This window comes from Malikia spinosa (genome assembly GCF_002980625.1).
Classification (GTDB): Bacteria; Pseudomonadota; Gammaproteobacteria; order Burkholderiales; family Burkholderiaceae_C; genus Malikia; species Malikia spinosa.
Map to the genome: position 1 here is coordinate 1 of NZ_PVLR01000040.1, position 97504 is coordinate 97504.

Consider the following 97504-nt stretch of genomic DNA (forward strand, 5'->3'; position numbering starts at 1 on the left):
ACTCCTATCAGCATGCTGTCTCCTGTCTTGTCGTTATGGGGGCCAACGGCGGTTGCCGGCCTCAGGGCGCCATCAGCGTGAGTCCCTGCGAGCGGAACATCGCCAGCAGCTCGCCCTTGTCGCGCAGGCGCTGCAGTGCGGCCTCGAGTTCGGTTGCCAGCGCGCGGTGGCTGGACTTGACGGCCATGCCCAGCGGCCAGCCGTTGTCGCTGAGTCCCGGCAGTCCGAGCTGACTCAGGCCGAAGCGGGCCGCATCGGCCTGGCGTCGGAACAGCGCGGTCTCGGCCTGGGCGCGCGTGACATAGGCCGCAGCGACCTCGCCTTGCAGCACGGCGTCGGCCGCCTGCACGCCGCTGTTGAAGATCCGGACCTGATCGCGCAGGCGGCCGCTGCGGTAGCCCATCAGCGTGCTGGCGGCTCCGCTGCCCCGTTCCGCGCCGAGCGCCAGGCTGGCCAGATCGTCGCCGGTGCGCACCTCGGGCAGGCGCTGGCGGTCGTGGAACACCACCAGCGTCTCGCGCGCATAGGGCCCGAACAGCAGCACCTGGGGGTTCTGGCGCATCAGGAACTTGTCGGCCGGCACATGCAGCATGACATCGGCCGGGCCGTAACCCAGGTAATGGCCGCGCCAGACCATGTTGCGCAGGTCGTCGTTCATGTTCTCGCCGGCATCGAACGCCAGCAGCTGCAGTCCCAGCCCCATCTCGCGCGCCAGCCCGCGCGCCAGCGCCACGTCCACGCCGCTGATGGCCTCGCCCTTGCCGTCGGAATAGGGGCCGTTGTCCTTGTAGAGCGCGACCTTGAGCGTGCCGGCGGCGCGCACCTTGTCGAGGTCCTCGAGTTCCTGGGCGTGCAGCGCCATGGCCGGCAGGGCCAGCGCGAGCGCACCGGCCTGCAGCAGCCGCCGCCTGGAGTGGGAGGTGAGGTCAGACATTGTGGTGTTCCTGTTCATGTCGTTCAGTTCTCGCGCCGGGTTTCCAGGTAGGTCCGCACGGTCCAGATCGCTTCTTGCGACAGCGTGCCCTCGAACGGCGGCATGTAGACCCGGCCGTCGCGTGCCCGGCCCTTGCGTACGGTGGCGAGGAAGAAGTCGTCCATCTCGCGGTAGCAGGCGTTCTTCTTGTCGGCGTCGGCCAGGTCGCTGCAGTCGGCGTCGAACTTGCGCAGATCGGGTGCGATGCCGCCCGAGATGGCTTCGAGCCCGTGGCAGCGCGCGCAGTTCTGGTTGTAGGCCGAAGTGCCGATGCGCAGCGCTTCCTGGCGTGCCGGGCCGGCGCTGTAGGGGTTGGCATCGAGCCACTTGGCGCCCAGCTGGGGCAGGGTGCTGGTGTCCACCGATTGCGGCACCACATCGCCATGGGCCAGCGCGGCGGCGGCGGCCACGGTCAGGGCCGCGCCCAGTGCCGCCTGTGTCAGTCGCGAGAAAAAGTCCGAGCCGATCATTTGCTTGTCTCCGTTAGGGTTGAATCGCAGCGACATGGGCAATATGCGTGCCACCCCGAGCGCGCCGGCTGACGCGCCGCCGCCGATGCCAAGCCCCGGCCAACTGTTGCAAAACGGAGCTCGACTGTGGTGTTTTGTCACGTCGCATGCCGGCCAGGCTAGGGATTTCCCTGAATGCCAGGTGCACTGCGCGCCTTGTGAGCGCCCGGTGAATAGTGGAAAATCTGTTCCAATAAAGTGACAGAAATCCTGCGGCGGTGCGACACAATCCCACCTTGCCGCAGCCTATAACAAGGTGGTCAGTGGCAACCGGTTGACGGCGCCAGCTGCCACAGGAGACAAAGATGATGGAAACGCTCAGGCCCGAACTGTCCGCCGGGGGGCTCACGAACGGCTGGCCTTACTCGACCGAAATCGCCCAGCGTGACACCCTGATCCGCCAGTCCCATGAGCGCTCGCTGCAGTTCGGTCTGTCGTCGCGCGACCGGCCCGATTTCTCGGCCGTGCCCCAGGCCACGCTGCACGAGGCGCTCGAGGTCAACCGCTTTCTCTACCAGCATGCGGCGCCGGTGATGGAGACGCTCTACGAGCAGATCGCCAATACCCACAGCATGGTGCTGCTGACGGCCAAGAACGGCATGATCCTGCATTCGCTCGGCGACAGCGACTTCCTGGCCAAGGCGTCCGAGGTGGCCTTGCGGCCCGGGGTCGAGTGGTCCGAGCGCAGCATGGGCACCAACGCGATCGGCACCGCGCTGACCGAGGAGCAACCGGTGGTGGTGCACGGCCGCGACCATTACCTCTACGCCAACCAGTCGCTGACCTGCTCCTGCACGCCGATCTTCGATCCGCATGGCAAGGTGGTCGGCGCGCTCGACGTGACCGGCGATGAGCGCGGCTACCACAGCCACACCCTGGCGCTGGTGCGGATGTCGGCGCAGATGGTGGAAAACCAGATGTTTGCCAACCTGTTTGCCGACGCGGTGCGGATCCAGTTCCACTCGCGGCCCGAATTCCTCGGCACGCTGGTCGAGGGCATTGCCGTCTTCAGTCCGGACGGTCGCTTCCTGTCGGCCAACCGCAGCGCGCAGTTCCAGCTCGGGCTGAGCTTCAACTGCCTGCAGGCCCATACCTTCTCGACCCTGTTCGGCCAGTCCATGTCGCAGTTCATGGACCGCCTGCGCAGCGCAGTCGGCAAGCCGCTGCTGCTGCGTCTCAACAGCGGCGTCTCGGTCTGGTGCCAGACCCCGTACAAGTCGTCCAAGGGCTGGTATGGCCTGGGCCAGCATGACGCAGGCGCCGACGAGCCCGAGGGCGGCGCTGCGGGTCTCAGGTCCCGCGCAGCGCCCGCTGCTGTCGCCGCGGCGCCGGCGCCGCTCAAGGCCTCGGCCAAGCAGGGGCTGTCGAGCCTGCATTTCCTCGACACCGGCGACGCCCAGGTGGCGGCGGTGGTGCGCAAGCTGCAGATGGTGCTCGACCGCGACATCCCGATCATGATCCTGGGCGAGACCGGCACCGGCAAGGACATCCTGGCCCAGGCCATCCACAACGATTCGCGCCGCGCCGCCAAGCCCTTCGTCTCGGTCAACTGCGCCTCGATTCCCGAGACGCTGATCGAGTCCGAGCTGTTCGGCTACGAGGAGGGCGCCTTCACCGGCGCGCGCCGCAAGGGCTCGACCGGGCGCATCCTGCAGGCCAATGGCGGCACGCTGTTCCTCGACGAGATCGGCGACATGCCGACCCAGCTCCAGGCCCGCCTGTTGCGCGTGCTGCAGGAGCGCCGCGTCAATCCGCTCGGTTCGAGCAAGGAGTACGAGGTCGACGTGACCATCGTCTGCGCGACCCACCGCAACCTGAAGAACCTGATCGCGGCCGGCAGCTTCCGCGAGGACCTGTACTACCGGCTCAACGGCATTGTGGTCAGGTTGCCGGCCCTGCGCGACCGGACCGATTTCGACACCGTGGTCGGCAAGGTGCTCAGCAGCCTGTGCGACGGCCCGGTGCCGGCGATCTCGGACGCGGTGCTGGCGCTGTTTCGGCGCTACCACTGGCCGGGCAATTTCCGCCAGCTGCACAATGTGCTGCGTACGGCGGTGGCACTGGCCGGGCGCCACGGGCCGATCGGCCAGGACCATCTGCCTGACGATTTCCTCGACGAGATGGCCGCGGTGGCCGCCTCGCCTCAGCCGGCTGCACTGGCGCCAGCACCAGCGGCGCACGAGGGGTTGTCGGCGCCGTTGCCGGGCCGGTCGATGGGATCGGCAGACCGCGAGCCGTTCTCGCAGCAGGCCGATCCGTCCGCTACGCCCGCGGCAGGTGCGCCCCAGGGCCAGCCCAGCGTCGCGCCGCCACAGCTGCAGTCGCTGGCGGCCAACCAGCGCATGCAGGATGTGGCGCTGCAGGCAATGGCCGACGCGCTGCGCCGCTGCGGCGGCAATGTGTCGGCTGCCGCCAAGCTGCTGGGCGTGTCGCGCAACACCCTCTACCGCAAGAAGGACCTGCTGCCGCCCGATTGCTGGGTCTGAGTGCATGGTCTTCACTCCAGCGGCGCGCAATCGAGCTCGCCCCCGTTCATCCAGTGCGGTTCGAGCTCGCGCCAGGCGCGCTGGACGTTGAAGCCATGCCGCTCGGCATGGCCGGCCCAGCTGGCGTAGCCGGGCAGCGCCAGCTCGGGTGCCTCGCTTGCCTCGTTGGCCGAGCCACCCAGTTCCAGCGCCGCGATCACGCCCTGCGCCAGCGCGCAGAGGTAGCCGTGGCTGGCCGCCAGCCCGCTGCTGTTGGCCGGTGTTCCTGCTAGGCCGGCATGTCGGCTGGCCTGCTGGCCCAGCACCCAGGCCGGCCGCAGCCGGTGCAGCTGGCGCAGCGCGGCCAGCCAGCCCAGCAGGCTGCCCTGGGCCAGCTCAGGTATCCGGCCCTGATAGACCAGGCTGGGCGCGATCAGCAGGCGCTGGTCCTCGTTCCACAGCACCAGGTCGCTGTCGCTGTGCGCCGCGCTGAATTCCATGATCTGCCAGCGGCCGCTGTCGCTCTCCAATTGTTGCCCGGGCCGCAGGCTGGCCTCGGGCAGCCGCACCGTCGTGCCCTCCAGCGCTGCTGCGCCCGCGCTGTGCGTGATCGACGCCAGGCATTGCGGGCAGCGTGCCTGCATGCCCGCCACGGTGGCCGCGCTGGCTTCTATCTGGGCGCCGGCAAAGGCCGTGTTGCCCAGCACGTTTTCGGCATGGGCATGGCTGTCGAGCACCCGCGTGATCGTCAGTCCGAGCGCGCAGCGCGCCGACTCGCGCACCAGCCGGCCATGCGCCAGGCTCGGGCCCGGGTCGATCAGGATCGCACGGTGCCCGTCGCGCAACAGGATCTGGCTGGCGACCTGGCCCCGGTTGCCGGGGCCGATCTCCTGCGCCGCGCCAGGCCAGATCCAGACCCCTGGCACGATGGCCTGCCAGCGCACCGCTGAGGCAGCGGGGCAGGGCGGAGTGGCCTCGGCCGTAGCTGTAGCAGCCGTAGCAGTAGCAGTAGCAGTAGCAGTAGCAGTAGCAGTAGCAGTAGCAGCCGTTTCGGTCGCTGCCCCTGCCACGGTTTTGGGCGCGACCATGGCCGGCGCATGGCTGGCGGCTGGAACGGCGCTGTCGCGCGCTTCGACCCAGTGCGGGCGCAGCAGCGCGAGCAGCAACAGCGCGGCCGGCCAGAGCCGGCCCGGCCGCGTCCTGGTTACTGCCAATCTGTCAGTCACGGCCTGATCGCTTTGCGCAAGGCGAGGCGATTGAACGGTTCGGTGCCCAGATGCCCGGCCTGGGTCAGCCAGAGCCGGGAGCGTGAGCCGGTCCGGGCTGAGAGCATCCGGTGCGAGGCCAGGCTGTTGTCCGGCGGGCAGACCGCATCGAAGCGGCCGTGGACCCAGCTGACCGCGATGCCGCTGTCGGCCACCGACTGCAGGGCCTGCTGCCACTGCCCCGGCGCTAGGCCGCAGCGGTGCGCCAGATGATGCGACTGGATGCGGTATTTCTGCCACAGCGCCCGCGCCTGCAGTGGCGGCGCCCAGTCCGGTCGCTCCAGCCGGCGCCGCAGCTGGCCCGGGCGCAGCGCCTGCCAGGCCGACTTGAGCTGGCGGCGCTGGTCCGACTCGCTGGCCTGACGCCAGGCCCGCCGTGCGCCATGCAGGGCGGCGGCCTGTTCCATCGTCTGCCAGTCCCGCGCTGCCCGCTGGCCGGCGCGGCTGAGTGTTCCATCGCGGAACAGTTGTGACAGCCGCTGCAACAGCGCGCCGGCCTGGGCAGGGCGGATCTGGCGCGGATCGAGCGGGCCAGTGGCGCCGCTGGTGCGTGTCGACTGTGCCGAACCTGCCCTCCTTGCCGGGGCTTTGGGCCAGAAGCGGCGCAACAGCCGCACCACCTCGCGCCGCGTGCCGCGAAAGCTGCCGCGCAGCACCAGCGCATCGACCGCCTGCGGGTGCCGGGCGGCATAGATCAGCGCCAGCGTCGCGCCCCAGGAGCCGCCCATGACCGACCAGCTGCGCAGGCCCAGCGACTCGCGCAGCCGCTCCAGGTCCTGGACCAGCGCCGACAGGGCCTGGCCGCGCAGGCTGCCACCGGGCCGGCTGCGCCCGCTGCCTCGCTGGTCCGGCGCGATCACCTGCTGGCGCTGCAGGTCGAAGGCCTGCCACAGGCCGGGCTGCGCGCCACTGCCTGGGCCGCCATGCAGCGCCAGCCAGGCCGGGGCCTGTTCGGGGCCGAGCCGCTGGTAGGCCAGCGTTTGTCCGCCGGGCAGGGCCAGCTGGCGCGGGCGTGGGCGCGCCTGGCCTACAGGGTAAACACTGATCGCTGATCGCATGGGGTTGGCACCGTTGTTGCGTGGATTAGGGTCAGGCTGTCACAGTTGGCCGGAGCAGCAGACCCGCTGCGGTTTCGGTGCCAGATTCATGCCAGCCTGTATCAACCCTTCAACCGGAGACACACCATGCAATGGACCCCCCCCAGCTTCACCGATCTGCGTTTCGGCTTCGAGATCACGATGTACATCGCGAACCGCTGAGCCACTGATGCCTTGATCCCCGGGCGCATGCGGCCGCGTGCCGGATGTGCCCGCCCTTCCCGATCCCGTTACGAATTTTTCCCACCATGCGTCTGAGAGTGCTCGGTTCGTCCGCCGGCGGTGGTTTTCCGCAATGGAACTGCAACTGCCCGAACTGCGACGGCCTGCGCCGTGGCAGCATCTTGGCCCGGCCCAGGACCCAGTCATCGGTTGCGCTGACGGCCAACGGCGTGGACTGGCTGCTGATCAACGCCTCGCCCGAGGTCTTGCAGCAGCTGCGCGAGACGCCCGAGCTGCAGCCCGCGCGCCAGATCCGCGACAGCGGCGTCGCTGCCGTGCTGCTGATCGACGCCCAGATCGACCATTGCACCGGGCTGCTGATGCTGCGCGAGCGCAATTCGCCGCTGCCGCTCTATGCCACGCCCGAGGTGCTCGACGATATCGGCAGCGGCTTTCCGCTGACGCGGCTGCTCGGACATTACTGCGGGCTCGACCTGCGACCGATCCAGCTCGACGGCCAGCCGCTGGCAATGCCCTTCCTGCCCGGCCTGGAGCTGATCCCGGTGCCGCTGACCAGCCAGCCGCCGCCTTATTCGCCCTTCCGCGGCCGACCGCGTCCCGGCGACAACATCGGCTTGCTGGTGCGCAACCTGGCCAGCGGCAAGTCGCTGTTCTACGCCCCCGGGCTGGGCCAGATCGATGACGCGACCCGCGCCGTGATGGCCCAGGCCGATGTGGTGCTGGTCGACGGCACCTTCTGGACCGAGGACGAGATGATCCGGCTCGGGCTCTCAAGCAAGCCGGCCGCCGCGATGGGGCATCTGCCGCAAAGCGGGCCCGGCGGCATGATCGAGCAGCTCGACGCGCTGCCCGCGTCCACGGCCAAGTGGCTGATCCACATCAACAACACCAATCCGATCCTGCGCGAGGACTCGGCCGAGCGGGCCGAACTCGGCGCGCATGGCATTCAGGTGGCCCATGACGGCCTGGAGATCGCACTATGACCTTGCCCGTTCACTCGGATGCCCCCTGGGACCCGGTCGAATTCGAGCGCCAGCTGCGCGCCAAGGGCGCCGGCTACCATATCCACCACCCCTTCAACCAGCGCCTGAACGGCGGCTACTGCTCGCCCGACGAGATCCGCTGCTGGGTCGCGAATCGCTTCTACTACCAGGTCTGCATTCCGCGCAAGGACGCGGCCATCCTGGCCAACATGCCCGACCGTGCGCATCGCCGGCTCTGGGTCGACCGCATCCTGGACCATGACGGCAGCGGTGACTACGAAGGCTCGCAGGCCGGCGGCATCGAGGCCTGGACCCGGCTTGGCGAGGCCGTCGGCCTGTCGCGCGACGAGCTCTGGTCGCTGGAGCGGGTGGTGCCGGGCGTGCGCTTTGCCTGCGACGCCTATGTCAATTTCGCTGCCCGCGCACCCTGGCAGGAGGCGGTCTGCTCGTCGCTGACCGAGATGTTCGCGCCGCAGATCCACAAGGATCGGCTGGCTAGCTGGCCCGGCCACTATCCCTGGATCGAGGCCGATGGCCTGCAGTATTTCCGCAGCCGCATTCCGCTGGCCACGCGCGATGTCGAGCATGGCCTGCAGGTCACGCTCGGGCATTTCACGACCCGGGCCACGCAGCAGCGCGCGCTCGAGATCCTGCAGTTCAAGCTCGACATCCTCTGGAGCATGCTGGACGCGATCGAAAAGGCCTGCCGCCATGACTGATGTCACCGTTTCCTGCGCTCCTGTCGCCAGCCCGCCAGCGTCCGAGACGCTGCCGGCCCGCCCCAGGCTTGCGCGCCTGTTCCGGCTCCAGTTCGAGAGCGTGCAGAACGCCTGGGTGCTGCTCTATCCCGAGGGCATGGTGCAGCTGAACCCGAGCGCGGCCGAGATCCTGCGTCGCTGCGACGGCCAGCGCTCGATCGACGCCATCGTCGAGGAGCTGCAGGCGCTGTTCCAGGTCGAGGGCATCGGGCCGCAGGTCGAGGCCTTGCTGCAGGAAGGGGTGCGCCGTGGCTGGATCGATTGAGGAAGCTGTGGCCGCTGTCGCGCCGTCCTCCCCGCAACCCGTGCAGCCGGCCCCGCCCGGGCCACCCCTGTGGCTGCTGGCCGAGCTGACCTACCAGTGCCCGCTGCATTGCGTCTTCTGCTACAACCCGACCGATTACACACGCTACCAGCGCGAGCTGACCACGCGCGAATGGATCGACGTGCTGACCCAGGCCCGCGCGCTTGGCGCGGCGCAGCTGGGTTTCTCGGGCGGCGAGCCGCTGCTGCGCGACGACCTCGAGGAGCTGGTGGCCGAGGCGCACCGGCTGGGCTACTACACCAACTTGCTGACCTCCGGCATCGGGCTCACCGAGCAGCGCGCGCGCGCGCTCAAGGACGCCGGGCTCGATCATGTCCAGCTCTCGTTCCAGGACTCGACGCGCGAGCTCAACGATTTCCTGAGCCACACCCGCACCTTCGAGCTCAAGCAGCGCGCCGCCGCCCTGATCAAGGCGCATGACTGGCCGATGGTCATGAACTGCGTGCTGCACAAGCACAACCTGCCCCATGTCGACAAGATCATCGAGATGGCGCTGGCGCTGGGCGCCGAATACCTGGAGCTGGCCAACACCCAGTACTACGGCTGGGCGCTGCAGAACCGGGCCCAGCTGCTGCCGACGCGCGCCGAGCTCGAGGCGGCCGAGGCGGTGGTGCAGCGCTACCGCGAGCAGATCGGCCAGCGCTGTCGCCTGCTCTACGTGGTGCCCGACTATTTCGAGGACCGGCCCAAGGCCTGCATGAACGGCTGGGGCAAGGTGTTCCTGTCGATCGCGCCTGACGGCACCGCCATGCCCTGTCACAACGCCGGCGAGCTGCCGGGCCTGCAGCTGCCTAATGTGCGCGAGCAGCCGCTGGCCAGCATCTGGCGCGACAGCCAGGCCTTCAACGCGTTTCGCGGCTATGGCTGGATGAAGGAGCCCTGCAGCAGCTGCGACGAGAAGGAAAAGGACTTCGGCGGCTGTCGCTGCCAGGCTTACCTGCTGGCGGGCGACGCCCGCGCGGCCGATCCGGTCTGCGCCAAGTCGCCGCAGCACGAGCAGGTGCTGCGCATCGTGCGCCAGGGCCAGTCAGCACCGCCGGCAGCACCGCAGCCGCTGGTGTTTCGCAGCAATCCGCCTGTGCGCCGACCGCGTTAGGGCGTTAGGGCGCCAGCGCTGCTGGCGCGGCATCCGCCCCGGCAGCCGGCGCTGCGGCTTGCGCGGCCTCGAACGAGCCCAGCGCCGCGACCGCCGCCGGGTAGCCCTGTGCGGCGGCCTGGCGCAGCCACTCCATGCTGGCGGTCAAATCACGCGCCCGACCGCGTCCGGTGCGGTACATCACCGCCAGCGCATATTGCGCCTCGGCGTCGCCGGCCTGGGCCGCGAGCTCGAAACGTCGCGCCGCCTGCTCCAGGTCACGCGGCAGGCCGCGCCCGGCCTCGTGCATCCAGGCCAGCCGGGTCTGTGCCGCGGCCAGCCCCTGCTCGGCCAGCTGCTGGTAGAGCCGGGCGGCTGGCTCGTGCTGGCCGGCACTGGCCAGTGCTTCGGCTTGCTGGAATGGCGTCAGCGCACTGGTCGGCTGTCCGAGCGTGGCCAGCCGTTCGGCCGCCTGCTGGTCGCCCTGTCCGGCGGCCAGGCCCAGGTAGTGGCGCGCCTGTTCGAGATCGGCGGGAAAGCGGCTGCCGTCGCTGTAGAGCAGGCCCAGGCGGTACCGGGCCTTGCGGTTGCCGGCCTGGGCGCTGGCCCGGTACAGGCTTTCGGCCTTGAGCAGATCGCGCGCCATGCCGAGTCCGTCCTCGGCCATGATGGCCAGGTTGAACAGGGCCTCGCCGTCGCCGACCTCGGCCAGGGTTTCCCAGACCTGGCGCGCCAGCGCGTAGCGGCCCATCTTGAACTCGGCATAGCCCTTGTAGTTGCCCAGCGCCGGCTGGCGCAACCAGTCCAGGCGCTCGCTGTCCTGGGCCTGGCTGGTCGCTGGCAGCAGCGAAGCAAGGGCGACCAGTGCGCTGGCCGCCAGGCGTCCCAGGTGACATCCCAGCTGGCATCTCTGGTGGGCAGTGCAGGGCCTGGTCCGGCCCATCGAGGCGGGGATCAAGGCCCTGACGGACGGCAGCGGGGCGCTCAAGGCTTCAATACCTCAAGGGCCTCAAGGCCGCTGGGTCATGACCCAGGTCGCGAGTTCCTTCAGTTCGGCCTGCGACAGGTTGGCGTGCGGCGGCATCGGAATGCGGCCCCATTTGCCGCGCGAGCCGTTCTGGATGCTCTGCATCAGCGAGGCGACGGCGTCCTTGTCGCCGGCATATTTCTGCGCCACGCTCTGGAAGGCCGGTCCGACGATCTTTTCACTGATCGAGTGGCAGGAGGTGCAGCCGTTGCCCTGCATCAGCGCCGGGTAGCTGGCCGCGTCAGGGGCGGCCTGCGCCAGGCCGGCAGCCAGCGTCATGGCGGCGCCCAGGCCCAGGGTCCGGCGGGTCGTGCCTGATTGAATCATGTAGTCTCTCCTTGCTGCGCGGCGGCACAGGGCGGCGGCCGCGCGTATCGCATATCGTGGGTTGATGGCGCGGGGCGGGGGCGCGTTGACCGCCAGGGTCGGCGCACCCGCCCCGACTCGTTCACTTCATGAGCTTGAAGGTCCAGACCGAACCGCCCTGTTCGAGGAAGTTGACCTTCTTGGCCACTTCACCGCCCCACAGCGGCACCGCGCCGCCCCAGCCCGAGACCACGGTCAGGTACTGCTCGCCGTCCTGCTTCCAGGTGATGGGAGGCGCGACGATGCCCGAGCCGGTCTGGAACTGCCAGACCACCTTGCCGGTCTTGGCGTCGGCGGCCTTCAGGTAGCCCTCGGGCGTGCCCCAGAACACCAGGTCGCCGCCGGTCGTCAGCACGCCACCCCAGAGCGGGGCCTCGTTCTTGACTTCCCACTCGATCTTGCCGGTCTTGGGGTTGACCGCGCGCAACGCGCCGATGTAGTCGTCGTACAGCGGCTTGATCGTGAAGCCGGCGCCCAGGTAGGCCGCGCCCTTCTTGTAGGTGATCGGCTCGTTCCAGATCTCCATGCCCCATTCGTTGGACGGCACGTAGAACAGCTGGGTCTTGGGGCTGTAGGCCATCGGCATCTGGTTCTTGCCGCCCAGGAAGCCCGGTGCCGCGAACACCGACTTGCCCTTGCTTTCGCCGGCGGCAGCCTCGGTCGGATCACCGGGTCGGCCGTCGGGGTTGAAGTTGGGCCGGCCGGTCTGCAGGTCGATGCTGCTGGCCCAGGTCGTCTTGGTCACGAACGGGAAGGCATTGAGCAGCTTGCCGTTGGTCGCGTCGTTGACATAGAAGAAGCCGTTGCGGTCGGCCTTGGCGCCGACGCGCTTGCCGTCCAGGTCGAAGGTCACGAACTCGTTGACGCCGTCATAGTCCCAGCCGTCGTTGGGCGTGCTCTGGTAATGCCACTTGATCTGGCCGGTCTTGACGTCGATCGCGACGGTCGAGGCCGAGTACAGGTTGTCGCCCTTGCGCACATGGCTGTTCCACGGGCCCGGGTTGCCGGTGCCGAAGTAGGCCAGGCCGGTGGTGGCGTCGTAGCTGCCGCCGAGCCAGGTCGCGGCGCCGCCGGTCTTCCAGGTCTCGCCCGGCCAGGTGGCGTTGGTGCTGCCGGTGATGCCGTTTTCCTTGCCGTCCTTGTAGCCCATGTGGCCTTCGACCATCGGGCGGGTCCAGACCATCTTGCCGGTCTTGGGGTCGCGTGCCTCGACCCGGCCCACGACGCCGAACTCGCCGCCCGAGACGCCGGTCAGCAGCAGGCCTTCGGCGATCAGCGGTGCAGCGGTGTAGCTGTAGCCGGCCGAGTAGTCGTCGATCTTTTCGCGCCAGGCCACCTTGCCGGTCTTGCGGTTGAGCGCGACCAGCTGCGCGTCCAGCGTGCCGAAGATCACCAGGTCACCGTAGAGTGCGGCGCCGCGGTTGATCACGTCGCAGCAGGGCATGATGCCCTCGGGCAGGCGGTGCTCGTATTTCCAGAGCTTCTTGCCGGTCTTGGTGTCAAAGGCGTAGATGCGCGAGTAGGAGGCCGTGACATACATCACGCCGTCGTAGACCAGCGGCTGCGACTGCTGGCCGCGTTGCTTCTCGCCGCCAAACGACATCGACCAGACCGGTGCCAGGCGCTTGATGCTGTTGGCGTTGATGTCGCTCAGCGGCGAATAGCGCTGGCCCTGGGTACCCAGGCCCCAGCTCAACACGTTGTCGGGGGTGGCGGCGTCCTTGGCGATCATCTCGTCGTTGACCTGGGCACCGGCCTGGGTGGCGGCGGCCAGCACCAATAGGCTCAGAAGTTTTCTTTTCATGTTCAGTCTCCTGCTGTCGTGGATGGGGGCTTTGCTTCGACCCATGCCGGGTGCGCTGCCTGCGCCGCACCCCCTGCATCTGTCCGGCTTACCAGCGCAATTCACATGCCAGCACAAAGAACCGGGGTTTGTTTCGTCCTGAACAGCCCGCCGCTGTGACACTGTTCAAGTTTGGATCAGCGCGGCGTCCCGGCTGTCACGCTGCCCAGCGCCTCGACCTCGTAGCGCGGGTAGAGCTGGGTCACCGAGCGGATGTACTCGGCCGGCTGCGCGGCCCAGGCCGCGAAGCGCTCGGGCAGCGGCAGGCGCAGCACTTCGCCCAGGTCGAGGCCGCGCTGCGCGCTCTCGAGCAGCCGCTGCTCCAGCCATTGCAGCCAGTCGCGCGTCTGCGCCAGGCCCGACAGGTCGGCCCGCACCGGCCCGTGGCTGGGCACCAGCGCCTTGAGCTTCAGGCCGCGCAGCCGGGCCTCGAGCGCGTCCAGGCTGGCCAGCCAGCGCGCCAGGTTGGCGTGCGGCGTGGTCGGCACCCGGTCGGCGAACACCAGCCCGCCGGCGAACACCACGCCCTGGTCGTGGTCGATCAGCACCAGGTCGTCGGCGGTATGGCCGTCGAGCCGCAGCAGCTCGAGGCGGCGCGACCCCGCCGGCCAGAAGCCGGGCTCGATCACGCCAGTGGCCGGCTGGTGCTCGGTGCCCTGCATCCAGTCGCCGCAGAGACGGAACAGGTTGTCCTCGTAGGCCTTGCCCTCGGCCCGCATGCCCGCGATGCTGCCGCCCAGCGCGCCGATCGGCCGGTCCTGCCAGGCCTGGTTGCCCAGGAAGTAGTCGGGGTGCAGGTTCAGGTTCAGCACCTGCAGCACCGGCCGCTGGCTCAGGCGTTCGATCGCCGCGCGCTGCTGCTGGCCGTAGCGGCGCGAGGGGCCGGTGTTGATCACCAGCAGGCCTTGCTGGGTCTCGATCCAGCCGGTGTTGATGATGTTGCAGCCGTTGGCGCGCGAGAAATCCTCGACCGCGCCCTCGATCACCCAGTGGCCGGGCGCGATCTGGCGCGGCTGCAGGCCATAGTCCAGCCGTGCGACATCGACCCGCGCTGGCGCCGCGGCCGGCTGCGCTCCGGCGGGTGCCCAGGCGCCCAGGCCGAGCAGCAAGGCCAGCGCCATGCCGGGCAGGCTGGTCTGGCCGGTCGGGGCCGTCGTCGTCCAGCGGGCGCTCATGCCTGCACCTCGTGCCGGATCAGGTTGCCGTTGTTGTCGCGTCCCTGCAGCCAGAGCTGCCCGGGCGGGCGCTGGTCGAGCTCGAAGGTCAGCAGCGGGTTTTCCGCCACCGGCTCGTGCAGTTCGAGCCGCCACCAGAGCCGGTCGGCGGCGTCGCGCAGTTCGAGCTCCTCGATATGGAACGCCGGCACGCCGGCGACCAGGCCGGTATCCATCGGGTGCATGATCCGCACGCGCAGCCGCGCGCCGTCGCTGGTCCCCAGGTTGCTGAACAGCCGGGCCTGGACCTGGTTCAGCGTCCGGGCCCAGGAGCCATCGGCCCGGGTCGCGCCGGGCACGGTGCAGCCGCCGCCGGCGGCGTTGATCCAGGTCTGGCCGACCTGCCAGGTGCCGGCGCGGGTGCGCACCAGCGCGCGCACGGCCGAGCCTTGTTCGAGCCGAAAGCGCAGCGCCAGCACCGGGCGGGCCTGCTGCGGCATGAAGCTGGCGATCTGCTGCACCGGGTTGCGGTCGGCCACCAGCACGATGCGGTCGATCTCGTGGCCCTGGCGCAGCAGGGCGCGCGCATCGACCAGTAGCGGCACGTTCATCGCGTCCTCGGCGAACGGCGGGCCCTGGACCAGGATCTCGGGGTTGAACTGCAGCGCTTCCTGGCCGGTGAACTTGCGCCGGATCTGCGGCCACTGCATCGAGCCCAGCGGATCGCCGCCGGTGTGGTCGGGCTCGGCCCGCAGCAGGCCGGGCGCGAGCGCCGCCAGCCCCGCGGCGGCCAGGCCACGGCCGCTGCGCTGCAGCCATTGCCGGCGTGCTGGCTGGACTGCTGAAGGGGCCAAACGGGCCGGATCGGTCTGATCGGCTGGATCGAGGCGTTGCTGAGGGGCTGGCAGGGGTGGCATGGAGGTCTCCGGGTTCCGCTGGAATGAATCGGGGTCTCTGACCGTGGCCGTGGATCGGCCTTGTTCTGGCTGGGGGCGCTCGGGCTGTTTAAGTGGCGTTGGGCTGCTTTTCAGGCCGCGCCGCGCTGCCGGATCCAGCCACGCTGCGGGTCGTAGCCGCGCAGGGCCAGTGCAAAGCACAGCAGGGTGCCGGTACCGATCACCAGCAGGCTGGTGGCGTTGGCCTGGCCGTAGAGGGCAAAGCGCATCGCCTCGACCGCATGGCTGAACGGGTTGTAGCGCGCCAGCAGATGCAGCGCGGCAGCGCCGGCCTCCTCGAGCTTCCAGAGCGGATAGAGCGCCGGGCTGATGAAGAACATCGGGAAGATCACGAAGTTCATTGCGCCGGCGAAGTTCTCGAGCTGGCGCACATAGACCGACAGCATCAGCCCCAGCGCCGCGAGCAGCGCGGCCGCCAGCACCATGACCGGCAGCGCGCCGAGCAGGTGCAGCGGCTCGAACTCGACCCCGAAGCCCCAGGCGATGGCCAGGAACACCACCATCTGCAGCACCGACAGCGCGGTGCCCGCCAGCAGCTTGAACGCCAGCAGCCAGCCCCGGCCCAGCGGCGCGGTCAGCAGCAGCCGCATCACGCCCATCTCGCGGTCGTAGACCATCGACAGCGAGCTCTGCATGCCGTTGAACAGGGCGATCATGCCCAGCAGGCCCGGCACCATGTAGACCTTGTATTCGATGTAGGTCTCGTAGGGCGGGATGATCGCGACGCCGAACACGTTGTGGAAGCCGGCCGCGAAGACCAGGAACCAGAGCAGCGGCCGCACCAGCGCCGAGGCCAGGCGGGCCGGCTGGCGCAGGAACTTGCTGAGCTCGCGGCCCATGACCGCGCGCGCGGCGCGCAGCCGGTGCGGCCAGGGCCCGGGGAGGGGAGTGGGTGTCATGGGCGGGCCTGGTGTTGGCGGATGGGGGTCGTCAGGAAGCGATCGGGCGGTCGCTCAGGGGGCGGCCTTGCAGGCGCTCTCGCGCTGGTCGATGCCGAGCGTGTCGAGCACCTCGGTCGGATGCAGCACGCCGTCGAGCGGCGCCAGGCCCACCACGCCGTCGCCATGCGCCAGGAACACCGGCTGGCGCAGCTGGCCGTCCCAGGCCCGGAACGACAGCCTGGGCCCCTTGGCGCCATCGACGAAGATGCGGCCGCCGCGCAGGGCCCGCGCATGCCCGACCGCGCTGGCCTGGGGCTGCTCGACCAGGGTCGCGACCACCGCGCGCAGCGCGATCCAGGCCGACCAGTCCTGTCCCGTCATCGGGCGCCCGGCCAGCTTGCGAAAACGCCGCGAGACCTGCGGGCCGCCATTGCGCTCCCACTGCGGGTGCCAGGCCAGCGGCATCAGGCCGTTGCTGCCGACCACCGGCCGGGGCTGCTGGGTCGCGTAGGGCAGGGTGCGCGCGAACTCGCCATCGGCGTCCAGCACCGTCACCAGCCCGTGCTGGCGGTCGGCAGTCAGCAGCCGGGTGTTGGCCAGGTCGCGCTCGCGCGGGTCGCCCGACAGCTTGAACGTCCTGATGCCGGCGGTCTTGATGCCGTAGCGCTTGGCGGCGCGGTTCCAGGCCGCCAGCAGCAGCGCGTCGTCGCTGCTTGGCCCCTGCAGCACCCAGGCGTTCTGCCAGGAGCGGGCCGCCAGATACTGCACCAGCGCGTCCTGCAGCATGGCGTGGCTGGGCAGGGTGTGCAGCAGCTGGGCCGCGCAGTGCGCGCCGCGCAGCGCATCGTGCGGGGCGCTCAGGTTCAACAGCAGCGCGGTGCTGCCGGCGGCGTTGACGGCCAGTTGCACGCCTTCGGGCGGCAGGTCCAGCAGCCAGAACTTGACCTTGTCCTGCTTGAGCTGGGCCAGCAGTCCGGGCAGCGCCTCCAGGCTGGCGGCCCTGGCATCTTGCAGCGCCAGCCCATGGCGGATGCCGCGCAGGGCGACCTCGGCGTCATCGATGCCCAGCTGCACGGCGTCGAGCAGGCGCCCGCCCGGATGGCCTGGATAGGCCCGCTCCAGCCGTCGCGCACCATAGCGCGGGTCGTCGTCGAGCGAGACCAGCGCCACCTTGTCGGTGGCGATGGTCGCTGCGGTCGCGCCAGTCGCAGCGGCCTTGGCGGCGGGCTTGCCGGTCTGGGCCAGCAGCGGCTGCAGTCCCAGGCCCGACAGGCCTGACAGACCGAGCGCCGCGCCCAGCGTCAGGGCGGCAGTCCGGCGCCAGCCGCGCCGGTCCGAGTGGAGGGCAGTGTGAGTGCGCGCTTGCATGTCGTGCCGTTGGCAGGTTTCAGCGCACCAGCACCAGCGGCGTATGCGGCACCCGGCCAGCGGCGACAGTCCGGATCGCCTTGCCCTGGCGGGTGTCGATCAAGGTCATGTCGTCAGACAGGCCGTTGGTGACATAGAGCACCGCCTCGTCCGGGCTCAGCGCCAGGCCCCAGGCGCGCTTGCCCGCCAGTACGGTGCGCCTGACCTGGCGACTGGCCACATCGACCTCGGCCACCTGGTTGGCACGGCCCAGGCTGACCCAGGCCGTCTGGCCGTCGCGCGTCATCGTCACGCCGACCGGCGTGATGTCGCTGGCGCGCAGGCCTGCGATCTTGAACTCCAGCGTCGCCTTGACGCTCTGGCTGCCGGTGTCGATCACGCTGACGCTGGCGCCCAGCTCGTTGCTGACCCACAGCTCCTTGCCATCCGGCGACAGCGCGAAGCGGCGCGGGCGCTGGCCGGCCTTGATGTCCTTGACCACCTTGCGCGCCGCCAGGTCGATCACATGCACGACATTGGCATCCTCCGAGGTCACGTAGGCGGTCTTGCCGTCGGGCGTGATCAGCACCCCCTCGGGCTCGCCGCCGGTCTTGATCTTGAACAATGGCTTCTTGCTGGCCAGGTCGTAGGCGGCCAGCACGCTCTCGTCCTCGATCGTGACATAGGCGGTCTTGCCGTCCGGGCTCAGGTCGAGCAGTTCGGGGCTGTCGCCGAGCTTGACGCTGTCGATCTGCTTGCCGCTGGCGCGGTCGATCACCCCGAGCTGGTTGCTGTCGCCGCAGACGACATAGAGCCGCGTGCGGTCCGGGCTCGGCTTGAGGTCGCGCGGGCGCTGGCAGACGCCGATGCTCGACTGCAGCTTGCCGGCGGCATCCATGACATGGATCTTGTGGTCCTTCTCGCTCGAGACATAGACCGTCTGCGCCTGCGCGCCCAGCGGCACCCAGCCTGCCAGTGCCAGCACGCTGGCGGCCAGCGTGCGCAGGGCCAGGCGGGGTGCCCGGCCCGTGCTGACGCGCCAGGCATGCCGGGAGGCGGGATCGGGGGCCGGCCCATTGCGCACTGGCACAGGCGCAGCGCTGGCTGAGGCAAGGCGGGACAGCACCGCAGGGTGGGAATGAATCGGGGGCATGTCTTGTCTCCTTGTGCTGGACATCTGGCCGGGTTATCCGGCTTCTGCCCTGCTGCAGCAAACGCCGTGCCAAGCCCTGGCCCTGGCGGGCTGTGCCAGCCTGGCCGCCCGCGCTGTGCCAGTTTGGAACAGTGACGCCTGCGCGCGCTCGGCATGCAATTTGCACCACAGCCAGGCCAGCGCCTCCAGACCCAGGAAACCACCGATCCATGACCGATTCCCGCCCAGGCCAACGCCCTCACTCCCAGGCCCACTGCCCGGACCCTGCCACGGGCCGCCGCAGTGCCGCCGCGCAGCCAGCGCGCCGCGCCGTCCTGGCGCGCCTGCTGGCGCTGGCTGGGGCGGCCTCTGCCCTGTCGCTGCCGCCGGCCTTCGCCGCCGCCGGCAGCGCCGAGGCCTGGCCGACCCGCCCCATCACGCTGATCGTGCCCTGGCCACCGGGCGGCGGCACCGACCTGTCGATGCGGGTGCTGGCCGAGGAAGCCTCGGCCCGGCTCGGCCAGCCGGTCGTGATCGTCAACCGTCCGGGTGCGGCCGGCACCATGGTCGCGCCGCTGCTCAAGGCGGCGGCGCCCGACGGCTACACGATTGGCCAGCTCCCGGTCACGGTGCTGCGCCATGCGCTGATGCACCGCGTGGCCTGGAACCCGCTGCAGGATATGACACCGATCCTGCAGATCTCGGGCACTACCTTCGGCCTGCTGGTACCCGCTGCCAGCGCCTGGACCAGCGTGCAGGACCTGCTGAACTGGGCCCGGGCCCATCCCGGCGAGCTGTTGCTGGGCTCGACCGGGGTCGGCACCACCCCGCACCTGGCGATGGAGGAGCTGCTGCAGGACCGCGGCATCCGCTACACCCATGTGCCCTACAAGGGCACGACCGACCAGATGCTGGCGCTGGCGGGCGGCTCGATCATGGCCGGCATGAACTCGACCGGCTTTGCGCCCTGGGTCGAGCAGGGCAAGCTGCGCCTGCTCGGGCTGTTCAGCGACAAGCGCAGCCCGCGCTGGCCCGAGGTGCCCACGCTGCGCGAGCTCGGCATCGACAAGGCGGTCTACCGTTCGTCCTGGGGCATCGTGGCCCCGACCGGCACGCCGGCGGCCACGCTCGAGATCCTGCACCAGGCCTTCCGGCAAGCCATGTTCACGCCGCGCCACCTGGCCGAACTGGCCCGCTACGACCAGGAGCCCGACTACCTGGGCCCGGCCGACTACCGCGCCGCGCTGGCCGAGACCCAGGTCCGCGAGCGGCGCCTGCTCGAGCGCCTGAACCTGCTCGCCGCGGCGCCGCGCTAACCCAAGGATGACCATGAACCCCGTCGTGCTCGAGGCGCATGCCCTGCTGAAATCCTATGGCGACCGGCCCGCCCTGCGCGGGGTCGAGCTGTCGATCGGCGCCGGCGAAATGGTCGCCCTGCTGGGCCCGAACGGGGCTGGCAAGTCGACCTTGATGCAGTTGCTGACCGGGCTGTTCGTGCCCGACGCCGGCAGCATCGAGATCCTGGGCCACGACATGCGCCGCGCCGCACCGCAGGCGCTGGCCGGCCTGGGCGTGGTGTTCCAGCAGATCGCGCTCGACCTCGACCTGTCGGTGCGCGCCAACCTGCGTTTTCATGCCGACCTGCACGGCCTGCCGCGCCGGCTGGCTGATGAGCGCATCGCGCAGGGCCTGGCCGCGGTCGGGCTGGAGGCCGAGCGCGACAAGCCGGCGCGCGCGCTCTCGGGCGGCAACCGGCGCAAGGTCGAGCTGGTGCGCGCCATGCTGCATCGCCCGCGCCTGCTGCTGATGGACGAGGCTACGGTCGGCCTCGACCCCGCGTCGCGGCGCCAGCTGATGCAGGCCGTCGTCGGTCTCTGTCGTCAATCGGGCGTGGCCACGCTGTGGACCACGCACCTGGTCGACGAGGCGCTGCAGGCCGACCGGGTGCTGGTGCTGCACCGCGGTCAGGTCCTGTTCGACGGCACCATCCCGGCCTGCCTGGCGCACACCGGCGCCGGCGACCTGGAAAGCGCCTTCCTGCAACTGACCGGCCAGGCCGCATGAGCGCACGCACCATCTGGCTGCTGCTGGCCGGGTTGGCGGCTGGCGGCCCGGCGCTGGCGCAGCTGCATCAGCAGTTGCCCGATCCGCTGCTGGGCCGCAACTGGGCCGCAGGCTGCACCGGCTGTCACGCCAGCGACTGGCTGTCCGGGCGCGACGCCCTGTACGCGACCCTGCTCGACTTCAAGTCCGGGCGCCGGCCCGCCACCGTGATGCAGCAGCTGAGCCGGGGCTACGACGACGAACAGTTGCGCGCCATTGCCGATCATTTCTCGGGCCGGCCAGCGCCATGATGCCGCGCCGCCGCTTCCTGCAGGCTGGCGTCGGTGTCAGCCTCGGCGCCCGAGCGGTGGCCAATCGCCTGGCTGCCAGTGCCGTCAGTACCACCAGCCTGGCCGTCGCTGCTGCCGGCGGGCTGCCCACTCGCGCCCGGGCCGCCCGGCCCGCCGCACCCCGGGTCGTGGTGATCGGCGGCGGCTTTGCGGGTGCCACGGCCGCCAAATACCTGCGCCAGTGGTCGCAGCAGCGCGTCGAGGTGATCCTGGTCGAACCGAGCGCCCATTTCGTTTCCTGCCCGCTCTCGAATCTGGTCCTCGCGGGTGCCCAGCACCTGTCCGGGCTGACCCTGGGCTACGACGAGCTGGTGCGCCGCCACGGCGTGACCTGGCTGCGCGAGCGCGCGACCCGGATCGACCCGGAGCAGCGCCGGGTCCGACTGGTCAGCGGCACCGAGCTGCCCTATGACCGGCTGATCGTCGCACCTGGCGTCGATTTCATCTGGAGCGAGTTGCCCGGCATGAACCGGCCCGGTGCGCAGCAGTCGGTCCTGCACGCCTGGAAGGCTGGCGCGCAGACGACGGCGCTGCGCCGGCAGCTGCAGGACATGCCGGACGGCGGCGTCTACGCCATCAGCATTCCGCCCTTGCCCTACCGCTGCCCGCCCGGGCCCTACGAGCGCGCCTGCCTGGTGGCTGACTACCTGCGCCAGGCCAAGCCGCGCAGCAAGGTGCTGATCCTGGACGCCAACGAGGACGTGACCTCCAAGGCGGCGCTGTTCAAGCAGGCCTGGGCCGAGCGCTATCCCGGCCTGATCGAATACCGGCCCGGACACCGGGTGGTCGATGTCGATGCGGCGCAGCGCACGGCCAAGCTCGACTTCCACGCGGATGTCGCTGCCGATGTCCTGAACGTCATTGCACCGATGCGCGCGGGCGACATCGCGCTGGGCTGCGGACTGGCGACGACGGCGGACCGGCGCTGGTGCGAGGTCGACTTCCTGAGCTTCGAGTCCCGCGCCGTCGAGCGGGTCCATGTGCTGGGCGATGCGCTGCAAGCCGCCCCGGCCATGCCCAAGTCCGCCCACATGGCCAACCAGCATGGCAAGGCCTGCGCGGCGGCGGTGCTGGCGTTGCTGGACGGGCAGCCGGTCAACCCGCTGCCGCTCTACAACAACACCTGCTACAGCTTCGTCAGCGCGCAAGAGGCGATGCATGTCGCCAGCGTGCATCGCTACGACGCCAGCCGGCGCACCATGCTGACCGTGCCGGGATCGGGCGGCCTGTCGCCGGCGCCCAGCGCGCTCGAAGCCGATCATGCCTGGTCCTGGGCCCGCCAGATCTGGGCCGACACCCTGGCCTGATTGGCCTGATTGGCCTGATGCCACCGATGGAAGGAGTCCGCCCGATGCCCAACCGACGCTCCATGCTCAAGCACAGCGCCACCGTGGCCGGCCTGCTGGCGCTGACCGGCCTGTGGCCGCGCCCGTCCCGGGCCGATCCGTCGGCCGCCTTCGAGGCCAAGCAGATCGATGCCGTGCTGGCGGCACTCGGCGGCCAGGCCCCGGTCGAAAGCCGGCAGATCCTGCTGAGCGGCCCCGACTTCGCGGAAAACGGCGCCTCGGTGCCGCTGGGCCTCAGCAGCTCGCTGGCCGACATCAGCCTGCTGCTGATCCTGGTGGAAAGGAACCCGACCGTGCTGGCAGCCCTGTTCCGGCCCAGCCCGGCGGTGGAAGCCAATTTCGCCCTGCGCGTCAAGCTGGTCGAATCATCCGCGGTCTACGCGGTGGCGATCACGGCCGATGGCCAGGCCTGCTTCGCCCGCAAGACGATCCAGGTCACGCAGGGCGCCTGCGGCGCCTGAGCGGCGATCGCCTCCCTGACACGGTTATGCGTCCTATGCGGCTCATGCGACTTACGCCAGCCGCGCCTCCCTCCGAACCCCCTACCGACCCGACCAACATGCCCGAACCGATCCGAATCCGTGCCCAGGCCGCTGGCGACCGCGTCGTGGTGCGCGTGCTGATCAGCCACCCGATGGAGTCCGGCCAGCGCCAGGACGAGACCGGCCAGCCGGTGCCGGCCCATTTCGTGCGCGAAGTCCGCGCCACCCTCAACGGGCTTACCGTCTTCACGGCCGAATGGGGGCCCTGGGTGGCGAAGAACCCGTTGCTGCGCTTCGAGCTCAAGGGCGCCCGGGCCGGCGACAGGATCGGGGTGTCCTGGCTCGACAACCAGGGCCAGCGCCGCAGCGACGAGGCCCTGGTGGCCCCGTGAAGGCTGACTGCCGCGCTGGAGTGCGCCGCAAGCCGCCGTTCCGGGTGAGGGGCGTCGAGCCGCTTACTTGAGGTTGCCCGACAGGAACTGCGTCAGCCGCTCGCTCTTGGGGTTGGCCAGGATCTCGCGCGGATTGCCCTGTTCCTCGATCAGGCCCTGGTGCAGGAAGATCAGGTGGCTCGATACCTCGCGCGCAAAGCCCATCTCGTGCGTGACCACCACCATGGTGCGGTGCTCGGTTGCCAGCAGCTTCATCACGCGCAGCACCTCGTTGACCAGCTCGGGATCGAGCGCGCTGGTCGGCTCGTCGAACAGCATCACCTCGGGCTCGACCGCCAGCGCGCGCGCGATCGCGACGCGCTGCTGCTGGCCGCCGCTCATGTGCGCCGGGTAGCGGTCCTCGACCCCCTTCAGGCCCACGATCTCGAGGTATTTGCGCGCAGTGGCAACGGCCTGTTCCTTCGGGACTTTCAGCACATGGACCGGCGCCTCGATGATGTTCTCGAGCACCGTCATGTGGGCCCAGAGGTTGAAGTTCTGGAACACCATGGCCAGCTTGGTGCGCAGGCGCTGCAGCTGGGCCGGATTGACCGGTTCGAGCTCGCCGTTGTTCCGGCCGGGCTTGAGCAGCAGCTCCTCGCCCGCGACGATGATGCGACCCTGCTGCGGCTTTTCCAGCAGGTTGATGCAGCGCAGGAAGGTGCTCTTGCCCGAGCCCGAGCTGCCGATGATGCTGATGACATCGCCGGCGCGCGCGGCCAGCGATACGCCCTTGAGCACCTCGTGCTGGCCGTAGCGCTTGTGGAGGTTCTCGACCTGCAGCTTGTACTCCGGCGTGGGGTGTCCGGAAGGTGCTGCTGGGGTGGTTAAGTTGTTGATTTCCAAGATTCTTGATCTGGTGGGTTCTGTGAAATCCTGCGCAGGCTCGCGGTACTTCCCGTACTGCAGCCACCGGCAACAGGCTAGCGGATTATGAGGCAGGCAAGACTAGGTATAACGGTAGGCCAATCAAGGGAGCTCGCATGAAAACCAAACCCCTACTGGCAGCCTTGGCTGTCGCTGCTGCCAGCGTCGGCGGCTACTGGTACTACTCGCCCTATATGGCCTTCAAGGACATCCGGCAGGCTGCGCAAAGGAACGACAGCGACGCCTTCAACGCGCAGGTCGACTATCCCAGGGTCCGGGACAGCCTGAAAGGCCAGATCTCGGCGCGCATGTCGCAGGAGCTGGGCGCCAACCAGGACAACGGCTTCGCCACCCTGGGCACCATGCTCGGAATGGTGGTCGTCAACCAGATGGTCGAGGCTTTCGTGCGGCCCGAGATGGTCATGCGTGCCTTGCAGCAAGGTCAGATGAAGTCCGGCCCGAACGACGACCGGGTCGGCCAGGCCGAGCCCGCCGACAACAGGAAGGTCCAGTGGACCCTGGAGCGCAAGGGCCTGGACAAGGTCATCGCCTACAGCCAACGGCCGGATCAGGCCGAGGTGGACAGGGATGTCGGCCTGGTCTTCGAGCGCTATGGCTTTTCAGACTGGAAGCTGACCGAAATCCGGCTTGGCAAGTTGTAACTAGCGCCAGAGGCGCCAGTCCTGCGTTTGCTCGTCTGACCTCTTCGAGGCCGCATGAACCAGGGCTACTGGCCGGCCGAGGGCCTGCTGCGACTATAGTGTTTTAGAATAAAACCGACATCTTTCTAGCGAAATAGCGGAAGCTATAGTGAAATAAACACCATGTCAGACCTCTCATTGGGCTTTCAGCGCTTGGCGGAGCTGCACGGCATCCGACTGGTACAAGGGCTGCTCACCCGCAGCCGTCTGGGCAAGGTGCGTCAGCGTGATGTAGTTGATGGACGCGAGATCCGCACCTGGCCAGCGCAGTATCGGCCAGCCGACAGTTTCCGGGGTCATTTTGAATTTGGTTTGAAGTACGAGCGGCTCAACTTCGAGTTCTTTTCGCGGCTCTTCAGCCGGATCGACTCCGAAGCTGTTGCCTCGTGGGTCAGGGATGAGCCGACCGGCAGCTATGCCCGCCGTGCGGCTTTCCTGTACGAGTGGTTCACCGGCCAGAGGCTCGAGGTGCCGGACACGGCACCCAATGTCGGCTATGTCGATGCCATCGATTCCGAGCAATACCTGGTGGCCATGCAACCCGAACGCGTCAGGCGCTGGCGCGTCAACAACAACCTGCCCGGACCGCCCGATTTCTGCCCCATGGTTTATCTCGGGTCTGAGGATAAAAGAGATTGGCTCTACGACCTGTCGGCTGGGGTCAAGGCGCTCGATGACGCCTACGGGACTGAGCTGCTTCTGCGCAGTTCGGCTTGGTTGACCTTCAAGGAGTCACGTGCCAGCTTCGCCATTGAGCACGAGGCTGACAAGGGGTCCCGGGTGAAACGGTTTGCTGCCGCCATCGGCGAGTTCAGCGGCCGCATGAACGATCCGATGTCGCCTGAGAGCCTGCTGATGCTGCAAAAGGCTGTGCTGGGGGATCAGGCACTGCGGGTCGGCATTCGGCGTTCGCCGGTGTTCGTGGGCCAGAACAGCTTTCGTGCCCAGATCGTCCACTACATCGCTCCCTCCGAGGAGCTGGTGGCTGGCATGCTCGATGCGCTACGCAATTTTGAGTTGCGCACGCGTGGAGCGAATGCGGTGGCGCGCGCCGCGGCGGTCTCGTTTGCCTTTGTCTACCTGCACCCGCTGGCTGATGGCAACGGCCGCGTCCATCGCTTTCTGGTGAATCACCTGCTAGCGGCTGACAAGGCGGTGCCGGTCAACATCATCGTTCCGGTTTCAGCCACGATTGCGGGCAGTGCGAAGGGGCGTGCCGAGTACGACCAGGCCCTGGAGCTCATCTCCAAACCTTTCATGCAAATCCATGCTGACGGCTATCGCTTTGGACAGCGGCGAACCTGCCCGGATGGCGTGTTGACCGACTTCGAGTTCCTGCAGACCCCGGAGGCGCAACATGCCTGGCGCTTCCTGGACCTGTCCGGGCATGCCAGGTATCTCAGTGCGGTGCTGCGTCAGACGGTGGAGCACGAGATGGCTGATGAGGCGCTGGCTTTGCGACAGAATGACGAAGCCCGGGAGGCGATCAAGGACCTGGTCGAAATGCCCGATTCCGATGCGGATCGCATCATTCGCTCGCTCCAGCAGGAGAACTGGCAGATCAGCAACAAGCTGCGCAAGGAGTTGCCGCAGATCTTCCAGCCCGGCGGTGCGTTCTATGCGCGACGCGTGCAGATCGTCGCGGCGGTGCGTGCCGCATTTGATGCGCTTCGGTCGTAACGGGCTCAGTGCCGGCGCGGCGCCAGATAGGCCAGGTAGCGGCCCTCGGCCAGCTTGAACAGGCCCACCAGCGCAAAGCTGATGCAGAGGTAGATCGCGGCCGCTGCCAGATAGGCCTCGAACGGCAGGTAGAAGTCCGAGTAGATGCGGCCGGCCGCCGCCGTCACGTCGAACAGCGCCGGCACCGTGCTGGCCAGGCTGGTGCTGTGCAGCATCATGACGACCTCGTTGCTGTAGGCCGGCAGCGTGCGGCGCAGTGCGCTCGGCAGCACGATGCGGCGCAGCACGGCCCAGCGGCTCATGCCCATCGCCTGGGCGGCCTCGATCTCGCCGGCCGGGGTCTCGCGGATCGAGCCCGCCAGCATCTCGGCGCTGTAGCCCGCGTTGTTGAGCGCGAATGCCAGCAGCGCGCAGAAGAACGGCTCCTTGAAATAGGTCCAGGGCCAGATGTCGTCCCAGCGCTGCTGTATCCATTCGACCTGGGCCAGGCCGTAGTAGATCAGGTAGACCTGGATCAGCAGCGGCGTGCCGCGGATGCAGAAGGTGTAGGCGCCCACCAGGCGCCGCAGCCAGGCCTGGCGGCTGGTCAGCGCCAGCGCCATCAGCAGCGCCAGCACGGCGCCGATCGCCAGCAGCTCCAGCAGCAGCTGCAGCGTGACCAGCAGGCCCTCGCCATAGAGCTGCAGCGTCTCGGGGGCAAAGATCACTTCCCAGTTCACAGCTGCCCCCGTTTCGTGCCCAGGCTGTAGCGCGCCTCGACCTGACGCAGCGCCCAGAGCGAGATCCAGGTGTAGAGCAGGAACAGTCCCGCAGCGAACAACAGGAAGGTGAAGGGCTCGCGCGTGGCGGCGCTGGCCTGCTTGGCGCGGTAGGTCATGTCCTGCAGTCCGATCAGGCTGACCAGCGCGGTCGCCTTGATCAGCACCAGCCAGTTGTTGGTGAAGCCGGGCAGGGCATAGCGGATCATCTGCGGCAGCGTGATGCGCCAGAAAGTGCGCAGCGGCCCCATGCCAAAGGCCCAGGCGGCCTCCATCTGGCCCTTGGGGATGGCCAGGATCGCACCGCGAAAGGTCTCGGTCATGTAGGCGCCATAGATGAAGCCGATCGTGATGACGCCGGCGGCAAAGGGTTCGATGTCGATCGTCTGCTCGCTGCCCAGCGCTTCCATCAGGGCATTGAGCCCGATCGTGCCGCCGTAGAAAATCAGCAGCATCAACACCAGCTCAGGCACACCGCGCACCAGCGTGGTGTAGAGCGTGGCGGCCGCCACCAGCGGCTTGCGGCCGGAGAGCTTGGCGCTGGCGCCGGCCAGCCCGAGCAGGATGGCCACCAGCAGCGAGGCGAGCGAAACCGCCACCGTCAGCGCCGCACCCTCCAGAATCGTCAGGTAGTAACCGGTCATAAGAATGGAATGGGGCGGCCAGCCCGGTTCGGGAGCTGCCGCCCTGTTGGGTTGCTGCAACAGCGGGCACGCAAGAAGCGCGCCCAGCCGGCCTTATTTGCCGTAGACGTCGAAAGTGAAGTACTTGTCGTTGAGCTTCTTGTAGCTGCCGTTGGCGCGGATGGTCTTGATCGCGGCGTTGATCGGGTCTTTCAGCTTGTCGCCCTTGCGCATCGCCACCCCCATGCCGGAGCCGAAATACTTGAAGTACTGCGGCGCGTCGAGCGAGGGACCGGCGAAGGCATAGCCCTTGCCTTCGGGCTTGCCCAGGAAGCCGGCACCGACCTCGACCGCGTCAGCCACCGTGCCGTCAAGACGGCCCGACTTGATGTCGAGGTAGACCTGGTCCTGTGCCTCGTAGGGCACGATGGTCGCGCCCTTGGCCTTGAGCTCGCCGAGCGCGAACTTCTCCTGCGTGCTGCCCTTGAGCACGCCGAGCTTCTTGCCCTTGAGACCGCCAAACGCCTCGTCGACCTTGACGTCGGACTTGACCACGACGCGGCTCGGGGTGTTGTAGTACTTGTCCGAGAAGTCGATCACTTTCTTGCGGTCGTCGGTCATCGACATCGAGCTGATGATGACGTCGTACTTCTTGGCCTGCAGGCCCGGGATCATGCTGTCCCAGACCTGTTCGACGAAGACGCACTTGCGCTGGATCTGTTCGCAGATCGCGTTGGCGATGTCGACATCGAAGCCGGTCGGCTTGCCGTCGGCGGTCTTGAAGGTGAAGGGCTGGTAGGTCGGGTCGATCGCGACCTTGAGGTCGGCGCCTTGCGCCATCGCGCCGGAGGCGCCCACGCTGACGAGGATTGCGGCCAGGAGCTTGTTCATGTCTTCCTCAAGTAAGAAATAAAGTCACTGCATTCTAGAACCCTGGCTCAGCCGTGACACCGAATGGCCCGTGCAAAAGCCAGGAAAAACGCAATTTTGCCGGAATTGACATAAATAAGTCACTTCGCTCACTCAGTTTTGAGTCCCAGCATCACGCCGGCCTGCCAGGGCTGGCCGTCGGTCGCGGCCTGCTCCGGGCCGGTCGGTGCCAGCAGATAGAGCCGCTCGTGATCGACGCCGAGCCGGACCAGCGCGTCGCGCACGGCGCCGGCACGCGCCAGCGCGAGCTCGCGCATGCGGTCGGCATCGACCGGGATCGAGGCCAGCAGCAGCGCCTCCATCTCGGCCGCTGGCAAGGTCTTGGCCAGGCCGACCAGGTTGCGCGGCTTCGGGATGTCGGCGCGGCGATACACCGCCGCCAGCAGCTCGGCCGACTCGGCCGCGGTCGGCGGCGCGACCGCTTCGCTGCCCTGGCCACGGCGTTCGAGCTGGCGCTGCTTTTCCTGCAGCAGGCGCTGCTGCAGCTGAGCTTGCTGATAGGCGCGGCGTTCGCGCTCGAGGTCGCTCTGGCCTGCCAGCGTCAGCCGCAGCGCCGGGCGCTGGGCCATGGCCTGCGCGACCTGCTCGAGCCGGCTGCGGGCCGCGGCGTCGAGCTCGCTGCGTCCGGGCGCGAAGTCGATTTGCCGCAAGTCCTCGGCCGAGCCGCCCAGCGCCTGCGCGATCAGCGCGAACGGTGCCGTCACGGCCTTGCCGATCAGGTTCAGCACCATGCGCCAGACGATGGGGCCGACGCGGAACTGCGGGTCGTTGATCGAGCCGCTGATCGGCAGATTCAGGTCGATCACGCCGTTGCGGTCGGCCAGCAGCGCCACCGCCAGCCGGATCGGCAGGTTCGGCGCCTCGCTGCCCTCGACGCGCTCGCTGAAGTTGAGCTGCTTGAGCAGGATCTGGTTGCTCGCCTGCAGCTGGCCGTCGGGCGCGATCTGGTAGCGCACCGTCATGCCGAGCTTGCCGCGCTCGATGCCATGCCCGGCGTACTTGATGCTGTAGGGCGACAGCGGCGGCAGGTCGAGGTCGTCGACCTGGGCCCGGATGTCGAGTGCCAGCGGCTGCGCCAGCGGGTTGAGCTGGCCTTCTACCGCTAGACTGGCCTGGCCCTCGACCTTGCCGCGCAGGCTCAAGGCTGCCAGCTCGGGTGCCTGGCCCGGCTGTTCCGACCTGGGTGGCTGGTTCGAAAAGCCGCCCAGGCTGCCGCTCAGCTCGCTGAGCCGGGCCGAATAGTTGGGCCGGATGAAATGGTCGGCAAAGTCGACCTGGCCATTGACGAAGCTGATCGGCCCGAACTCGAGCCGCGCCTGCTGGGCTGTGGGCGCTGCCGGCGGTGTGGCGGGCTTGGCCGCAGGCTGGCGCAGCAGCTGCTGCAGGTTGATGCGGCCCTGCGGGTCGATCACGATCCGCGCGTAGTAGTCGCTCAGCACCGTCTCGGCCACCTTGAGCCGGCTCAGCGCGCCCCCTTTCAGGTCGAGCTGCAGCCCGCGCAGTCCGAGCGATTGCCAGTCGAGCAGCCGCTCGGCCGGCTCCAGCGTACTGGTGCGCAGGCGCTCGACCGCGCCGTCGCCGCGCAGCGCCAGCTGCAGGCCTTCGGGCGGCAGCGACAACTCGACGCTGGCGCGCAGCCCGAGTTCAGCCCGCAGCAGCTCGAGGTTGAGCGCGGCGGCGAAATAGGGTTCGAGCCGGTGCAGCGGCAGCTGGTCGAGCTCAAGCCGGCCCTGGCTGGCAAAAAACCGGGCTGGGTGCCCGCCGCTGGCCGGCTGCGGCAGTTCGATCCGGCCCTGGTAGCGCAGGGCGCCTGCGCTGCCAGCCGGCCCCGATCTGCCTGCTCCGCCTTGCCTGCCTTGTTCGCTTCGTCCGCCTGGTCCACCTGGTCCACTTTGCGCCAGCTGCAGGCTCAGCTCCAGCGGCAAGGCCTGCGCCGCTGGCAGCGCGTTGCTCCAGGGCCCTGCGCTCAGCTGCAGCGCTTCGACCCGCAGTCGCACCGGTCGCACCGGGCTTCTGTCCACCAAGCCCAGCCGACCATCAGCCAGCTCGAACTGGTCGAGCTGCAGCCGCCAGCCCGGGGCAGGGCTGGCCTGATTCGATGCGATCGCCTGGTCAGCCTGGCCCAGGGCGGCCTGCCAGCGCTCGAACATCCAGCGCTGGCGCTGGTCGCGCTCCAGCTGCAGATCGGGCTGTTCCAGGCGCAGCTGCCCGACCACCAGCCGGCGCTCGGCCAGATCGATGCGGGCGTTGGCCAGCAGCAGCCGCGCCAGGCTGGCCTGGGGCTGGTCGCCCTCGTGCAGCGCCAGGCCATCGACCTGCAGCCGCCCGTCCTCGAGCGCGAGCGCGAGCGCCATGGTGCCGCTGGGCGACCGGATCGGCCAGCCCAGCCGGGTCTTGCCGTCGAAGCGCAGCCGATCCCAGCGCAGCCGCATCGGTTGAGCGGCGCTGGCGCCGGCCCATTCGAGCTCGACATCGCGCAGCGCCAGATGGCCGGCCAGCGACAGCGGTGTCGGCGCCATCTGCTGATCCTGTTGATCTTGTCGCTCCTGCGCTGCCTGGTCATCCCGTGCGGCTGGAGCCTGTTGCGCCCCCGCTGCCAGCCGCAGCGTCAGGTCGAACTCGAGCTGGCCGCGCGTCGGGCGCAGCGGCAGGGTCGCGGGCCAGTAGGGCAGATAGGGCGCCAGGTCCAGCGCGGCGCTGTGCAGCCTGGCCTCGCCCTGGCGCGCCTGGGCAAAGGGCTGCAGCAGCGCCTTGGCATCGACCGGGTCGCCATTGAGCAGGAAGTGCAGGCTCGGCTCGCTCGGTTGTTCGCGCTGCGGCTCCAGGCTGCTCAGGAACGGCAGCTTCAGCGTCAGCTGGCGGATCTGCTGCGTGCGTCCCACCGGCTCATCGATGAAGTCGATCGCCGCATCGCGCAGCTGCAGCTGGAACAGTGCAAAGCGCGGCAGTTCCGACGCCGGCTGCTCGGGCTTGAGCAGGCGCGCGATCAGGTCGTCGATGTCGTAGCGCCCGCCGCCCAGATGGCGCAGCCTGAAATGCGGCCGGTCGAACTCGAGCGCGTCGAGCACCGGTGCCAGCTGCAGCAGCGAACGCGCATCGAGGTCGAGATACAGCCGCTCGAGAGTGAACTGGTCGCCCTGGCCCTGGGCATCAAGCAGCCGCAGCCCGTGCAGTTCAAGTTCGAGCGACCAGGGCTTGAGCTCGACCCGCTCGACGCTGACCTGGCGCCCGAGCGCGGCACCGGCCTGGCGCTCGAGCTGCCATTTGAGCAAGGGCGGCAAGCCGGCCCAGGCCAGCAGCCAGAACAGCAGCAGCCCAGCCAGCGCCAGGCCGGCAATCCGCAGCCAGCGCCAGGCCCCTGTGCGTGGCGATCTTCGCTGCGGCGTGGGCGTGGGAGCGCCCGCAGCAGCGGGCTGATCGGATGCATGGTCCATGTCCTGTTCCGGTCCAAACAATGAAGGCCCCCGGCCCGCCAGCAGGCGCGGGGCACAGGGGCCTGGTCGGGGCTCAGTCGAAAGTCAAGCGAAAGTCAGTCGAAGCTCAATCGACGGTCAGTCGGCCTCGGCTTCGATCGCCTCGATCTGCTCCGACAGTTCGAGCCAGCGCAGCTCGGCGGCGGCGGTCTCGTCCTCGATGCCCTTGAGCCGCTTGCCGATCTGCGCCAGCTCGGCCGGCGGCAGCGCGCTCAGCAGCTTTTGCTGCAGCGCGGCGCCCTCGGTCTGCAGGCTGGCCATGCGCTGATCGAGATCGGCCAGTGCCTTCTTGTGCGGCTTGAGCTTTTGCGCCAGCTGCTGGCGCCGCTGTGCTTCCAGGCGCCGCTGATCGGCCGGATTGACTGCCAGGGCCGGGGCGCTGGCCGCCGCGATTGGCGCAGCTGCCACCGGCTTGGGGCTGGCCACTGCCACGGTGACGACCGGCTCGTCCTTGACGGCCTTGGCCGCCGGCGCGCGCTGGGCTGCTTGCACCGCCTCGCGTTTCTGCTTGGCCATGTCGAGCAGATAGCGCTGGTAGTCGTCGAGGTCGCCATCGAACGGCTCGATGCCGCCGTGCGAGACCAGCCAGAACTCGTCGCAGACCGAACGCAGCAGCGCCCGGTCGTGGCTGACCAGCATCACCGTGCCCTCGAACTCGTTGAGCGCCATCGCCAGCGCTTCGCGCGTGGCCAGGTCCAGATGGTTGGTCGGCTCGTCGAGCAGCAGCAGGTTCGGGCGCTGCCAGACGATCATGCACAGCACCAGGCGCGCCTTCTCGCCGCCGCTCATGCTGCCCACCGCCTGCTGCACCATGTCGCCGCTGAACTGGAAGCGGCCCAGGAAGTTGCGCAGGTCCTGCTCGCGCGTGCCCTGGCCGCTCAGCGCGCCAGCGGCGCTCAGGTCGCGCGCCAGCCGGATCATGTGCTCCAGCGGCGTGTCGTCCGGGCGCAGCACGTCGAGTTCCTGCTGCGCGAAGTAGCCGATGTTCAGGCCCTTGCCCTCGGTCAGCTCGCCCGTCAGCAGCGCCAGGTCGCGCGCCACCGTCTTGACGAAGGTCGACTTGCCCTGGCCGTTGGCGCCCAGGATGCCCAGGCGCTGACCCGCCAGCACCGAGCGCGTGACGTCGTGCACGATGGTGGTCGCGCTGCCGTCCTCGGCGCGGTAGCCGAAGCTGGCTTCGCGCAGGCTCAGCATCGGGTTCGGCAGCTGCGCCGGCTCCTGGAACTCGAAGGTGAACTCGGCATCGGCCAGCACCGGGCCGATCTTCTCCATCCGCTCCAACGCCTTGACCCGGCTTTGCGCCTGCTTGGCCTTGCTGGCCTTGGCCTTGAAGCGGGCGATGAACTTCTGCAGATGCGCGATCTTGTCTTGCTGGCGCGAGAAGCTGGCCTGCTGCTGGCTCAGCGCCTCGGCGCGCATGTCCTCGAAGCGGCTGTAGTTGCCGCCGTAGCGCGTGATCTTGGCGTTGTCGATGTGCAGCGTGACTGAGGTGATCGCGTCGAGGAATTCGCGGTCGTGGCTGATCACGACCATGGTGCCGGCGTAGCGCTTGAGCCAGCTCTCGAGCCAGACCAGCGCGTCGAGGTCCAAGTGGTTGGTCGGCTCATCGAGCATCAGCAGGTCGCTCGGGCACATCAGCGCGCGCGCCAGCTGCAACCGCATGCGCCAGCCACCCGAGAAGCTGTTGACCGGACGATCCACCTCGTTGACCTGGAAGCCCAGGCCCAGCAGCAGCGCCTGCGCGCGTGCCGGTGCGTCATGGGCGCCGGCATCGTGCAAGTCGGTGTAGGCGTGGGCCATGGCCTCGCCGTCGTCGCTGGCCTCGGCCAGCTCGACCGCCGCGCGCGCGGCGGCCAGGCGGGTGTCGCCGTCGATCACGAACTCGGTGCAGGGCTGGTCGGTCTCGGGCATGTCCTGCGAGACCTGGGCCAGCTGCCACTGGCGCGGCCAGCTGAACTCGCCACCGTCCTCGTGCAGCTTGCCTTGCAGCAACGCAAACAGGCTGGACTTGCCGGCGCCGTTGCGCCCGACCAGGCCGACCTTCTCGCCGGGGTTGATGGTCGCATTGGCCTGGTCCAGCACCACCTTGGTGCCGCGGCGCAGCGTGACATTGCGCAGCGTGATCATGTGATGTCCTTGGTAGCGGCCCAGTCGGCCAGTGATTCTCGGGTCAGCAGCAGCACCGGGCCTTCGCCCGCGCTGGTTTCGGGCCAGTAGGCCAGCAGGGTCGGGAAGGCGCGCTCGAAATGCTCGCGCTCGTTGCCGATCTCGAGCAGCAGCACGCCATGCTCGTTCAGGTGTTCCAGCGCATGCGCCAGCAGATGGCGCACGAAGTCCATGCCATCTGCGCTGCCTTGCAGTCCGCCGTCGAGCGAGATCAGCGGCTCGGCGCGGTACTCGGCCGGCAACTCGTCCATCCCCTGGCGGCAGACATAGGGCGGGTTGCAAAGGATCAGGTCGTAGCGGCCCGGCAGATTGGCCCAGCCGTCGGACTCGATCAGCCGGATGCGCTGCTGCAAGCCATGTTTCTCGACGTTGATGCGGGCCACGGCCAGCGCATCGGTCGAGAGGTCGGCCGCATCGACCTGGACTTCGGGCCAGGCCAGCGTGGCCAGCACGGCCAGGCTGCCGTTGCCGGTGCACAGGTCCAGCACCTGCTGGGTGTGTTCGCCCAGCCAGCCGTCGATCGATTCGGCGCCTTCGGCGGCAGCGATGAACTCGGCCAGGAAGCTACGCGGCACGATCACGCGCTCGTCGACATAGAACGGCACGCCCTGCAGCCAGGCCTCGTGCGTCAGGTAGGCCGCCGGCTGGCGGGTCGTGATGCGCTGTTGGATCAGCGCTTGCACGGCAGCGACTTCCGCTTCGGAGCAGGCCCGTTCGGCCAGCTCGTCCAGCGCGCTGTCGAGCGGCAGGCCCAGCTGCCACAGCGTCAGCCAGACCGCCTCGTCATGCGCGTTGGTGGTGCCATGGCCATAGGCCAGGCCAGCCGCCTCGAGCTGGGTGCTCGCGGCTTGCAGTAATTGGTTCAGATTCAAGGGGTGATCTCGTCCTGTGCCGGCACGCTGGCCAGAATCTCGAGCGTGCGGCGGTAAATGTTCTTCAGCGGCTCGATGTCGACCAGCGCGATGCACTCGTCAACCTTGTGGATGGTCGCGTTGGGAGGGCCGAACTCTATCACCTGCGGGCAGATCTTGGCGATGAAGCGGCCGTCGCTGGTGCCCCCGCTGGTGGACAGCTCGGTTTCCAGCCCGGTTTCGGCCCGGATCGCGTCGCGCACCGCGTCGACCAGGGTGCCGGGGCGGGTCAGGAAGGGGTGGCCGCCGACCGTCCAGGCCAGGTCGTAGTCACTGCCGGCCTGCAGGCCGTGGCGCGCCAGGATGTCGGCTACGCGCTGCTGCAGGCCTTCGGCCGTGCTCTCGGTGCTGAAGCGGAAGTTGAAGTCCACCACCACCTGGCCGGGGATGATGTTGCTGGCACCGGTGCCGCCGTGGATGTTGCTGACCTGCCAGGTGGTGGGCGGGAAATGGTCGTTGCCCTGGTCCCAGACCGTGCCGACCAGCTCGGTCAGCGCGGGCGCCAGCATGTGAACGGGATTGCGCGCCAGGTGCGGGTAGGCAATATGGCCCTGGATGCCCTTGACGGTCAGCTTGCCGCTCATGGTGCCGCGCCGCCCGTTCTTGATCATGTCGCCGCTTTGCTTGACCGAGGTCGGCTCGCCGACGATGCAGTAGTCGAGCTTTTCTCCGCGCGCCGTCAGTTCGCGGCAGACCACCACCGTGCCGTCATGCGCCGGACCTTCCTCGTCGCTGGTCAGCAAGAAGGCGATCGCCAGCTCGGGGTTGGCGTGCTGTCCGAGAAATTCCTCGCAGGCCACCACCATGCCGGCCAGCGAGGCCTTCATGTCGGCGGCGCCGCGGCCGTAGAGCTTGCCGTCGCGCACCGTCGGCACGAAGGGGTCGCTGCCCCATTGCTCGACCGGGCCGGTCGGCACCACGTCGGTGTGGCCGGCAAAGACCAGCGTCGGCGCATCAGGTCTGGCGCCCGGGCGCTTGGCCCACAGGTTGGTGACGCGGAAATCGTCCGGGCCGCTGGCAATCGTCTCACAGACGAAGCCCAGCGGCTGCAGGCGCTCGATGATCAGCTGCTGGCAGCTCGCGTCGTCGGGCGTGACGGAGGAAAGGGAGATCAGCGCCTCGGTCAGGCGCAGGGTGTCGCTCATGAGCAGATCCGGGAAAAAAGTCGGCGTCAGGGCTTGACGTCGATCGTGAAATCAGAAAACGGACGACCCGCAGGCGGGTCGGTCGGTCCGGCAGCGGCCTTCTTGTCGTCCGGCGGCCCGGCGCTATTGTCGAGCCGCCACATCAGGTTGGCCGGCGAGTCGGCATAGGCCAGGCCCTCGGCGCGGCTGATCCGGCCCGACTGGATCAGCCGCGCCAGATCGACCTCGAAGGTCTGCGAGGCCTCGGCCAGCGAATTCTCCAGCGCCTCGCGCACGGCGAAGAAGTCGCCATTCTCGATCAGCTCGCTGATCAGCCGCGTGTTGACCATCACCTCGAGCGCGGGCACCCGGCAGCCGTCGACCGCGCGCAGCAGCCGCTGCGAGACGATGACCCGCAGCGACGAGGCCAGGTCGTTGAGCATCGTGGGCCTGACCTCGACCGGATAGAAGTTCAGGATCCGGTTCAGCGCCTGGTAGCTGTTGTTGGCATGCAGCGTCGCGAGCACCAGATGGCCGGACTGCGAATAGGCGATCGCGGCCGACATGGTCTCGCGGTCGCGGATCTCGCCGATCAGGATCACGTCGGGCGCCTGGCGCAGCGCATTCCTGAGCGCCACATGCAAGGTCTTGGTATCGGTGCCGACCTCGCGCTGGTTGACGATCGACTGCTTGTTCTTGAACAGGTACTCGACCGGGTCCTCGATCGTCAGGATATGGCCGACGACACGCTGGTTGCGGTGGTCGAGCAGCGCCGCCAGCGTCGTGCTCTTGCCCGATCCGGTCGCGCCGACGACCAGCATCAGCCCGCGCTTGGCCATCACCATCTCGGACAGCAGGTCCGGCAGGCCGAGCTGCTCCAGCGGCGGGATGTCGATGCTGATGAAGCGCACCACCACCGCGCAGCTGCTGCGCTGGCGCATCGCACTGACGCGGTAGCGCCCCACGCTCAGCAGCGGAATCGCGACATTGAGCTCGCCGTTGTGGTCGAACTCGCGCAGCTGCTCGGGCGTGACGATCTCGGACAGCAGCTGGTACGGTGCCTCGACCGACAGCAGCTCGGGCTCTAGCGGCCGGCAGATGCCGTCGATCTTGATCAGCACCGGCGCATTGGCCGAGAGGTAGAGGTCGGAGGCCTTTTGTTCGGCCATCAGACGCAGCAGCTTGTCCATCTTGCCCATGTCCACCTCCCGGGCCGCAGCCCAATGGCCCGCCTTGCGCGGGCGCGCTCAGCGATCAGTCGCGCAGCAGGTCGTTGATGCTGGTCTTCGAGCGGGTCTGCGCATCGACGCGCTTGACGATGATAGCGGCGTACATGCTGTAAGGGGCGCCATTGGCCGCCGTCTTGGGCAGGTTGCCGCTGACCACCACCGAGCCCGAGGGCACGCGGCCATAAGTGATCTCGCCGGTCGCGCGGTCGAAGATCGGGGTGCTCTGGCCCAGGTAGACGCCCATGCCCAGCACCGAGTTCTCTTCCACGATCACGCCTTCGACCACTTCCGAACGCGCGCCGATGAAGCAGTTGTCCTCGATCACGGTCGGGTTGGCCTGCAGCGGCTCGAGCACGCCGCCGATGCCGACGCCACCCGACAGGTGCACGCCCTTGCCGATCTGGGCGCAGGAACCGACGGTGGCCCAGGTGTCGACCATGGTGCCCTCATCGACATAGGCGCCGATGTTGACGTAGGACGGCATCAGGATCGCGCCCTTGGCGATGAAGCTGCCGCGACGAGCGACGGCCGGCGGCACCACGCGCACGCCGGTGGCGGCGAGTTCCTGCGGCGACAGATGGGCGAACTTGGTCTGCACCTTGTCGTAGAAGCCCAGGTCGCCGGCCGAGATGATCTCGTTGTCCTTCAGGCGGAACGACAGCAGCACTGCCTTCTTGAGCCACTGGTGCACCGTCCACTGGCCCACGCCTTCGCGGCTGGCCACGCGCAGCTTGCCGCTGTCGAGCTGGTCGATCACATGCGCGACCGCTTCCTGCACTTCGGCCGGTGCCGAGGCGGGCGAGAGCTGGGCGCGGTTGTCCCAGGCGTTTTCGATGATCTGTTGCAGTTGTTGGGTCATGATGCTGTTGTTAGCGGGAGTTCTTGATGAATTCTGCGATGCGGCGAGCGGCCTCGACGCATTCGGATGTTTCTGCGACCAGCGCCATGCGCACGCGCTGCGCGCCCGGGTTGAAACCCTGCGCCTCGCGCGCCAGGTAGCTGCCCGGCAAAACGGTCACATTGTATTGAGCCAGCAGCGCCTTGGCGAAGTCGGCATCGCTGCCGCCGCTCAGGCCACCAAATTTTTCCGGCACCTCGGCCCAGAGGTAGAAGCCGGCGTCGGGCAGCGCCACGTTCATGACCTCGGCCAGGATCGGCGTGACGGCGGCGAACTTGGCGCGGTACTGCTCGCGGTTGTCAATCACATGCGGCTCGTCGAGCCAGGCGGCGGCGCTCGCGCTCTGGATCACGGTGCTCATCGCGCTGCCGTGGTAGGTGCGGTACAGCGTGAAGGCCTTGATCAGCGCCGCGTCGCCGGCGACGAAGCCGCTGCGCAGGCCGGGGACGTTGCTGCGCTTGGACAGGCTGGTCAGCGCGATCAGGTTCTTGAAGTCGGTCCGGCCCAGCTTGGCCGCGGCTTCCAGGCCGCCGAGCGGCGCCTCGTCGCGGAAATAGATCTCGCTGTAGCACTCGTCCGACGCGATCACGAAGCCGTAGCGGTCGCTGAGCTCGAACAGCATCTTCCACTCATCCAGCGGCATCACCGCGCCAGTCGGGTTGCCCGGCGAGCAGGTGAACAGCAGCTGGGTGCGCTGCCAGATGGCTTGCGGCACGCTGGCCCAGTCGACCGCGAAGTTGCGCTTCGGGTCGCTCGGCGCGAACCAGGGCTGGGCGCCCGACAGATAGGCTGCGCCCTCGTAGATCTGATAAAAGGGATTGGGGCAGACCACCACCGGCTCGACACCCTCGGCGGAATCGGCAAAGGCGCGCGGGTTGACCACCACCTGCGCGAGCGAGAACAGCGCCTCGCGCGAGCCCAGCACCGGCAGGATCTGCGTCGCCGGGTCCAGGCTCAGGCCGTAGCGGCGCTGCATCCAGGTCGCGCAGGCGTTCTTGAGTTCGGGCGTGCCGGCCGTGGCCGGGTAGGTCGCCAGACCGCCGTCGGGCGCGTTGACGGCCTCGCACAGCTTGTCCTTGAGGAAAGCGGGCGTCGGATGGCGCGGCTCGCCGATGCCGAGGCTGATCGCGCGATAGTCCGGGTTGGGCGTGACGCCGGCAAACAGCTGGCGCAGGCGCTCGAAAGGGTAGGGCTGGAGGCGTGACAGGAGCGGGTTCATGGGGGGAGATTGTCCCATGGCTGACCGGCATGCGTCGCGGTGGATCGTTGTTGCGATCGGCTGGCAGGCATCGAACCGATCTTCAGTTGAAATTCGAACCTGTTATCGAATTAAATAGCCAAATCGGGTACGATGGCTATCGAGATATCCTGATATTGAAAACGCAAAAGTGAAGGTGGATCTCGCCAGCGGTAGCCATTGTTTCGCGTTAGCTTGCTGTCTTCCGGCTGGCGCTGTCGATCAAGCTTGCCAATGACGCATATTCCGCACTTGGCAAGATGGTGTACCGATGGTGGCTTCATGCAAGACTTTAATCCTTCAGATCTGAAGACCATTCTTCACTCCAAGCGCGCGAATCTCTACTATCTGGAACATTGCCGGGTGCTGGTCAATGGCGGTCGCGTGGAATACGTTACCGAGCAAGGCAAGCAGCAGCTCTACTGGAACATCCCGATCGCCAACACCACCACGGTGTTGCTGGGCACCGGCACTTCCATCACCCAGGCGGCGGTGCGCGAGCTGGCCAAGGCCGGCGTCATGCTGGGGTTCTGCGGCGGTGGCGGCACGCCGCTCTTCGCAGGCGTCGAGCAGGTTTTGGAGGTGGCCTGGATTCCACCGCAAAGCGAATACCGGCCCACTGAGTACCTGCAGCATTGGGTGCGCTTCTGGTTTGATGATGGCTTGCGCCTGCAGGCGGCCAAGCAGTTTCAGCATGCCCGTCTGGAGCGTCTGCGCCAGCATTGGGCTGGCAGCAAGGCACTGAAGGAGCAGGGCTTCACGCCCGACCTGGAGGCCTTGGGTGCTATGTTGCGCTCCAGTGCCGTTGCGCAGGCACAGGCGTTGGACCACACGGCGCTGATGACCGAGGAAGCCCGTCTGACCAAGCAGTTGTATCGCCTGGCGGCGGGTGCCACCCGCTACGGTGACTTCACCCGCGTCAAGCGGGGCGATCCCGCGACAGAGAACATTGACGCCGCCAACAAGTTTCTCGACCATGGCAACTATTTGGCCTACGGACTGGGGGCTACCGCTTGCTGGGTGCTGGGCATTCCGCATGGTTTGGCCGTGTTGCATGGCAAAACCCGGCGTGGCGGTCTGGTGTTCGATGTGGCCGACCTGATCAAGGATGCCGTCATCCTGCCGCAGGCCTTTGCCTCGGCGATGAAGGGGCACGGCGAACAGGAGTTTCGCCAACGCTGTGTCGAGGCGCTGATTCGTACCGAGTCGCTCGATTTCATGATCGATACCCTCAAGGCGACTGCCCTCACACTCGGGCAGCAGACGACCACGCACGCGACACAGGGCGCGGCATGAATATCCTGCTCATCTCGCAATGTGACAAGCGGGCGCTGACGCAAACTCGTCGTATTCTTGATCAGTTTGCAGAACGTCGAGGAGACCGCACCTGGCAGACCCCGATCACGCAGGACGGGTTGGAGACCCTGCATCGTCTGCTGCGTCAGAGTGCCCGCAAGAACACCGCCGTGGCCTGCCATTGGGTGCGAGGCATCGACCACACCGAGTTGCTGTGGGTGGTGGGCGACCGCCGCCGCTTCAACAGCCAAGGAGCGGTGCCTACCAACACCACCACACGCAATCTGCTACGTGTCGAGGACGAGAACGACTGGCATAGCGCCGAGGACATCCATCTGCTGGCCGCGCTGGCTTCATTGCTGCACGACCTCGGCAAGGCGAGTGCTGCCTTCCAGGCGCGAATGGCTGGCAAGCTCACGGAGCGCAATCGCTACCGGCACGAATGGATCTCGCTGCGCCTGTTTCAGGCCTTCGTTGGTGCAGATGACGATGCCGTTTGGCTGGCCCGCCTGGCGCAACCCACGCCGAAAGACGACGCTGCCTGGCTGGACTGGCGCAGCGGGCGGTTGGAGCGCGACGGACTCGATGCCGGGGTTAGCCCTCCGTTTCAGGCGCTGGCTCATGCCCCGCTTGCCCAAGCAGTGGCTTGGCTGATCATGACCCATCACAGGTTGCCGGTCTTGCCTGCGTACAAGGAGGGCGAGCAGCAACGGCTGGGTCAGAAGAGTGAGCATTTCAGTGCGACCAGTCTCAAGGCCCCTTTGCTGAAGATCGACGCGGGCTGGAACGAAATCGTCATTTCCCCCTCGACCCCCGCGAACAAGAACCGGGAAGTCGGGCCCTACTGGGAGTTCCCGCATGGCCTGCCGGTGACGACACCTCACTGGCGAGTCCAGGCCAAACGGCTGGCCGAGCGGCTGCAGCGACGCCTGACACACCCTGATCGGGGCGTGGGCTTTGCCTGGTTGCAGCAGCCCTATGTCATGCACCTCTCACGCCTGGCGCTGATGCTGGCGGACCATCACTACTCCAGCATCACGGCCACCGGTCGGGATAGTGGCCGCGTCGAGGTGCCGCCAGGCTATCCCCTGCTGGCCAATCTGCGCAAGGAGAGGGACCGGTCGGTCGGCAACCAGACACTTGATGAGCATCTGCTGGGTGTGGCACGCGACAGCCGTCTCATCACCCATGCCCTGCCGCGCTTCGCCGCAGACCTGCCCACGTTGCGCGACCACAAACCCCTGCGTCAGCGCAGCAGCGATCCGCGCTACCGCTGGCAAGACCGGGCTGCCGAGCTGGCTGCCAGCAAGAGGTGCCAGGCCGCCGAGCACGGTGCTTTCATCGTCAACATGGCCAGTACGGGTTGCGGCAAGACCCTGGGCAATGCCCGGGTCATGCACGCACTGGCCGATCCCGAACGCGGATTCCGCTGTGCTTTCGCCCTGGGTTTGCGCACGCTCACGCTGCAGACCGGGCGGGCGTTTCGCGAACTCTTGCAGCTGCGTGACGACCAGATCGCCATCCATGTGGGTGGCAGCGCCAGTCGGGCCTTGTTCGAGCACTATGAGACGCTGGCCGAGGGGCAGGGCTCCGCATCGGTGCAGGCCCTGCTGGACGAGGACAGCGATGTGGATTTCAGCGGCGACTCGGGTCCCGCAGACCTCAATCCCCTGCTGGCTCGCGCGCTACATGACCCGAAGATCAACGCCTTGTTGCTGGCGCCGCTGCTGGTCTGCACCATCGACCACCTTACCCCGGCCACGGAGAGCCAGCGCGGCGGCCGGCAGATCGCACCCATGCTGCGCCTGCTGAGTGGCGATCTGGTGCTGGATGAGCCCGACGACTTCGACGTGGCTGATCTGCCCGCCCTCACGCGCCTGGTGCATTGGGCGGGTCTGCTTGGTAGCCGGGTACTGCTGTCGTCGGCAACCCTGCCGCCCGCGCTGGTGCAGGGCCTGTTCATGGCCTACCGCGCCGGCCGCATCGAGTTCCAACGCCATCGAGGCAAGCAACCCGGTGCCGCCACTGCGCCCGAGATTGCATGCCTGTGGCTGGATGAAGAACAGCAGACGGCAGTGGCCTGTGCCAGCGCTGCCGCTTTCGAGAGTGCCCATACGGCCTTTGCTCGCGAACGCCACGCTCGTCTGACAAGGGCTGAGGCGCGTCGCTGCCATGAACTGGTGCCGTTGCGATTGGGTGGCTTGAGCCCGGAGCAAATCCCGCTTGAGTTCGCCCGTCTGGTGCTGCAGCAGGCATTGATGTTGCACGGGCGCCATCACAGCGCCGATCCGCAGCAACCTGACCGTCGTGTCAGCTTCGGCCTCGTCCGCATGGCCAACATCGATCCCCTGGTGCAGGTGGCTCTGGCCTTGTATCAGCAGGGTGCGCCCGATGGAGTGCAGATCCACCTGTGCGTCTACCATTCCCAGTTTCCCCTGCTGATCCGCTCCGCCATCGAGCATCGGCTCGACACCACGCTGCTGCGACACCAGCCCGCGGCGGTGTTCTCGCTACCCGATATTCGAGCCAGGCTGGAGGCACACCCTCACGCCAAGGACCATCTCTTCATCGTGCTGGGATCGCCCGTCACAGAGGTCGGCCGGGACCACGACTACGACTGGGCCGTGGTGGAGCCTTCGTCCATGCGTTCCCTGATCCAGCTGGCCGGACGAGTTCGGCGACACCGGCCCGGCCCCTGCACGCTGCCGAACATCGTGGTGTTCGACACCAATCTGCGCCACTTCAGTCAACCGGGTCGGGCGGCTTTCCAGCGTCCAGGGTTTGAGGATGATGGCGCCTTCAAGCTCCAGACCCATCAGCTCAGTGCCCTGCTGCGACCCGAGGAGCGGGAGGTGATCGACGCCCGACCGCGCCTACTGGCTGCGGCCCCGGAGGTCTTTGCGCCTACCTTGCGATTGGTGGATCTGGAGCATGCTCGGCTGCAAGCCGCTATGCTGCCCGTCGAGGTCAAGCCCGTGACCCTGACCCCACGCCAGCTACGTTCGGGCGGTGCTGCGGCACTGGCGACGATGGTGCCCGTCAATGCCGCCTCGTGGTGGCACGAGCCCGCCGCCGATGCACTGCTCACAGCCATGTTGCCGCAGCACTCACCGTTCCGGTACGACCCGGTCGTGCATGTCGATTTGTGCCTGCGCCCGAACGACGACACCGGCGAGGTCGAACTGACCGAGGTGCTGGATGCCGATCGAGGGCGGCGCCTGTATCAGCCCCTGGAACGTTCCCTTCACGAACGCATTTCCGATGACGCCGTGCGCGGCCACGGCATCTCACCCTGGTTTGAACAGAGCTACGACCAAGCCATTTCCGAGTTAGCCGAGGCGCGCGGTCTTTGCCTACAAGCCTGTGCCGAACGCTTCGCGACCTTGAGCCTGCCGAAAAGTCAGCAAGGCTGGCGCTCACATCCGGTGCTGGGCTTTGTCAGAAGACGATGAAAAAGGCCGGCTGGGCCGGCCTGCTGCCTGTGCGGCAGTGAATGGAAACACCCTTTTCAAACAGGTAATTTTCTGAGCTGCCTCGCGGCAGTTACGGACGGAAGGATAGCGTCTTTGACGATTGCCATGTTAAAAAATTTATTTTTAAACATGTAATGGATTGACGTTAGGCTCCCGGAAGTCTAGCATTCAAGCAACCGGTCTGTGACACCGGCAATCAGGGAGATCTATGTCGAATCCATCCGTGAGGTCCGCAGCCATCCGGGCGGTCATCACGCAGTTCCTGACGGAGCGGCGTGACGGCAAGCTGGAGAAGCTGAAGGCCGATGACCCCAAGCGGGATGCCGCCGCCGAGCAACTGCGAGCGCAGTTTGACCCCCCCGTGTGGCTGGAAGACGCCGCGCGGCGCGTCAGCCAGATCCAGGCCGTGACCCATTCACTCAAACCGACGCATCCGGACGCCAAGGGGACCAATCTCTACTGTGCACCAGCCAGCCTGGCAACGCTCTCCTTGGTGGGAAGCCATTGTCTTGGCGACGATTTTGCTGGCGACGTGGTGGGCAATGCCGCAGCACTCGACGTCTACAAGCTCCTCAAGCTGGAACACGAAGAGCAAAGCCTGCTCGACCTGATGCTCGCCGGGGACCCCGATGTCGCCGCTGCACTGAGCGATGATCCTGGACAGGCGGCTGAATGGGTGCAGGCATTTTGCAGTCTGGTGCAAGCCAGGGGTCAGCTAGCCAGCCATGGGCTGGCCAAGCAGGTGTACTGGCTGGTGGGGGAAGACCCGCTCAACGATGAAGACTTCCATTTGCTGGCCCCGCTGTACGCCACTTCGCTGGCGCATCGCGTGCATGCCACCATTCAGGAAGACCGCTTCAGCGAGGTAGCCAAGGCTGCGCGCCAGGCGCGCTGGAGCCAGCAGTTTCACGAGCACCCGACGCGCGACTATCCCAACCTGGCGGTGCAGAAGCTGGGTGGCACGAAACCGCAGAATGTGTCACAGCTCAACAGCGAACGCGGTGGCAACAATTACCTGCTGGCATCGCCGCCCCCCGTCTGGCAGACGCGCGATCTGGCTCCGTTGCTGCGGTCGGAGAGCTTGTTCAAGCGCTTTGAGCGCCAGGACGGTGTGTGGCGGTGCGTCAAGGCGCTGCGTGACTACCTGGAATCTGACCCAGCCAAGACGATGGCAACGCGCGATATGCGTGACGAACTCGCCGCCGAGTTGGTGTCCCACTTCGTGCTTTTCGGGGCTGCTTTCCGTAGCCTGCCCGAGGGCTGGAGTAACGATCCCGAATGCCATCTGCATCCTGCAGAAAAAACATGGGTCGATGCTGGTGCCGCGATCAATCGGCCCGGCGATTGGGCCGACGTGCTGGCGGGTCGCTACGCCAACTGGCTGAACGGACAACTCAGTAGCAAGCAAAGGCTGCATATGGGCGATCGGGAATTCCAACACTGGCAAACCGATCTGGCTGATGAACTGGCCGCCTATGAATGGGAGATGAGTCATGCCGACTGAACTGCCCGCGATCAACGGCGTACTGGTGGTGCCGCGCTTGCGCATCCAGAACGCCAACGCCATTTCCAGCCCGTTGACCTGGGGCGCACCCGCCATGTCGGCGCTGCTGGGCACCATGCAGAGCATCGAGCGCAGCCTGGGGGCCGAGTTGGGACTCAGCTTCAACGGGGTGGGCGTCATTTGCCATGGTTACGAGGCGCAAACCACCGAGGGGGGCTACACCCGCGCCTTCCGGCTGATGCGCAACCCCGTCAACAAGGACGGCAGTTCGGCCTCCATCGTGGAAGAGGGGCGCATGCACCTCGACCTCTCGCTGGTGTTTGGTGTCTGGGGCGAGGTTGTCGGCAGCGATGAGGTCACGCGCCAGCGCGTGGCCCAGGCAGTCGCCGACCGACTGGCCGGCATGCGCGTTGCCGGGGGTAGCGTGATGCCGGCCTGGCCACGCAGTGCGGGGGGACCCACCGCGCGGCAGAAGCATCCACAACTGCTGGCGCTGGCGCCGGACGAAGCGGTTCAGGCCAAGGCTTTCCGTCAATGGCGTTTGCGTTGGTTGCCCGGGTTTGCTCTCGTGTCGCGCGACGACTTGCTGCTTGCCCACCATGCGAAGCTCAAAGCGACCCAGCCCGGCTCAAGCCTGCTGGATGCCTGGCTGGACTTGTCGAGGTTGAACCATCACGCCCAGCGGAGTGTTTCGGCACACCCCCAGACAGGTGAGCCAGTGGAAACCGTGACCTGGCAGCACGACCGCACCGCTGGCTGGATCGTGCCCATTCCGGTTGGCTACGCCGCACTGAGCCAGCTTTACAGCCCCGGCGAGGTCACTGGCACACGCGACCACAACACGCCGTTCCGCTTTGTCGAGAGTGTCTATTCCCTGGGGCAGTGGATCAGTCCGCATCGTCTGAGCCGCGTGAACGATCTGCTGTGGTATGCCGATCACGACCCGGACGCAGGCTTGTACCGCTGCCGCAACGATTACCTTGCACCGCCGCCTGCCGTGGCTGTCAGCGCCGAATCAGCGGTCAGCTTCCAGGCTTCATCTTTCGCATCCCTCGCAGTCGCACAGTATTGACTCCATCACTTTCAGGAGAGATTCAACATGGCTACCAAGAAAAATTCCGCTGCCTTGTCCACCGCTTCGGTGCTGGCCTTCGAACGCAAGTTTGATCCGTCAGATGCACTGTTTCATGCGGGTCTGTGGGCCGAGCGCGGCAACGACAAAGGCTGGCAGCCGATCGCCGTTCAAACCAAGTCGGTGCGCGGCACGATCTCCAATCGGCTCAAGACCAAGGATCAGGACCCCGCCAAGCTCGATGCAGCCATCGCCAATCCCAATCTGCAGACCGTGGACGTTGCCGCCTTGCCCGCTGAAGCCGATACCCTGCGCGTGAGCTATACCCTGCGTGTGCTGGGCGGGGCAGGCATGCCCTCGGCTTGCAACAGTGCCGAATACAAGGCCAAGCTGCTGCAGGTGGTAGCGAGCTATGTCGCCAACCAGGGTTATGGTGCGCTGGCGACCCGCTATGCCCACAACCTGGCCAATGGCCGTTTCCTGTGGCGCAACCGTGTCGGTGCCGAAGCCGTGGAGGTGCGCGTGTCTCACCTGCAGGACGGCCAGTCCGCGCGCAGCTGGACCTTTGACGCCCTCGGCTTGTCGCTGCGTGAATTCAACGCGGACGCCCCTGAGGTGCGAGAGCTGGCCGAGTTGCTGGTTGGTGGCTTGACTGGCACCCGACATGTGTTGCTCCAGGTCGTTGCATTTGCGAGGATCGGGTTTGGTCAGGAGGTCTTTCCTTCGCAGGAGCTGATCCTTGACCGTGGTCGCGGCGACAAGAGCAAGACGCTGTATTCGGTCAACAACGTCGCCGGCATGCATTCGCAGAAGATTGGCAACGCGCTGCGCACCATCGACACCTGGTATCCCGAGGCAGGTGAGCTGAACATGGGGCCTATCGCGGTTGAGCCCTATGGCTCGGTCACCACCGAAGGCAAAGCCTATCGCCAGCCCAACAAGAAGTCTGATTTCTACACACTGCTTGACAACTGGGTGCTACGCGATGAAGTGCCTTCAATACCGCAGCAGCATTTCGTGATCGCCACGCTCATCCGTGGCGGCGTATTCGGTGACGCTGGCAAGGAGTGACAGCATGTCCAGTTCTGCTCCGGTGGTGACGGTTGATCCATCACTTACCCATTATGTGGAGTTGGCCTTGCTGCCAGATCCTGAGTTCCCAGTCTCGCAGCTGATGAATGCCCTGTATGCCAAGCTGCACCGTGCCTTGTGTGATGTGCGAGCGAACAATCCGGCCGGATCGGGTATAGGGCTGAGCTTTCCCAGACACCAGGAGGGCGTTCGTCGCAGTCTCGGTTCAGTGATACGCCTGCACGGTAGTGACACGGCGCTGGACGAACTCATGGCCTTGCATTGGCTCAAAGGCATGCGGGATCATCTGGAACAGCCGCAACCGGAACTTTTGAAAGTGCCAGACATTTGTCAGGGGCACCGCGTGGTTCGTCGCGTCCAGATCCAAAGTAGCGCAGAGCGTCTACGCCGACGCCTTGTCAAACGCCATCCGGGTCAAGTGGATGCCGAAGAGGCCTTGCGGCGAATCCCTGATGAGGCCGCCGAGCGTACTTCGCTACCCTATGTCCAACTGCACAGTCGCAGCACCGGTCAGCACTTTTTCCTGTTCGTTCAGCATGGACCGCTGCAGACCACGCCACTGCCCGGTGAGTTCAGCGCTTACGGGTTGAGTCAGCAAGGTGCAACGGTTCCCTGGTTCTGATCAGGCTCGCACCCTTTTTTCTTCGAGGAGGTTCAGTCCTATTGAAATCAACAGGTTACGTTGGTGTCCGGAAGAATGGTATTGTCGATGGTTTTCGGAAATATCTTTTAAGATCAATGCTTTAGCCTCAAGATGGTCTTATTCACTGCCGCATAGGCAGCTCAGAATAATCAGGAGTTTGAAATTAGCCATGCCATCCCATTCACTGCCGCATAGGCAGCTCAGAATAGTTGCAGACCTGCCGCAGCCGTCGCCAGTGGATTCACTGCCGCATAGGCAGCTCAGAATTAATAGCGACCCGCAGCAATGGAAAACTCCTGATTCACTGCCGCATAGGCAGCTCAGAATCTGGACCACGAGGACGCCAAACGCGTTGAACCATTCACTGCCGCATAGGCAGCTCAGAATTTCGAGCGCTTGACGCCGGAGATGGTGACTCGATTCACTGCCGCATAGGCAGCTCAGAATATCGTCAACCCGATCACCGGGGGCGCTGCCTGATTCACTGCCGCATAGGCAGCTCAGAATTCACAGGAGGGGCGACGGTTGCGGTAGTCGAAATTCACTGCCGCATAGGCAGCTCAGAATTGTTGAGTCTGACCTAATGGCTCCTGGTTCACATTCACTGCCGCATAGGCAGCTCAGAATTCGCAGAACCCGAACGGATCGCCGTTCTTGTCATTCACTGCCGCATAGGCAGCTCAGAATCAGGCCGATTTTGCGGCAGAGAGGGCCGCTGTATTCACTGCCGCATAGGCAGCTCAGAATATCGAGACCAGAGCACTGGCGGACATTGCTCAATTCACTGCCGCATAGGCAGCTCAGAATAAGATCAGTGCGTTCCAACTCGGCAGTAGAAAATTCACTGCCGCATAGGCAGCTCAGAATAGAGTTGCCAATGTAAGCACCTGAGCCCTCTTATTCACTGCCGCATAGGCAGCTCAGAATAATACCCACGGCGAATGAGCCAGTACAGGTACATTCACTGCCGCATAGGCAGCTCAGAATTCATCAATGACCAGGATGGCCCCATCGGGCAAATTCACTGCCGCATAGGCAGCTCAGAATAGTAACGAGGGGGCGATCATGCCGAATGTCATATTCACTGCCGCATAGGCAGCTCAGAATAAGCACATTGACCCGGAAGACCTCTTCCAGATATTCACTGCCGCATAGGCAGCTCAGAATGAGCAGCCACAACGTCTATCACAGGCGTTTTCATTCACTGCCGCATAGGCAGCTCAGAATTCCTGGAATTGCAATTCCTGTCGAGCCATCGCATTCACTGCCGCATAGGCAGCTCAGAATTGCAGCAGCACTGATGCCAGAAGCCAAGTCACATTCACTGCCGCATAGGCAGCTCAGAATATGCTGGCCACAAGGACGCTGGAAACGCTAGAATTCACTGCCGCATAGGCAGCTCAGAATTGCTGCCATGCGTTTTGCTGCCAATGCACCTAGATTCACTGCCGCATAGGCAGCTCAGAATATACGCGCAGCATAAGAAACACATGCAGGTTCATTCACTGCCGCATAGGCAGCTCAGAATAGGTGCGGCACTCGTCATTAGAAAGGCCCGGAATTCACTGCCGCATAGGCAGCTCAGAATTAATCTCGGCACTTATTTTTATGTTTATGAGAATTCACTGCCGCATAGGCAGCTCAGAATGGTTCGTGGTATTCCCCGTGCTTTATTCATTGATTCACTGCCGCATAGGCAGCTCAGAATTGTTGAGTCTCCCCAGTCTGTCCCTGTCCCTGATTCACTGCCGCATAGGCAGCTCAGAATTGATCCGCAGGTTAATCCATTAACTCGTCCTTATTCACTGCCGCATAGGCAGCTCAGAATTCCTGGAATTGTTATACCTGTAGAGCCTATCCATTCACTGCCGCATAGGCAGCTCAGAATTCGCCCGTGACCAGCCGTTTATCCGTGGCTGTATTCACTGCCGCATAGGCAGCTCAGAATATTGTGTGCGGCGCTCTCATGGCTCGGCTTGCATTCACTGCCGCATAGGCAGCTCAGAATCTTCGTCTCGCCATTTGCCGGGTGCCAATGTGATTCACTGCCGCATAGGCAGCTCAGAATACCAACATTTAATGAGCCATTAAATCGAACGGATTCACTGCCGCATAGGCAGCTCAGAATATGAGCGCACCACAGACGATAGACAGAGCAGAATTCACTGCCGCATAGGCAGCTCAGAATCTGTCATGAAATTACAAATTGTGGTGAATTCAATTCACTGCCGCATAGGCAGCTCAGAATTAGAATTATTGCCGGTGCTATCGTTTTAAATCATTCACTGCCGCATAGGCAGCTCAGAATTCGTCAATTACCAGGATTGCACCATCTGGTAAATTCACTGCCGCATAGGCAGCTCAGAATATTTCGGACCCTCATCCGCTGCACCAATTCAAATTCACTGCCGCATAGGCAGCTCAGAATTGGTCGGGCTCGATCTCGGCCAGGGCGATCATATTCACTGCCGCATAGGCAGCTCAGAATAACGACAACCGGCATGACGCTGATTTTTCTCAATTCACTGCCGCATAGGCAGCTCAGAATTACCCGGTCGAGGTGTCTATCCTCTCCAAGATATTCACTGCCGCATAGGCAGCTCAGAATAAGAAAACCGGCAAGCCGTATTCGATCGGCAAATTCACTGCCGCATAGGCAGCTCAGAATACAGTGGGTGCCGGTGCGGGTTGCGACTGCGCATTCACTGCCGCATAGGCAGCTCAGAATACGACGGCCAGCTGATCCACATGCTGCACTACATTCACTGCCGCATAGGCAGCTCAGAATTGGCCCGCAGCGTCTCCAAGTGGGTATGGCGCATTCACTGCCGCATAGGCAGCTCAGAATAACGTGGTCAAGGGTATGGAAATCCTGGGGACATTCACTGCCGCATAGGCAGCTCAGAATTTTCGGCAATCATTATAAGGGACTACCTCACTATTCACTGCCGCATAGGCAGCTCAGAATAACACCTGAGGGCACCCACATGAGCATCAACCATTCACTGCCGCATAGGCAGCTCAGAATACAGCCATTACCAATAAGCTGGACGCGCTGTAATTCACTGCCGCATAGGCAGCTCAGAATATGAGCAAGCGCGCGGGCGTTTCGTTCCGCAAATTCACTGCCGCATAGGCAGCTCAGAATTGCACGGTGGTCAGCACTCGGCCGGGATCGACATTCACTGCCGCATAGGCAGCTCAGAATTCATCGGCTCCCCCGAGTCGGTCTCTTCGTCTATTCACTGCCGCATAGGCAGCTCAGAATTAATACCGATCCCCAGAAATGGAGAACTCCTGATTCACTGCCGCATAGGCAGCTCAGAATTCTCCAAGATCGAGCACCTCCAGCCGCCGTTCATTCACTGCCGCATAGGCAGCTCAGAATTGACTGGGCACCGGTCGAGCGCATCTGCCAGGATTCACTGCCGCATAGGCAGCTCAGAATATACAGCATGGCATGAGTCATTTTATGAATGGATTCACTGCCGCATAGGCAGCTCAGAATTACCCGTAAAAAATTGTCACATGATGAGTTTTATTCACTGCCGCATAGGCAGCTCAGAATATGATGACCGCCTGGGACGGGTCATGAACGTCATTCACTGCCGCATAGGCAGCTCAGAATATCGTCAAGTTTGACAAAGTAGCGGACGCCGTATTCACTGCCGCATAGGCAGCTCAGAATATGAGTACCGGTCTTGAGCCGGGATGCCTGCTATTCACTGCCGCATAGGCAGCTCAGAATGCCCTCCTGAGAAACAATCTCAATACAGCAAAATTCACTGCCGCATAGGCAGCTCAGAATCTCTTCGATTGCCACTTGACCCGCGTCGACCTATTCACTGCCGCATAGGCAGCTCAGAATATCACCGCGAACGTGCCCGCTTGGACGTGTCCATTCACTGCCGCATAGGCAGCTCAGAATGTTGTTCAGCAATGGTCAGGACTGCCGGCTTGATTCACTGCCGCATAGGCAGCTCAGAATTTGCTGCCCATGTAAAAGGAACGCTCGCGCCCATTCACTGCCGCATAGGCAGCTCAGAATAGCAGGAATAGATGGGCCGCCGCGCCAGTCGTATTCACTGCCGCATAGGCAGCTCAGAATACCGACAAGGAACGCCTCGATGCCGAGCTCGAATTCACTGCCGCATAGGCAGCTCAGAAAGATAGCGTCGGCAAAGCCTTCGGCCATGGCTTATTCACTGCCGCATAGGCAGCTCAGAAACGGTGGATTGATCCGAATGATTTTGCCGGCGAATTCACTGCCGCATAGGCAGCTCAGAAAGACTCGAATCGGCAGTCGGTGTGATGCTCGAAATTCACTGCCGCATAGGCAGCTCAGAAACGAAAAGCTGAACGAGCGCCGGGTGGCGATCAATTCACTGCCGCATAGGCAGCTCAGAAAGCCACGCTGCGCCAGTCCGAGGGCCGCATCCTATTCACTGCCGCATAGGCAGCTCAGAAAAGATAGCGGGGCTGGCCACGGTGCCGGCCATGATTCACTGCCGCATAGGCAGCTCAGAAAGGGAGCCGATGGGCATTTGTGGCGCGCGCAAGATTCACTGCCGCATAGGCAGCTCAGAAAAGTGCCAGGCCGCCACTGACGTCATCGAAGCTATTCGCTGCCGCATAGGCAGCTCAGAAACGGAGCTGCGCGACCCGGCGAGCATGACGCGCATTCACTGCCGCATAGGCAGCTCAGAAAACCCAGCGCCGGCACCTGCGGACGATCCAGAGATTCACTGCCGCATAGGCAGCTCAGAAAGGTGAGCGCAGACAAGCTGTACCGGGTCAACGATTCACTGCCGCATAAGCAGCTCAGAAATCGTCCAGCTTGACCGCCGCCTTGAACGGCTCATTCACTGCCGCATAGGCAGCTCAGAAAAAGAAGCAACCGAAGGGCGAAAAACCATTCGAATTCACTGCCGCATAGGCAGCTCAGAAAGTGCAGGTCATCGAACAGTCGGCGCGTGTCCGATTCACTGCTGCATAGGCATCTCAGAAATCTGGGCGTCTCTGTAGGTGGCGCGCAGCGTCATTCACTGCCGCATAGGCAGCTCAGAAATTGCCCGAGGTCGACCACTTCGACCACCTACCATTCACTGCCGCATAGGCAGCTCAGAAAACATCAACGGCGACCCGACCGACAACCGCATCATTCACTGCCGCATAGGCAGCCCAGAAACGGACCAGGGCATCACCACGGGTATGCTGCTGATTCACTGCCGCATAGGCAGCTTAGAAATGTTCAAGGGTGGCCGTTCGGTCGAGTTCGACATTCACTGACCGCATAGGCAGCTCAGAAATTGGTGGAATTTTAAGCCTGACCGGATTCCAAAATTCACTGCCGCATAGGCAGCTCAGAAACGGTGATGACGGCTGACAGCGACACGACCGCGATTCACTGCCGCATAGGCAGCTTAGAAAGTTACGCAGGAGCTGCCGACCTGATGGACAAGATTCACTGCCGTATAGGCAGCTCAGAAAAAGATGGATATCCGCCATCGGCAACTGATGGAATTCACTGCCGCATAGGCAGCTCAGAAACAACCCTTGTCGCCACGAGCCTTGCGCAGGTCATTCACTGCCGCATAGGCAGCTCAGAAATCGTCGACGGTCCAGTAGTGCCGAAAGGCGAGATTCACTGCTGCATAGGCAGCATCAGAAATGCTCGAAAGTCATGAATCGGCCAGAAGGGGCATTCACTGCCGCATAGGCAGCTCAGAAAGCTATGCGCGGCAAGATCACGTTCACCCGACCATTCACTGTCGCATAGGCAGCTCAGAAATCGACCAGCTGGAACGGCTCTATGGTCTGCAGATTCACTGCTGTACTCGCTAGGCCAGGGTCGGCCTGATATAGTCGCTCGCCCGCCCGGGCAGAGCGGTATCGGCACGGCGTGACATCGAAGATGTGCTGCCAGCCAGGCTATGCTGCAAGAAACTGATTTTCCAGAACATTCATAGCCCGCAGGGCATGGTCACACCGCGCTTGGCCAAGGCGGCGGTGAAGACGCGCCAGCCGTCGGCGGCTTCGGGCAGTGGGTCGTCCCCGCGCTTGCCGCCGTCAAAGTGGCAGAACTTCTCGATCGCAGTACGACGTACTGGGCGCGGGTTCTTGATCTCGGGTGAGGTGTAATCGAGCAGCTTGAGGTCTATGCCGGCCTCGACCAGATAGGCGGCCCTGTAGAAGTCGGTGCCGTTCAAGGCGTAGTGCAGCGCCGAGCCTGAAATCGGATGCACATAGTTGATGTCGGCGCCACGCTCAACCAGCAGCTTGATGACTGGCAGGTTGTGTCCCATGACAGCGTTCTGCAATAACGACATCTTTTGGTACCGTTCACTGGGGGGCGGAAACCAGTTCGTGCCGATGCCATTTTCCAGCAGAACCTTGACCACCTCGGGGTCAGCGTTGTCACGCGACACAGCATAGGATGGCACGCTCTCGCCATTCGATAGCATCGAGACCGGATCGGCGCCAGCCTTGAGCAGCAGCTCCATCACCCGCGGCGCGTTACGACGCGCACGCAGCGCATAGTGCGTCACCGTCATGCCTTCTTGGCCGACGAACTTGACCGGCGCACCGGCCTTGATCAGTTTCTCGATGCGGGTCAGGTCGCCATCCTGTGCAGCATTGGCCAGCTGCGCCACCCGCGGGTCGGCGAACACCTTGTCGGTCGTGATCATGGAGCCTCCAATGGCGGATTGAAAAAGAAAGAGCAGCTGGAACAGGAGTTCAGAGAAAACGCCCATCTTGTCCTCGCTATTTCCAGAATATTCACAGCCCGCAAGGCATGGTCACGCTGCGCTTGGCCAAGGCGGCGGTGAAGACGCGCCAGCCGTCGGCGGCTTCGGGTAGGGGGTCGTCCCCGCGTCTGCCTCCTTGGAACTGACAAAACTTTTCTATTGCGGTCTGCTTGATCGCCCGCGGGTTCTTGATCTCGGGCGAAGTGCTGTCGAGCAGCTTGAGATCAATACCTGCGTCAACCAGGTATGCCGGGATATAGAAGTCGGTGCCGTCCAATGCCAAGTGCAATGCCGAACCAGAGAACGGGTGGACATAGTTGATGTCGGCTCCGCGCTCGACCAGCAGCTTGATGACTGGCAGGTTCTTGCCCATGATGGCTTCCTGCAGCAAAGACATTTTTTGGTACCGTCCGCTGGGAGGCGGAAACCAGTTCGGCCCGATCCCATGCGCCAGCAGCACCTTGACCACATCGGGGTCTGCTTTGTCGCGCGACACGGCATAGTGCGGCACGTTGTTGCCGTTGGACAGCATCGAGACGGGGTCGGCGCCGGCTTTCAGCAGTAGATCCATCACCTGGGGCGCGTTGCGACGCGCACGCAGCGCATAGTGCGTCAACGTCATGCCTTCCTGGCCGACGAACTTGACCGGCGCACCGGCCTTGATCAGTTTCTCGATGCGGGTCAGGTCGCCATCCTGTGCAGCATTGGCAAGCTGAGCGACGCGCGGGTCGGTGAACACCTTGTCCGTCGTGATCATTGAGCCTCCAATGGCGGATTGAAAAACGAATACCAGCAGGGAGAGGAGTTCAGTGAAAGCGCTCATGTTGTCCTCGCTAGGCCAGGGTCGGCCCGATGTAGTCGCTCGCTGGACCGGGCAGGCCGGTATCGGCACGGCGTGATATCGAAGATGTGCTGCCGGCCAGACTATGCTGCAAGTAACTGATTTTCCAGAATATTCACAGCCCGCAAGGCATGGTCACGCCGCGCTTGGCCAAGGCGGCGGTGAAGATGCGCCAGCCATCGGCGATTTCGGGCAGGGGGTTGTGGCCGCGCTTGCCGCCGTCGAAGTAGCAGAACTTCTCGATTGCGGTCTGCTTGACTGCCCGCGGATTCTTGATCTCCGGGGAGGTGCTGTCGAGCAGCTTGAGATTGATTCCCGCTTCGACCAGGTAGGCCGCCATGTAGAAATCAGTCCCATTCAGGGCATAGTGAAGCGCTGAGCCGGAGAACGGGTCGACGTAGTTGAGATCGGCACCCCGCTCGACCAGCAGCTTGATGACGGGCAGGTTGTGTCCCATGACGGCGGCCTGCAGCATGGACAGGTCGTGGTACACGCCAGTGGATGGAAACCAGTTAGGTCCGATCCCGTGGGCCATTAGTACCTTCACGACTTCGGGGTCAGCGTTGTCGCGCGACACTGCGTAGTGCGGCACGTTGTTGCCATCCGACAGCATGGAAACCGGATCGGCGCCAGCCTTGAGCAGCAGCTCCATCACCTGCGGCGCGTTGCGACGTGCGCGCAGCGCGTAGTGCGTCACTGTCATGCCTTCTTGGCCGACGAACTTGACCGGCGTGCCGGCCTTGATCAGTTTCTCGATGCGGGTCAGATCGCCGTCCTGTGCCGCATTGGCCAGCTGGGCGACCCGCGGGTCGGCAAATACCTTGTCGGTCGTGACCATGGAGCCTCCAATGGCGGATTGAAAAAGAAAGAGCAGCTGGAACAGGAGTTCAGAGAAAATGCCCATGTTGTCCTCGCTATTTCCAGAGCATTCACAGCCCGCAGGGCATGGTCACGCCGCGCTTGGCCAAGGCGGCGGTGAAGACGCGCCAGCCGTCGGCGGCTTCGGGCAGTGGGTCGTCGCCGCGCTTGCCGCCGTCGAAATAGCAGAACTTCTCGATCGCGGTGCGTCGCACTGTGCGCGGATTTTTGATCTCGGGCGAGGTGCTGTCGAGCAGCTTGAGATTGATTCCCGCTTCGACCAGATAGGCCGCCATGTAGAAATCCGTCCCGTTCAGAGCATAGTGAAGCGCTGAGCCGGAGAACGGGTCGACATAGTTGAGATCGGCACCCCGCTCGACCAGCAGCTTGATGACGGGCAGGTTGTGTCCCATGACGGCAGCCTGCAGCATGGACAGGTCGTTGTACACGCCCTTGGGTGGAAACCAGTTCGGCCCGATCCCGTGCGTCATTAGTACCTTGACCACCTCGGGGTCGGCATTGTCACGCGAGACCGCATAGTGCGGCACGTTGTTGCCATCCGACAGCATGGAAACCGGATCGGCACCGGCTTTCAGCAGCAGCTCTATCACCTGCGGCGCGTTGCGACGCGCACGCAGCGCGTAGTGCGTCACTGTCATGCCTTCTTGGCCGACGAACTTGACCGGCGTGCCGGCCTTGATCAGTTTCTCGATGCGGGTCAGGTCGCCATCCTGTGCGGCATTGGCCAGCTGGGCGACCCGCGGGTCGGCGAACACCTTGTCTGTCGTGATCATGGAGCCTCCGATGGCGGATTGAAAAAGAAAGAGCAGCTGGAACAAGAGTTCAGAGAACATGCCCATGTGGTCCTCGCTAGCCTAGGGTCGGTCCGATGTAGTCGCTCGCCGGCCCGGGCAGACCGGTGCCGGCCAGCAGCTTGTTGATGTCGCCCGCCTTGCGGGTTTCCAGTCCGTGGATCACGCCGCCGATGCCATGCTGCTGCTCGAACGGCGCATCGTGGCCCTGTGCGGTCTTGCTCGCAATGCCGCGCACTGTACCGAGCGTGGGCGGGACATACCATTGGCCGCCGCTGTAGGCCAGGTTGCGCAGCGCCTCCTGTGGAGTGGTATTCAAGATGCGCCCCGCCAGTCCACGTGCGAGCGGCTGAGCTGACTCTGGCAGCAGCGCCAGCGGATCATTGACGCCGAGTTCTTTCGAGGCCCATTGGTTGGCTCGCGCCAGTTTTTGCAGGTTTTGGGCGCCGCCATAGAGCTTCTGCTGCATTGCGAACGAGTTCTGGAAGCTGGTCAGCGGATCGCCACCGCCTTCGCCCTCGGCGCGGTACTGCTGGAAGCGGCCGGCATGGGTCGCGAGTTTGGCCGGCGACATGTTCGCCGTCTTCGGATGCAGTCCAGTCGCGTTGAACATGCAGCCCTTAAGTCCGCCCGCGACGCCGGCTGCTTGCGCCTTGCCGCCGCCGAGCGAGTGTCCGGTGACTTCGGCGTCGGGAAAGCGTTCTTTCAGCTGATTTCCAAGTGCGGTCGCCGCATCGTATTGCCGAGTCTTGAGCCCGAGCGCCTGGTCATGGTCGGTCAGGATGTCTTCTGCCTCGCCGGTCGTGCCACGGAATGCCACCACGGTCTTGGGGTCGAACGGGAAATCGGGTGGTAGCTTGTAGATGACGGCCTTGGCATCGTTGACCAGCTTGGGACTCAGGCCGGCATCCTTTATCTCCTGCTCCGTCATCGCCTGCCAAGGCTCCGGCGGCTTCTTCTCCTTCGGCCCAGCCTTCGGGTCGTACTGGGCGTAGCTGTTGTCCGACAGCCTGGCCAGCTCGACCGCGTGCATGTCGGCTTTCAGCCGCTGCGCCGCGTCGCGCACGGTCGGGTCAGGGCTGCGCTCGCCATGCAGGAGCAACCGCTGGCGCTTCTCGATGCGCAGCCGGCGTGCCTGACCCGAGCTTTCGTCCAGACAGGGCAGGCAAGGCTGGCCGGCCGCGCGTTGCGGCAGGAATTTCCTTTCGATCTGATCGTTGGCGTCTTGCAATAGTTCGCTGATGGCCAGGTCGTACTGCCGCTTGCCGTAGCGGGGTACGTTGACCGCCGCCATCACCGTTGCTCCGGTAACAGTTGCGCCGACCACGCCGGCTGCCGCCACCTTGCGTGCCGCCAGATTCGCCGCCTCCACTTCGCCCATCCTGCCCTCAAGCTGCCGCCGGCCGGTATCCAGCATCAGATCCACGGCCCCGCTACCGAGATCGGCCGCCTTGCGCGCCAGCAGGATCCCTGATTCCAGATCGTCTATGCTGGATTCGAGCTGCTGGCGATTCCTCTCCTCCAGCATGTCGACCGCGCCGCGCGCGAACTGCTGTGCCAGGTCCGCCGCACTGGTGCCCATCTGCGCCAGCGCGCGCGCCTGGTTGATCTCGCCCTGGCCGAACGCCTCCAGCGCTTCCTGCATCACAACCCCGAAATCCTTCATGATTCCCCTCCCTCGCAGCAAAGCTGTGGTCGCCCCTGCCTGCGTGTTGATCTTCTTGATTGGCGCGAAAGCAGTCTAGGCCGTGCCAGGTGCAGCGTAAAGAGCCTTCGCTGTCAGAAAATGCAGCTGGGTCTGCCTCGGGTCAAGAAGGCAGGCATATCGTTTTCGTGCGTCACATGCGCGAAGGCCTTATATTCAAAGGTTTTCTGTTTCACCCTGGAGAGTCACGACATGAGCGAGCCCATCCGCCTTACCCAGTACAGCCACGGCGCCGGTTGCGGCTGCAAGATCTCGCCCCAGGTGCTCGAAGTCATCCTGGCCGGCAGCGGTGCGCAGAACCTCGACCCCAAGCTGTGGGTCGGCAACGCTTCGCGCGACGACGCGGCGGTCTACGCGATCGACGACGAGCGCGGCGTGGTCTCGACCACCGACTTCTTCATGCCGATCGTCGACGATCCGTTCGACTTCGGCCGCATTGCCGCGACCAATGCGATCAGCGACATCTACGCCATGGGCGGCGACCCGCTGATGGCGATCGCGATCCTGGGCTGGCCGGTCAATGTGCTGGCGCCCGAAGTCGCGCGCGAGGTGATCCGCGGCGGCCGTGCAGTCTGTGACGAAGCCGGCATCCCGCTCGCGGGCGGCCACTCGATCGACGCGCCCGAGCCGATCTTCGGCCTGGCCGTGACTGGTATCGTCGAGAAGCGCCACATGAAGCGCAACGACACTGGCACCGCCGGCAGCAAGCTTTTCTTGAGCAAGCCGCTGGGCATCGGCATCCTGACCACGGCCGAGAAGAAGTCCAAGCTGCGTCCGCAGGATGTGGGTCTGGCGCGCGACTGGATGTGCACGCTCAACAAGCCCGGCGCCCGCTTCGGCCGGCTGGCCGGCGTCACGGCAATGACCGACGTGACGGGCTTTGGCCTGCTCGGCCATCTGGTCGAGATGGCTGACGGCGCCGGCCTGACCGCGCGCCTCGACTATGCGGCCGTGCCGCGCCTGCCTGGCGTTGACTATTACCTGGCCGAGGGCTGTGTGCCGGGCGGCACCTTGCGCAACTTCGAGAGCTATGGCGACAAGATCGGCGCCCTCAGCGAGGAACAGAAGCAGCTGCTGTGCGACCCGCAGACCAGCGGCGGCCTGCTGGTCGCGGTCGAGCCCGCCGGCGAAGCCGAGTTCCTGGCCCTGGCGGCCGAACTGGGCCTGACGCTGGCGCCGATCGGCAGCCTTGAGCCGCGTGGCGCGCATTCGGTCGAGGTGATCTGATGCCCGAGTTGACCGACGAGTACCGCCAGATCTTCCTGCGCGGTGTCCCGATGCTGGACCTGCGCGCGCCGGTGGAGTTTGCCCAGGGCGCCTTCCCGGGCGCCGTCAACCTGCCGCTGATGAGCGACGAGGAGCGCGCCCGGGTTGGCACCTGCTACAAGCAGCAGGGTCAGGACGCGGCGATCAAGCTCGGCCATCAGCTGGTGTCGGGCCCGCTGCGGGCGCAGCGCATGGCGGCCTGGGCCGACTTCGTGCGCCAGCACCCCGACGGCGTGCTTTATTGCTTCCGCGGCGGACTGCGCTCGCAGACCGTGCAGCGCTGGTTGCACGAGGCCGGCATCGACTACCCGCGCGTGATCGGCGGCTACAAGGCGATGCGCACCTTCCTGATCGAGACCATCGAGCAGGCGGCTACCGAATGCGAGCTGATCGTCGTTGGCGGCATGACCGGCACCGGCAAGACCGACGTGATCGCCCAGCTCCCGCACGCGATCGACCTCGAGGGCCTGGCCAACCACCGCGGCTCGGCCTTTGGCAAGCGCAGCACGCCGCAGCCGACCAATATCGAGTTCGAGAACCGGGTTGCGATCGACATCCTCAGGAAACGCGAGGCCGGCATCAGTCAGTTCGTGGTCGAGGACGAAAGCCGCGCGATCGGTAGCTGCTCGCTGCCGCTGCCGCTGCATGGCGCGATGCAGACGGCGCCGCTGGTCTGGCTCGAGGACAGCTTCGAGAACCGGGTCGAGCGCATCCTGCGCGACTATGTCGTGAGCCAGCTCGACGACCATCTGGCCCTGCACGGGCCCGAGCAGGGCTTTGAGCGCTATGCCGAGCAGCTGCTCAAAAGCCTGGCCGGCATCACCAAGCGGCTCGGCGGCGAACGCTACCAGCGCCTGCACACCATCATGCAGGAGGCGCTGGTGCAGCAGCAGTCCAGCGGCGAGGTAGTGCGGCACCGTGACTGGATCGCCGGTCTGCTGCGCGAGTACTACGACCCGATGTATGCCTTCCAGCGCGAGAGCAAGGGCGCGCGCATCGTTTTCGCGGGCGAACAGGCGGCGGTGGTCGAGTTCCTGCGCGAGCGCGCGCACGCTCGGTCCAGCGCTGCCTGAATCGGCATCAGCACGGCACAGCCTGCCTGGCGTCCCAGCCGGCTGGCTGTCCTTAGCGCGTCAGCACCCGCCGCGCCAGCAGGCTGCCGGCGTCGACCAGCAGCACCAGCGCCAGCATCGCCAGCAGCAGGGTCGCGGTCTTGGGCATGTGGAACAGGCCGAGGTGGAACGACAGCAGCTGGCCCAGGCCACCGGCGCCGACCACGCCCAGCACGGTGGCGGCGCGGATATTGTTCTCCCAGCGATACAGCGCGTAGCTCAGCAGCTGCGGCAATACCTGAGGCAGGGTGGCCCAGAGCAGGATGCGGCCTTCGCCTACCCCCTGCAGCCGCAGCGCCGCGGCCGGGCCTGGCGCGGCGTTCTCCAGCGCCTCGGCAAAGAGACGGCCCAGCACGCCTGTCGTGTGCAGCGCCAGCGCCAGCGTGCCGGCAAAGGGGCCCAGCCCGGCCGAGATCAGCAGCAGCGTGGCCCAGACCAGCTCGGGGATCGAGCGCAGCGCATTGAGCAGCAGCCGGCTCGGGCCGCGCGCCCAGGCCCGGTCCTGCTGGTGCAGGCGTGCTGCCGGCAGCGCCAGCGCGAGCCCGGCCAGGCTCGCCAGCAGCGTGCCGAGCGCCGACATCGCCAGCGTCTCCCAGGCGCCGATCGCGACCTTGTGCAGGAAGGTGATCCCGAGCTCGGGCGGGTAGAACTCGGCCATGAAGCCGCCCATGCGGCTGATGGCGTCGCGCGACAGGAATTGCGCCCATTGCAGATCGAGCGACAGGAAGCTGGCGGCGACCAGGCCCAGCAGCAGGGCACCGAACAGCCAGCCTTGTCGGCCGGACTCGCTCTGGCGCACTGGCAGCGGCAAGGGTGGCTTGGCCTGGTTCGTACTGTCGATCGGCTTCATCCGAGTGCCTTCCTGAGTCCGGCGCTGACGCGATCGGCCAGCGCGACCAGTGCAATGAAGACCAGCAGCATGGTCGCGACCTCGCCGCCGGCAAACATCTTCATCGAACTGTCGAGCTGCTGTCCCAGGCCGCCGGCACCGACAAAGCCTAGCACGACCGAGCTGCGGATCGCGCATTCCCAGCGGTAGACCGTGTACGAGCTCAGCTCAGCCGCGCTGGCCGGCAGCAGCCCGTAGCAGAAGGCCTGCAGCCGGCTGCAGCCGTTGCGCAGCAAGGTGGTGCTGGCGTGGGTTTCGCCGCTCTCGAGGATTTCGGCATAGACCTTGCCCAGCATGCCGGCATAGGTCAGCGCGATCGCCAGCACGCCCGAGGTCGGCCCGAGTCCGACCACGCGCACGAACACCAGCGCCCAGACCAGCTCGGGCACGCTGCGCAGCACCGCCATCAGCATGCGCACGCCCTGGCGCAGCCAGAACGGTCCGCGCGCCATGCGTCCGCTTAAGGCCGAGACCGACAGCGCGCTGTTGGCCAGCAGTGCCAGCGGCACCGCCAGCAGCAGCGCCAGGCTGACGCCGGCAGTGGCCATCGCGACCGTGCGCCAGGTCTCGCGCGCGACCAGCAGCAGGAATTCCGGCTCATGCGCCAGCGGCCAGAAGCTGCCGAGGAAGTTGCCGCTCACGCGCAGGCTGTCGGGCTGCAGCAGCACCCAGGGTTTGAATTCGGTCGCCACCAGCAGTGGCCAGAGCAGCAGCAACGCGGCCACGCTCCAGAACAGGCGCTGCTGCAACGCCGGGTCGCGGCGCGGCACTGCCTGGGCCTGGGCCGGGTTCGGCTTGCCAGTCAAGAGCGGGGTCTTGCTCATGACGCTTGCCCGTTCAGCGGCATTGCATCACGACCGGCATGGCTTGGGCCAGCGGTGGGGTATCGTCGGCGGGGGCTGCACCATGCAGCTCCTGTTCGTGCTGCTCGTACAGGCGGGCCAACAGTTCGGGGCTGACCTGATCGGCTGGCAGGTCGAACATCAGCCGGCCGTCGCGCATGCCGATCACGCGCGGAAACTGCTGCAGCGCCACCTCGACCTGGTGCAGGGTCGTCACCAGCGTGACGCCGCGCACCTGGGCCTGTTCGCGCAGCACCGCAACCGCCTGGCGCGCACGCGTCGGGTCGAGCGAGGACAGTGGCTCATCGAGCAGCCAGAGCCGCGCTGGCGCCAGCATGGCGCGCGCCAGTCCGACCCGCTGGCGCTCGCCGCCCGACAAGCGGTCGACGCGCTGGAACAGCTTGTCGCCGAGGTCGAAGCGCTCCAGCGCCTCGAACACGGCCGGTATGTCTTGCGGCTTGAACAGCGATATCAGGCTCTCGATCGCGCCCATGGCCGGTAGCCGGCCCGCCAGCACTGCAGTCACGACCCGCTGGCGCGGCGGCAGCGGCGGCACTTGTGGCGCCAGGAACAGGTAGGCGCGCAGCCGGCGCAGTTCAGTGGCCGACAGCGTCCAGGGCTGCTGTCCGTCTAGCAGCAGACGACCGGTCGCGGGCCGAAGTGCGCAGCCCAGCAGCTGCAGCAGCGTGGTCTTGCCAGCGCCGGATGGGCCGATCACGGCCAGCTGCTCGCCAGGAGCGATGCGCAGATCAAGCGACTGCAGCGCCGCCGCCTGTCCGCTGCTGGCTTGCGGGTGACGGACGCTGACATCTTCCAGCGTCAGTGCCAGCCCCGGGCCGGCCAGTCTCACAGCAGTTCGGCGCTGCGTGCCGCAGCCTCGATGCCCTTGTAGTTGTCGGCCTGGGTCGGCACGAAGCGGGTCGCGCGCTGCAGCTCCAGGATCGCCTTGCCCTCGGCGCTGGCCGGGCTCAGGTCGAGGAAGGCTTTTGCGATCTTCTCGCGCAGCGCGGCCGGCATGTCGGCATGCACGGTCCAGTTGTAGTCGTAGTAGGTCGGGGTGGTGTAGAAGGCGCGCACCTTGGTGGTATCGACCTTCTTGTCGGCGACGAACTTGTCCCAGACCGAGATGTTGAGCGCGCCGGCCTGCACCTTGCCCGAGGCCACTGCCGCGATGGTCGCGTCATGTGCGCCGCTGTAGGCCACGCGCTTGAAGTCCTTTTCCGGGTTGACGCCGGCTTGCAGCAGGAAGCTGCGCGGCATCAGGTGGCCGCTGGTGGAGCTCTGCGAGCCGAAGCTCACATCCTTGCCCTTGAGGTCGGCCAGCTGCTGGATTGCCGGGTCGGCCGTGATGAAGACCGAGCGGAACTTCTCGTCCTCCGCGCGCTGCACCAGCGGGATCACCTTGCCGCCCGAGCGCACCTTGGCCTGGACAAAGGTGAAGCCGCCGAACCAGGCCAGGTCGACCTTGCGGTTGACCAGGGTCTCGACCGCCGCGGCGTAATCGCTGACCGGCGTGAACTCGACCTTCATGCCGAGGCGGCTCTCCAAGTACTTCACGAGCGGGGCGGCCTTGCGTGCGAGCTCGGTCGGCGATTCGTCGGGGATGGCGGTCACGCGCAGCACCTGGGGTGCAGTCTGGGCCTGGGCCAGGCCGGCGGCGCAAAGAAGGGCAGCGCCGAGCAGGCTGCGACGGACGGGGGAGATCAGATGTTGCTTCATGGCTTAGCCGTTCAATAGAGCTAAAAACGCATGAGCATAACCCAGGAAAACCTTCGCCCTGGTCGCAAGGGTGCATTCCATCAGGCGCTGCAGGGCTGGGATAATGCGTTCCAGCGTCTGGGCCCGTTCCGGGTTCCAGCATCCGATTTCCTTGTTTTTCCTGATCCCCCATCTATGGACTCGTCCACCGACGTCCTGGCGCGCCGCCTGCAAGAGTTGCGCGCCCTGCTGCACCACCACGCCCACCGCTACTACACGCTCGACGCGCCCGAGATTCCGGACGCCGAATACGACCGGCTGTTTCAAGAGCTGCAGGCAATCGAGGCCGCGCACCCCGACTGGGTCACGCCCGACTCGCCGAGCCAGCGCGTCGGCGGCAAGGTGCTCGACGGCTTTGCCACCGTGCGCCATCGCGTGCCGATGCTCAGCATCCGCACCGAGACCGATACCGAGGCCAGCGGCGCCGAGAAGTTCGAGCAGCAGCTGCGCTCCTACCTGGCGACCGAGCAGCGCAAGGTCGAGCGTGGCGAACGCCCGGCGCTGCTGCCGCTGTCGCAGTCCATCCTGCAAGGCGCGCCGATCGGCTTCGTCGCCGAGCCCAAGTTCGACGGTCTGGCGATCAGCCTGCGTTACGAGAGCGGCGTGCTGGTGCAGGCCGCCACCCGTGGCGATGGCGAGCAGGGCGAGGAGGTGACGCAGAACATCCGCACCATCGGCCAGATACCGCTGCGCCTCGATGCCCAGGCCACTGGCGCCTGGCCGGTGCCGCCGGTGCTCGAGGTGCGCGGCGAGGTCTACATGCGGCGCGACGACTTCGATGCGCTCAACGAGCGCCAGCGCGCGCGCATCGCTGCCGGCATCAAGGGCGAAAAGACCTTCGTCAACCCGCGCAATGCCGCTGCCGGCGCGGTGCGCCAGCTCGATTCGGCGATCGCGGCCGAGCGCCCCTTGAGCTTCTTTGCCTACGGCCTGGGCGACGTCACGCCCACGGAGCAGGGCGGGCCCGATTTCGCCAGCCACCACGAGCTGCTGCTGGCGCTGAAAAACTGGGGCCTGCCGGTGTCAGACCTGGTCGAGACCTGCATCGGTGCCGAGGCGCTGGTGGCCTATCACCGCCGCATCGGGGCCTTGCGCGACAGCCTGCCGTTTGACATCGACGGCGTGGTCTACAAGGTCGACGCGCTGGCGCTGCAGCGCGAGCTCGGCTTCGTCACCCGGGAGCCGCGCTGGGCGGTGGCGCACAAGTACCCGGCGCAGGAGCAGATGACCGAGGTGCTCGCGATCGAGGTCCAGGTCGGGCGCACCGGCAAGCTCACCCCGGTGGCCAAGCTGGCGCCGGTCTTCGTCGGCGGCGTCACGGTCTCGAACGCGACTCTGCACAACGAGGGCGAGGCCCGGCGCAAGGACGTGCGCGTGGGCGACCAGGTGATCGTGCGCCGCGCTGGCGACGTGATCCCCGAGATCGTCGCGGTGGTGCCGCCGGGCAGCGGATTGCCGCTCGATGCCGAAGCCGTCGCGCCTGAATCCTCGGCTGCCATTGAAGCCACGCCCGAAGCGGAGGTCGGGCTGGCGCAGGGCGATCTGTTCGCCGCCGCGCCAGCCCCGGCCCGTGGCGCGCTGTTCACGATGCCGTCCTGTTGTCCGGTCTGCGCCAGCGCGGTCGTGCGCGAGGAGGGCGAGGTCGATCACCGCTGCAGCGGCGGCCTGTTCTGTCCAGCGCAGCGCAAGCAGGCGCTGCTGCATTACGCGCAGCGGCGCGCGCTCGACATCGAGGGCCTGGGCGACAGATTGGTCGAGCAGCTGGTCGACCTCGGGCTGATCCGGACCCTGCCCGACCTGTATCAGCTCAGCGCCGAGCAGCTCGCCGGCCTGGACCGCATGGCCGAGAAGTCGGCGCAGAATCTGGTCGATGCGCTGGCGCAGGCGCGCCAGACCACGCTGGGCCGTTTCCTGTTCGGCCTTGGCATCCGCCATGTTGGCGAGGCCACGGCCAAGGAGCTGGCGCGCCATTTCGGCAGCCTGGACGCCATCATGGCCGCCAGCGAGGAGGCTTTGCTGCAGGTCGCCGATGTCGGCCCGGTGGTTGCGCACAGCATCACGACCTTCTTTGCCCAGCCGCATAACCGGGAGGTGGTGCAGCAGCTGCGCGCGGCCGGCGTGCACTGGCCCGAAGGCGCGCCCGCGGCCTCGACCGCCTTGCCGCTGGCCGGCCAGACCTATGTGCTGACCGGCACCCTGCCGACCCTGAGCCGTGACCAGGCCAAGGCCATGCTCGAAGCCGCCGGCGCCAAGGTCGCGGGCTCGGTCAGCAAGAAGACGCATTGCGTCGTCGCGGGTGCGGAGGCCGGCAGCAAGCTCGACAAGGCCAGGGAGCTCGGCGTGCGCGTGATCGACGAGGCCGGCCTGCTCGAGTTGCTGGCGCATCCGGCGGCCAGCGCGTAAAATGCAATTGCGACCGCGCATCAGGCGCGGCCTCCCAGGAGGAGACAAGATGGCCCTACGCGACATCCTCAGGATGGGAGACCCGCGCCTGCTGCGCCAGGCCCTGCCGGTTTCCCATTTTGACACCCCCGAGCTGCACCAGCTGTTGCAGGACATGCAGGACACGATGACGGCCGTCAATGGCGCCGGCCTGGCCGCGCCGCAGATCGGCGAGAACCTGCGCATCGTGATCTTCGGCAGCGGCCAGTTCAATCCGCGCTACCCCAAGCAGCCGCCGGTGCCGCGCACCGTGCTGATCAATCCGGTGCTGACCCCGCTCGGTCAAGACGAAGAGTCGGACTGGGAAGGCTGCCTGTCGGTGCCGGGCCTGCGCGGCCAGGTGCCGCGCTTCAAGCGCCTGCATTACCGCGGCTTCGATGCCTACGGTCAGCCGATCGAGCGCGAGGTCGAGGGCTTTCACGCCCGCGTGGTCCAGCACGAGTGCGACCACCTCGACGGCAAGCTCTACCCGATGCGCATGCGCGACTTCAGCCAGTTCGGTTACACCGACGTGCTGTTCCCGGGCCTCGACACGCTGCCCGACGACTGATCGCTTCCGGCCGTCGTCTCAGCCTCAGTCCTTGACCGCCTCGAGCAGTTCGGTCTCGATCTCGATCTGCTCGCGGTTGTGCTGCAGCGCCGGCCCGCTGATCAGGAAGGTGTCCTCGACCCGCTCGCCCAGCGTCGTGACCTTGGCCAGCTGCAGGTTGATCTCGTGGCGTGCCAGCACGCGTGCGATGCTGTAGAGCAGCCCGACCCGGTCGCAGGACGAGATCGTCAGCACCCAGCGCTGGGCCTTCTCGTCCGGGTGCAGCGTGACCCGCGGCAGCACCGGAAAGCATTTGACCCGGCGCGACTGGCGGCCGCGGCTGGGCGTGGGCAGCGGCCCGCGCAGCTCCAGCGTGCGCGCGAGCTCGACCTCCACCATCGCGATCAGCTCGCGGTAATGCTCGGACAGGTCGGGCGAGATCAGCTGGAAGGTGTCGAGCGCGTGGCCGTCGCGCGTGGTGTGGACCTTGGCGTCCAGGATGCTGAAGCCCGCGCCGTCGAAATAGCCACAGATGCGCGCGAACAGGTCGGGCTGGTCGGCGGTGTAGACCAGCACCTGCAGCCCCTCGCCCTCGGGCGAGGGCCGCGCGCGCACCAAGGTCGGGTGCGTCGCGCCGGCAGCAAGCTGCGACAGCGGGCGCGACAGCATGCGGGTATGCCAGGCGATCTCGTCGCCCTGGTGCCGCATGAAATAGCTCACGTCGAGCTGGTCCCACAGCGCCTTGTGCGCCATGTGCGGCAGCGTGTGCAGCGCCAGCAGCGTCAGCGCCTCGCGCTTGCGCGACTCGATCACCGCACCCTGGTCCGGTGCCCGGCCACCCAGGGCACGCAGCGTGGCGCGGTACAGGTCTTCCAGCAGGCGGCCCTTCCAGGCATTCCAGACCTTGGGACTGGTGCCACGGATGTCGGCCACCGTCAGCAGATAGAGCGCGGTCAGCCCCCTTTCGTTGCCGACCCGCTTCGCGAACGCCTCGATCACGTCCGGATCGCTCAGGTCCTGCTTTTGCGCCACATGGCTCATGGTCAGGTGCTCGCCGACCAGGAAGCTGATCAGGTCGCTGTCCTCGCGCGCTATGCCGTGCTCGCGGCAAAAGCGCCTGACCTCGAGCATGCCGAGCTGCGAATGGTCGCCGCCACGCCCCTTGGCAATGTCGTGGAACAGCGCCGCCGTGTACAGCAGCCAGGGCTTGTCCCAGCCCGCGGCCAGCTGCGAGCAGAACGGGTATTCGTGCGAATGCTCGGGGATGAAGAAGCGGCGCATATTGCGCACCACCATCAGGATATGCTGGTCCACCGTGTAGACGTGGAACAGGTCATGCTGCATCTGGCCGACGATGTTGCGGAACACCCACAGATAGCGTCCGAGCACCGAGGTCTGGTTCATCAACCGCAGCGCGTGCATCAAACCCTCGGGCTGCTGCAGGATCTGCAGGAAGGTGGCCCGGTTGCGCGGGTCGCGCCGGAAGGCGCCGTTCATGACCGAACGCGCGTTGTAGAGCGCACGCAGCGTGCGTGCCGACAGGCCCTGGATGCCGGGCTCGCTCTGGAACAGCAGGAAGGTCTCGAGGATGGCCTCGGGATGCTCGTGGTAGAGCTGGTCGCTGGCGACCTCGAGCATGCCGCCCTTGTCGAGGAAGCGCTCGTTGATCGGGCTCAGGGAGACGCCGGCTTCACCGGTGCGTTCGTTGATGCGATCCTGCAGGTTCAGCAGCAGGATCTGGTTGAGCTGGGTCACGGCCTTGGCGGCCCAGTAGTAGCGCCGCATCAGCTGCTCGCTGGCGCGGCGTGCGCCGCGCGTGCTGGCGACCGATCCGGCCTCGGGCGGGGCGGCCCGGTAGCCGAAGGAGTCGGCCAGCGTGGCCTGCAGGTCGAACACCAGCCGGTCCTCGCGGCGGCGCGCGAGCAGGTGCAAGCGCGCGCGGATCAAACTCAGCAGGGCCTCGTTGGACTTGATCTGGCGTACCTCCAGTGGCGTGGCCAGTCCGTTGCGACCGAGCTCGTCCCAGCTGCAGCCCAGGCCAGCCGCCTTCGAAGTCCAGAGCAGGACTTGCAGGTCGCGCAGTCCGCCCGGGGATTCCTTGCAGTTGGGCTCGAGCGAGTAGGGCGAGTTCTCGAATTTCTGGTGGCGCTGCTGCAGTTCGAGCAGCTTGGCCGTGAAGAAGGCAGCCGGGTCCATCGCGGCGGTCAGTGCCTGGTCGAGCGCCTGCCAGGCCTCGCGCTGCCCGGCCACCAGCCGGTTTTCCAGCAGCGAGGTCTGCACCGTGATGTCCTGGGCTGCCTCGGCCAGGCATTCGCTGCGGCTGCGCACGCTTGAGCCGATCTCGAGCCCGATGTCCCAGCAAGCGCCGATGAAGGACTCGATCCGGGTCCTGAGCGCTTCGTCCTGCTCGAGCTGCACGCCCTCGTGCACCAGCACCAGCACATCGACGTCGGAGTAGGGAAACAGCTCGCCGCGGCCATAGCCGCCGACGGCCACCAGCGCCATTTCCGGGTCGAAGCCCGCGCCTTGCCACAAGGTCTGCAGCACCGAGTCGGTGCAGCGGCTCAGTCGCCGCAGCAAGCCCCGGATGGCGCGCGAATGCGGGCCCAGCGCGGCGATCTCGGCCAGCACCGCCGACTTGTCCTCCCGGTAGCGTTGTCTGAGGGCGGGCAGGTCGAGGGTGTCGGTCGTCATGTCGGGGTGGTGCGAGGCAAGCTCAGAAGGAGTCGGAAGGACCTAGCAAAAATCAGGCCGAAGCGGCGGTCTGGATGAAGGCCGGGATCGGCGGCATGCCGTCCGACAGGGTCAGCACCTCGTAGCCGGTCTCGGTCACCAGCACCGTGTGCTCCCACTGCGCCGACAGCGAGCGGTCCTTGGTCACGATGCCCCAGCCGTCGTTCATCTCCTTGAGTTCGCGCCGGCCCTGGTTGATCATCGGCTCGATCGTGATCGTCATGCCGGCCTTGAGCTCCATGCCGGTGCCGGGCTTGCCGTAGTGCAGCACCTGCGGGTCCTCGTGGAACTTCTCGCCGATGCCGTGGCCGCAGAACTCGCGCACCACCGAGTAGCCGGCAGCCTCGGCGAAGACCTGGATCGCGTGTCCGATGTCGCCCAGGCGTGCGCCGGCCTTGACCTGGGCAATGCCCTTCCACATCGCGTCATGGGTGACCTGGCACAGGCGCTTGGCCGCCGTCGAGGCCTCGCCGACGATGAACATGCGACTGGTGTCGCCATGCCAGCCGTTCTTGATCGTCGTGATGTCCAGGTTGACGATGTCGCCCTTCTTGAGCGGCTTGTCGTTCGGGATGCCATGGCAGATCACATGGTTGACCGAAGTGCAGATGCTCTTCGGGTAGGGAATGCCGCCATGCGGGGCGTAGTTCAACGGGGCCGGGATGCAGCCCTGCACATCGACCATGTAGTCGTGCGCCAGCTTATCGAGTTCGTTGGTGGTGACGCCGGGTTTGATGAAGGGCTCGAGGTAGTCGAGCACTTCGGCCGCGAGGCGGCAGGCGATGCGCATGGCGGCGATGCCGGCGGCATCCTTGATGGTGACGGTCATGGCCGGAACCTTATCCAGAAAAGGCCTGCCTGGAACGGCTCGGACTCGAGGTCCGATCCGGTCTTTCCTGGCAGTACCTGAGTGAAGAAACAAGGCCGCTCGACGAGCAGCCAGGGCAGAGAACTACATGCCGCGGCGCGCCATGCAGCCTGCTCTGCAACGATGTGGTTGCAGGGATTTTACGTTCGAAGCCAGGGCTGCATCCTGGCAGCCCGGGAAACAACATCGGCCTCAGGGTCGTCGGCTGCGCAGTCGCCCTGATGCTCCGGCCTTCTGGGTGCGCTCGCGCACAGACGCGATGCCCCATTGGCGTCATCTTCAATCCTGACTTGTTCAAGGAGATCAGCATGGAGACACCCGTTTGCACCAGTTCTCGCTGGAGCACCGCCGCCCTGGGTGCCTACGCGGGCTTGTCGTCGCCGGAGCTGTCGACCCTGGTCGAGCATCTGCGGCTGTGTCGTGGCTCGGCGGGCCGTCTGTTCGCCTTGCGCTGCCTGCTCGAAACTCTCAACGGCTTCGTCGCCGCCCGCTTCGTCACCACGCTGGTGACGCTGGCGCTGTTGATCGGTGTCAGCGCGCAGGTGCGATAAGGCATGGCCAGATCCGAACTGTGGCGACTGTTACCCGATGCGTCTGCTGACCTGTGCCGCATCCTTGATCCCGGGCCAGGCCCGGTTCAGCCCCCGATCCGGTCCGAGATCTTTGGCCTGCAGCGCTTTGCCCAGCATGGCCAGAGCCTGGGCGAGACCCATCGCGTGGCCGAGACCCGCTCGCGTGGCGCCAGCTTCTTTCCGCGCCTGCAGGACAACATCCAGATGCTGCGCACGGCCTGTGCCTATCTGGGCGCGCAGGCGGGCCAGGGCTATGACGTCAGCCCGGCGGCCGAATGGCTGCTCGACAACTCCCATGTGATCGAGGCGCAACTGCAGGAAGTCCACGAGGGCTTGCCGCGCCGCTATTTCCAGGCCCTGCCCAAGCTGCTCGATCCGCCGCTGGCCGGCTTGCCGCGCATCTACGGCGTGGCCTGGGCTTTCGTCGCTCATACCGACAGCGCCTTCGACGAGGAGTTGCTGATCCAGTTCCTGCTCGCCTATCAGCAGGCGCGCGAGCTCAGACTGTGCGAGATCTGGTCGCTGCCGACCACCTTGCGCGTGGTGCTGATCGAGAACCTGCGCCGCCTGGCCGAGCGCGAGGCGACCCACAAGGCCGCGCGCGAAGTGGCCAATCTGTGCTGCGACCGCCTCGACAGTTTCAGCTTGGAGGCACTGGACCAGTTGCTGGCCTGGCTCGAGCGGCGCGGTGTCGGCCAGGCTTTCCTGCTGCAGATGGCGCAACGCCTGCAGGTGCGTCGGGCCACCGATCACGCGCTGCATCAGGAATGGCTGCGCCACGCGCTGCCGGATCTGGCTGCCTGGCAGACGCAACAAGGCATCGACCAGGCCGCCGACAACCTGAGCGTCAGCAACGCGCTGACTTCGCTGCGCACGATCGCGGCGGCCGAATGGCCGGACATCGTGGCCCGCACCAACCCCCTGATGCAGCTGATGCTGACCTCGCCCTTGTTCGAGGCCGAGGATGGCGCCACGCGCGACCAGACCCTGCACGGCATCGAACGGCTGGCCCGGCGCGGTCGGCGCAACGAGTGGGAGGTCGGAAAGACATTGCTCGATCTGATGCAATCCGACCCTGGCGCCGGCCCGGCCGTGGCCAGCCATTGGCTGACCGGGCCCGGCAGACCGGCGCTGGTGCGTGCACTCGGCTTGCCCGCCCGCGTGGCCTGGTCCTGGCGTGTCGTCAGCCGCCAGCTGGCCTTGCCCGTCTACCTGGGCGCGCTGCTGTCTGGCAGCCTGGGGCTGGTTGGCTGGCTGCTGCTGCGCCATCACGCCGGCCCGGCTGGCGTGACTGAGCCGAGTTGGAGGCTGGCGCTGCTCGTGCTGCTGATGCTGTTTCCGGCTTCGGAGGCGGTGGTGGCCGTGATCAACCGCCTGATCAGCGAGTCCGTGCCGCCCGACCGCTTGCCGCGTCTGGCGCTGGCACAGGGCATTCCGGCCGAACATCGGGTGCTGGTCGTGATCCCCTGCCTGCTGACCAGCGAGGCTTCGGTCGACGCTCTGGTGCACCGCTTGCGCCTGCATTACCTCGCCAATCCGGAGCGCCAGGCCCAGTTTGCCCTGCTGAGCGACTGGGCGGATGCCGATCAGGCGCAAATGCCAACGGATGCCGCCTTGTTGAACCGGGCCACGCAGCAGATCATGGCGCTCAATGCGCGCCACCCCAGGCTCCAGTCAGAGGAGCAGGGCGTGCAGGACCGGCAGAAGGCACCGAAGGCACCGGAATTGCCGGCTGCGCCGCGCTTCATCCTGCTGCACCGGGCCCGTCAGTTCAGCGAGACCGAGCAACGCTGGATCGGCTGGGAGCGCAAGCGCGGCAAGCTCGAAAGCCTGGTCGCTGCTCTGGCCCAGGGTGAGTCCAGCGCCTTCATGAACCTGGGCGAGTTGTCCCGCCTCGACTGGGCGGCCCTTTATCTGGTCACGCTCGACAGCGACACCCAGTTGCCGCCCGGACGGTTGCGCGAGCTCGTCAGCATCGCCGCCCATCCGCACAACCAGCCGCAGCTCGATGCCGAAGGCCGCCGCGTGGTCGCCGGCTACGGCATCCTGCAGCCGCGCATCGTCACGCCGCTGCCCGGGCCGCATGAATTCACCCGCTTTCACTGGCTGTTTGCCGGTCAGTGTGGCGTCGACCCCTATAGCGCCGCCAGTTCGGAGGTCTATCAGGACCTGTTTCGGGAAGGGACCTTCACTGGCAAGGGGCTGCTCAATGTGCGGGCCATGCACGCCATGCTGTCAGGTCGCCTGCCCGAAGGCCAGGTGCTGAGCCACGACCTGCTCGAGGGCGCGCTGGCCCGTTGCGCCGCAGTGACTGACATCACGGTGATCGAGGACGCTCCCTTCCATGCCGATGTCGCGACCTCGCGCGTGCACCGCTGGACCCGTGGCGACTGGCAGCTGCTGCCCTTCCTGTTGAGCGCCGGGCGCTACCGCCTGCGCGCGGTCAACCGCTGGAAGATGTTCGACAACCTGCGCCGTTCGCTGGTGGCACCGATGTCGCTGGCGCTGTTGCTGCTGACGCTGGCCGGCGCTCCTCTGTCGCCCTGGGCGGCGCTGGCGCTGGTGCTGGCCGCCTTCGCGGCCGGGCCGCTGCTGGGCGCGCTGGCCGGTCTGGCGCCGGGGCGCCCCGATGTGGCCCGGCTCCGCTTCTACCGCCAGGCCCTGATCGATCTGGCGCGCGCCTGCTGGGGCGGACTCTGGCATCTGGTCCAGTTGCAGCAGCAGGCGCTGCTGGCGCTCGACGCGATGGCGCGCGCGCTCTACCGCATGGGCTTGAGCCAGCGCCATCTGCTGCAGTGGACCACGGCTGCCGCAGCCCAGGCCCAGGCCAGGACCGGGTTGGTCGCGCTGCTGCGGCTGCATTGGAAGGAACCGGTGCTGGCGCTGGGCCTGCTCGCCGGGCTTCTGAGCCTGGCCACGCCTTGGCCAGTGCTGTCGATCCTGTTGTGTCTGCTCTGGGCCTTGGCGCCGGTCGTGACCTGGTGGGCCAGCCGGCCTTGTCCGCCGAGCCAGCAGGCAGTGCTGTCGCCCGATCAAGCGCGCTATCTGGAGGGCGTCGCCCGCGAGACCTGGCGCCTGTTCGAGCGCTGTGTCGGCGCGCCGGATCACCATCTGCCGCCCGACAACCTGCAGACCTGGCCTTACGACATGGTCGCGCATCGCACTTCGCCGACCAATATCGGCCTCTACCTGCTGAGCGTGGCCTGCGCGCGCCAGTTCGGCTGGATCGGCACCCAGGACCTGTTGGGCCGGCTCGAGGCGACGCTGGCCACGCTGCTGAGCCTGCAGCGCCATCGCGGCCATTTCCTCAACTGGTACGACACCCAGACGCTGGTGCCGCTGCTGCCGAGCTATGTCTCGACCGTGGACAGCGGCAACCTGAGCGGCCATCTGCTCGCGGTCGGCCAGGCCTGTCTCGAGCTGGCGCAGGCACCCCATGACGCCAGCGCGGCGCAGCACGCACTGCGGGCCTCGCGGCAAAGGTTGGTCCCGTTGCTGGAGTGCTGGCCGGACCTGGCAGGCCAGCAGGCGCTGGCGCAGCTGCTGGCCATGCCCGACCCGCTGCCGCCTGACCCGGGGGCCGAGTTCGGACGGCTGCTGCAGGCCGCCAGTGACGAACTGGCCGCCTGGCAACCCGAGGCGACCGAGCTGCTGCCGCTGGAGGCGACCCTCAAGTCGGGCTCGCATGATCAGCTGTGCTGGCTGCTGTCGGACCATCTCGCGATGCTGCGCTCGGCCTGGCTCGATGCCCAGGCCCGGGCCAGTGGCGAAACCTCGGACGCGACGCAGCGCCTGCATTCACTGGCACATGAATTCGGCCTGCTGGCCTGGCAGGCCGACTTCACCTTTCTCTATCACCCCAAGCGCCACCTGTTGCACATCGGCTACCGGGTCGCCGAGCAGCAGCTCGATGCCGGCCTCTATGACCTGCTGGCCTCGGAGTCGCGCCTGACCAGCCTGCTGGCCATCGCCAAGGGCGACTTGCCGGTCAGGCATTGGTCTGCACTGGGCCGCCCCTTCTTTGCCAGCGGCGCCCAGGCCGGCCTGCGCTCCTGGTCGGGCTCGATGTTCGAATACCTGATGCCGGGCCTGGTGCTGGCCGAACCTGCTGGCAGTGCCTTGTTTGAAGCCTGTGCCTCGGCGCTGCGCGCCCAGATCGCCTTTGGCACCGAGCGCGGCCTGCCCTGGGGCATCTCGGAGTCGGCCCATGCCGGCCAGGACCATACCCTGGCCTACCAGTACGCGCCGCAAGGCGTGCCGAGCCTGGCGCTGCGTCGCACCCCGGCCGAGGAGCTGGTGATCGCACCCTATGCCACCGCGCTGGCCGCGCAGCACCAGCCCCAGCTTGCCGTCGCCAATTTCGCCGCACTGGAAAAACTGGTTGGGCGCGCGCGCTATGGCTTCATCGAGGCGCTGGATTTTTCTCCTGCCAGGCAGGCCGACAAGCAGCCGTTTCGGCCGGTGCAGACCTTCATGGCGCACCACCAGGGCATGAGCCTGATTGCGCTGGCCAATCTGCTGCTCGGCGCGCCGGCCCAGCGCTGGGGCATGGCCAATGCGCATATCGAGGCCGTTGCCTCGCTGCTGCACGAGCGCGCGCCGCGCGAACTGCCCGCTTGCTGCGCGCAGGCGCCCGTGCTGCCGCCCCAGCCGCTGTCGCGCCCGGCACCGCGCCTGCTGCGCGAGCTGGTGCCGGGCCAGGCGGCCATCGAGTCCACCCATCTGCTCTCGAACGGACGCTACCACGTGACCCTGCGCGCCAATGGTGCCGGCTGGAGTCGCTGGGGCCAGGCGGCCCTGACGCGCTGGCGCGACGACGCGCTGCGCGATGCCCATGGCCATTTCTTTTACCTGCGCCGGCTTGGCCAGGAGCGCGACGCTGCCGCCAGCCGGCCGGTCTCGATCACGCAGCATCCCGCTCCCGATCCAGCCGCGCAGTACAGGAGCACCTACCATGCCGACCGTATTTGTTTCGATGCCCGTTGGCCGGATCTGGCCGCCCATCTGATGGTCTGGGTCAGTCCGGAGGACGACATCGAGTTCCGCGAGGTCGAATTGCGCAACCTGGGCGACAGCCCGCTCGAGCTCGAACTGATGTCGGCGTTCGAGGTCGCGCTGACCGATCCGCGCGCCGACGAAGCCCATCCGGCCTTCACCAACCTGTTCGTGCGTGCCCAGTGGCAGCCGCAGCACCAGGCGCTGCTGTTCGAGCGCCAGCCGCGCCTGCCGACCGAGCCGGCGCTGAGCCTGGCGCATTTCCTGGTCTGCAGCGGCACGCCAGTGCAGGAGCTGCGCGTGCTGGCCGACCGGCAGCGCTGGCGCGGCCGCCAGCAGGACTGCAGCCAGCCGCTGGCCGATTTTTCGGCCGGACCCGCTGCATCGGCGGGCATCGCCGAGCCTGCGCCAGGCGTGCCGCCGCTGGAGCTCGACACCGGCCTCGATCCGGTCTGTGCCATGTCGCTGCGCCTGCGCATCGAGCCCCATGCCAAGGTCAGGCTGACCTTCGCCACCGCGGCCTCCGATCACGCCGCGACCCTGCATGCCGTGATCGACAAGTACCGCCAGCACAGCCATGTGCAGCGCGCCTCGCTGATGTCGGCCACGCTGAGCCGGATTCGCCTCGACGCCCTCGGCATCACGGCCGACAACTTTGCGCTGATCCAGACCCTGACCACGGCCGTGGTGCTGAGCCTGACACGCCCGCAGGCCAGTTCGCTCGCGCCGCAACAGGCTGGCGTTTGCGACCGTCGCCTGCTGTGGCGCTTCGGCATCTCGGGCGACCGCCCCATCATCCTGGTGCGGGTCAACGGGGTGCAGAACCTGGGACTGTTGCGTTCGCTGGCACAGGCGCTGCGCCTCTGGACCTGGGGTGGCCTGGCCTGCGACCTGGTGGTGCTCAGCACCGAGCCCAATTCCTACCAGATGAGCTTGCACCGTGACATCGCCTCGCTGCGCGAGCGCTACGAGGCCAACATCACGCCGCTTGCGTCGGCTGCCGGTCCCATCAATACCGGCTTTCATGTGCTGCGCGTCGACGAGCTCGGCAGCGCTGAAACCGGCACGCTCGACAGCCTGGCCAGGCTGGTCTTCCATGCCGATGGTCGCCCGCTGCAGCAGCATCTGCGCGAATGGCTGGCCGAGCATGAACAGGCGCGCGCCAACCGGAGTCAAGTCCCGGTCGCTGTGCTGGTCGCTGCCTCGCCGGTCAGGACGGCAGAACCGCAAGGGGAATTCGAGCCGGAGACCGGCGAGTTCAGCTTCGAGACCGGGTCCGGGCTGCGTCCGGCCCGGCCCTGGGTCAATGTGCTGGCCAATCCGGCCTTCGGTGCCTTGCTTTCGGAGGCCGGCGGCGGCTACAGCTGGGCCGTCAACAGCCGCTTGAACCAGCTCACCGCCTGGTCCAATGACCCGGTGGCCGATCCGCCCTCCGAATGCTTACTGCTGCAGGATCTGAGCCGTCGCGAGGCCTGGAGCGTGACCCCCAATGCCTGGGGCGACAGCCAGCTGCGCTATCGCGTCTCGCACGCGCCGGGCCTAAGCCTGATCAGCCATCGCCGGGGTGAGCTGGAGGTGACCGCCTGCTGGTGCGTCGATCCCCAGACCTCGGTCAAGCAGATCAGCCTGCGCCTGGTCAACCATGGCCGGCGCCCGTTGCAGCTGCGCGTGCTGGCGCTGGTCGAGTGGTTGCTGGGCGCGAGCCGGGCCGACCGCAACACGGTCCATGCCGCGCTGCATCGCCAGCGCCTGTCCAGTCTGCCGCCCTCGGGCCGGGCCGATCAGGCCGAGCCTGTGGCCACGCTCACGGCCTTGCTCGGCACGCAAACCGAGCAGGCCGGTGGCTTCGGCCAGGGCACGGCCTTCCTGGCCACCGTCCAGCATGAGGGCCAAGCCACCGACTGGACCTGCGACCGGCGCGAGTTCTTCGACCCGGGCGGCGGCTTGTGCTGGCCCGATCAGCTGGGCCAGCGCCAGGGCGCCGGACTCGATCCTTGCGCGGCACTGGCGACAACGTTGCTGCTGTCCCCCGGCCAGGCGCTGGAGCAAAGGTTCCTGCTCGGCTATGCCGCTGACCCCGAGGCGGCCCGCCAACTGGCCCAGGCGGCGGCACTCAAGCCGTCCGGGCAGCGCCAGGACGAGGTGCGCGCCAGCTGGGACCAGCTGCTCGGGGCGACCCAGGTCAAGACGCCCGACCCCCTGTTCGATCTGATGGTGAATCGCTGGCTGCTGTATCAGACCGTGGCTTGCCGCCTGTGGGCCAAGGCCGGTTTCTACCAGGCCGGCGGGGCCACGGGTTTTCGGGATCAGCTGCAGGACGCGCTGGCGCTGGCCTGGGCGGCACCGGATCTGCTGCGCCAGCAGATCCTGCTGAGCGCCTCGCGTCAGTTCATCGAGGGCGATGTGCAGCATTGGTGGCATGCGCCGAGCGGGGCAGGGGTGCGCACCCATATCTCGGACGATCTGCTCTGGCTGCCGCATGCCTGTCTGCATTACCTGCGCGCCACCGGCGAGCTGGAGTTGCTCGAGCAGAACCTGCCCTTTCTCGAAGGCCCGGCCATCCCCGAGCAGGCGGAAGACTGGTATGGCGTGCCGACGGTCAGTGCCCAGCAGGCCACGGTCTACGAGCATTGCGCGCTGACGCTGGACCGCAGCTTGCGCGTCGGCGCGCATGGCCTGCCGCTGATGGGCAGCGGTGACTGGAACGACGGCATGAACCGCGTTGCGCACGAGGGTCGCGGCGAGTCGGTCTGGCTGGGCTGGTTCCTGTGCCGCCTGGTGGCTGATTTCGCGCCGCTGGCGCGCGCGCGCGGCGATCAGGACCGGGCCCAGCGCTGGGAAAGCGCCGCCCAGGGCTGGCAGTCGGTGCTCAACGGCGCGGCCTGGGATGGTCGCTGGTTCAAGCGTGCCTTCTTCGATGACGGCCGGGCGCTGGGCTCCGAGGCCAATGCCGAATGCCGCATCGACCTGATCGCGCAGGCCTGGAGCGTGCTGTCGGGCGTGGCCGATCCCGACTTGCAGCGCCAGGCGATGGCTTCGGTACAGGCCTATCTGGTCGATTCCGAGGCCGGCTTGATCCGCTTGCTCGATCCTCCCTTTTCGCATGCCAGCCGCCCCAGCGTCGGTTATATCCAGGCTTATCCGGCCGGCGTGCGCGAGAACGGGGCCCAGTACACCCATGCCGGAGTCTGGGCCTTGATGGCGCAGGCCGAGCTGGCCCGGCAAAGCCCGTCAGAAGGCCGGCTGGCCGACCAGGTCTACGACTACTTCACCTACCTGAGTCCGGCCCACAAGGCGGCTGATCCGGTCTGGGGCCCGCGCTACCGCCTCGAGCCCTATGTCTTGGCCGGCGATGTCTACAGCCAGCCGCCCTATGTCGGGCGTGGCGGCTGGAGCTGGTACACCGGGTCTGCCGCCTGGCTGCACCGGGCCGCGATCGAGTCGATGCTGGGCTTGCAGCTCGAAGCCAGGACGCTGCAGTTCAGGCCCTGCCTGCCCGAGCATTGGCCACAGGTCGAATTGACGCTGCGCCGCGCGGGCCGCCGCCTGCACTTTGTGCTGCTGCGCGCCACCGCGGCCGAGGCGCTGGCCCGCACCGAGCCGCTGGCGGCGCAGCTGCTGCGCCCCGGCCAGTCATTGGCCTGGGCTGAGCTGGCGTCGGACGCCAGCTTCGTGATACCGCTGCTCGATGACAGCTCGCCTGACTAGCAGGCACGCAAAAAACCCGGCTCTGTGGCCGGGTTGAAGGCTTTTCGCTCCCTGAGATGCTAAGTTCTTCTTGCCCGCATGGAAACCGGGGGCGCAGGGCGGCGCTTACCTGTCCTTGTCCTTGCTGGCATCCTGCATCTTCTCGCCCGCTTTCTCAAGCTGCTGGCCGAGCTTGTCTGCCGCTTCCTTGAGCTGCTCGGCCGCCTTTTCGCTGGCCTGGTCGATTTCCTTGCCGGCCTTTTCGGCCGGTCCTTCCTGCTTCTGGCAAGCCGACAGTGCCAGCACCAGGGCCGACATGGCCACTGCCGAGCCCATGAGTCTGTTCATCTTCATGATTCTCCCTCGCGTTGCAGCAGCAAGGCTGCAGTGAGCGCTCCCGCTGCGAGCGCGCCCACTGCGCCAGTTTTCACTTCTTGATTTCGTGACCGATCAGGCCGCCGATCGCGGCGCCGCCCACGGTGCCCGCGGTGCTGCCACCGGTCAGGATCGAGCCGCCAATGGCGCCAGCGCCGGCACCGATGGCCGTGCTTTTCTCTTGCTGCGTCATGCCCGAGCAAGCGCCCAAGGCCAGTAGCGCGACGATGCCGGCCGTGCCAAGTGTCAATCGAAGGGTCGTTTTCATGTCATTGCTCCAGTTTGAAGTGGCTGTTGCAGCCGCGTGTGTCGATGACTTGCATTCCGACGGATCACCTCAAGCAACCAGTCTAATCGCATACCGAAAGATGCGGTATTTTCATTTCTTACTAGCTGAATCATGGATTTTTCGCTGACTGGCGAATCATATCGCTCAGAGTATTCCGAGTAACAGCAGAACCAGAACGGTGGCCGTTGCCAGACCGACCAGTCCGCTGGGTCGATAGCCCCAGCTTCGACTGTGCGGCCAGCCCGGCTCCCCCTGGCTGCGCTGTGGTGTCGAGTTCGGCACCTGACCAGCTTGACAGCGGGCCAGTTCCGGTTCCGTTCGGTGGCAGACACAAGCGCAGTCGTTTGAGGGGAATGTGGCGGAAATGTGGTGGGAATCGGGCCTGCTGGCCTGGCGCGCCAGGGCCGCTGGCGATCAAGCCGGAGCGTGGCTAGACCCCGCCCAGGAAGCCCGCGGACTGTCATGACGCTGAAAAATACCGCGCGCCGGCAAAATACCCCGGATCACAGGATACAATTGCGGCTTAGTCGGAGCGTAGCGCAGCCTGGTAGCGCATCTGCTTTGGGAGCAGAGGGTCGCGAGTTCGAATCCCGCCGCTCCGACCATCCTACAAAAGGCCCACATGTTGGGCCTTTGTTTCGTCAGGCGTACTGCCCGTAGCTCAACTGGATAGAGCAGCTGCCTTCTAAGCAGCAGGTCGGGGGTTCGAGTCCCTCCGGGCAGACCAGCGTTCCCTCTGTGAAAATCCCTTGTCCAGCGCAAAACCAGGGCGGATGCAGAGGAATTCCGCTGGATGATTGTCCGGTGCAAGTCTCTTGCTTGCGCTGGCATCTCGGTATATACTAACGAAGTCGGTTTCCGGTGCTGTTCTTGTAAAGAATAAAGTGCTGAAAAACTGGCTTCACGACCAGATGGGCGGGTAATACCGGCCCTTTTTTTTTGGCTGTCCCTTTTTGGGACTGTTTTAAAGCGGCAAGATATTGATGAGTTGGCAGCAGACCGTAGAGCAAACCGTCACGGGTTTGGGGTATGACTTGGTGGATCTGGACCGGTCCGCCGGCGGTTTGTTGCGCGTGACCATCGACCTGCCATGGGATCCGACGCAGGCCGGAGTCGAGCAGTTCGTCACGGTCGAGGACTGCGAGAAGATCACGCGCCAGCTCCAGTATCTGCTTGAAGTCGAAAACGTCGACTACAAGCGCCTGGAAGTCGGCTCGCCCGGCATCGATCGCCCCCTGCGCAACGAAAACGACTTCATCCGCTTTGCCGGTCAGGAAGTCGACATCACGCTCAAGGAGCCGATTGGCGTGACCGGCACCACGATCGCGGCCAACCGCAAGAAATTCCGCGGCACGCTCGAGCGCCCTGAAAGCGGTGAAGGCTGGCAGATCGTCTGGAGCGACGCCCCCGAGCGCAAGCCGGGTGCCCGCATCAGCAAGAAGGCCAAGCCGCTGCCGGTCCAGGTGCTGGGTTTCACGCTCGAAGAGATTCGCGAAGCGCGTCTGGCCCCGATCGTGAGCTTCAAGGGCCGAGGTGCAACTCCTGCGGCCGATACAGATTTGAACAATACAGCTGCAGAGTACGGAAAGGCAGGCGAGTGATATGAATCGCGAAATGTTGATGTTGATCGATGCGATCTCGCGCGAAAAGAATGTGGAGCGCGACTTGGTGCTGGGCGCCGTCGAGACCGCGCTGGCTTCGGCCACCAAGAAGCTCTACAAGGGCGAGGTCGATATTCGTGTCGCGATCGATCCCGACAGCGGAGCCTACGAAACCTTCCGTCGCTGGCTGGTCGTCCCTGACGAAGCCGGTCTGCAGAACCCCGAGGCCGAGGAGCTGATCTCCGACGTGGCCGACGAGAACCCTGGCATCCAGGTCGGCGACTTCATCGAGAAGTCGATCGAGAGCGTGCCGATCGGCCGCATCGGCGCCATGGCCGCCAAGCAGGTGATCCTGCAGCGCATCCGTGACGCCGAGCGCGAAATGCTGCTCAACGACTTCATGTCGCGCGGCGACAAGATCTTCGTCGGCACCGTCAAGCGCCTGGACAAGGGCGACGTGATCGTCGAGAGCGGCCGCGTCGAAGGCCGCTTGAAGCGCAGCGAGATGATCCCGAAGGAAAACTTCCGTTCCGGCGACCGCGTGCGCGCCATGATCATGGAAGTCGACCTGACCCTGCGCGGCGCGCCGATCCTGCTGTCGCGCTCGGCGCCCGAGTTCATGATCGAGCTGTTCCGCCAGGAAGTGCCCGAGATCGAGCAAGGCCTGCTCGACATCAAGAAATGCGCCCGTGACCCGGGTTCGCGCGCCAAGATCGCCGTCGTCTCGCACGACAAGCGCATCGACCCGATCGGCACCTGCGTCGGCGTGCGTGGTTCGCGCGTCAACGGCGTCACCAACGAGCTCGCCGGTGAGCGCGTCGACATCGTGCTGTGGAGCGAGGACCCGGCCCAGTTCGTGATCGGCGCCTTGGCACCGGCCAACGTGCAGTCGATCGTGGTCGACGAGGAACGCGGCGGCATGGACGTGGTGGTCGACGAGGAAAACCTCGCGATCGCGATCGGTCGTGGCGGCCAGAACGTGCGCCTGGCGTCCGACCTGACCGGCTGGAAGATCAACATCATGACCGCCGACGAGTCGGCCCAGAAGCAGGCCGCCGAATCCCAGTCGATCCGTGCGCTGTTCATGGAAAAGCTCGATGTCGACCAGGACCTGGCCGACATCCTGATCGAGGAGGGCTTCGGCAGCCTCGAGGAAGTGGCTTATGTGCCGCTGCAGGAGATGCTCGAGATCGCCTCCTTCGACGAAGACACCGTCAACGAACTGCGTGCCCGTGCCAAGGCGGCCTTGCTGACGATGGAAATCGCCCGTGAGGAAAGCGTCGACGATGCCTCGCAGGACCTGCGCGACCTCGACGGCCTGACGGTCGAGCTGATTGCTCAGCTCTCTGGTGCCGGTGTGCACACCCGGGACGAGTTGGCCGATCTGGCCACTGACGAATTGTGCGAAATTACAGGCCAGACGCCCGCCGAGGCCACGGCGCTGATCATGAAGGCCCGTGAACATTGGTTCTCGGGTGACTCGGCTGAGAGCCAGTCCTGATCGCGGAGGCCTTACGGAGAAATTAATTAATATGTCTAGCAATACCGTCGCAGAATTCGCCGCCGAACTCGGTAAACCCACTTCCGTGCTGCTCGAGCAGCTGTCTGGCGCAGGCGTCGACAAGCGTGCCGGCAACGACATGCTGACCGAGTCCGACAAGCAAAAGCTGTTGGGCTACCTGAAGGCTGCCCACGGCACCGCCACTGGCGAGCGCAAGAAAATCACCTTGACCACCAAGTCAACCAGCGAAATCAAGCAGGCCGACGCCACCGGCCGTGCCCGCACCATCCAGGTCGAAGTGCGCAAGAAGCGCACCTTCATCAAGCGCGACGACGAGCCGGCCGAGGGCGACAGCAGCGCGTCCCAGACCGAAGAGCTGGTGCGCCGCGAGGAAGAAGCGCGCCGACAGGCCGAGTCGATCGAGCGCCAGGAAGCCGAGCTGGCCCAGCAGCGCCAGCAACGCGCCCAGGCCGAGGAACAGGCCGCCGTCCAGCGCGAGTCCGAGGATGCCCAGGCCCGCAAGCGCGAAGCCGAGGAAGCCGCCGCCCGTCGCGAAGCCGAGTACCTGCAGCAAGTCGCTGCCCGCACCGCGGCCGAGCAGGAGGCCCAGGCCAAGCTGACGGCCGAGCGCGCCGAGCACGCCGCCCAGATCGCCGCTGCCAAGGCCAAGGCCGAGGCCGAGATCAAGGCCAAGCAGGACGAGGCCAAGAAGGCCGAGGCCGACCGCGCCAAGGACCTCGAAGACCGCCGCCGCAAGGCGCTGGCCGAGGCCGAGGCCATCCGCGCCATGATGTCCGCGCCCAAGAAGGTGCTGGTCGCCAAGAAGCCCGAGGAGCCCAAGCCCGCCGCTGCGCCGGCCGTCGCCAAGGGCACGCTGAGCAAGCCGGCTGCCGGTGCTGCCAAGCCCGGCCAGGCTCCGGCTGCCGCTCCCGCCGCTGGCGCAGGCAAGAAGGAAGTCAAGTCCGAGAACCTGTCTTCCACCTGGAAGGACGACGCGAACAAGAAGAAGGAAATCAAGACCCGTGGCGACACCGGCGCTGGCCGCCCGGGTGGCAGCAACTGGCGCGCGGGCAACAAGGGTGGCGGTCGCCGTGGTGGTCGTGATGACCGCAACCAGGGCGCTTCTTCCTTTGCTCCGGCCGCAGACGTCAAGGTGATCGAGGTCCATGTGCCCGAGACCATCACGGTCGCGGAACTGGCCCACAAGATGAGCCTGAAGTCGTCCGAGGTCATCAAGCAGCTGATGAAGCTGGGCCAGATGGCCACCATCAACCAGCCGCTGGACCAGGACACCGCGATGATCCTGGTGGAAGAGCTCGGCCACAAGGCCGTGGTCGCCGCACTGGATGATCCGGAAGCCTTCACCGACGAGGACGTGGCCGTCACCGCCGAACTGCTGCCGCGCGCTCCGGTCGTGACCGTCATGGGTCACGTCGACCACGGCAAGACCTCGCTGCTCGACTACATCCGCCGCACCAAGGTGGCGTCCGGCGAAGCCGGCGGCATCACGCAGCATATCGGTGCCTACCACGTGGAAACCCCGCGCGGCATGGTCTCCTTCCTCGACACCCCGGGTCACGAGGCCTTCACGGCCATGCGTGCCCGCGGTGCCCAGGCGACCGACATCGTGATTCTGGTCTGTGCCGCCGATGACGGCGTCATGCCCCAGACCAAGGAAGCCATCAAGCACGCGAAGGCGGCTGGTGTGCCGATGGTCGTGGCGCTGACCAAGATCGACAAGCCCGGCATCAACCTCGAGCGCGTGCGCTCGGAGCTGGTCGGCGAAGAAGTGGTGCCGGAAGAATTCGGCGGCGACGTGCCTTTCGTGGGCGTGTCGGCCAAGACCGGCGAGGGCATCGACGCGCTGCTCGAGCAGGTCCTGCTGCAAGCGGAAATCCTGGAACTCAAGGCGCCGGTGCAAGCCAACGCCAAGGGTCTGGTGATCGAAGCCCGCCTCGACAAGGGCAAGGGCGCCGTGGCGACCGTGCTGGTGCAGTCCGGCACGCTCAAGGTCGGTGACGTGGTGCTGGCAGGCCAGACTTCGGGCCGCGTGCGCGCCATGCTCGACGAGAACGGCAAGCCGACCAAGGAAGCCGGCCCGTCGATCCCGGTCGAGATCCAGGGCCTGGCCGAAGTGCCGCAGGCGGGTGACGACTTCATGGTCATGCTCGACGAGCGCCGTGCCCGTGAGATCGCGACCTACCGCGCCGGCAAGTTCCGCAACACCAAGCTGGCACGCCAGCAGGCTGCGAAGATGGAGAACATCTTCTCCGACATGTCGGGTGGCGAAGTCCAGACCCTGCCGATCATCATCAAGTCCGATGTCCAGGGTTCGCAGGAAGCGCTGGCCGCCTCGCTGCTCAAGCTCTCGACCGAAGAGATCCGCGTCCAGCTGGTCTACGCCGGCGTGGGTGGCATCAGCGAGTCGGACATCAACCTGGCGATCGCTTCCAAGGCGATCGTGATCGGCTTCAACGTGCGGGCCGAAGTCGGTGCGCGCAAGCTGGCCGAAGGCAACGATGTCCAGATCCATTACTACAACATCATCTATGACGCCGTCGATGAGTTGAAGGCCGCGATGTCGGGCATGCTGGCTCCGGAGAAGCGCGAGGAGATCATCGGTACCGCCGAGATCCGCAACGTGATCGTCGCGACCAAGATCGGCACCATCGCCGGCTGTATGGTCACCCACGGTCACATCACTCGCAACGCGCATTTCCGCCTGCTGCGCGAGAACGTGGTGGTCTACACCGGCGAGCTCGAGTCCTTGAAGCGCATGAAGGACGACGTCAAGGAAGTCAAGGAAGGCTTCGAGTGCGGCGTCAAGCTCAAGAACTACAACGACATCAAGGAAGGCGACATCCTCGAGGTCTTCGAGATCAAGGAAATCGCTCGTACTCTCTGAGCTTGAACGATGCCGGCCAAGAAATCGCCCTCCAACCGCAGCTTCAAGGTCGCCGATCAGATCCAGCGTGATCTGACCGAGCTGATCCGCGAGCTCAAGGACCCTCGTCTGGGCATGATCACCCTGCAGGCCGTGGAAGTCACGCCTGACTATGCTCATGCCAAGATCTGGTTCAGCCTGCTGACAGGCAACCCGCAAGACACCGAGGCGGCCTTGAACCAGGCCTCCGGTTTCCTGCGCAACGGCCTGTTCAAGCGCCTGCACATTCACACCGTGCCGACGCTGCACTTCCACTTCGACCGCACCTCCGAGCGTGCGGCCGACATGAGCGCCTTGATTGCCAAGGCGGTCGCGTCGCGTTCCCAGGACGAGAGTTGAGATGACCGCAGCACCTCGCGCACGGGTGCAGCGTCGCCCCGTGCATGGGGTGGTGCTGCTCGACAAGCCGATCGGTCTCTCCAGCAACCAGGCCTTGCAGAAGGTCAAGTGGTTGCTGCGTGCCGAGAAGGCGGGACACACCGGCACTCTCGACCCACTCGCCACTGGCGTGCTGCCGCTGTGCTTTGGCGCCGCGACCAAGTTCAGCCAGCTGCATCTCGATGCCGACAAGGGCTATACGGCCGTGCTGCGCCTGGGCGCCACGACCAGCACCGGCGACCTCGAGGGCGATCTGACCTCGAGCGTTGCCGTCGATCGGGCGGCACTGACGCCCGAGCTGCTGCAGGCGGTCGCGGCCCGGTTCACCGGTCCGATCAGCCAGTTGCCGCCGATGTACAGCGCGCTGAAAAAAGACGGCAAGGCGCTCTACGAGTACGCCCGCGCCGGCATCGAGGTCGAGCGCGAGCCGCGCTCGGTCACGATCCGCGAGCTGTCGCTGCGCCTGTTGCCCGAGACCGATGCTGGAAGGGTCGAGCTCGAGCTGCAGGTGCTGTGCAGCAAGGGCACTTATGTCCGCACGCTGGCTGAGGACATCGGCCAGGCGCTGGGCTGCGGTGCCCACCTGTCGGCCTTGCGCCGCACCCGCACCGGCGAATTTGAACTTTCGCACTGCATTTCCATCGAAGCTATCGAGGCCTTGCCCGACAGCGAGCGCCTGGGCGTTCTGTTGCCGGTCGAGACCCTGCTGGCCCGCCATGAGCGTGTCACGCTCGACGAGCACAATTCCGGCCGATTCCTCAGCGGCATGCGCCGGCGCGGCCCCTGGGCCGATTGTGCGCAGGTCGCCGTCTATGCCGACCATCCTGCCGCCTTGCTGGGCACTGCCCAGGTCGAGGCCGGCGAACTGATCCCGGGGCGTCTGTTGAGCCCTATCGAAATTCAACATATCCTTGAGAGCCACTCATGAGTACCCCGATTCGTAACATCGCCATCATCGCCCACGTTGACCACGGCAAGACCACCATGGTTGACCAGCTGCTGCGTCAGTCCGGTACCTTCGCCGAGCACGAAAAAGTCGTCGACACCGTGATGGACAACAACGCCATCGAACGCGAGCGCGGCATCACCATCCTGGCCAAGAACTGCGCGGTCAGCTGGGAAGGCACCCACATCAACATCGTCGACACCCCCGGCCACGCGGACTTCGGTGGTGAAGTCGAGCGCGCGCTGTCGATGGTTGACGGCGTGGTGCTGCTGATCGATGCCCAGGAAGGCCCGATGCCGCAGACCCGCTTCGTGACCAAGAAGGCACTGGCCTTGGGCCTGCGTCCGATCCTGGTCGTCAACAAGGTCGACAAGCCGGGCGCCAACCCCGACAAGGTCGTCAACGCCGCTTTCGACCTGTTCGACAAGCTCGGCGCGACCGACGAGCAGCTCGACTTCCCCGTCGTCTACGCTTCGGGCATCAACGGCTGGACCTCGCTGGAAGAGGGCACCCCGGGCGAGCAGTGGGGCCCCGACATGTCGGCCCTGTTCAACACCATCCTGAAGCATGTGCCGGCCCAGAAGGGCGACCCGGCTGCACCGCTGCAGCTGCAGGTCTCGGCGCTGGACTTCTCGACCTTCGTCGGTCGCATCGGCGTCGGCCGCATCAGCCAGGGCACCATCAAGCCCGGCATGGACGTGGTGGTGATGGAAGGCCCGGACGGCAAGTCCGTCAAGGGTCGCGTCAACCAGGTGCTGACCTTCCAGGGTCTGGACCGCGTCCAGGTGACCGAAGCCGGTCCGGGCCACATCGTGCTGGTCAACGGCCTGGGCGACATCGGCATCGGCGTCACCATCACCGATCCGGTCACCCCGGCTCCGCTGCCGATGCTCAAGGTCGACGAGCCGACCCTGACCATGAACTTCTGCGTCAACACCAGCCCGCTGGCCGGTCGCGAAGGCAAGTTCGTCACCAGCCGCCAGATCTGGGACCGCCTGCAAAAGGAACTCCAGCACAACGTCGCGCTGCGTGTCAGCGAGACCGACGAAGACGGCATCTTCGAAGTGATGGGCCGTGGTGAACTGCACCTGACCATCCTGCTGGAAAACATGCGCCGCGAAGGCTACGAGCTGGCTGTCTCCAAGCCGCGCGTGGTGTTCCGCGACATCGACGGCGTCAAGTGCGAGCCGATCGAACTCGTGACCGCCGACATCGAGGAAACCCACCAGGGTGGCGTGATGCAGGCACTGGGCGAGCGCAAGGGCGAGTTGGTCAACATGGAGCCGGACGGCCGTGGCCGCGTGCGCCTCGAGTACCGCATCCCGGCGCGTGGCCTGATCGGCTTCACCAACGAGTTCCTCAACCTGACCCGTGGTTCCGGCCTGATCTCGAACATCTTCGACAGCTACGAGCCGCACAAGGGCGACATCGCCAGCCGCAAGAACGGCGTGCTGATCTCGATGGACGACGGCGAGATCTTCACCTACGCACTGGGCAAGCTCGACGACCGCGGCCGCATGTTCGTCAAGGCCAACGATCCGGTCTACGAAGGCATGATCGTCGGCATCCACAGCCGCGACAACGACCTGATCGTCAACGCGACCCGCACCAAGCAGCTGACCAACTTCCGTGTCTCGGGCAAGGAAGATGCCGTCAAGATCACGCCGCCGATCGACCTGACGCTGGAATACGGTGTCGAGTTCATCGAGGACGACGAGCTGGTTGAGATCACGCCGAAGTCGGTGCGCCTGCGCAAGCGTTACCTGAAGGAAAACGACCGCAAGCGCGCCAGCCGCGGTTGAGCCATTCCTGGCCCGGTTCGCGATGAAACCTCGTAAGCTGGGCCATGGTCAGGCCGTCGGACTGATGGTGCTGGTCACGCTCCTGTGGAGCACGGCTGGCGTGGTGACACGCCAGCTCGATTCAACCCGCAGCTTCGAGCTGACCTTCTGGCGCAGCGCCTTCACGGCGGCTGCGCTTTTGGTCTTGCTGCCGCTGTGGCAGGGACCTGGCCTGTGGCGCCGCATGCGTGCTACGGGTGCCATGCTCTGGCTGTCGGGCGCCTGCTGGGCCGCGATGTTCACCTGCTTCATGTTGGCCATGACGCTGACGACCGTGGCCAATGTGCTGATCACGATGGCGCTCGGCCCGTTGCTGACGGCGCTGGTGGCCTGGCTCTGGCTGGGGCATCGCTTGCCGGCGCGCACCGGGGCCGCCATTGTGCTGGCCGGCTGCGGCATTGGCTGGATCTATGGCGGGCAGATCGACGCCGGTGCCGGCTGGAGCGGCATCCTGGTTGCTGCCGCCGTGCCGCTGGCGGGCGCCATCAACTGGACCCTGGTGCAACGCAACCAGGCGCCCGGGCATCAGCTCGACCTGGCGCCGGCCGTGCTGGTGGGTGCCGGTCTGTCGGCCCTGCTGACCTTGCCGCTGGCCTGGCCGCTGCAGGCCGGCGCGCCGGATCTGGCCTGGCTGGCCGCCCTGGGTCTGGGGCAGCTGGCTATTCCCTGTCTGCTGTCGGTGATCTGCGCGCGTTCGCTCAGTGCACCCGAGATGTCGCTGCTGGCCTTGCTCGAGGTGCTGTTCGGCATCTGGCTGGCCTGGCTCGGCGCTGGCGAGACGCCGCCGCCCAGCACGCTGCAGGGTGGGGCGTTGGTGCTGGCGGCGCTGCTGGGCAACGAATGGCTGGCCCATCGCGCCCGAGTCCGCGCTCGCGCTGTCGGCGACAGGCTGGCACACGAGCCGGCCGCCTGACCGCTCGGATCGGCAGAGGCCGCCCGGGTTTTTTTCAGCGGCTGCGGCTCTTGAGCGCGCGCTCGACCTCGCGCTTGCCTTCGCGTTCCTTGATGGTGTCGCGCTTGTCGTGCTCGGCCTTGCCCTTGGCCAGCGCGATCTCGCACTTGACCCGGCCGTTCTTCCAGTGCAGATTCAGCGGCACCAGGGTGTAGCCTTTTTGCTCGACCTTGCCGACCAGGCGCTTGATCTCCTCGCGGTGCAGCAGCAGCTTCTTGATGCGCGCGCTGTCGGCGCTCACGAAGGGCGAGACCCCGCGCAGCGGGTTGACCTGGCAACCGATCAGGAACAGCTCGCCCTCGCGCACCAGTACATAGCCGTCGGTCAGCTGGACCTTGCCCTCGCGCAGGGCCTTGACCTCCCAGCCCTCGAGCACCATGCCGCATTCGTAACGCTCCTCGATGTGGTAGTTGTAGAGCGCCTTCTTGTTGTCGGCGATGCGCGTGTCGCGCGCGGCGGTGGATTTCTTGTTGGTGGCCATGCTGATCAAATGGGGAGGCCCCGGACCAATACAATCCCGGGGCGACCGACGATTGTATGAAAAGCATTCACAAATCTGTTTTACTCTGGCACAGCGCGTCCGAAATGTTCGTGCTGGTGGCCGATGTTCCCCGTTATCCCGAGTTCCTGCCCTGGTGCAACGAAGGGGCTCTGCTTGAACAGCAGGGCTCGGTCGTGGTCGCCCGGGTCGGCATGTCCATCAGCGGCTTGAAGAAAACCTTCACGACTCGCAACACCCAGGTCGAGGGCCGCAGCATCAAGCTCGAGCTGGTCGACGGGCCGTTTTCTCACCTCGAGGGCACCTGGGAGTTCATCCCCCTCGGTGGCCCGGAGCAGAACGCCTGCAAGATCCTGTTCACCCTCAACTATGCCTTCTCGAGCCGCACGCTCGAGTCGCTGGTCGGGCCCGTGTTCGACAAGATCGCGGGCAGCCTGGTCGATGCCTTCGTCAAGCGGGCCGACCAGGTCTATGGCGCCGGCTGACGGCATGAAGATCACCCTGGTCTACGCGCCGGCTGCGCGCGAGCTGCTCGAGTGCGAGCTCGAACTGCCGCAAGGCAGCACCCTGGCCGACGCCTTGCAGCGCAGCGGCTGGCTGCTCCAGCACCCCGAGCTGGGCTCGGACGCCGCCATCTGCTGCGGCATCTGGGGCCGCAAGGCCGCGCGCGAGACTGCGCTGCGCGACGCTGACCGGGTCGAGTTCTGGCGCGGCTTGCGCGTCGACCCCAAGGTGGCCCGGCGCGAGCGGTTCCGCTCCCAGGGCGCCAAGACGGCCGGACTGTTCGCGCAGCGCCGTCCTGGCGCCAAGTGGGGTTACTGAGCAGGCGCGGTCAACGCGCGCCGTCCTTGGGCTCGCAATTGTCGCGCTCGGCTTGCTGGGCGCGCAGCGTTTCCTGTGCCCGCATCGCGTCGTCCATCAGCACCTGCTCACCCTTGTCGTTCAGGCTGTAGAGCCGCAGGCTGGAGGCCAGCGTCGCGAGCGTGGCTCTGGCTCGGCGGCAGTTCTCGCGCAGCGCAGCGGCGTTGCGCTGATAGAGCGGCTCCGGCGCCTTGCCCTGCGGCTGGTCGCTGCCTGCGCTGGCAGGCGAGCTGCTGCTGGGTGAGGGCAGGCTGGGGGCCGGCAGATCCGGTCCGGGCCGCTGCAGGATGCGCGGCTCGGGCACTGAAGCTGGCGGCGGCAGGTCGCTGAAGACCTGGCGCCCCTGGCTGTCTTGCCATTGCCAGCGGCCGCCATTGGCCTGTGCCAGCGAGATCGCACCGAGCCAGCAGCTGCTGCCGAGCACCAGCCAGCCGGCTTGTCGTCGCAGCAAGGCAGCGCGTTTATTTGCCCACAGAAGCGAAAAAAATTTCCCCATCCCGTCCTCCTCGGCTTAGCCATGTCCGGATGGTACATTCAAGCGCCAGTACAATAGCGCTTTTGGAGCCTTACACATGCGCCTACTCGGTAAAGCCCTCACCTTCGACGACGTGTTGTTGGTGCCGGCCTACTCCCAGGTCCTGCCCAAGGACACTTCGCTCGCGACTCAATTCACGCGCGACATCACTCTGAACCTGCCGCTCGTGTCCGCCGCCATGGACACCGTCACCGAAGCGCGCCTGGCCATTGCCATTGCGCAGGAGGGCGGCATCGGCATCGTGCACAAGAACCTGACCGCGCAGGAGCAGGCGGCCCAGGTCGCCAAGGTCAAGCGCTACGAATCGGGCCTGCTGCGCGACCCGGTCGTCATCACCCCTGACACCACCATCTACCAGGTGATGCAGCTGTCGGAAGAACTCGGCGTGTCCGGCTTCCCGGTGGTTGACGGCGGCAAGGTGGTCGGCATCGTCACGGGGCGCGACCTGCGCTTCGAGACCCGCTACGACCTGCCGGTGCGCGAGATCATGACGCCCCAGGAGCGTCTGATCACGGTGCCCGATGGCACCACGCCCGAGGCGGCCAAGGCCCTGCTGAACAAGCACAAGCTTGAGCGCCTGCTGGTGGTCAATGACAGCTTCGAGCTCAAGGGCCTGATCACGGTCAAGGACATCACCAAACAGCTCAACTTCCCGAACGCAGCACGCGATGCGGCGGGTCGCCTGATCGTCGGCGCTGCCGTCGGTGTCGGTGCCGGCACCGAAGAGCGCGTCGAGCTGCTGGTCAAGGCCGGCGTCGACGCGATCGTGGTTGACACCGCACATGGTCACAGCAAGGGCGTGCTCGATCGCGTGCGTTGGGTCAAGCAGAACTATCCGCAGGTGCAGGTCATCGGTGGCAACATCGCCACCGGCGCTGCCGCCCTGGCGCTGGTCGAAGCCGGCGCCGATGGCGTCAAGGTCGGCATCGGCCCGGGCTCGATCTGCACCACCCGCATCGTTGCCGGTGTGGGCGTGCCGCAGATCATGGCGATCGACAGCGTCGCGACCGCGCTCAAGGGCACCGGCGTGCCGCTGATCGGTGACGGCGGCATCCGCTATTCGGGTGACATCGCCAAGGCACTGGCAGCCGGCGCCAACACCGTCATGATGGGCGGCATGTTCGCCGGCACCGAAGAGGCGCCGGGTGAGATCGTGCTGTTCCAGGGCCGCAGCTACAAGAGCTACCGCGGCATGGGCTCGATCGGTGCCATGCAGCAGGGCAGCGCCGACCGCTACTTCCAGGAGTCGAGCACCGGCAACCCGAACGCTGACAAGCTGGTGCCCGAAGGCATCGAAGGCCGCGTGCCCTACAAGGGTTCGGTGGTGTCGATCATCTTCCAGATGGCCGGCGGCATCCGTGCCTCGATGGGCTACTGCGGTTGCGCCACCATCGCCGAGATGCACGACAAGGCGGAGTTCGTCGAGATCACCTCGGCCGGCATCCGCGAAAGCCATGTGCACGACGTGCAGATCACCAAGGAAGCGCCGAACTATCGCGCTGACTGACCGGGTCGACTGAACAGGCCCCAGGGGGCCGTCCAGTCTGGACGGCCTTTTCGCTTTTCTTGCAGCGCTCAATCCTTACACGCCATGCAACACCAGAAGATCCTCATCCTCGACTTCGGCTCCCAGGTCACGCAGCTGATCGCACGCCGCGTGCGCGAGGCCCATGTCTACTGCGAAGTCCACCCCTGCGACGTGACTGACGACTGGGTGCGCGAATACGCCGCCGACGGCCAGCTCAAGGGCGTGATCCTGTCGGGCAGCCATGCCAGCGTCTACGAGGAGTCGACCGATGCCGCGCCCGCGGCCGTGTTCGAGCTCGGCGTGCCGGTGCTGGGCATCTGCTACGGCATGCAGACCATGGCGCAGCAGCTCGGCGGCAAGGTCGAGAGCGGCCACCAGCGCGAGTTCGGCTATGCCGAGGTGCGCGCCCACGGCCACACCGCGCTGCTGAAGGACATCGCCGACTTCCACACTCCGGAAGGTCACGGCATGCTCAAGGTCTGGATGAGCCACGGCGACAAGGTCACCGAGCTGCCGCCCGGCTTCAAGCTCATGGCCAGCACCCCGAGCTGCCCGATCGCCGGCATGGCCGACGAGGCACGCGGCTTCTATGCGCTGCAGTTCCACCCCGAAGTCACGCACACCGTGCAGGGCAGGGCGATGCTCGAGCGCTTCGTGCTCGACATCTGCGCCACCCGCCCCGACTGGGTCATGCGCGACCATGTCGCCGAAGCGGTGCAGAAGATCCGTGAGCAGGTCGGCGACGAGGAAGTCATCCTCGGCCTGTCGGGCGGCGTCGATTCGTCGGTCGCGGCTGCGCTGATCCACCGCGCCATCGGCGACCAGCTGACCTGTGTCTTCGTCGATCACGGCCTGCTGCGCCTGAACGAAGGCGACATGGTGATGGAGATGTTCGAGGGCAAGCTCAACGCCAAGGTCATCCGCGTCGACGCCAGCGAGCTGTTCCTCGGCCAGCTGGCCGGTGTTACCGACCCGGAGAAGAAGCGCAAGATCATCGGCGGCCTGTTCGTCGACGTCTTCAAGGCCGAGGCAGCCAAGCTCAAGGCCGCCGGCAATGGCGTCAAGGGCGCCACCTTCCTGGCCCAGGGCACGATCTACCCCGACGTGATCGAGTCGGGCGGCGCCAAGAGCAAGAAGGCCGTCACGATCAAGAGCCACCACAACGTTGGCGGCCTGCCCGAGCAGCTGGGTCTCAAGCTGCTCGAGCCGCTGCGCGACCTGTTCAAGGACGAGGTGCGTGAGCTCGGCGTCGCGCTTGGCTTGCCGCACGACATGGTCTATCGCCACCCCTTCCCGGGTCCGGGCCTGGGCGTGCGCATCCTGGGCGAGGTCAAGCCCGAGTACGCCAAGCTGCTGCAGCGCGCCGATGCGATCTTCATCGAGGAGCTGCGCTCGACCATCGACCCCATCAGCGGCAAGAGCTGGTACGACCTGACCAGCCAGGCCTTCACCGTCTTCCTGCCGGTCAAGAGCGTCGGCGTGATGGGCGACGGCCGCACCTACGACTATGTCGTGGCGCTGCGCGCGGTCTGCACCAGTGACTTCATGACCGCCGACTGGGCCGAGCTGCCCTACAGCCTGCTCAAGCGGGTCTCGGGCCGGATCATCAACGAAGTGCGCGGCATCAACCGCGTCACCTACGACGTGAGCTCCAAGCCGCCGGCGACGATCGAGTGGGAATGATCTGAGATATGGCAATGCGCAGCATTGCCAGGCGATGAATGCAAAAATGCCCTTGACTTCAAGGGCATTTTTTTGTCCATGGCTGCCGTGACTGGCAGCGGCCAAGCACCCGAAAGTTCAGCTCTCGGGTGCCTGTGGCGGGGAGTGGTCAGAACATCTCGACCGCCATGCGATTGATCGTGGCACCGCTGGTCTGCACCGAGGCGGCCAGCGCCTGGGCCTGGGGCAGCAGCGCCTCGGCGTAG

At 66.2% G+C, this 97504-nt stretch carries 76 protein-coding genes, 2 tRNA genes and 2 CRISPR repeat arrays; of the genes, 39 read left to right on the forward strand and 39 right to left on the reverse strand.

Annotation, left to right across the window (positions count from 1 at the left end; genetic code table 11):
* Positions 1-61: 61 nt before the first annotated feature.
* On the reverse strand, positions 62-934 hold the full coding sequence (locus C6P61_RS13315) for a substrate-binding periplasmic protein (RefSeq protein ID WP_105730418.1): 873 nt from the start codon (positions 932-934) through the stop codon (positions 62-64).
* A 23-nt stretch (positions 935-957) separates the two neighbouring features.
* Positions 958-1443, reverse strand: a complete 486-nt coding sequence (gene pedF, locus C6P61_RS13320; RefSeq protein WP_105730419.1) for a cytochrome c-550 PedF — start codon at positions 1441-1443, stop codon at positions 958-960.
* Positions 1444-1787: 344 nt separating this feature from the next.
* Here pedF and C6P61_RS13325 point away from each other — a divergent pair, with 344 nt between their 5' ends.
* Positions 1788-3968: a sigma-54-dependent Fis family transcriptional regulator gene (locus tag C6P61_RS13325; RefSeq protein ID WP_244908930.1), complete on the forward strand. Its 2181-nt coding sequence runs from the start codon at positions 1788-1790 to the stop codon at positions 3966-3968.
* An 11-nt stretch (positions 3969-3979) separates the two neighbouring features.
* Here C6P61_RS13325 and C6P61_RS13330 read toward each other — a convergent pair whose 3' ends face one another.
* Positions 3980-5173 (reverse strand): MBL fold metallo-hydrolase, encoded by a 1194-nt coding sequence (locus C6P61_RS13330; RefSeq protein ID WP_170067391.1) that lies wholly within the window; start codon positions 5171-5173, stop codon positions 3980-3982.
* Complete coding sequence (locus C6P61_RS13340) at positions 5170-6270, reverse strand: alpha/beta fold hydrolase (protein ID WP_105730422.1); 1101 nt, start codon at positions 6268-6270, stop codon at positions 5170-5172. The genes C6P61_RS13330 and C6P61_RS13340 overlap by 4 nt, the downstream gene beginning before the upstream one ends.
* A 126-nt stretch (positions 6271-6396) precedes the next feature.
* Between C6P61_RS13340 and pqqA the strand changes: the two genes are divergently transcribed.
* The 5 genes from pqqA to pqqE all read left to right on the forward strand — a co-directional run bounded on the left by pqqA (position 6397) and on the right by pqqE (position 9654).
* Entirely contained in the window at positions 6397-6471 is a 75-nt protein-coding gene (gene pqqA / locus C6P61_RS13345) for a pyrroloquinoline quinone precursor peptide PqqA (RefSeq protein WP_105730486.1), read from the forward strand.
* Between the two features lie 86 nt (positions 6472-6557).
* Complete coding sequence (gene pqqB, locus C6P61_RS13350) at positions 6558-7475, forward strand: pyrroloquinoline quinone biosynthesis protein PqqB (RefSeq protein ID WP_105730423.1); 918 nt, start codon at positions 6558-6560, stop codon at positions 7473-7475.
* Positions 7472-8194: a pyrroloquinoline-quinone synthase PqqC gene (pqqC, locus tag C6P61_RS13355; protein WP_105730424.1), complete on the forward strand. Its 723-nt coding sequence runs from the start codon at positions 7472-7474 to the stop codon at positions 8192-8194. Before pqqB ends, pqqC begins: the two co-directional genes overlap by 4 nt.
* Entirely contained in the window at positions 8187-8498 is a 312-nt protein-coding gene (gene pqqD, locus C6P61_RS13360) for a pyrroloquinoline quinone biosynthesis peptide chaperone PqqD (RefSeq protein ID WP_105730425.1), read from the forward strand. Before pqqC ends, pqqD begins: the two co-directional genes overlap by 8 nt.
* A gap of 7 nt (positions 8499-8505) precedes the next feature.
* On the forward strand, positions 8506-9654 hold the full coding sequence (gene pqqE, locus C6P61_RS13365; protein ID WP_105730426.1) for a pyrroloquinoline quinone biosynthesis protein PqqE: 1149 nt from the start codon (positions 8506-8508) through the stop codon (positions 9652-9654).
* 4 nt (positions 9655-9658) lie between these two features.
* Here pqqE and C6P61_RS13370 read toward each other — a convergent pair whose 3' ends face one another.
* The 8 genes from C6P61_RS13370 to C6P61_RS13405 all read right to left on the reverse strand — a co-directional run bounded on the left by C6P61_RS13370 (position 9659) and on the right by C6P61_RS13405 (position 18360).
* A complete protein-coding gene (locus tag C6P61_RS13370) occupies positions 9659-10621 on the reverse strand; it encodes a tetratricopeptide repeat protein (protein ID WP_146115056.1) in 963 nt (320 codons plus the stop codon).
* A gap of 21 nt (positions 10622-10642) precedes the next feature.
* Positions 10643-10987 (reverse strand): c-type cytochrome, encoded by a 345-nt coding sequence (locus C6P61_RS13375; protein WP_105730428.1) that lies wholly within the window; start codon positions 10985-10987, stop codon positions 10643-10645.
* A 121-nt stretch (positions 10988-11108) separates the two neighbouring features.
* Positions 11109-12830, reverse strand: coding sequence for a PQQ-dependent methanol/ethanol family dehydrogenase (locus C6P61_RS13380; RefSeq protein ID WP_105730429.1), 1722 nt, complete (start codon positions 12828-12830; stop codon positions 11109-11111).
* Between the two features lie 176 nt (positions 12831-13006).
* Complete coding sequence (locus C6P61_RS13385) at positions 13007-14044, reverse strand: quinoprotein relay system zinc metallohydrolase 1 (protein ID WP_244908931.1); 1038 nt, start codon at positions 14042-14044, stop codon at positions 13007-13009.
* Positions 14041-14940 (reverse strand): quinoprotein dehydrogenase-associated SoxYZ-like carrier, encoded by a 900-nt coding sequence (locus C6P61_RS13390; protein WP_105730430.1) that lies wholly within the window; start codon positions 14938-14940, stop codon positions 14041-14043. Before C6P61_RS13390 ends, C6P61_RS13385 begins: the two co-directional genes overlap by 4 nt.
* Before the next feature lie 110 nt (positions 14941-15050).
* Positions 15051-15878, reverse strand: a complete 828-nt coding sequence (locus tag C6P61_RS13395) for an ABC transporter permease (protein ID WP_105730431.1) — start codon at positions 15876-15878, stop codon at positions 15051-15053.
* Positions 15879-15932: 54 nt separating this feature from the next.
* Positions 15933-17228 carry a type 1 periplasmic-binding domain-containing protein gene (locus C6P61_RS13400; protein ID WP_244908932.1) on the reverse strand — a complete coding sequence of 432 codons (1296 nt, stop codon included), beginning with the start codon at positions 17226-17228 and terminating at the stop codon, positions 15933-15935.
* A gap of 19 nt (positions 17229-17247) precedes the next feature.
* The gene (locus tag C6P61_RS13405; RefSeq protein WP_105730432.1) at positions 17248-18360 is read right to left on the reverse strand and encodes a PQQ-dependent catabolism-associated beta-propeller protein; all 1113 of its coding nucleotides are present in this window, start codon (positions 18358-18360) and stop codon (positions 17248-17250) included.
* Positions 18361-18569: 209 nt separating this feature from the next.
* Here C6P61_RS13405 and C6P61_RS13410 point away from each other — a divergent pair, with 209 nt between their 5' ends.
* The 6 genes from C6P61_RS13410 (at position 18570) to soxZ (ending at position 22952) form a co-directional block, all read left to right on the forward strand.
* Complete coding sequence (locus C6P61_RS13410) at positions 18570-19655, forward strand: tripartite tricarboxylate transporter substrate binding protein (RefSeq protein ID WP_105730433.1); 1086 nt, start codon at positions 18570-18572, stop codon at positions 19653-19655.
* Positions 19656-19668: 13 nt separating this feature from the next.
* Positions 19669-20403: an ABC transporter ATP-binding protein gene (locus C6P61_RS13415; protein WP_105730489.1), complete on the forward strand. Its 735-nt coding sequence runs from the start codon at positions 19669-19671 to the stop codon at positions 20401-20403.
* A complete protein-coding gene (locus C6P61_RS13420) occupies positions 20400-20693 on the forward strand; it encodes a c-type cytochrome (protein WP_105730434.1) in 294 nt (97 codons plus the stop codon). The genes C6P61_RS13415 and C6P61_RS13420 overlap by 4 nt, the downstream gene beginning before the upstream one ends.
* Positions 20693-22039, forward strand: coding sequence for an NAD(P)/FAD-dependent oxidoreductase (locus C6P61_RS13425; RefSeq protein ID WP_105730490.1), 1347 nt, complete (start codon positions 20693-20695; stop codon positions 22037-22039). The genes C6P61_RS13420 and C6P61_RS13425 overlap by 1 nt, the downstream gene beginning before the upstream one ends.
* A gap of 44 nt (positions 22040-22083) precedes the next feature.
* Complete coding sequence (locus C6P61_RS13430) at positions 22084-22539, forward strand: thiosulfate oxidation carrier protein SoxY (RefSeq protein ID WP_105730435.1); 456 nt, start codon at positions 22084-22086, stop codon at positions 22537-22539.
* A 98-nt stretch (positions 22540-22637) separates the two neighbouring features.
* Positions 22638-22952 (forward strand): thiosulfate oxidation carrier complex protein SoxZ, encoded by a 315-nt coding sequence (gene soxZ, locus C6P61_RS13435; RefSeq protein WP_105730436.1) that lies wholly within the window; start codon positions 22638-22640, stop codon positions 22950-22952.
* Between the two features lie 63 nt (positions 22953-23015).
* Here the strand turns inward: soxZ and C6P61_RS13440 are convergent, their stop codons facing one another.
* Complete coding sequence (locus tag C6P61_RS13440) at positions 23016-23831, reverse strand: ABC transporter ATP-binding protein (RefSeq protein ID WP_105730491.1); 816 nt, start codon at positions 23829-23831, stop codon at positions 23016-23018.
* Between the two features lie 143 nt (positions 23832-23974).
* Here C6P61_RS13440 and C6P61_RS13445 point away from each other — a divergent pair, with 143 nt between their 5' ends.
* Both C6P61_RS13445 and C6P61_RS13450 read left to right on the forward strand, forming a co-directional pair.
* Positions 23975-24520, forward strand: coding sequence for a DUF2939 domain-containing protein (locus C6P61_RS13445; RefSeq protein WP_105730437.1), 546 nt, complete (start codon positions 23975-23977; stop codon positions 24518-24520).
* A gap of 162 nt (positions 24521-24682) precedes the next feature.
* Positions 24683-26239, forward strand: coding sequence for a Fic family protein (locus C6P61_RS13450; RefSeq protein WP_105730438.1), 1557 nt, complete (start codon positions 24683-24685; stop codon positions 26237-26239).
* Between the two features lie 5 nt (positions 26240-26244).
* Here the strand turns inward: C6P61_RS13450 and C6P61_RS13455 are convergent, their stop codons facing one another.
* From C6P61_RS13455 to dapC, 10 genes are all read right to left on the reverse strand, one after another.
* Positions 26245-26958, reverse strand: coding sequence for an ABC transporter permease (locus C6P61_RS13455; protein WP_105730439.1), 714 nt, complete (start codon positions 26956-26958; stop codon positions 26245-26247).
* Complete coding sequence (locus C6P61_RS13460) at positions 26955-27641, reverse strand: ABC transporter permease (protein ID WP_105730440.1); 687 nt, start codon at positions 27639-27641, stop codon at positions 26955-26957. Before C6P61_RS13460 ends, C6P61_RS13455 begins: the two co-directional genes overlap by 4 nt.
* Positions 27642-27734: 93 nt before the next feature.
* Positions 27735-28511 carry a transporter substrate-binding domain-containing protein gene (locus C6P61_RS13465; protein ID WP_105730441.1) on the reverse strand — a complete coding sequence of 259 codons (777 nt, stop codon included), beginning with the start codon at positions 28509-28511 and terminating at the stop codon, positions 27735-27737.
* A 128-nt stretch (positions 28512-28639) separates the two neighbouring features.
* Complete coding sequence (locus tag C6P61_RS13470) at positions 28640-31984, reverse strand: DUF748 domain-containing protein (RefSeq protein ID WP_105730442.1); 3345 nt, start codon at positions 31982-31984, stop codon at positions 28640-28642.
* 117 nt (positions 31985-32101) lie between these two features.
* Positions 32102-34150 carry an ABC-F family ATP-binding cassette domain-containing protein gene (locus C6P61_RS13475; RefSeq protein ID WP_105730443.1) on the reverse strand — a complete coding sequence of 683 codons (2049 nt, stop codon included), beginning with the start codon at positions 34148-34150 and terminating at the stop codon, positions 32102-32104.
* Entirely contained in the window at positions 34147-35061 is a 915-nt protein-coding gene (gene prmB, locus C6P61_RS13480; protein WP_105730444.1) for a 50S ribosomal protein L3 N(5)-glutamine methyltransferase, read from the reverse strand. The genes C6P61_RS13475 and prmB overlap by 4 nt, the downstream gene beginning before the upstream one ends.
* Complete coding sequence (gene dapE, locus C6P61_RS13485) at positions 35058-36245, reverse strand: succinyl-diaminopimelate desuccinylase (RefSeq protein ID WP_105730445.1); 1188 nt, start codon at positions 36243-36245, stop codon at positions 35058-35060. Before dapE ends, prmB begins: the two co-directional genes overlap by 4 nt.
* Before the next feature lie 26 nt (positions 36246-36271).
* Positions 36272-37423, reverse strand: a complete 1152-nt coding sequence (locus tag C6P61_RS13490) for a PilT/PilU family type 4a pilus ATPase (RefSeq protein ID WP_105730446.1) — start codon at positions 37421-37423, stop codon at positions 36272-36274.
* 55 nt (positions 37424-37478) lie between these two features.
* Positions 37479-38312 carry a 2,3,4,5-tetrahydropyridine-2,6-dicarboxylate N-succinyltransferase gene (dapD, locus tag C6P61_RS13495; RefSeq protein ID WP_105730447.1) on the reverse strand — a complete coding sequence of 278 codons (834 nt, stop codon included), beginning with the start codon at positions 38310-38312 and terminating at the stop codon, positions 37479-37481.
* A gap of 10 nt (positions 38313-38322) precedes the next feature.
* Positions 38323-39570 (reverse strand): succinyldiaminopimelate transaminase, encoded by a 1248-nt coding sequence (gene dapC, locus C6P61_RS13500; protein WP_105730448.1) that lies wholly within the window; start codon positions 39568-39570, stop codon positions 38323-38325.
* A 300-nt stretch (positions 39571-39870) separates the two neighbouring features.
* On the opposite strand from dapC, the gene cas1f reads away from it, so the two are divergent.
* The 6 genes from cas1f to cas6f all read left to right on the forward strand — a co-directional run bounded on the left by cas1f (position 39871) and on the right by cas6f (position 48647).
* A complete protein-coding gene (gene cas1f / locus C6P61_RS13505; RefSeq protein WP_105730449.1) occupies positions 39871-40884 on the forward strand; it encodes a type I-F CRISPR-associated endonuclease Cas1f in 1014 nt (337 codons plus the stop codon).
* Positions 40881-44336, forward strand: coding sequence for a type I-F CRISPR-associated helicase Cas3f (gene cas3f, locus C6P61_RS13510; RefSeq protein ID WP_105730450.1), 3456 nt, complete (start codon positions 40881-40883; stop codon positions 44334-44336). Before cas1f ends, cas3f begins: the two co-directional genes overlap by 4 nt.
* A gap of 229 nt (positions 44337-44565) precedes the next feature.
* On the forward strand, positions 44566-45861 hold the full coding sequence (gene csy1 / locus C6P61_RS13515; RefSeq protein WP_105730451.1) for a type I-F CRISPR-associated protein Csy1: 1296 nt from the start codon (positions 44566-44568) through the stop codon (positions 45859-45861).
* Positions 45851-46933, forward strand: coding sequence for a type I-F CRISPR-associated protein Csy2 (gene csy2, locus C6P61_RS13520; protein ID WP_105730452.1), 1083 nt, complete (start codon positions 45851-45853; stop codon positions 46931-46933). The genes csy1 and csy2 overlap by 11 nt, the downstream gene beginning before the upstream one ends.
* Before the next feature lie 27 nt (positions 46934-46960).
* Positions 46961-48004, forward strand: a complete 1044-nt coding sequence (gene csy3, locus C6P61_RS13525; RefSeq protein ID WP_105730453.1) for a type I-F CRISPR-associated protein Csy3 — start codon at positions 46961-46963, stop codon at positions 48002-48004.
* Between the two features lie 4 nt (positions 48005-48008).
* Entirely contained in the window at positions 48009-48647 is a 639-nt protein-coding gene (gene cas6f / locus C6P61_RS13530) for a type I-F CRISPR-associated endoribonuclease Cas6/Csy4 (RefSeq protein ID WP_105730454.1), read from the forward strand.
* A gap of 140 nt (positions 48648-48787) precedes the next feature.
* Positions 48788-53917: a CRISPR direct-repeat array (repeat unit 28 nt; unit sequence ATTCACTGCCGCATAGGCAGCTCAGAAT).
* 93 nt (positions 53918-54010) lie between these two features.
* Positions 54011-54279: direct repeats of the CRISPR family, unit length 28 nt.
* Between the two features lie 352 nt (positions 54280-54631).
* Here cas6f and C6P61_RS13535 read toward each other — a convergent pair.
* From C6P61_RS13535 to C6P61_RS13555, 5 genes are all read right to left on the reverse strand, one after another.
* Positions 54632-55357, reverse strand: coding sequence for an ankyrin repeat domain-containing protein (locus C6P61_RS13535; RefSeq protein ID WP_170067392.1), 726 nt, complete (start codon positions 55355-55357; stop codon positions 54632-54634).
* Positions 55358-55448: 91 nt separating this feature from the next.
* Positions 55449-56240 carry an ankyrin repeat domain-containing protein gene (locus tag C6P61_RS13540; protein ID WP_105730456.1) on the reverse strand — a complete coding sequence of 264 codons (792 nt, stop codon included), beginning with the start codon at positions 56238-56240 and terminating at the stop codon, positions 55449-55451.
* Positions 56241-56373: 133 nt separating this feature from the next.
* Positions 56374-57096 (reverse strand): ankyrin repeat domain-containing protein, encoded by a 723-nt coding sequence (locus tag C6P61_RS13545; protein ID WP_170067393.1) that lies wholly within the window; start codon positions 57094-57096, stop codon positions 56374-56376.
* 91 nt (positions 57097-57187) lie between these two features.
* Positions 57188-57910 carry an ankyrin repeat domain-containing protein gene (locus tag C6P61_RS13550; protein WP_170067394.1) on the reverse strand — a complete coding sequence of 241 codons (723 nt, stop codon included), beginning with the start codon at positions 57908-57910 and terminating at the stop codon, positions 57188-57190.
* A gap of 76 nt (positions 57911-57986) precedes the next feature.
* A complete protein-coding gene (locus C6P61_RS13555) occupies positions 57987-59594 on the reverse strand; it encodes a Tle-like phospholipase domain-containing protein (RefSeq protein WP_146115057.1) in 1608 nt (535 codons plus the stop codon).
* A gap of 231 nt (positions 59595-59825) precedes the next feature.
* On the opposite strand from C6P61_RS13555, the gene selD reads away from it, so the two are divergent.
* On the forward strand, positions 59826-60860 hold the full coding sequence (gene selD / locus C6P61_RS13560) for a selenide, water dikinase SelD (RefSeq protein ID WP_105730460.1): 1035 nt from the start codon (positions 59826-59828) through the stop codon (positions 60858-60860).
* Positions 60860-61972: a tRNA 2-selenouridine(34) synthase MnmH gene (gene mnmH, locus C6P61_RS13565; RefSeq protein WP_105730461.1), complete on the forward strand. Its 1113-nt coding sequence runs from the start codon at positions 60860-60862 to the stop codon at positions 61970-61972. The genes selD and mnmH overlap by 1 nt, the downstream gene beginning before the upstream one ends.
* Positions 61973-62024: 52 nt before the next feature.
* Here the strand turns inward: mnmH and phnE are convergent, their stop codons facing one another.
* The 4 genes from phnE to C6P61_RS13585 are packed head-to-tail and all read right to left on the reverse strand — an operon-like array spanning position 62025 to position 65461.
* Positions 62025-62861: a phosphonate ABC transporter, permease protein PhnE gene (gene phnE, locus C6P61_RS13570; RefSeq protein ID WP_105730462.1), complete on the reverse strand. Its 837-nt coding sequence runs from the start codon at positions 62859-62861 to the stop codon at positions 62025-62027.
* Positions 62858-63724 carry a PhnE/PtxC family ABC transporter permease gene (locus C6P61_RS13575; protein WP_105730463.1) on the reverse strand — a complete coding sequence of 289 codons (867 nt, stop codon included), beginning with the start codon at positions 63722-63724 and terminating at the stop codon, positions 62858-62860. The genes phnE and C6P61_RS13575 overlap by 4 nt, the downstream gene beginning before the upstream one ends.
* A gap of 13 nt (positions 63725-63737) precedes the next feature.
* Positions 63738-64571 (reverse strand): phosphonate ABC transporter ATP-binding protein, encoded by an 834-nt coding sequence (locus tag C6P61_RS13580; RefSeq protein WP_105730492.1) that lies wholly within the window; start codon positions 64569-64571, stop codon positions 63738-63740.
* A 17-nt stretch (positions 64572-64588) separates the two neighbouring features.
* Positions 64589-65461: a putative selenate ABC transporter substrate-binding protein gene (locus C6P61_RS13585; RefSeq protein ID WP_105730464.1), complete on the reverse strand. Its 873-nt coding sequence runs from the start codon at positions 65459-65461 to the stop codon at positions 64589-64591.
* A 174-nt stretch (positions 65462-65635) separates the two neighbouring features.
* Here C6P61_RS13585 and ligA point away from each other — a divergent pair, with 174 nt between their 5' ends.
* Positions 65636-67903, forward strand: coding sequence for an NAD-dependent DNA ligase LigA (gene ligA / locus C6P61_RS13590; RefSeq protein ID WP_105730465.1), 2268 nt, complete (start codon positions 65636-65638; stop codon positions 67901-67903).
* Between the two features lie 49 nt (positions 67904-67952).
* Positions 67953-68492, forward strand: a complete 540-nt coding sequence (gene def, locus C6P61_RS13595; protein WP_105730466.1) for a peptide deformylase — start codon at positions 67953-67955, stop codon at positions 68490-68492.
* Positions 68493-68516: 24 nt separating this feature from the next.
* Here def and C6P61_RS13600 read toward each other — a convergent pair whose 3' ends face one another.
* Together C6P61_RS13600 and map are read right to left on the reverse strand one after the other, a co-directional pair.
* On the reverse strand, positions 68517-71165 hold the full coding sequence (locus tag C6P61_RS13600; RefSeq protein ID WP_105730467.1) for a [protein-PII] uridylyltransferase: 2649 nt from the start codon (positions 71163-71165) through the stop codon (positions 68517-68519).
* Between the two features lie 52 nt (positions 71166-71217).
* The gene (map, locus tag C6P61_RS13605) at positions 71218-72033 is read right to left on the reverse strand and encodes a type I methionyl aminopeptidase (protein WP_105730468.1); all 816 of its coding nucleotides are present in this window, start codon (positions 72031-72033) and stop codon (positions 71218-71220) included.
* A gap of 347 nt (positions 72034-72380) precedes the next feature.
* Here map and C6P61_RS13610 point away from each other — a divergent pair, with 347 nt between their 5' ends.
* Both C6P61_RS13610 and C6P61_RS13615 read left to right on the forward strand, forming a co-directional pair.
* Positions 72381-72623, forward strand: coding sequence for a hypothetical protein (locus tag C6P61_RS13610; RefSeq protein ID WP_146115058.1), 243 nt, complete (start codon positions 72381-72383; stop codon positions 72621-72623).
* A 3-nt stretch (positions 72624-72626) separates the two neighbouring features.
* Positions 72627-81347: a glycoside hydrolase family 94 protein gene (locus tag C6P61_RS13615; RefSeq protein ID WP_105730470.1), complete on the forward strand. Its 8721-nt coding sequence runs from the start codon at positions 72627-72629 to the stop codon at positions 81345-81347.
* A gap of 105 nt (positions 81348-81452) precedes the next feature.
* Here the strand turns inward: C6P61_RS13615 and C6P61_RS13620 are convergent, their stop codons facing one another.
* The 3 genes from C6P61_RS13620 to C6P61_RS13630 form a co-directional block, all read right to left on the reverse strand.
* Positions 81453-81680: a hypothetical protein gene (locus C6P61_RS13620; protein ID WP_211296981.1), complete on the reverse strand. Its 228-nt coding sequence runs from the start codon at positions 81678-81680 to the stop codon at positions 81453-81455.
* Positions 81681-81753: 73 nt separating this feature from the next.
* A complete protein-coding gene (locus tag C6P61_RS13625; protein WP_105730471.1) occupies positions 81754-81969 on the reverse strand; it encodes a glycine zipper 2TM domain-containing protein in 216 nt (71 codons plus the stop codon).
* Positions 81970-82134: 165 nt separating this feature from the next.
* Positions 82135-82272: a DUF3309 family protein gene (locus C6P61_RS13630; protein ID WP_105730472.1), complete on the reverse strand. Its 138-nt coding sequence runs from the start codon at positions 82270-82272 to the stop codon at positions 82135-82137.
* Positions 82273-82518: 246 nt separating this feature from the next.
* On the opposite strand from C6P61_RS13630, the gene C6P61_RS13635 reads away from it, so the two are divergent.
* The 9 genes from C6P61_RS13635 (at position 82519) to C6P61_RS13675 (ending at position 92114) form a co-directional block, all read left to right on the forward strand.
* Positions 82519-82595, forward strand: a tRNA-Pro gene (locus C6P61_RS13635).
* 45 nt (positions 82596-82640) lie between these two features.
* A tRNA-Arg gene (locus C6P61_RS13640) sits at positions 82641-82717 on the forward strand.
* Between the two features lie 256 nt (positions 82718-82973).
* A complete protein-coding gene (gene rimP, locus C6P61_RS13645) occupies positions 82974-83591 on the forward strand; it encodes a ribosome maturation factor RimP (protein ID WP_105730473.1) in 618 nt (205 codons plus the stop codon).
* A gap of 1 nt (position 83592) precedes the next feature.
* Complete coding sequence (gene nusA, locus C6P61_RS13650; protein ID WP_105730474.1) at positions 83593-85092, forward strand: transcription termination factor NusA; 1500 nt, start codon at positions 83593-83595, stop codon at positions 85090-85092.
* 31 nt (positions 85093-85123) lie between these two features.
* On the forward strand, positions 85124-87997 hold the full coding sequence (gene infB, locus C6P61_RS13655) for a translation initiation factor IF-2 (protein ID WP_105730475.1): 2874 nt from the start codon (positions 85124-85126) through the stop codon (positions 87995-87997).
* A 9-nt stretch (positions 87998-88006) separates the two neighbouring features.
* The gene (gene rbfA, locus C6P61_RS13660) at positions 88007-88375 is read left to right on the forward strand and encodes a 30S ribosome-binding factor RbfA (RefSeq protein ID WP_105730476.1); all 369 of its coding nucleotides are present in this window, start codon (positions 88007-88009) and stop codon (positions 88373-88375) included.
* A 1-nt stretch (position 88376) separates the two neighbouring features.
* On the forward strand, positions 88377-89342 hold the full coding sequence (truB, locus tag C6P61_RS13665) for a tRNA pseudouridine(55) synthase TruB (RefSeq protein ID WP_105730477.1): 966 nt from the start codon (positions 88377-88379) through the stop codon (positions 89340-89342).
* Complete coding sequence (gene typA, locus C6P61_RS13670; protein WP_105730478.1) at positions 89339-91162, forward strand: translational GTPase TypA; 1824 nt, start codon at positions 89339-89341, stop codon at positions 91160-91162. The genes truB and typA overlap by 4 nt, the downstream gene beginning before the upstream one ends.
* Positions 91163-91184: 22 nt before the next feature.
* A complete protein-coding gene (locus C6P61_RS13675; protein WP_244908934.1) occupies positions 91185-92114 on the forward strand; it encodes a DMT family transporter in 930 nt (309 codons plus the stop codon).
* Positions 92115-92148: 34 nt separating this feature from the next.
* On the opposite strand, the gene smpB is transcribed toward C6P61_RS13675, so the two are convergent.
* Entirely contained in the window at positions 92149-92634 is a 486-nt protein-coding gene (smpB, locus tag C6P61_RS13680) for an SsrA-binding protein SmpB (RefSeq protein ID WP_105730479.1), read from the reverse strand.
* 56 nt (positions 92635-92690) lie between these two features.
* Here smpB and C6P61_RS13685 point away from each other — a divergent pair, with 56 nt between their 5' ends.
* Complete coding sequence (locus C6P61_RS13685) at positions 92691-93137, forward strand: type II toxin-antitoxin system RatA family toxin (RefSeq protein WP_105730480.1); 447 nt, start codon at positions 92691-92693, stop codon at positions 93135-93137.
* 4 nt (positions 93138-93141) lie between these two features.
* Positions 93142-93474: an RnfH family protein gene (locus C6P61_RS13690; RefSeq protein WP_237491080.1), complete on the forward strand. Its 333-nt coding sequence runs from the start codon at positions 93142-93144 to the stop codon at positions 93472-93474.
* Positions 93475-93484: 10 nt separating this feature from the next.
* Here C6P61_RS13690 and C6P61_RS13695 read toward each other — a convergent pair whose 3' ends face one another.
* Positions 93485-93964 (reverse strand): DUF4124 domain-containing protein, encoded by a 480-nt coding sequence (locus C6P61_RS13695; protein ID WP_105730482.1) that lies wholly within the window; start codon positions 93962-93964, stop codon positions 93485-93487.
* Positions 93965-94085: 121 nt separating this feature from the next.
* Between C6P61_RS13695 and guaB the strand changes: the two genes are divergently transcribed.
* Together guaB and guaA are read left to right on the forward strand one after the other, a co-directional pair.
* Entirely contained in the window at positions 94086-95555 is a 1470-nt protein-coding gene (gene guaB / locus C6P61_RS13700) for an IMP dehydrogenase (RefSeq protein WP_105730483.1), read from the forward strand.
* 84 nt (positions 95556-95639) lie between these two features.
* Positions 95640-97259, forward strand: a complete 1620-nt coding sequence (gene guaA / locus C6P61_RS13705; protein WP_105730484.1) for a glutamine-hydrolyzing GMP synthase — start codon at positions 95640-95642, stop codon at positions 97257-97259.
* Positions 97260-97504 lie beyond the last annotated feature (245 nt).

Coding starts and splice junctions, on each gene's coding strand:
- C6P61_RS13445 (WP_105730437.1), top strand. CDS start 23,975: ATGAAAACCAAACCCCTACTGGCAGCCTTGGCTGTCGCTGCTGCCAGC.
- cas6f (WP_105730454.1), top strand. CDS start 48,009: ATGTCCAGTTCTGCTCCGGTGGTGACGGTTGATCCATCACTTACCCAT.
- C6P61_RS13600 (WP_105730467.1), bottom strand. CDS start 71,165: ATGACGACCGACACCCTCGACCTGCCCGCCCTCAGACAACGCTACCGG.
- cas1f (WP_105730449.1), top strand. CDS start 39,871: ATGCAAGACTTTAATCCTTCAGATCTGAAGACCATTCTTCACTCCAAG.
- infB (WP_105730475.1), top strand. CDS start 85,124: ATGTCTAGCAATACCGTCGCAGAATTCGCCGCCGAACTCGGTAAACCC.
- smpB (WP_105730479.1), bottom strand. CDS start 92,634: ATGGCCACCAACAAGAAATCCACCGCCGCGCGCGACACGCGCATCGCC.
- pedF (WP_105730419.1), bottom strand. CDS start 1,443: ATGATCGGCTCGGACTTTTTCTCGCGACTGACACAGGCGGCACTGGGC.
- C6P61_RS13585 (WP_105730464.1), bottom strand. CDS start 65,461: ATGAAGCAACATCTGATCTCCCCCGTCCGTCGCAGCCTGCTCGGCGCT.
- C6P61_RS13465 (WP_105730441.1), bottom strand. CDS start 28,511: ATGAACAAGCTCCTGGCCGCAATCCTCGTCAGCGTGGGCGCCTCCGGC.
- C6P61_RS13545 (WP_170067393.1), bottom strand. CDS start 57,096: ATGGTCACGACCGACAAGGTATTTGCCGACCCGCGGGTCGCCCAGCTG.
- C6P61_RS13400 (WP_244908932.1), bottom strand. CDS start 17,228: ATGCAAGCGCGCACTCACACTGCCCTCCACTCGGACCGGCGCGGCTGG.
- C6P61_RS13395 (WP_105730431.1), bottom strand. CDS start 15,878: ATGACACCCACTCCCCTCCCCGGGCCCTGGCCGCACCGGCTGCGCGCC.
- C6P61_RS13460 (WP_105730440.1), bottom strand. CDS start 27,641: ATGACCGGTTACTACCTGACGATTCTGGAGGGTGCGGCGCTGACGGTG.
- typA (WP_105730478.1), top strand. CDS start 89,339: ATGAGTACCCCGATTCGTAACATCGCCATCATCGCCCACGTTGACCAC.
- csy1 (WP_105730451.1), top strand. CDS start 44,566: ATGTCGAATCCATCCGTGAGGTCCGCAGCCATCCGGGCGGTCATCACG.
- rbfA (WP_105730476.1), top strand. CDS start 88,007: ATGCCGGCCAAGAAATCGCCCTCCAACCGCAGCTTCAAGGTCGCCGAT.
- pqqC (WP_105730424.1), top strand. CDS start 7,472: ATGACCTTGCCCGTTCACTCGGATGCCCCCTGGGACCCGGTCGAATTC.
- C6P61_RS13315 (WP_105730418.1), bottom strand. CDS start 934: ATGTCTGACCTCACCTCCCACTCCAGGCGGCGGCTGCTGCAGGCCGGT.
- truB (WP_105730477.1), top strand. CDS start 88,377: ATGACCGCAGCACCTCGCGCACGGGTGCAGCGTCGCCCCGTGCATGGG.
- C6P61_RS13375 (WP_105730428.1), bottom strand. CDS start 10,987: ATGATTCAATCAGGCACGACCCGCCGGACCCTGGGCCTGGGCGCCGCC.
- csy3 (WP_105730453.1), top strand. CDS start 46,961: ATGGCTACCAAGAAAAATTCCGCTGCCTTGTCCACCGCTTCGGTGCTG.
- dapE (WP_105730445.1), bottom strand. CDS start 36,245: ATGAGCGACACCCTGCGCCTGACCGAGGCGCTGATCTCCCTTTCCTCC.
- map (WP_105730468.1), bottom strand. CDS start 72,033: ATGACCGTCACCATCAAGGATGCCGCCGGCATCGCCGCCATGCGCATC.
- C6P61_RS13385 (WP_244908931.1), bottom strand. CDS start 14,044: ATGAGCGCCCGCTGGACGACGACGGCCCCGACCGGCCAGACCAGCCTG.
- C6P61_RS13415 (WP_105730489.1), top strand. CDS start 19,669: ATGAACCCCGTCGTGCTCGAGGCGCATGCCCTGCTGAAATCCTATGGC.
- dapD (WP_105730447.1), bottom strand. CDS start 38,312: ATGACCCAACAACTGCAACAGATCATCGAAAACGCCTGGGACAACCGC.
- C6P61_RS13620 (WP_211296981.1), bottom strand. CDS start 81,680: ATGAAGATGAACAGACTCATGGGCTCGGCAGTGGCCATGTCGGCCCTG.
- C6P61_RS13380 (WP_105730429.1), bottom strand. CDS start 12,830: ATGAAAAGAAAACTTCTGAGCCTATTGGTGCTGGCCGCCGCCACCCAG.
- C6P61_RS13550 (WP_170067394.1), bottom strand. CDS start 57,910: ATGATCACGACAGACAAGGTGTTCGCCGACCCGCGGGTCGCCCAGCTG.
- C6P61_RS13425 (WP_105730490.1), top strand. CDS start 20,693: ATGCCGCGCCGCCGCTTCCTGCAGGCTGGCGTCGGTGTCAGCCTCGGC.
- C6P61_RS13470 (WP_105730442.1), bottom strand. CDS start 31,984: ATGGACCATGCATCCGATCAGCCCGCTGCTGCGGGCGCTCCCACGCCC.
- C6P61_RS13420 (WP_105730434.1), top strand. CDS start 20,400: ATGAGCGCACGCACCATCTGGCTGCTGCTGGCCGGGTTGGCGGCTGGC.
- guaA (WP_105730484.1), top strand. CDS start 95,640: ATGCAACACCAGAAGATCCTCATCCTCGACTTCGGCTCCCAGGTCACG.
- C6P61_RS13690 (WP_237491080.1), top strand. CDS start 93,142: ATGAAGATCACCCTGGTCTACGCGCCGGCTGCGCGCGAGCTGCTCGAG.
- C6P61_RS13405 (WP_105730432.1), bottom strand. CDS start 18,360: ATGCCCCCGATTCATTCCCACCCTGCGGTGCTGTCCCGCCTTGCCTCA.
- C6P61_RS13555 (WP_146115057.1), bottom strand. CDS start 59,594: ATGAAGGATTTCGGGGTTGTGATGCAGGAAGCGCTGGAGGCGTTCGGC.
- pqqD (WP_105730425.1), top strand. CDS start 8,187: ATGACTGATGTCACCGTTTCCTGCGCTCCTGTCGCCAGCCCGCCAGCG.
- mnmH (WP_105730461.1), top strand. CDS start 60,860: ATGCCCGAGTTGACCGACGAGTACCGCCAGATCTTCCTGCGCGGTGTC.
- pqqB (WP_105730423.1), top strand. CDS start 6,558: ATGCGTCTGAGAGTGCTCGGTTCGTCCGCCGGCGGTGGTTTTCCGCAA.
- C6P61_RS13325 (WP_244908930.1), top strand. CDS start 1,788: ATGATGGAAACGCTCAGGCCCGAACTGTCCGCCGGGGGGCTCACGAAC.
- C6P61_RS13610 (WP_146115058.1), top strand. CDS start 72,381: ATGGAGACACCCGTTTGCACCAGTTCTCGCTGGAGCACCGCCGCCCTG.
- C6P61_RS13430 (WP_105730435.1), top strand. CDS start 22,084: ATGCCCAACCGACGCTCCATGCTCAAGCACAGCGCCACCGTGGCCGGC.
- phnE (WP_105730462.1), bottom strand. CDS start 62,861: ATGAAGCCGATCGACAGTACGAACCAGGCCAAGCCACCCTTGCCGCTG.
- C6P61_RS13625 (WP_105730471.1), bottom strand. CDS start 81,969: ATGAAAACGACCCTTCGATTGACACTTGGCACGGCCGGCATCGTCGCG.
- soxZ (WP_105730436.1), top strand. CDS start 22,638: ATGCCCGAACCGATCCGAATCCGTGCCCAGGCCGCTGGCGACCGCGTC.
- C6P61_RS13675 (WP_244908934.1), top strand. CDS start 91,185: ATGAAACCTCGTAAGCTGGGCCATGGTCAGGCCGTCGGACTGATGGTG.
- csy2 (WP_105730452.1), top strand. CDS start 45,851: ATGCCGACTGAACTGCCCGCGATCAACGGCGTACTGGTGGTGCCGCGC.
- ligA (WP_105730465.1), top strand. CDS start 65,636: ATGGACTCGTCCACCGACGTCCTGGCGCGCCGCCTGCAAGAGTTGCGC.
- guaB (WP_105730483.1), top strand. CDS start 94,086: ATGCGCCTACTCGGTAAAGCCCTCACCTTCGACGACGTGTTGTTGGTG.
- C6P61_RS13475 (WP_105730443.1), bottom strand. CDS start 34,150: ATGATCACGCTGCGCAATGTCACGCTGCGCCGCGGCACCAAGGTGGTG.
- C6P61_RS13535 (WP_170067392.1), bottom strand. CDS start 55,357: ATGATCACGACCGACAAGGTGTTCGCCGACCCGCGGGTGGCGCAGCTG.
- C6P61_RS13685 (WP_105730480.1), top strand. CDS start 92,691: ATGAAAAGCATTCACAAATCTGTTTTACTCTGGCACAGCGCGTCCGAA.
- C6P61_RS13615 (WP_105730470.1), top strand. CDS start 72,627: ATGGCCAGATCCGAACTGTGGCGACTGTTACCCGATGCGTCTGCTGAC.
- C6P61_RS13410 (WP_105730433.1), top strand. CDS start 18,570: ATGACCGATTCCCGCCCAGGCCAACGCCCTCACTCCCAGGCCCACTGC.
- C6P61_RS13340 (WP_105730422.1), bottom strand. CDS start 6,270: ATGCGATCAGCGATCAGTGTTTACCCTGTAGGCCAGGCGCGCCCACGC.
- C6P61_RS13575 (WP_105730463.1), bottom strand. CDS start 63,724: ATGAGCAAGACCCCGCTCTTGACTGGCAAGCCGAACCCGGCCCAGGCC.
- nusA (WP_105730474.1), top strand. CDS start 83,593: ATGAATCGCGAAATGTTGATGTTGATCGATGCGATCTCGCGCGAAAAG.
- C6P61_RS13450 (WP_105730438.1), top strand. CDS start 24,683: ATGTCAGACCTCTCATTGGGCTTTCAGCGCTTGGCGGAGCTGCACGGC.
- C6P61_RS13490 (WP_105730446.1), bottom strand. CDS start 37,423: ATGGGCAAGATGGACAAGCTGCTGCGTCTGATGGCCGAACAAAAGGCC.
- def (WP_105730466.1), top strand. CDS start 67,953: ATGGCCCTACGCGACATCCTCAGGATGGGAGACCCGCGCCTGCTGCGC.
- C6P61_RS13540 (WP_105730456.1), bottom strand. CDS start 56,240: ATGAGCGCTTTCACTGAACTCCTCTCCCTGCTGGTATTCGTTTTTCAA.
- dapC (WP_105730448.1), bottom strand. CDS start 39,570: ATGAACCCGCTCCTGTCACGCCTCCAGCCCTACCCTTTCGAGCGCCTG.
- C6P61_RS13390 (WP_105730430.1), bottom strand. CDS start 14,940: ATGCCACCCCTGCCAGCCCCTCAGCAACGCCTCGATCCAGCCGATCAG.
- selD (WP_105730460.1), top strand. CDS start 59,826: ATGAGCGAGCCCATCCGCCTTACCCAGTACAGCCACGGCGCCGGTTGC.
- rimP (WP_105730473.1), top strand. CDS start 82,974: ATGAGTTGGCAGCAGACCGTAGAGCAAACCGTCACGGGTTTGGGGTAT.
- cas3f (WP_105730450.1), top strand. CDS start 40,881: ATGAATATCCTGCTCATCTCGCAATGTGACAAGCGGGCGCTGACGCAA.